The sequence below is a fragment of the Paucilactobacillus oligofermentans DSM 15707 = LMG 22743 genome, from assembly GCF_001434315.1.
Lineage (GTDB): Bacteria > Bacillota > Bacilli > Lactobacillales > Lactobacillaceae > Paucilactobacillus > Paucilactobacillus oligofermentans.
On record NZ_AZFE01000030.1, the window covers coordinates 1 to 115,343 of the forward strand.

127 protein-coding genes, 2 tRNA genes, 1 pseudogene and 1 other annotated feature (1 of these 131 running past the window's edge) are annotated in these 115,343 nt (G+C 34.3%); of the genes and pseudogenes, 25 read left to right on the forward strand and 105 right to left on the reverse strand.

Features of this window, described 5'->3' with window-relative positions; all coding sequences use genetic code 11:
• Window positions 1–42: 42 nt before the first annotated feature.
• The 6 genes from FC70_RS09515 to FC70_RS02695 all read right to left on the reverse strand — a co-directional run bounded on the left by FC70_RS09515 (window position 43) and on the right by FC70_RS02695 (window position 3,005).
• A complete protein-coding gene (locus FC70_RS09515; RefSeq protein ID WP_268871760.1) occupies window positions 43–168 on the reverse strand; it encodes a hypothetical protein in 126 nt (41 codons plus the stop codon).
• Between the two features lie 22 nt (window positions 169–190).
• Window positions 191–925, reverse strand: a complete 735-nt coding sequence (locus FC70_RS02675; protein ID WP_057889476.1) for a BRO family protein — start codon at window positions 923–925, stop codon at window positions 191–193.
• Window positions 926–1,747: a rolling circle replication-associated protein gene (locus tag FC70_RS02680; RefSeq protein WP_057889641.1), complete on the reverse strand. Its 822-nt coding sequence runs from the start codon at window positions 1,745–1,747 to the stop codon at window positions 926–928.
• Window positions 1,748–1,930: 183 nt separating this feature from the next.
• Window positions 1,931–2,341 (reverse strand): hypothetical protein, encoded by a 411-nt coding sequence (locus FC70_RS02685; protein ID WP_057889477.1) that lies wholly within the window; start codon window positions 2,339–2,341, stop codon window positions 1,931–1,933.
• Window positions 2,331–2,567: a hypothetical protein gene (locus FC70_RS02690; protein WP_145980468.1), complete on the reverse strand. Its 237-nt coding sequence runs from the start codon at window positions 2,565–2,567 to the stop codon at window positions 2,331–2,333. Before FC70_RS02690 ends, FC70_RS02685 begins: the two co-directional genes overlap by 11 nt.
• A gap of 144 nt (window positions 2,568–2,711) precedes the next feature.
• Window positions 2,712–3,005, reverse strand: a complete 294-nt coding sequence (locus FC70_RS02695) for a hypothetical protein (RefSeq protein WP_057889479.1) — start codon at window positions 3,003–3,005, stop codon at window positions 2,712–2,714.
• Window positions 3,006–3,069: 64 nt separating this feature from the next.
• On the opposite strand from FC70_RS02695, the gene FC70_RS02700 reads away from it, so the two are divergent.
• Both FC70_RS02700 and FC70_RS09465 read left to right on the forward strand, forming a co-directional pair.
• Window positions 3,070–3,762, forward strand: coding sequence for a DUF4145 domain-containing protein (locus FC70_RS02700; protein ID WP_057889480.1), 693 nt, complete (start codon window positions 3,070–3,072; stop codon window positions 3,760–3,762).
• A 352-nt stretch (window positions 3,763–4,114) separates the two neighbouring features.
• Window positions 4,115–4,363 (forward strand): DUF2513 domain-containing protein, encoded by a 249-nt coding sequence (locus FC70_RS09465; RefSeq protein WP_235804068.1) that lies wholly within the window; start codon window positions 4,115–4,117, stop codon window positions 4,361–4,363.
• Here FC70_RS09465 and FC70_RS02710 read toward each other — a convergent pair.
• Window positions 4,360–4,593, reverse strand: a complete 234-nt coding sequence (locus tag FC70_RS02710) for a hypothetical protein (protein WP_057889481.1) — start codon at window positions 4,591–4,593, stop codon at window positions 4,360–4,362. The two genes, FC70_RS09465 and FC70_RS02710, sit on opposite strands and share 4 nt — an antisense overlap.
• A gap of 59 nt (window positions 4,594–4,652) precedes the next feature.
• Window positions 4,653–4,892, reverse strand: a complete 240-nt coding sequence (locus FC70_RS02715) for a helix-turn-helix transcriptional regulator (protein ID WP_057889482.1) — start codon at window positions 4,890–4,892, stop codon at window positions 4,653–4,655.
• Between the two features lie 154 nt (window positions 4,893–5,046).
• On the opposite strand from FC70_RS02715, the pseudogene FC70_RS09470 reads away from it, so the two are divergent.
• The 7 genes and pseudogenes from FC70_RS09470 to FC70_RS02755 all read left to right on the forward strand — a co-directional run.
• A pseudogene (locus tag FC70_RS09470) lies at window positions 5,047–5,244 on the forward strand (helix-turn-helix domain-containing protein); the annotation flags it as partial.
• A gap of 172 nt (window positions 5,245–5,416) precedes the next feature.
• Entirely contained in the window at window positions 5,417–5,824 is a 408-nt protein-coding gene (locus FC70_RS02725) for a hypothetical protein (protein ID WP_057889484.1), read from the forward strand.
• A gap of 66 nt (window positions 5,825–5,890) precedes the next feature.
• Window positions 5,891–7,291: an exonuclease domain-containing protein gene (locus FC70_RS02730; RefSeq protein WP_057889485.1), complete on the forward strand. Its 1,401-nt coding sequence runs from the start codon at window positions 5,891–5,893 to the stop codon at window positions 7,289–7,291.
• 23 nt (window positions 7,292–7,314) lie between these two features.
• Complete coding sequence (locus FC70_RS02735; protein WP_057889486.1) at window positions 7,315–7,683, forward strand: hypothetical protein; 369 nt, start codon at window positions 7,315–7,317, stop codon at window positions 7,681–7,683.
• A gap of 20 nt (window positions 7,684–7,703) precedes the next feature.
• Window positions 7,704–8,477 carry a hypothetical protein gene (locus FC70_RS02740; protein WP_057889487.1) on the forward strand — a complete coding sequence of 258 codons (774 nt, stop codon included), beginning with the start codon at window positions 7,704–7,706 and terminating at the stop codon, window positions 8,475–8,477.
• 62 nt (window positions 8,478–8,539) lie between these two features.
• Window positions 8,540–9,637, forward strand: coding sequence for a hypothetical protein (locus FC70_RS02745; protein ID WP_057889488.1), 1,098 nt, complete (start codon window positions 8,540–8,542; stop codon window positions 9,635–9,637).
• Between the two features lie 447 nt (window positions 9,638–10,084).
• The gene (locus tag FC70_RS02755; RefSeq protein WP_057889490.1) at window positions 10,085–11,218 is read left to right on the forward strand and encodes a tyrosine-type recombinase/integrase; all 1,134 of its coding nucleotides are present in this window, start codon (window positions 10,085–10,087) and stop codon (window positions 11,216–11,218) included.
• Between the two features lie 202 nt (window positions 11,219–11,420).
• Here the strand turns inward: FC70_RS02755 and FC70_RS02760 are convergent.
• A tRNA-Arg gene (locus FC70_RS02760) sits at window positions 11,421–11,494 on the reverse strand.
• Between the two features lie 185 nt (window positions 11,495–11,679).
• Between FC70_RS02760 and FC70_RS02765 the strand changes: the two genes are divergently transcribed.
• Both FC70_RS02765 and FC70_RS09215 read left to right on the forward strand, forming a co-directional pair.
• The gene (locus tag FC70_RS02765; RefSeq protein WP_057889491.1) at window positions 11,680–12,306 is read left to right on the forward strand and encodes a TetR/AcrR family transcriptional regulator; all 627 of its coding nucleotides are present in this window, start codon (window positions 11,680–11,682) and stop codon (window positions 12,304–12,306) included.
• Window positions 12,307–12,530: 224 nt separating this feature from the next.
• Window positions 12,531–12,686, forward strand: a complete 156-nt coding sequence (locus tag FC70_RS09215) for a hypothetical protein (RefSeq protein ID WP_157045247.1) — start codon at window positions 12,531–12,533, stop codon at window positions 12,684–12,686.
• A gap of 87 nt (window positions 12,687–12,773) precedes the next feature.
• On the opposite strand, the gene FC70_RS02770 is transcribed toward FC70_RS09215, so the two are convergent.
• The 6 genes from FC70_RS02770 to miaA form a co-directional block, all read right to left on the reverse strand.
• Window positions 12,774–13,319 carry a dUTPase gene (locus tag FC70_RS02770; RefSeq protein ID WP_057889492.1) on the reverse strand — a complete coding sequence of 182 codons (546 nt, stop codon included), beginning with the start codon at window positions 13,317–13,319 and terminating at the stop codon, window positions 12,774–12,776.
• Window positions 13,320–13,331: 12 nt separating this feature from the next.
• Window positions 13,332–14,243 carry a hypothetical protein gene (locus FC70_RS02775; RefSeq protein ID WP_057889493.1) on the reverse strand — a complete coding sequence of 304 codons (912 nt, stop codon included), beginning with the start codon at window positions 14,241–14,243 and terminating at the stop codon, window positions 13,332–13,334.
• Window positions 14,236–15,108, reverse strand: a complete 873-nt coding sequence (locus FC70_RS02780; RefSeq protein ID WP_057889494.1) for a hypothetical protein — start codon at window positions 15,106–15,108, stop codon at window positions 14,236–14,238. Before FC70_RS02780 ends, FC70_RS02775 begins: the two co-directional genes overlap by 8 nt.
• A gap of 143 nt (window positions 15,109–15,251) precedes the next feature.
• Window positions 15,252–16,592: a type I glutamate--ammonia ligase gene (glnA, locus tag FC70_RS02785; RefSeq protein ID WP_057889495.1), complete on the reverse strand. Its 1,341-nt coding sequence runs from the start codon at window positions 16,590–16,592 to the stop codon at window positions 15,252–15,254.
• 31 nt (window positions 16,593–16,623) lie between these two features.
• The gene (locus FC70_RS02790; protein WP_057889496.1) at window positions 16,624–17,022 is read right to left on the reverse strand and encodes a MerR family transcriptional regulator; all 399 of its coding nucleotides are present in this window, start codon (window positions 17,020–17,022) and stop codon (window positions 16,624–16,626) included.
• A 99-nt stretch (window positions 17,023–17,121) separates the two neighbouring features.
• Window positions 17,122–18,039 carry a tRNA (adenosine(37)-N6)-dimethylallyltransferase MiaA gene (gene miaA / locus FC70_RS02795; RefSeq protein ID WP_057889497.1) on the reverse strand — a complete coding sequence of 306 codons (918 nt, stop codon included), beginning with the start codon at window positions 18,037–18,039 and terminating at the stop codon, window positions 17,122–17,124.
• An 84-nt stretch (window positions 18,040–18,123) separates the two neighbouring features.
• Between miaA and FC70_RS09125 the strand changes: the two genes are divergently transcribed.
• Window positions 18,124–18,300, forward strand: coding sequence for a DUF3042 family protein (locus FC70_RS09125; RefSeq protein WP_083478610.1), 177 nt, complete (start codon window positions 18,124–18,126; stop codon window positions 18,298–18,300).
• A 133-nt stretch (window positions 18,301–18,433) separates the two neighbouring features.
• Here FC70_RS09125 and FC70_RS02800 read toward each other — a convergent pair whose 3' ends face one another.
• From FC70_RS02800 to FC70_RS02830, 7 genes are all read right to left on the reverse strand, one after another.
• Window positions 18,434–18,844, reverse strand: coding sequence for a rhodanese-like domain-containing protein (locus FC70_RS02800; RefSeq protein WP_112278668.1), 411 nt, complete (start codon window positions 18,842–18,844; stop codon window positions 18,434–18,436).
• Window positions 18,845–18,862: 18 nt separating this feature from the next.
• Complete coding sequence (locus FC70_RS02805; RefSeq protein WP_057889498.1) at window positions 18,863–19,825, reverse strand: ROK family glucokinase; 963 nt, start codon at window positions 19,823–19,825, stop codon at window positions 18,863–18,865.
• Between the two features lie 22 nt (window positions 19,826–19,847).
• Complete coding sequence (locus FC70_RS02810; RefSeq protein ID WP_057889643.1) at window positions 19,848–20,057, reverse strand: YqgQ family protein; 210 nt, start codon at window positions 20,055–20,057, stop codon at window positions 19,848–19,850.
• A 14-nt stretch (window positions 20,058–20,071) separates the two neighbouring features.
• Entirely contained in the window at window positions 20,072–20,740 is a 669-nt protein-coding gene (locus FC70_RS02815; RefSeq protein ID WP_057889499.1) for a rhomboid family intramembrane serine protease, read from the reverse strand.
• On the reverse strand, window positions 20,733–21,296 hold the full coding sequence (locus FC70_RS02820; protein ID WP_057889500.1) for a 5-formyltetrahydrofolate cyclo-ligase: 564 nt from the start codon (window positions 21,294–21,296) through the stop codon (window positions 20,733–20,735). Before FC70_RS02820 ends, FC70_RS02815 begins: the two co-directional genes overlap by 8 nt.
• Before the next feature lie 83 nt (window positions 21,297–21,379).
• Window positions 21,380–21,529 carry a 50S ribosomal protein L33 gene (gene rpmG / locus FC70_RS02825; RefSeq protein WP_057889501.1) on the reverse strand — a complete coding sequence of 50 codons (150 nt, stop codon included), beginning with the start codon at window positions 21,527–21,529 and terminating at the stop codon, window positions 21,380–21,382.
• Window positions 21,530–21,627: 98 nt separating this feature from the next.
• The gene (locus tag FC70_RS02830; RefSeq protein ID WP_057889502.1) at window positions 21,628–23,709 is read right to left on the reverse strand and encodes a peptidoglycan D,D-transpeptidase FtsI family protein; all 2,082 of its coding nucleotides are present in this window, start codon (window positions 23,707–23,709) and stop codon (window positions 21,628–21,630) included.
• Between the two features lie 176 nt (window positions 23,710–23,885).
• On the opposite strand from FC70_RS02830, the gene FC70_RS02835 reads away from it, so the two are divergent.
• Window positions 23,886–26,522: a YfhO family protein gene (locus FC70_RS02835; protein ID WP_235804069.1), complete on the forward strand. Its 2,637-nt coding sequence runs from the start codon at window positions 23,886–23,888 to the stop codon at window positions 26,520–26,522.
• 53 nt (window positions 26,523–26,575) lie between these two features.
• Here the strand turns inward: FC70_RS02835 and FC70_RS02840 are convergent, their stop codons facing one another.
• The 9 genes from FC70_RS02840 to FC70_RS02880 all read right to left on the reverse strand — a co-directional run bounded on the left by FC70_RS02840 (window position 26,576) and on the right by FC70_RS02880 (window position 34,868).
• Window positions 26,576–26,884, reverse strand: a complete 309-nt coding sequence (locus FC70_RS02840; protein WP_057889503.1) for a HesB/YadR/YfhF family protein — start codon at window positions 26,882–26,884, stop codon at window positions 26,576–26,578.
• 105 nt (window positions 26,885–26,989) lie between these two features.
• Complete coding sequence (gene greA / locus FC70_RS02845) at window positions 26,990–27,466, reverse strand: transcription elongation factor GreA (protein ID WP_057889504.1); 477 nt, start codon at window positions 27,464–27,466, stop codon at window positions 26,990–26,992.
• Window positions 27,467–27,554: 88 nt separating this feature from the next.
• The gene (gene udk / locus FC70_RS02850) at window positions 27,555–28,196 is read right to left on the reverse strand and encodes a uridine kinase (RefSeq protein ID WP_057889645.1); all 642 of its coding nucleotides are present in this window, start codon (window positions 28,194–28,196) and stop codon (window positions 27,555–27,557) included.
• Between the two features lie 12 nt (window positions 28,197–28,208).
• Window positions 28,209–29,300, reverse strand: a complete 1,092-nt coding sequence (mltG, locus tag FC70_RS02855) for an endolytic transglycosylase MltG (protein ID WP_057889505.1) — start codon at window positions 29,298–29,300, stop codon at window positions 28,209–28,211.
• 108 nt (window positions 29,301–29,408) lie between these two features.
• Window positions 29,409–31,826, reverse strand: a complete 2,418-nt coding sequence (gene pheT / locus FC70_RS02860; protein WP_057889506.1) for a phenylalanine--tRNA ligase subunit beta — start codon at window positions 31,824–31,826, stop codon at window positions 29,409–29,411.
• Between the two features lie 9 nt (window positions 31,827–31,835).
• On the reverse strand, window positions 31,836–32,882 hold the full coding sequence (gene pheS, locus FC70_RS02865) for a phenylalanine--tRNA ligase subunit alpha (RefSeq protein ID WP_057889507.1): 1,047 nt from the start codon (window positions 32,880–32,882) through the stop codon (window positions 31,836–31,838).
• A gap of 273 nt (window positions 32,883–33,155) precedes the next feature.
• A complete protein-coding gene (locus tag FC70_RS02870) occupies window positions 33,156–33,494 on the reverse strand; it encodes a winged helix-turn-helix transcriptional regulator (RefSeq protein ID WP_057889508.1) in 339 nt (112 codons plus the stop codon).
• A 39-nt stretch (window positions 33,495–33,533) separates the two neighbouring features.
• On the reverse strand, window positions 33,534–34,028 hold the full coding sequence (locus FC70_RS02875) for an HD domain-containing protein (RefSeq protein WP_057889509.1): 495 nt from the start codon (window positions 34,026–34,028) through the stop codon (window positions 33,534–33,536).
• Window positions 34,029–34,100: 72 nt separating this feature from the next.
• Window positions 34,101–34,868, reverse strand: a complete 768-nt coding sequence (locus tag FC70_RS02880) for a TrmH family RNA methyltransferase (RefSeq protein ID WP_057889510.1) — start codon at window positions 34,866–34,868, stop codon at window positions 34,101–34,103.
• 224 nt (window positions 34,869–35,092) lie between these two features.
• On the opposite strand from FC70_RS02880, the gene yidC reads away from it, so the two are divergent.
• On the forward strand, window positions 35,093–36,001 hold the full coding sequence (gene yidC, locus FC70_RS02885) for a membrane protein insertase YidC (RefSeq protein ID WP_057889511.1): 909 nt from the start codon (window positions 35,093–35,095) through the stop codon (window positions 35,999–36,001).
• An 84-nt stretch (window positions 36,002–36,085) separates the two neighbouring features.
• On the opposite strand, the gene FC70_RS02890 is transcribed toward yidC, so the two are convergent.
• Both FC70_RS02890 and FC70_RS02895 read right to left on the reverse strand, forming a co-directional pair.
• Window positions 36,086–37,549, reverse strand: coding sequence for a HAMP domain-containing sensor histidine kinase (locus FC70_RS02890; protein WP_057889646.1), 1,464 nt, complete (start codon window positions 37,547–37,549; stop codon window positions 36,086–36,088).
• 33 nt (window positions 37,550–37,582) lie between these two features.
• Window positions 37,583–38,275 carry a response regulator transcription factor gene (locus FC70_RS02895; RefSeq protein WP_057889512.1) on the reverse strand — a complete coding sequence of 231 codons (693 nt, stop codon included), beginning with the start codon at window positions 38,273–38,275 and terminating at the stop codon, window positions 37,583–37,585.
• Window positions 38,276–38,586: 311 nt separating this feature from the next.
• Between FC70_RS02895 and adhP the strand changes: the two genes are divergently transcribed.
• Window positions 38,587–39,603: an alcohol dehydrogenase AdhP gene (gene adhP, locus FC70_RS02900; protein ID WP_057889513.1), complete on the forward strand. Its 1,017-nt coding sequence runs from the start codon at window positions 38,587–38,589 to the stop codon at window positions 39,601–39,603.
• 63 nt (window positions 39,604–39,666) lie between these two features.
• On the opposite strand, the gene FC70_RS02905 is transcribed toward adhP, so the two are convergent.
• The 25 genes from FC70_RS02905 to FC70_RS03025 all read right to left on the reverse strand — a co-directional run bounded on the left by FC70_RS02905 (window position 39,667) and on the right by FC70_RS03025 (window position 58,914).
• A complete protein-coding gene (locus FC70_RS02905) occupies window positions 39,667–40,230 on the reverse strand; it encodes a GNAT family N-acetyltransferase (RefSeq protein ID WP_057889514.1) in 564 nt (187 codons plus the stop codon).
• A 137-nt stretch (window positions 40,231–40,367) separates the two neighbouring features.
• Window positions 40,368–40,544: a 50S ribosomal protein L32 gene (gene rpmF, locus FC70_RS02910; protein ID WP_057889515.1), complete on the reverse strand. Its 177-nt coding sequence runs from the start codon at window positions 40,542–40,544 to the stop codon at window positions 40,368–40,370.
• 50 nt (window positions 40,545–40,594) lie between these two features.
• Window positions 40,595–41,155 (reverse strand): YceD family protein, encoded by a 561-nt coding sequence (locus FC70_RS02915; RefSeq protein WP_057889516.1) that lies wholly within the window; start codon window positions 41,153–41,155, stop codon window positions 40,595–40,597.
• An 80-nt stretch (window positions 41,156–41,235) separates the two neighbouring features.
• A complete protein-coding gene (locus FC70_RS02920; protein ID WP_057889517.1) occupies window positions 41,236–42,369 on the reverse strand; it encodes a nucleotidyltransferase in 1,134 nt (377 codons plus the stop codon).
• A 9-nt stretch (window positions 42,370–42,378) separates the two neighbouring features.
• Entirely contained in the window at window positions 42,379–43,116 is a 738-nt protein-coding gene (locus tag FC70_RS02925) for a class I SAM-dependent DNA methyltransferase (protein WP_057889518.1), read from the reverse strand.
• 2 nt (window positions 43,117–43,118) lie between these two features.
• The gene (rsfS, locus tag FC70_RS02930) at window positions 43,119–43,475 is read right to left on the reverse strand and encodes a ribosome silencing factor (RefSeq protein WP_057889519.1); all 357 of its coding nucleotides are present in this window, start codon (window positions 43,473–43,475) and stop codon (window positions 43,119–43,121) included.
• A 12-nt stretch (window positions 43,476–43,487) separates the two neighbouring features.
• Window positions 43,488–44,084 (reverse strand): bis(5'-nucleosyl)-tetraphosphatase (symmetrical) YqeK, encoded by a 597-nt coding sequence (gene yqeK / locus FC70_RS02935; RefSeq protein WP_057889520.1) that lies wholly within the window; start codon window positions 44,082–44,084, stop codon window positions 43,488–43,490.
• Complete coding sequence (locus FC70_RS02940; RefSeq protein WP_420835985.1) at window positions 44,077–44,718, reverse strand: nicotinate-nucleotide adenylyltransferase; 642 nt, start codon at window positions 44,716–44,718, stop codon at window positions 44,077–44,079. The genes yqeK and FC70_RS02940 overlap by 8 nt, the downstream gene beginning before the upstream one ends.
• Window positions 44,719–44,721: 3 nt before the next feature.
• Complete coding sequence (gene yhbY / locus FC70_RS02945) at window positions 44,722–45,033, reverse strand: ribosome assembly RNA-binding protein YhbY (RefSeq protein WP_057889521.1); 312 nt, start codon at window positions 45,031–45,033, stop codon at window positions 44,722–44,724.
• Between the two features lie 16 nt (window positions 45,034–45,049).
• Entirely contained in the window at window positions 45,050–46,183 is a 1,134-nt protein-coding gene (yqeH, locus tag FC70_RS02950) for a ribosome biogenesis GTPase YqeH (RefSeq protein WP_057889522.1), read from the reverse strand.
• On the reverse strand, window positions 46,176–46,706 hold the full coding sequence (locus tag FC70_RS02955; RefSeq protein ID WP_057889523.1) for a YqeG family HAD IIIA-type phosphatase: 531 nt from the start codon (window positions 46,704–46,706) through the stop codon (window positions 46,176–46,178). The genes yqeH and FC70_RS02955 overlap by 8 nt, the downstream gene beginning before the upstream one ends.
• 144 nt (window positions 46,707–46,850) lie before the next feature.
• The gene (gene rplT, locus FC70_RS02960) at window positions 46,851–47,204 is read right to left on the reverse strand and encodes a 50S ribosomal protein L20 (protein ID WP_057889524.1); all 354 of its coding nucleotides are present in this window, start codon (window positions 47,202–47,204) and stop codon (window positions 46,851–46,853) included.
• 29 nt (window positions 47,205–47,233) lie between these two features.
• Entirely contained in the window at window positions 47,234–47,428 is a 195-nt protein-coding gene (gene rpmI / locus FC70_RS02965; RefSeq protein WP_057889525.1) for a 50S ribosomal protein L35, read from the reverse strand.
• Between the two features lie 17 nt (window positions 47,429–47,445).
• On the reverse strand, window positions 47,446–47,949 hold the full coding sequence (gene infC, locus FC70_RS02970) for a translation initiation factor IF-3 (RefSeq protein ID WP_057889648.1): 504 nt from the start codon (window positions 47,947–47,949) through the stop codon (window positions 47,446–47,448).
• 45 nt (window positions 47,950–47,994) lie between these two features.
• Window positions 47,995–48,122, reverse strand: a sequence feature (ribosomal protein L20 leader region).
• A gap of 78 nt (window positions 48,123–48,200) precedes the next feature.
• Complete coding sequence (gene dnaI, locus FC70_RS02975) at window positions 48,201–49,130, reverse strand: primosomal protein DnaI (RefSeq protein WP_057889526.1); 930 nt, start codon at window positions 49,128–49,130, stop codon at window positions 48,201–48,203.
• A 2-nt stretch (window positions 49,131–49,132) separates the two neighbouring features.
• Complete coding sequence (locus FC70_RS02980; protein WP_057889527.1) at window positions 49,133–50,485, reverse strand: DnaD domain protein; 1,353 nt, start codon at window positions 50,483–50,485, stop codon at window positions 49,133–49,135.
• Window positions 50,486–50,505: 20 nt separating this feature from the next.
• Window positions 50,506–50,955, reverse strand: coding sequence for a transcriptional regulator NrdR (gene nrdR / locus FC70_RS02985; RefSeq protein WP_057889528.1), 450 nt, complete (start codon window positions 50,953–50,955; stop codon window positions 50,506–50,508).
• 5 nt (window positions 50,956–50,960) lie between these two features.
• On the reverse strand, window positions 50,961–51,572 hold the full coding sequence (gene coaE, locus FC70_RS02990; protein ID WP_057889529.1) for a dephospho-CoA kinase: 612 nt from the start codon (window positions 51,570–51,572) through the stop codon (window positions 50,961–50,963).
• Between the two features lies 1 nt (window position 51,573).
• Entirely contained in the window at window positions 51,574–52,407 is an 834-nt protein-coding gene (mutM, locus tag FC70_RS02995) for a DNA-formamidopyrimidine glycosylase (protein WP_057889530.1), read from the reverse strand.
• Between the two features lie 26 nt (window positions 52,408–52,433).
• Window positions 52,434–55,094, reverse strand: coding sequence for a DNA polymerase I (gene polA / locus FC70_RS03000; RefSeq protein ID WP_057889531.1), 2,661 nt, complete (start codon window positions 55,092–55,094; stop codon window positions 52,434–52,436).
• 95 nt (window positions 55,095–55,189) lie between these two features.
• Window positions 55,190–55,909 carry a Bax inhibitor-1/YccA family protein gene (locus FC70_RS03005; protein WP_057889532.1) on the reverse strand — a complete coding sequence of 240 codons (720 nt, stop codon included), beginning with the start codon at window positions 55,907–55,909 and terminating at the stop codon, window positions 55,190–55,192.
• 216 nt (window positions 55,910–56,125) lie between these two features.
• Window positions 56,126–57,457, reverse strand: coding sequence for a UDP-N-acetylmuramate--L-alanine ligase (gene murC / locus FC70_RS03010; protein ID WP_057889533.1), 1,332 nt, complete (start codon window positions 57,455–57,457; stop codon window positions 56,126–56,128).
• Between the two features lie 25 nt (window positions 57,458–57,482).
• Window positions 57,483–57,860, reverse strand: a complete 378-nt coding sequence (locus tag FC70_RS03015; RefSeq protein ID WP_057889534.1) for a hypothetical protein — start codon at window positions 57,858–57,860, stop codon at window positions 57,483–57,485.
• A gap of 33 nt (window positions 57,861–57,893) precedes the next feature.
• Complete coding sequence (gene ytpR, locus FC70_RS03020) at window positions 57,894–58,532, reverse strand: YtpR family tRNA-binding protein (protein ID WP_057889535.1); 639 nt, start codon at window positions 58,530–58,532, stop codon at window positions 57,894–57,896.
• 64 nt (window positions 58,533–58,596) lie between these two features.
• A complete protein-coding gene (locus FC70_RS03025; protein ID WP_057889536.1) occupies window positions 58,597–58,914 on the reverse strand; it encodes a thioredoxin family protein in 318 nt (105 codons plus the stop codon).
• A gap of 145 nt (window positions 58,915–59,059) precedes the next feature.
• On the opposite strand from FC70_RS03025, the gene FC70_RS03030 reads away from it, so the two are divergent.
• On the forward strand, window positions 59,060–59,389 hold the full coding sequence (locus FC70_RS03030; RefSeq protein WP_057889537.1) for a PepSY domain-containing protein: 330 nt from the start codon (window positions 59,060–59,062) through the stop codon (window positions 59,387–59,389).
• Window positions 59,390–59,456: 67 nt separating this feature from the next.
• On the opposite strand, the gene trmB is transcribed toward FC70_RS03030, so the two are convergent.
• Genes trmB through FC70_RS03045 form a run of 3 tightly spaced genes read right to left on the reverse strand, consistent with a single transcriptional unit; the run spans window position 59,457 to window position 62,061 of the window.
• Window positions 59,457–60,107, reverse strand: coding sequence for a tRNA (guanosine(46)-N7)-methyltransferase TrmB (gene trmB, locus FC70_RS03035; protein WP_057889538.1), 651 nt, complete (start codon window positions 60,105–60,107; stop codon window positions 59,457–59,459).
• Window positions 60,108–60,119: 12 nt separating this feature from the next.
• The gene (locus FC70_RS03040) at window positions 60,120–61,331 is read right to left on the reverse strand and encodes an ABC transporter permease (RefSeq protein WP_057889539.1); all 1,212 of its coding nucleotides are present in this window, start codon (window positions 61,329–61,331) and stop codon (window positions 60,120–60,122) included.
• On the reverse strand, window positions 61,324–62,061 hold the full coding sequence (locus FC70_RS03045) for an ABC transporter ATP-binding protein (protein ID WP_057889540.1): 738 nt from the start codon (window positions 62,059–62,061) through the stop codon (window positions 61,324–61,326). Before FC70_RS03045 ends, FC70_RS03040 begins: the two co-directional genes overlap by 8 nt.
• Window positions 62,062–62,197: 136 nt before the next feature.
• Here FC70_RS03045 and FC70_RS03050 point away from each other — a divergent pair, with 136 nt between their 5' ends.
• The 3 genes from FC70_RS03050 (at window position 62,198) to FC70_RS03060 (ending at window position 63,980) form a co-directional block, all read left to right on the forward strand.
• Window positions 62,198–62,626 (forward strand): HIT family protein, encoded by a 429-nt coding sequence (locus tag FC70_RS03050; RefSeq protein WP_057889541.1) that lies wholly within the window; start codon window positions 62,198–62,200, stop codon window positions 62,624–62,626.
• 5 nt (window positions 62,627–62,631) lie between these two features.
• Complete coding sequence (locus FC70_RS03055; protein ID WP_057889542.1) at window positions 62,632–62,877, forward strand: hypothetical protein; 246 nt, start codon at window positions 62,632–62,634, stop codon at window positions 62,875–62,877.
• A gap of 149 nt (window positions 62,878–63,026) precedes the next feature.
• Window positions 63,027–63,980, forward strand: coding sequence for a peptidylprolyl isomerase (locus tag FC70_RS03060; RefSeq protein ID WP_057889543.1), 954 nt, complete (start codon window positions 63,027–63,029; stop codon window positions 63,978–63,980).
• A 52-nt stretch (window positions 63,981–64,032) separates the two neighbouring features.
• On the opposite strand, the gene lpdD is transcribed toward FC70_RS03060, so the two are convergent.
• The 4 genes from lpdD to FC70_RS03080 all read right to left on the reverse strand — a co-directional run bounded on the left by lpdD (window position 64,033) and on the right by FC70_RS03080 (window position 67,584).
• Complete coding sequence (lpdD, locus tag FC70_RS03065; RefSeq protein WP_057889544.1) at window positions 64,033–64,428, reverse strand: prenylated flavin chaperone LpdD; 396 nt, start codon at window positions 64,426–64,428, stop codon at window positions 64,033–64,035.
• A gap of 7 nt (window positions 64,429–64,435) precedes the next feature.
• Complete coding sequence (locus FC70_RS03070; RefSeq protein ID WP_057889545.1) at window positions 64,436–65,041, reverse strand: UbiX family flavin prenyltransferase; 606 nt, start codon at window positions 65,039–65,041, stop codon at window positions 64,436–64,438.
• Window positions 65,042–65,118: 77 nt separating this feature from the next.
• Window positions 65,119–66,594 (reverse strand): UbiD family decarboxylase, encoded by a 1,476-nt coding sequence (locus FC70_RS03075; RefSeq protein WP_057889546.1) that lies wholly within the window; start codon window positions 66,592–66,594, stop codon window positions 65,119–65,121.
• 108 nt (window positions 66,595–66,702) lie between these two features.
• Window positions 66,703–67,584 (reverse strand): LysR family transcriptional regulator, encoded by an 882-nt coding sequence (locus FC70_RS03080; RefSeq protein WP_057889547.1) that lies wholly within the window; start codon window positions 67,582–67,584, stop codon window positions 66,703–66,705.
• A gap of 172 nt (window positions 67,585–67,756) precedes the next feature.
• On the opposite strand from FC70_RS03080, the gene FC70_RS03085 reads away from it, so the two are divergent.
• Entirely contained in the window at window positions 67,757–68,491 is a 735-nt protein-coding gene (locus FC70_RS03085; protein ID WP_057889548.1) for a DUF554 domain-containing protein, read from the forward strand.
• Window positions 68,492–68,532: 41 nt separating this feature from the next.
• Here FC70_RS03085 and FC70_RS09130 read toward each other — a convergent pair.
• The 5 genes from FC70_RS09130 to galE form a co-directional block, all read right to left on the reverse strand.
• Window positions 68,533–69,920 (reverse strand): IS3 family transposase gene (locus FC70_RS09130; protein WP_157045248.1). Its coding sequence is split into 2 segments (ribosomal slippage): window positions 68,533–69,467 and window positions 69,467–69,920, totalling 1,389 coding nucleotides; the frame shifts between segments, so codons are not numbered across the junction.
• Window positions 69,921–70,013: 93 nt separating this feature from the next.
• Window positions 70,014–70,940 (reverse strand): hypothetical protein, encoded by a 927-nt coding sequence (locus tag FC70_RS03100; protein WP_057889551.1) that lies wholly within the window; start codon window positions 70,938–70,940, stop codon window positions 70,014–70,016.
• A gap of 139 nt (window positions 70,941–71,079) precedes the next feature.
• Window positions 71,080–74,649: a SpaA isopeptide-forming pilin-related protein gene (locus FC70_RS03105; RefSeq protein ID WP_057889552.1), complete on the reverse strand. Its 3,570-nt coding sequence runs from the start codon at window positions 74,647–74,649 to the stop codon at window positions 71,080–71,082.
• A gap of 101 nt (window positions 74,650–74,750) precedes the next feature.
• On the reverse strand, window positions 74,751–75,428 hold the full coding sequence (locus FC70_RS03110; RefSeq protein WP_145980466.1) for a hypothetical protein: 678 nt from the start codon (window positions 75,426–75,428) through the stop codon (window positions 74,751–74,753).
• Window positions 75,421–76,407 carry a UDP-glucose 4-epimerase GalE gene (gene galE / locus FC70_RS03115; protein ID WP_057889554.1) on the reverse strand — a complete coding sequence of 329 codons (987 nt, stop codon included), beginning with the start codon at window positions 76,405–76,407 and terminating at the stop codon, window positions 75,421–75,423. The genes FC70_RS03110 and galE overlap by 8 nt, the downstream gene beginning before the upstream one ends.
• Before the next feature lie 162 nt (window positions 76,408–76,569).
• On the opposite strand from galE, the gene FC70_RS03120 reads away from it, so the two are divergent.
• On the forward strand, window positions 76,570–77,517 hold the full coding sequence (locus FC70_RS03120) for a helix-turn-helix domain-containing protein (protein WP_057889555.1): 948 nt from the start codon (window positions 76,570–76,572) through the stop codon (window positions 77,515–77,517).
• 129 nt (window positions 77,518–77,646) lie between these two features.
• Here the strand turns inward: FC70_RS03120 and FC70_RS03125 are convergent, their stop codons facing one another.
• The 25 genes from FC70_RS03125 to FC70_RS03235 all read right to left on the reverse strand — a co-directional run bounded on the left by FC70_RS03125 (window position 77,647) and on the right by FC70_RS03235 (window position 102,484).
• On the reverse strand, window positions 77,647–78,111 hold the full coding sequence (locus tag FC70_RS03125; RefSeq protein ID WP_057889556.1) for a hypothetical protein: 465 nt from the start codon (window positions 78,109–78,111) through the stop codon (window positions 77,647–77,649).
• A gap of 153 nt (window positions 78,112–78,264) precedes the next feature.
• Window positions 78,265–79,188, reverse strand: coding sequence for a 3'-5' exoribonuclease YhaM family protein (locus tag FC70_RS03130; RefSeq protein WP_235804070.1), 924 nt, complete (start codon window positions 79,186–79,188; stop codon window positions 78,265–78,267).
• Window positions 79,189–79,214: 26 nt separating this feature from the next.
• Complete coding sequence (locus tag FC70_RS03135; RefSeq protein ID WP_057889558.1) at window positions 79,215–81,776, reverse strand: ATP-binding protein; 2,562 nt, start codon at window positions 81,774–81,776, stop codon at window positions 79,215–79,217.
• Entirely contained in the window at window positions 81,776–82,978 is a 1,203-nt protein-coding gene (locus FC70_RS03140; protein WP_057889559.1) for a metallophosphoesterase family protein, read from the reverse strand. The genes FC70_RS03135 and FC70_RS03140 overlap by 1 nt, the downstream gene beginning before the upstream one ends.
• Before the next feature lie 84 nt (window positions 82,979–83,062).
• Entirely contained in the window at window positions 83,063–83,407 is a 345-nt protein-coding gene (locus tag FC70_RS03145) for a YlbF family regulator (RefSeq protein ID WP_057889560.1), read from the reverse strand.
• Between the two features lie 66 nt (window positions 83,408–83,473).
• Complete coding sequence (locus tag FC70_RS03150; protein ID WP_083478614.1) at window positions 83,474–85,612, reverse strand: PBP1A family penicillin-binding protein; 2,139 nt, start codon at window positions 85,610–85,612, stop codon at window positions 83,474–83,476.
• 180 nt (window positions 85,613–85,792) lie between these two features.
• Window positions 85,793–86,263 (reverse strand): arginine repressor, encoded by a 471-nt coding sequence (locus tag FC70_RS03155; protein WP_057889561.1) that lies wholly within the window; start codon window positions 86,261–86,263, stop codon window positions 85,793–85,795.
• Between the two features lie 98 nt (window positions 86,264–86,361).
• Window positions 86,362–88,050 (reverse strand): arginine--tRNA ligase, encoded by a 1,689-nt coding sequence (argS, locus tag FC70_RS03160; RefSeq protein ID WP_057889562.1) that lies wholly within the window; start codon window positions 88,048–88,050, stop codon window positions 86,362–86,364.
• Between the two features lie 266 nt (window positions 88,051–88,316).
• Window positions 88,317–89,072, reverse strand: a complete 756-nt coding sequence (locus FC70_RS03165) for an alpha/beta hydrolase (RefSeq protein WP_057889563.1) — start codon at window positions 89,070–89,072, stop codon at window positions 88,317–88,319.
• 80 nt (window positions 89,073–89,152) lie between these two features.
• Window positions 89,153–89,467 carry a DMT family transporter gene (locus FC70_RS03170; RefSeq protein WP_057889564.1) on the reverse strand — a complete coding sequence of 105 codons (315 nt, stop codon included), beginning with the start codon at window positions 89,465–89,467 and terminating at the stop codon, window positions 89,153–89,155.
• A gap of 181 nt (window positions 89,468–89,648) precedes the next feature.
• A complete protein-coding gene (locus FC70_RS03175) occupies window positions 89,649–90,473 on the reverse strand; it encodes an alpha/beta hydrolase (RefSeq protein ID WP_057889565.1) in 825 nt (274 codons plus the stop codon).
• Entirely contained in the window at window positions 90,463–91,698 is a 1,236-nt protein-coding gene (locus FC70_RS03180) for a PTS sugar transporter subunit IIC (protein WP_057889566.1), read from the reverse strand. The genes FC70_RS03175 and FC70_RS03180 overlap by 11 nt, the downstream gene beginning before the upstream one ends.
• A gap of 14 nt (window positions 91,699–91,712) precedes the next feature.
• A complete protein-coding gene (locus tag FC70_RS03185) occupies window positions 91,713–92,768 on the reverse strand; it encodes a serine hydrolase domain-containing protein (protein ID WP_057889567.1) in 1,056 nt (351 codons plus the stop codon).
• A 12-nt stretch (window positions 92,769–92,780) separates the two neighbouring features.
• Window positions 92,781–94,031, reverse strand: coding sequence for a D-alanyl-lipoteichoic acid biosynthesis protein DltD (gene dltD, locus FC70_RS03190; protein ID WP_057889568.1), 1,251 nt, complete (start codon window positions 94,029–94,031; stop codon window positions 92,781–92,783).
• The gene (gene dltC, locus FC70_RS03195; RefSeq protein WP_057889569.1) at window positions 94,028–94,261 is read right to left on the reverse strand and encodes a D-alanine--poly(phosphoribitol) ligase subunit DltC; all 234 of its coding nucleotides are present in this window, start codon (window positions 94,259–94,261) and stop codon (window positions 94,028–94,030) included. The genes dltD and dltC overlap by 4 nt, the downstream gene beginning before the upstream one ends.
• A 14-nt stretch (window positions 94,262–94,275) precedes the next feature.
• Window positions 94,276–95,481: a D-alanyl-lipoteichoic acid biosynthesis protein DltB gene (gene dltB / locus FC70_RS03200; protein ID WP_057889570.1), complete on the reverse strand. Its 1,206-nt coding sequence runs from the start codon at window positions 95,479–95,481 to the stop codon at window positions 94,276–94,278.
• Window position 95,482: 1 nt separating this feature from the next.
• Window positions 95,483–97,009: a D-alanine--poly(phosphoribitol) ligase subunit DltA gene (gene dltA, locus FC70_RS03205; protein WP_057889571.1), complete on the reverse strand. Its 1,527-nt coding sequence runs from the start codon at window positions 97,007–97,009 to the stop codon at window positions 95,483–95,485.
• A gap of 18 nt (window positions 97,010–97,027) precedes the next feature.
• Window positions 97,028–97,174, reverse strand: coding sequence for a teichoic acid D-Ala incorporation-associated protein DltX (locus FC70_RS09135; RefSeq protein WP_083478616.1), 147 nt, complete (start codon window positions 97,172–97,174; stop codon window positions 97,028–97,030).
• A gap of 103 nt (window positions 97,175–97,277) precedes the next feature.
• Window positions 97,278–98,675 carry a sensor histidine kinase gene (locus FC70_RS03210; RefSeq protein ID WP_162253438.1) on the reverse strand — a complete coding sequence of 466 codons (1,398 nt, stop codon included), beginning with the start codon at window positions 98,673–98,675 and terminating at the stop codon, window positions 97,278–97,280.
• Entirely contained in the window at window positions 98,665–99,363 is a 699-nt protein-coding gene (locus FC70_RS03215; RefSeq protein WP_057889573.1) for a response regulator transcription factor, read from the reverse strand. The genes FC70_RS03210 and FC70_RS03215 overlap by 11 nt, the downstream gene beginning before the upstream one ends.
• 138 nt (window positions 99,364–99,501) lie before the next feature.
• Window positions 99,502–99,732: a dihydrofolate reductase family protein gene (locus tag FC70_RS09560; RefSeq protein WP_197713248.1), complete on the reverse strand. Its 231-nt coding sequence runs from the start codon at window positions 99,730–99,732 to the stop codon at window positions 99,502–99,504.
• A complete protein-coding gene (locus FC70_RS09435) occupies window positions 99,693–100,043 on the reverse strand; it encodes a dihydrofolate reductase family protein (protein WP_197713247.1) in 351 nt (116 codons plus the stop codon). Before FC70_RS09435 ends, FC70_RS09560 begins: the two co-directional genes overlap by 40 nt.
• Window positions 100,044–100,215: 172 nt before the next feature.
• Window positions 100,216–100,860: an NAD(P)H-binding protein gene (locus FC70_RS03225; RefSeq protein WP_057889574.1), complete on the reverse strand. Its 645-nt coding sequence runs from the start codon at window positions 100,858–100,860 to the stop codon at window positions 100,216–100,218.
• A 14-nt stretch (window positions 100,861–100,874) separates the two neighbouring features.
• A complete protein-coding gene (locus tag FC70_RS03230; RefSeq protein WP_057889575.1) occupies window positions 100,875–101,327 on the reverse strand; it encodes a flavodoxin in 453 nt (150 codons plus the stop codon).
• 134 nt (window positions 101,328–101,461) lie between these two features.
• Window positions 101,462–102,484: a YeiH family protein gene (locus FC70_RS03235; protein WP_057889576.1), complete on the reverse strand. Its 1,023-nt coding sequence runs from the start codon at window positions 102,482–102,484 to the stop codon at window positions 101,462–101,464.
• Between the two features lie 104 nt (window positions 102,485–102,588).
• Here FC70_RS03235 and FC70_RS03240 point away from each other — a divergent pair, with 104 nt between their 5' ends.
• Window positions 102,589–103,413, forward strand: a complete 825-nt coding sequence (locus FC70_RS03240; RefSeq protein WP_057889577.1) for a LysR family transcriptional regulator — start codon at window positions 102,589–102,591, stop codon at window positions 103,411–103,413.
• A gap of 33 nt (window positions 103,414–103,446) precedes the next feature.
• Here FC70_RS03240 and FC70_RS03245 read toward each other — a convergent pair whose 3' ends face one another.
• Window positions 103,447–106,614 carry an AAA family ATPase gene (locus FC70_RS03245; RefSeq protein WP_057889578.1) on the reverse strand — a complete coding sequence of 1,056 codons (3,168 nt, stop codon included), beginning with the start codon at window positions 106,612–106,614 and terminating at the stop codon, window positions 103,447–103,449.
• On the reverse strand, window positions 106,615–107,781 hold the full coding sequence (locus FC70_RS03250) for an exonuclease SbcCD subunit D (protein ID WP_057889579.1): 1,167 nt from the start codon (window positions 107,779–107,781) through the stop codon (window positions 106,615–106,617).
• Between the two features lie 457 nt (window positions 107,782–108,238).
• Between FC70_RS03250 and FC70_RS03255 the strand changes: the two genes are divergently transcribed.
• Both FC70_RS03255 and FC70_RS03260 read left to right on the forward strand, forming a co-directional pair.
• Window positions 108,239–108,880, forward strand: coding sequence for a sunset domain-containing protein (locus tag FC70_RS03255; protein WP_057889580.1), 642 nt, complete (start codon window positions 108,239–108,241; stop codon window positions 108,878–108,880).
• A 33-nt stretch (window positions 108,881–108,913) separates the two neighbouring features.
• The gene (locus FC70_RS03260; protein ID WP_057889581.1) at window positions 108,914–109,240 is read left to right on the forward strand and encodes a DUF898 family protein; all 327 of its coding nucleotides are present in this window, start codon (window positions 108,914–108,916) and stop codon (window positions 109,238–109,240) included.
• 83 nt (window positions 109,241–109,323) lie between these two features.
• Here the strand turns inward: FC70_RS03260 and FC70_RS03265 are convergent.
• The 3 genes from FC70_RS03265 to FC70_RS03275 all read right to left on the reverse strand — a co-directional run bounded on the left by FC70_RS03265 (window position 109,324) and on the right by FC70_RS03275 (window position 111,112).
• Window positions 109,324–109,394: transfer RNA gene (locus FC70_RS03265), tRNA-Gly, on the reverse strand.
• Between the two features lie 55 nt (window positions 109,395–109,449).
• Window positions 109,450–109,689, reverse strand: a complete 240-nt coding sequence (locus tag FC70_RS03270) for a hypothetical protein (protein ID WP_057889582.1) — start codon at window positions 109,687–109,689, stop codon at window positions 109,450–109,452.
• Window positions 109,690–109,753: 64 nt separating this feature from the next.
• Window positions 109,754–111,112 (reverse strand): MATE family efflux transporter, encoded by a 1,359-nt coding sequence (locus FC70_RS03275; RefSeq protein ID WP_057889583.1) that lies wholly within the window; start codon window positions 111,110–111,112, stop codon window positions 109,754–109,756.
• Window positions 111,113–111,277: 165 nt separating this feature from the next.
• On the opposite strand from FC70_RS03275, the gene FC70_RS03280 reads away from it, so the two are divergent.
• Window positions 111,278–111,613: a DUF1516 family protein gene (locus FC70_RS03280; protein WP_057889584.1), complete on the forward strand. Its 336-nt coding sequence runs from the start codon at window positions 111,278–111,280 to the stop codon at window positions 111,611–111,613.
• A gap of 35 nt (window positions 111,614–111,648) precedes the next feature.
• On the opposite strand, the gene folP is transcribed toward FC70_RS03280, so the two are convergent.
• The 5 genes in view from folP to folK are tightly spaced (at most 1 nt apart) and all read right to left on the reverse strand, a layout consistent with a single transcriptional unit that may run on beyond the window.
• The gene (gene folP / locus FC70_RS03285) at window positions 111,649–112,770 is read right to left on the reverse strand and encodes a dihydropteroate synthase (RefSeq protein ID WP_057889585.1); all 1,122 of its coding nucleotides are present in this window, start codon (window positions 112,768–112,770) and stop codon (window positions 111,649–111,651) included.
• Window positions 112,770–113,363 carry a non-canonical purine NTP pyrophosphatase gene (locus FC70_RS03290; RefSeq protein WP_057889586.1) on the reverse strand — a complete coding sequence of 198 codons (594 nt, stop codon included), beginning with the start codon at window positions 113,361–113,363 and terminating at the stop codon, window positions 112,770–112,772. Before FC70_RS03290 ends, folP begins: the two co-directional genes overlap by 1 nt.
• Window positions 113,363–114,649: a bifunctional folylpolyglutamate synthase/dihydrofolate synthase gene (locus FC70_RS03295; protein WP_057889587.1), complete on the reverse strand. Its 1,287-nt coding sequence runs from the start codon at window positions 114,647–114,649 to the stop codon at window positions 113,363–113,365. The genes FC70_RS03290 and FC70_RS03295 overlap by 1 nt, the downstream gene beginning before the upstream one ends.
• 1 nt (window position 114,650) lies before the next feature.
• Window positions 114,651–115,214 carry a GTP cyclohydrolase I FolE gene (gene folE, locus FC70_RS09220; protein ID WP_057889588.1) on the reverse strand — a complete coding sequence of 188 codons (564 nt, stop codon included), beginning with the start codon at window positions 115,212–115,214 and terminating at the stop codon, window positions 114,651–114,653.
• Window positions 115,215–115,343: the end of a 2-amino-4-hydroxy-6-hydroxymethyldihydropteridine diphosphokinase gene (gene folK / locus FC70_RS09225; protein WP_057889589.1), read on the reverse strand. It continues 360 nt past the right edge of the window; 129 of the gene's 489 nt are visible here — the last part of the coding sequence; its start codon lies off the right edge, out of view; its stop codon occupies window positions 115,215–115,217.

Genomic DNA, 115,343 nt, shown 5'->3' on the forward strand with positions numbered 1-115,343 from the left:
TAATTATACTAAATCAGAGTCTCTATTTAACTTGTACACTTTTTATTCTAGGCCCAGTTTCAATTCAACGATTTGTTTGTCGCTCAACTCGTTCACTGAAATGCTTAGTTTCACTTCCTTGTCACCATCTGAATACGATTTAATATTTGCATAGATATTTAGGCTCATTATGCATCCCTCTTTTGATTGACTATAAATCAAGATTAGTTTGACGAATTGCCATCATTGTTGCTGTTGATGGGTTCCAACTATCAATGAATTCAGTGACTAAATCAAAATGACGTTTTCGAAGTTGTGCTCTAGTTTTGATATTAGTAACTTCATTAATCCCACGGTTGATATCTTTATATAAAAGTTTCCGTTGATCAGACGTGATATCAAGTCCACGGTCCTTAACAAAATTGTTCACAGATTGACCTACACGTTTTGAGATGTAGTTATATTCTCCTGGGCTCAAAGTTTGGTTCTCCTCCAGGTCAGTAACACGATCATCAATATCAATTAATGCATCGTTTTGAAGTCTGATTTGTTCAATTGGACTTAATGGTTTAACTTGATAATTTCCATTTTTACGAATACTTGGCAGCACTTCGCCAGTGACCCAATCTTGAAATTGTTCTGCGGTTTCGTTATTCGCTTTAATAGCTAATTTATAAAATTGTGGTTCAGTGATGAAATCACCTTTGCTAATCTTTCTGCCAGTTGTGGCAGAATTTAAATATTCATCGTTGCTAATCTTTCTGCCAGTTGTGGCAGAATTTAAATATTCATTGATACGTGACCAACGAACATTTGTATATCCTTTTGCTGACGATACGATTCCTAATCCGATTGCAGCTTGTTCTGCATCAAATTCAATCGAACCATCTTCTAATTTTTTGATTGGTAAATTTACCACTCCATTGCTGAACTTTTGCAGTTCCATTTAAATCACCCTTTCCGTACTTTTCTTCCACATCTTCAAATACACATGCCAACCAGTCATCTCGTTATATTCCCACTTGATGTTGTCGACGATTTCATAATTTGGATATTTCTTTTTAAATAATGACATCCCCATATCTGGAGACTTGTGAGCTTTTTTGATTGTTGACGTGTAATATTTAGAATCGTTCTTTCTCATAATCGGACGTTTCAAATTACGTGAACTGGACCAACGCTTTTTCCCTTTGGGGTCCTTGCTCAAATAATTCATCAATCTTTCGATACCATTACCAACTAATGACTCATCTGGTTGCAATCTTCGTGCATTAGCATAACCAAGCACTTTACGTTTCTTTTGACCAGGCACCTTAATACTCCACATTGATTCCAACTCATCACGACTGATACCACCATTAATAATTAAATGATGATGGATCTTCTTGGTAAATTCTCCATCCTCGTTCTGAACATATTCAGTAACCAAAATGTATTTCAATGAATCTAGTTTGTTTCGTTTACGTTTAGCTTTTAGCCTTCGAAGAAAATTAGTAACATTCTTCTCGGCTTCCTGAATTGTTTTCGGCCTTGACAAATCTTCATAAGTTAATGTGAGATAGATATCATTTTCATCAAAGTTTCCGTTTCCCAACTCGACTAAATATCTTCTTGCATTTTTATCATTAAGATTTGATTGAGCAGGAGCAGTTACTTTTTCTTTTCGTTTCCTACTTCTGCCTGATCTAGTTCTCTCATCTTCAAGATTACGAGGAATAATATCGACTTCCATATATGAATCGCCAACTGTTATTCTCTTTTCTCTCATGATATTTTTCTCATGCCTATACATCCCGAAAACACCCTTCGTGATTTAGTAACGTCGTTAAGTTAATACCTAATACAAGCCTGCCAAGGCGGCTGTTTTTGACTTAAATCACTAGTAGGCGGTATAATGCCTATTGAAGGAAGTAATCTAAGTCGTAGCCGTCATTGGTTAGGACTTTTTTTGTTACACAAAATTTGTTTCAAAATCTTTGTTCAACACATATCCATGTCTGGAACTTAAATACTCGACCTCTGCTTGAGTAATCTCACAGCTCATGTTTCTTTCATTAATCACATCAACTACATAACCAGCATCAAAATTATGCTTATAGGCTTCCCTAATTACCAAATCGATATAGTCGAGTTCTCCATCGTTGAACCAAAAATGAACATGTTGACGCTGAGCTTTACGAATTACAATCGATTTTTCAACATCTCGTCTTAATTCAAAATCATCATTAATTTCAATCATGGTTTGATCAAGGCTCCAATGATGCGTATTGACTAATTGAAGATATCTATCAACGAAGCGCGCTTCATGCAGTGTTAGTATCTGAATGTCCTCATTTTCAAAAGTTCTTGTGCTAGTTGTCATTACCAGGCATCCCCAATCTTGTTAGATATGCGATAACCTCTTTTGTTATCAGATACTCGTCATGACTTATTCTTGAGTTACGTTTGTGTTTACTTAAAAACTCTCTTGCAGCTCGATTATTGTTATCAAATTCGACCAGGACAAAATCACAAAGTTTCTTAATAATCCTTTCGTGTTTCAGTCCAGCTTTTTTTATTTCAGTTTCAACAAAATTCAATGCGTTCATTCCTTTAAAATTATTTTAAGTTAATACATTAATGCCCAGACAACGACCGGTAAACAAATAGACATAGCAATTGCCATTGGTGTGACCAAACTTCCATACTCATATTTAAATTGTGCCCAAGAATATTTCATTGGTATGCATCCCCTATTCATTCCAGAAGTCATCATGTAAATACTGCATGAATTCTGGATTTTTAAATCTCCATTGACCTGCAACTTTTTTTACAAGCCCACGATTATATGCTTCAGTAGTCTTTTTGTTCTTGCCAATTGCAAAATGATTAATGACCCACTGACTATCTTTAACTCCGATATATTCTTTAACTACCTCAGTACTTATCCAAGGCCTTAGTACTTCAAATCGTTTCGCTACAACTGCTACCTTGCTCGAAACTTGTTTTTCTATTTCTTGACTTAATAGCTCTTCAATTCCTGGCATATTAACTACCTGCTTACTTTTTTAACACTTCATTTGTTATAATCTCTTATTGGAGGCGATATTAATGGAACCAATGTATGAATCTTATGAGGACGGTATAGTGGAGGTTGATGGAGCTAAAGTTGATAACCCCAACATTTGTATGCACTGTCACAATACCGGTGAACAAAAAATATTATTTAGTTTCAAAACTGGTGGCATCCACGATGATTATTACGGTGTTATGCTTTCTTATTGTTATTATTGTCAAAGCACTTCATTCCACTACTTGGCCAGATCAGATGAAGATTATTCTTTTTACTTTATTGAAAAATCAATACCTGAACTAGAAGACAACACTGAATTGAGCGACTACATCAGAAAAACGTTCCCATCATTTTCAAAAATATACTCACAATCTCAAGTTGCTGAAGAAGAAGGACTGGATTTAATTTCAGGTATGGGATACCGAAAAGCTGTTGAGTTCTTAGTGTCAGATTATTTAATCAATTTTCAAAAAGATGACCCTTCAATAACCGAAACTTGGATTTCAAGTCCATTAACTTCATTGAATAATAAAATACAAAAGTTAAATGACGAAAATTTAAAAGCTCTATCGACTGCTATCACCTGGATTGGTAATGATGAAACTCATTACTCCAAAAGAAATCCAGATTATGATATTTCTGAAATGAAAAAATTCATTAACGCACTGCTGGCGATGATTGAATACAACCGCAGTATTGAAGATGCCAAGAATTTTATCAATAGATCTTGATTGCTTATTAATTGCTAGCGTTAATCTTTTTCATTAATTGATTAATTACTTGGGTTGAGTTTTGTAATGCTTGTGTCAGATTGCTAATAATAACTAAATAATTTTCTTTATCGTGCATTGTACTTTCCTCCTAAACATTGGAATTTACTTTCTAATTAAACTTGTTCTAGACCTTGTTTCGTAATGGATATTGAAAGGTGGTGATATACATGCGGTTAAACCATGATTGTGTTCGCGATGTTATGTTGTTCATTGAATCTGATATAACATTCGGTAATTTTTTACATCTTGAAGATTTCCTTCCAATGAAAAATTAAAATCTAGTTACGATTCAGATACCATAAAATACACATTGGCTAAACTTGCAGAAACAAATTATTTGAAGTCAACTCCCCGGTGGATGAACAATGATTTGATTATGTTTTCCACTGGAATGATTACATGGGATGGTCATGAATTTCTTGATACAATTCGTGATCCTGAAGTTTGGTCAAATACTAAAAAGATTTTGTCTCATCTTGAGTCAGTTTCAATTAGCACTGTTTCTAATATCGGTACTGGTGTTTTAAATCACATAATCGACAAACAAATGGGGTACTAAATCTTTGTTTTTGATTTCACTTTTTTAATCATCATTCTGTACCACAGAAAAAACATGAGGATCCAAAACATCCATAGCAATGTGCCTACCACTAATAGGAACATTGTTATTTTTGTGTTCCAAATTAGATATGCAGCAATAAATCCAATCTCAACAAGCGTTGTAATGATTAAAAAAATAAATGAATTCTTTCCCGTTTCAACAATTCTGTTCTTTTCTTCTTCGCTCACGACTTCATCCCCTTTCGTCATCCCCTCGGATTAATTAATTAATATCACATAGTGAGATATTAATCTTTAAAAAAAATATCCTGTACTTGTTTATGAAATGCATTGGCAATAATTAACATTTCATAATCATTAAATGGATATTCGCCACGTTCTTTTAACTCATACTGTCTACGGTCTTTCAATCCAATCATTGTAGCCATATAAGCGGTGGTCCAATGTTGTTCTTTTCTAAAACGTTCCAACTTAACTTTAGGTTTTAGAAATTCATTTCTCAGTTCTTCTTTCGTTGCCCCTTGCATGTCAACACCTCGCTTTCAAAAATAACTATATCTCAACACGAGATATATATCAAGATAAAAATATCTCATTTTTAAATATCTTACTATTTACACAATCTCATAATGTGATATTATTATCACATAAATATAAGAAATAAGGTGTAAATACATGGCTATGAATATATTGGGACCGGTCATCAAAAGTCTTCGCAAATCAAAGCATTTAACTCAAGGTGATTTAAGCAAGTTAACCGGAATTGCACAAAATACAATTTCAAATCATGAAAATCAAAATAGATCACTCGATGAACATGACATTCAACTTTATGCATCAGCATTAAATGTTACCCCTCAGGATTTATATAAATTAGCTTCAAATGAATCTTTAGATAAAGAGGCTTCAAATATCGTTGAATTAAATACGAATAAACCTACCACTTTTGATTTAGCCGATGACAACACGATTGCTATGTATCAAGGTAAGCCTATATCTGATGAAGATATGAAATTAATTAAACGTCTGCTTCGCGGGAAAGAGTAATTTTATGGAACAAACTTTGAACTACCTTTACAATTATGCATTTGACCGTGGTATTGCCATCACGATTACTGACTTAATGGAACTCGATGCACCTTCTGTATCCATTGGTCGTTCAAAAGCAATCGTGATCAATACAAATGTGTCCAACAAAAAAGAACTACCTTTTATGGTGGCTCACGAAATATCTCATCAAATTAATAATGATGTCGGTGTGCTTTACTATACAACCGGAAGTTCACGGTCAAAAATTGAAGTTTCGGCCAACAACAAAGCAATCGACATTTTAATTGATTGCTCAGTAAAAAACGGGTTTGAACAAATTAACGCTGTAAAATTTATGGAAGAATTTGGCATTCCCGCTAAGTTTGAAAACAATGTTATGAATCGATTGGGGAATCGATTTAGCATTTAGGCAATTGTCCAAACCCTAGTGACTTAAAAAATTGGTAATTGGGATAAAATCTTTGGAGGATTTCTCATGGAGAACAATGAACTTTTAGAACAACTCACAACACAAGAACGTTTATTGGTAAGTTCAGAAGTTAGCAACAAGCGAAAAAGTCCAGCAGTAGTTTGGATATTATGGTTACTTCTTGGAATGATTGGTGCTCATCGTTATTATTTCAAAAAAATTGGTACTGGCGTACTAATGACCGCAATTTTTATTTTGTCATTCGGCATGTTATTTTTCGTTAATTTAATTTGGATGATTGTTGACGCTTTTAAACTTAATAGTTGGATTAATGCGGATCAAGCAAAAATTGAAAAAGAAGTTGCCGAGCACATTATCAATACTCGTAATGAATTTAAAAGCTCTCCAGAAGTTGCTAAAGAACCCATTAAAAGTGTTGATACAACACAGGAAGAAATTGGTATAAATGCCTCTGAATCGCCTGTTGCTGATAATGTAATTACAGAAGAAAATGAACCAACTAGTTCTTCATCTACATTAAAGCAAGATATAGTGACATCATTCAGTTTTTCAAACACTACTGCTAGTGTTGAAACTCCAAATTTCACAGTAACACCAGAAGAATCTGAAACAGTCGTTAACAAAATTTTTGACGATTTAAAAGATTTTGTTGTTTTGGATATTGAAACAACTGGACGTAGCGCAGACCAAGACGGTATTACACAAGTTTCTGGTATCAAATATGTTAATGACGAACCAATCGAAACGTTCAATGAATTTGTTAATCCAGAACATGACATCCCCCGCGACATTCAATTTATGACACACATAACACCTGAAATGGTTGCAGACAAACCAACATTTACAGAACTGTTACCAAAACTTTCTGACTTCATTGGCGATAATACAATTATTGGTCACAATGTGAGTTTCGACATCAAATTCCTTCGATTACACGGATATCATCCAGCTGTAATTACGACTGAAGATACCTTAAGTATTTCACGTAGAAAAATTAAAAATATCGAAAATCATAAACTTGAAACTTTAAAAAATTATTATGGCCTAAAAAATCAATCTCACAATTCTTTGAATGACTGCGAAACTACTGCTTTCATATATCGTGAAATACGCGATGGACACTTAGATCAAGTTGTTATTGCTTCTACGGAAGAAACCCCAGGTACTTTATTTGCTGATCTAAGATTCTGTATTACCGGTAAATTCATGGAAATGGATCGTGACGAGATTAAAGAATTAATCACTAAGAATGGCGGTCGTGTCACTGGTGCAGTTTCAAGTCGGACTGATTATCTAATTGTTGGCGAACAAGTTGCTAATAATTTAACCGATGGAATTCATAGTGCATCTGAATTGAAAGCAATGGAATTTTCTGAAAAAGGTGGAAAAATTAAAGTTCTGCACAGCATTGAAGAATTACAATCATTAATTTCTGAAGTTGCCTAATATTCTCGAAAGTTGGTATCGTTATGGATCTAATTTATGTAAGAACAAAAAATAATAATTCATTTGTAATTGAAACCGTCCAAGATGATTTACGTGAACGACTTCATATGCTTTTTGGTTATTCAATCCGCTTATATTGCGAACACATTATTACTGACATGAATCAAAAAGGAACTGACTATTATACTGATTATATCAACTCATCCCCTGTTCAAATTTGCTCACAAGAAGATGTTATTGAACAACGAGCTGCTACTGATATTGAATCATCTATCTACAACATTGTTAAGTCAGAAAAAAAACTTTCTAAAAGCGATCATGAATTTTTGAAGAACTATTTTTACTTTGATTCTGATAACAGAACTGAAAAACAAATTTCGTTGTTTCAATAAGGAAAGGTGAGGTTTCAAAATTGTTAAATCCTATCGAAATGCAAACTGCTTTCAAAGTACTAAATATGATACAGACTGAATCTCATTTTAATAATCTATCATTTACAAATGATGAATCTAACGTTTTGATAAAGTGCATAACTTTGAAATACGTTTCAGGTATTGATCACGAAATGGATTATTCAAGGCATCATTTATTTTCAGGTACTGATGTTGTTATCACAAGTGAAGGCGATAAAATATTGCATCCACTTCCACGAACAACAGATGTTAAAAGGATGATGAAATCTTTTATTACACTTGTAGAAGATAATCGAATTTATGTATTCAATAATGTTCAATTATCAAACGATTCCACTGCACTTGCAGCACTACAAAACATCAAAAATCAAGGTTTTATTATTGGTTTGGGATTAACCTTAACAAAAATGTGTACCATCGTGTCAGTTCGAGGTGCGATGGTAACTGAAAATGGAGAGAATTTTATGAATCCTAAAAATAGTCAATCTAGTAATGTAAGTATAAATATTGGTACAAACAACGGAAACGTTGCAGCCACTAATACCGGAGAAATGAATAATACTATTTCCCTATCATCTCAATTGCAAGATGAACTTGTACGATTAGTTAATGAAGAAGGTTTATCAGAAGTTTTTAAGGATGAATTAATTGAAGCTTCAAATTCTGGAGAAATTTCTAAATTGAGTAAATTCGAAAAATTCCTTCAAAGTCATCCTTCCGTCTTTACACTTGTCACTCAAGTTATAAGCGCAACCATCGCATCTCAAAGTTAAAAGGTACATCCCCCACCGTCGAAAGTAAGGATGCACCAACACATATTTGGAGATGATATAAAATGGAAAATGAAATATTGAAAATAAATGATGTGGCCGATGTCTTTTCTGCTCTGCCTAAAATAAATGCTACTGCTACTTTTTGGATGGTACGAGCCAATAAAGGCGACTATTATTTGGATTTTGTCATGCGTCAGTATGTAGGAATTGGATTTGATGAAATTTCCTTATCAGAGGCACAAGAAAAAACAAATGAACAACTCACTACACTGTTTAAGCAGCGAAAACCAAAAGATGAATTTGGCAAAGAAATCCCAGCAGGTACTTACACAACATGGGTTGGCCAATTAAAACGGTTTGCGAATGAACTGAAACCTGGTGATTATGTTCTTGTTCCATCTGATTCATCAGAACGATTTTCTTTTGGAGTAATAACTGATTTACCTAGAGAGTTGACCGACTCTGAAGTTAATGAATTTTCAGAAGTTGAGGGGCGAAAAAATTCACCTTACAAAAAAAGGCTTTCCGTTCAATTTTTGAAAAGCTTTAACAGACAAGATGCAGACCCTGCTCTTTATAAAATGATTTATACACAAACTACCCTAAGTAAAATTGATAAATATTCTGCTTACATCTTAAGAGCTGCTTACGATGCTTACATTTCTGAAAATAATATTTTCCTTTCGTTCCCCGTTAAACAAAAAGAAAATATCAAGGGCCGTCCATTCACAAAATTCACTTACAACTTAACAGAAGGATTTTACGAATTAAGTAAAGAGGACCTTGTAATAAAAAGCAACGTGCAATCAGAAGGTGTTGTTCAATTAGTACTTGGATTATCAGCAATGTCAGGATTATTTCTATTACTAATTGTGGTTCTGAAGAGTAAAAAAGGATTTACGGTAGAGGCCAACTTAAGAAGCGGTAAGTTCAAATTCACAAAAGAAAACGATGGCATAGTGGCTGAAAGAATTTTAGATTCGCAACAAAGTAGAAAAATAACCGACCAAGAAGCTGATGATGCTCATTTAGCAAGAACAATTGCAATGATGAATACTGCCGGCTTTTCAATGGAAGAAATACAAGCAAAAATATCTAACGAATTACGTGAAGCTACAAAAAAAGCAGATAGTCCCGATGAAGAATCTGATCAAGATTAGCTGCATTTATTTATAGTAAATTTTTATCAATTTCAATACTAAAAAAATATCAATACCTATGGATATTACCAACGTCCACCAATCAATAATTACAATTCCTATAGTGTCCATGACAATTCGAATTATATAATAAATCGGAGTTAGCACTAGCAACATTATACCAGCATACGCCATCAACACATCTGATTGTTTACCCATAACCAGCTCCCCTTTCATATTTAAAAAACACACTCTCATCTCCGACCAAAGTTTTAAGAGTGTGTTAACAGACTAACCAAACTTCGCCAGAAGCTAATTCAGCAAACGGTCGAACCGTTTTTTCATACACTTATAATACTTCAAGGAGGTGTTGCCGTCAATAGCTCGTAACAAAGTGCCTGCTACCATTTTGTTACAATTCAATTCCTGTCATATCCACTACTCCAAAAATTTAAGGAGTGATGAATCATGACAACACCACGAAAGTTAAAAAACGGACGTTGGTCCATCCGTCCCGCATATAAGGATCCCTTAACAGGAAAATGGACTCAAACACAGAAAACGTTTAACAGTAAAACCGAAGCACTCGAATTTGACCGCAAAATACTGTACGAAGCTGACAATGGTTACACGTCAAAAAATACGTCAATCGGCGCTTATTTTGACCACTGGATGGAGACTTATAAAAAGCCTTATTTAAAGCATCGGTCAATTCGTCGGATCACTTACGACTTTGACCATATATTTGACTATTTTGGTCGTCAAAAAAAATTGGCGGATATTACCAAACCAATTTGGCAAACATTTATGAATGATTTATCAAAGAAATATGCCAAAGAAACTAATCGCCTCACGAATGGCGATTTTAGAGCGATGTGCGAGGTTGCAATTGATGAAGGTGTAATCACTCGGAATCCGACTAGAAGCGCCAAATACAGCGGTAAAAAGCTCGATTTGAAGCACGAACGACAATTAGTGTTATCTCTCAATGATTTCAAGAAAGTTGTTCACGCGATTGAGTCATCTGAAGATAGCGTTTCTAAATATGTTTGTTTGGTTCATGCGTTTACTGGTATGCGATTTGGTGAAGTAATCGGACTCACTTGGGACAAAGTTAATATCTTTGCTAAGACAATCCGAGTATCGGAACAATACGATTACGATGATGCGCATAAATTGACTGGTTTAAAGGGCGATTCACCCGAAAGGACTATCAATGTACCAGATGCATTAATCAATCACCTACGCAACTACAAGACGTGGTACAAGGACCAAATTCGTAGAGGTAACATTATTGAGAATGTAGATCGTTTAATTTTTAATTCTGTGACTGGTCATCCAGTTTCAAATTCCGGGATTAACGATTATATTCATGGAATTTGTACCCAAGTTGGCATCGTCCGAATTACTACTCATGGATTCCGACGCACTCAAGCAACTTTAATGACTTTGGCCAATAATGATTTGCGTTCGGTTGCGACCTATCTTGGTCATCAAGATTCGAAGACAACGCTCAAATATTACATCAAGAGCATCCCCGAATTAGAGGAACAAGCACACAAGAAAATGATGACCTTTTACGAAGATGAAAAAATAATTTAAAATTTTTTCGAAATTCGACTATTTTCCTCAATTTATCCGACTCAGTCTAGTTCAAAATGCCAAATTGTTGTGCTAGAAAAGTGCTAGAACTTGCTAGAAAAGTGCTAGAAACTTTGATTTTCAATCATAAACAAAAAGACTTGTAATGCCTATGTATCAACGTTCTTGACGTTAAAACATATTCATAACAAGTCTTGTAAAGTGAAGCGAGTGAGGTTCGAACTCACGACCGTTCGCTTAGAAGGCGAATGCTCTATCCAGCTGAGCTACCGCTCCAGACTTGAATAATTATATGGACTTTAACTTGTAATGTCAATCTAATCTATCCTTAAAGTTATGAATAGTTTTTTTGATTTTGTCTTATTATCGGATTGACTAAGCGCTTACATCGTTATATAATCAATTAAACTCTTATTACTGAACATTAAAGAAATAAATAAATTCTATTAAGGAGGAGTATTTTGGAAAACACTCGAACAGATCCACGAGTAGTAAAAACTCGTAATAACCTGAAGCATGCCCTAGTTCATCTAATGAAAGAATATAAGATTGAAAATATCAGTGTTCAAAAGATTACTGAAACAGCTTCAATTACACGCGGAACCTTTTATCTACATTATAAAGATAAACAAGACTTTATCGATCGTGCGATGAATGGAATTTTAGATGACTTCTTTGAAAACGTCATGACTGAAGTTTATACTTTAGCAGGTAAAAGTTATCCTAACGGGATTAACGTTTTTTCAATGCAACATGCTTTTAAATATATTGAGGACGAAGCCGATGCATTCGATGTTCTTCTTAACAATCCCGAAAATCTGATCTTTTTTGATCGATTGACTAAACGGGTTAACACTGAAATAAATGATTTTCACGAGAAATTAAAAGATGATTTTGTAGAAATTGACGTCCCTACTGATATTCAAATGGCCATGATTGTTTCAGCTGAACTTGGTTTAATTAAATATTGGCTTCAAAAAGGAATGATTTACACCCCTCGTTACATGTCATCTAGCGTAACTAAGCTGATGACCCAGTTACAACATGACAAAATTTTCTTTACGGATTTCTTTTATACCGAAGCATAATACAGTGGTAGTTAACTAGGAATAAATTCCTCTAACTACCTTTTTTATTACCAATAAATACTGTAAGCATGTCTATTATTACAATAATTATTAAAGAAAGCTTAAGTTGTCTATCAAATGGTTAAGATTCCCCCCAATCCTTCCCATTTTATTGATTTATATTAAAAAAGAAACAATAATGTAATATAAGCACTAGAAGACTTGTGCTATAGGGAGGAATCGCCATGGGTCCATTTATTATTATTATTTCGATTTTGTTATTTTCAATGCTCTGGCAAACTTTTTTTGGGAGCCCTACTAAAAAGCAATCTTCAGGTAAACATTTTAATAGTCAAGAAGATCAAGTTATATCTGATGATCAACATGGTAAAGCAGCCTAATTAATTACCGAAATATATAAAAAATATCCGTAAGAATTTCAATTGAGATTCTTACGGATATTTTTTATTTATATTTAATAAGTAGTTTTAATAATCACTAGCTTGTCGTTTTTGATTAACGATATTTTTAGCTTCAAACGCATTCATAATTTCATCTTCAGAATAGCCAAATTCAACTAAACCTAGTTTGAGGAATAATCTCCACGCATGTTTAAAATCATCCTGTCGGTGCTCAAAATACGCTGAATTTAGCATATGTTTAATTGCCAAGTATTCTTTATTTAAATTTTGCAATGCCACTGGCATACCTTTGATTTTTTCAATCCCATCACGATCAAGAACAATTAAATGTGTCCATTGGTGTTTTGCACTAGCCAATAAAAAGAAATCCATTGCGTCCACATACTCATTTAGTAAAGTTTCACGATGCGTTTTTCCTTCATCAGCTTTACCTTTATGCGTCTTCCACACCTTAAACCACTCTGCGGTATTAGCAATTTCAGCTAACTCAACATCTAATGCAACGTACACGTTTTCCAAACTTTTATCTGGTTTCATTGCAATTTGTCGATCATATGCAATTTCATGATCTAACTCAATCGAGCTATGCAGCAATTTAGTAATGTCTAACATTAATTGTTCCTCTTATCCCTTAAATATCATTGGATCTGATTTAATTTCTAATTCTTTTCGATTATCAATAAACCATTTTTTAATTAATTTAAAACGAATTAAAATATCAAAGAATGATACTGCTTCTTTTCCATCATCAACTGAAAATGCCCAAGTATCACCCGCAGCAGCTAAAATTAACTTAGAAGAAACATCCATCTGTAAGCTCATTCCAGTTCGACCCTGTAAGTTCATTAACATATAATCTGTTCCTTCAGTAGAAACAAATAATTTATCAATGACGTCAACATTCATTTTTTTATTCAATAGATAGTAATTAGCTTCATTAGATGTATCCAGAATACCTAAATCAACACTAAAGCCTAAATCGGTTTGGAGATAACGAGCTAATGTAATCAATGGGTTGATTGCCTGTTGAATTTGAATGATAGTCGTCACTTCACTTAACTTTTCAACAAACAAGTTGATTAACGCAGAATTATTAAACCGCATCATTCGTTTTTGTAAATTAAGATAAAATAATGATTCACCTGTCTTAGTTTCAGTAAAGAACGCGCCACCATTTTTTGCTTTATCAATTACAAATTTAAATTTAGCCGATTCACCAAGTTGACTAAGCTTTCCACTAACATCAACAGACTCTTCATTGATTATAACTTCAAGTGAATCGTTATTATGAAAATTCAACAATCTTGAAATGAAAACCAAATAATAATCTTGAACTTGATATTGAAAAGGAAACTTAACATACTTATTTTCAAGTACATATTCTGACAATTGGCTAGATGAATCTAATAATTCTTCAGCATCCTCTGTTTGAATCAGACGGTTAATTAATTTGATATAAGTCTCTCCAGCCGTCAATCCATCTTTAAAGACATTCGTAAAATTACTCATTTGCTCAGTGATTTGATCATTACTCATGATTATTCACCTGCTTTTCATTTGAAATAAATCCCAAATAATCTGCATACAAACTACGATTAGCAGCTTCAAAAGTTTCAAAACTACTAAATGTATCGATAATACTTTTTTGTTCATAACTCAAAATAGTATTTTCCTTTGATAACGTTAAGACTTTAGCTTCATTATCCTTAATTTGCTTTTTCGCTCCACGAGCCTTATCATCTTGATCTTCTAAATCACTTAATTGATCAATCAACTCTTGACGAGCTTCTTTTTGTTTGCCAGATTCCCATGGCATTCCATTTTTATTATTGACTTCTTTTAATTCATTTTGAATTTCAGCCTTTTTGGTTTCTCGTGTACTTTGACTATCAATTAAATCTTGTAGCCAATCATTTTCTTTCGAAATTTCGGCAATTTTCTTAGTATTATATCGTTTACCTTCTTTTGAAAGTCCAAATGACGTAGAAAGTTTTTCATATTCTGCTTCGTGAAAAATAAAGCGAACGTTTAAGACATCAAGCTCACCAAATTCTCGTCTATCCCACCAATTACCGAAATACACACGGAAATGTCCTTGTGCAAATTCTTCATAATAAAAGAATGGATAATGCTGTCCTAGATATTGAATAAGATTAGAACTCAAATAATGGCTCAATTCGTCTGATAGGTTATCTACTAAATTTGCAACCGTCACATCATTTTCAACGTTTTCAGTGTGTAAAATTTCAGATGCGTATCGACGAGAGTCTAATAATGAATATACTAGTTTGTCATCGTGATGATTGACCGCCGCCTGCAAATTTTGTAAATATTGCATTTTAATTGTGATTTGGTCAGAAATTACATCAATCACGTTTTCTGGACTATTTTCTTCTGTCATTTCGAACTCTCCTTAACACATATTTATATACTAATAATACCTAATTATACCAACTTATTAAAGCGGTTTAATTTAATTAAGTAAAAATTAAAAAAGCAATCTCGCTATCAAAGCAAGACTACCCATTAAATTATTTTTAATAATTAATATTTTTCCATATATTGTTCACGTTCCCAATCAGATACTTCTTGACGATATGCGTCATATTCAAGATTCTTAGCTTCCACAAAACCATTGTAGAGATGTGGACCCATTGCCGTCTTAATTACTTCATCGGTTGAAAGATACTTCAACGCATTGTGCAAAGTACTTGGTAAGCTATCAATATTATTATCTTCACGTTCTTCTTCGCCCATTCGATAAATATTACGATCAACACTATCTTCAGGTGTGATATTATTTTTAATTCCATCAAGTCCAGCTTCTAAGACTGCTGCAATTGCAAGGTATGGATTGGCTGCAGGATCGACTGAACGTAATTCAAGACGTGTAGATACACCACGTGAATTTGGTACTCGAATTAGTGGTGATCGATTAGATCCTGACCATGCCACATAAACTGGCGCTTCAAAGCCAGGAACCAAACGCTTGTATGAGTTAACAATTGGATTGGTAATCGCTGTAAAACTACGTGCATGTTTTAATAAACCACCAAGGAAATTATAAGCAGTATCTGAAAGTTCAAGTTCTCCACTTTCATCAAAGAAGGCATTACCTTTTTCATTAAATAGTGACATGTTAATATGCATTCCTGAACCATTAATTGATGGTAATGGTTTTGGCATAAAGGTTGCAAACAAACCATATTTACGAGCAACTGTTTTGACAACCAATTTAAAAGTTTGAATATTATCAGCTGCTTCAAGTGCACTAGCATATTTGAAATCAACTTCATGTTGTCCCGGTGCAACCTCATGATGTGCAGCTTCAATTTCAAAGCCCATATTTTCAAGTTCAAGTACAATATCGCGACGACAATTTTCACCTAAATCCATTGGTGCCATATCAAAATAACTACCCTGATCATTTAGCTTAGTTGTGGGTTTACCATCTTCATCCATTTTGAATAAGAAGAATTCAGGTTCTGGTCCAATATTAAAGTCGGTAAAGCCAGCTTTTTTCATATTTTCAAGAACGCGAATCAAATTGTTACGAGGATCGCCATCAAATGGCTTGAGATCAGCAGTATAAACTTCACAAATTACACGTGCAACTTTACCGTGCTCTGCTCCCCATGGAAAGACCATCCATGTCGACATATCAGGATATAAGTACATGTCACTTTCTTCAATTCGAACAAATCCATCAATTGATGAACCATCAAACATGATTTTATTATCTAATAACTTATCAAGTTGACTTGTTGAAACCTCAACGTTTTTAATTGTTCCAAATAGATCAGTAAACATTAAACGTAAAAAGCGAACATTTTCATCCTTAACTAATTGATGAACCTCATCGTTTGTAAACATGTGCTTTGCCATAAATTTTCTCCTGTCCTTTCTCATAACAACATTAAAATGGTTTCTGTAAGGGTGTCTGTGAGTTCGTAAGTAATTTTACCTGTCTGAACCCACTTTGTCGAAGGAGTTCATCGTGAAGGATTTTTCGAACATCATCGTCAGTTAATGATTTATTCAAGCGCTCTTTGAATTGCTCTTGTTCAAGTTGCTTTTGCGTAAATACTTTTCGAATTCCAGCCATATTCAGACCATCATCAATATAATCTTTGATTTCAAGCAATCGATCAATATCATTCAATGAATATAATCGTCGATTACCATCACTTCGCTCAGGCTTAATTAAGTCTTGCGATTCATAATATCTAATTTGACGAGCCGTTAAGTTCGTCAATTTCATGACCGTTCCAATTGGAAGAACTGCTAACGAACGTCGAAGTTCTTTTTCCTTCAAAATGTCTCCTCCTTCCTTAATGTGTTTTAGAATAACAGGAGAGAAATAAAAAGTCAATCAATGATGTCATAAAACATAACATCATTGATTAACTTTTTATTAAATCCAGTCAGCAACCCGTGAATTTACTTGTTCGATCGTATTTTCATTGTTAACTAAATCAAACCATTCAACCGTCATTTTATTTCGAAACCAGGTTAATTGGCGCTTTGCATAATGCCTTGAATCCTTTTTAATATTTTCAATTGCTAAGTCCAAAGATATCTTGTCTTCAAAATAATCAAACAGTTCATGATAACCAATTCCCTTAGCTGCTGGTGAATCAACTCCGCCGGTTTGATATAACCACTTTGCCTCTTCTAATAAACCAGTTTTAATCATCAGATCAACCCGACTATTAATGCGATCATATAATACTTTGCGATCAGTATTTAACCCAATTAATTTAAAATCGAATTCTGCACTATTAGTTACTTGCTTTGAAAAACGATGACCTGTTTTTTCGATAACTTCTAAAGCCCGAATCACACGCCGTGAATTATTTGGTTCAATCTCTTTAGCCGCCTCTGGGTCCTTTTCATTAAGTTGATTCCAAAGATCTTTTGGACCATTTTTTTCCAAATATTGATTCAAAGTTTGTCTAACAGTTTCTGAATTACCATCAAATTCATCATCACCCAGCGTTAGATTTTCAGTTAAAGCTTGTAAATAAAATCCGGTACCGCCAACAATAATTGGTAATTTACCACGTTGATGGATATCTTTGATTAAGTCAGTTGCCAATGATTTGAATTCAGCCACAGAGAATCGCTGATCATATTCCTTAATATTAATTAGATGATGTACGATCCCATCCATTTCTAGTGGCGTAACCTTCGCCGTCCCAATATCTAAATGATTATAAACTTGCATCGAATCACCCGAAATAATTTCGCCATTCAATTCTTTTGCCATTTGGATTGACAGTTTAGTTTTTCCAACTGCAGTTGGACCAACAATTGCAACTACTTTTAGCATCTTTTTCTCCTAATTTATAGTCTTTACTGGTAATCTTGTGAATTTTTTTGCATAATATAGATAATCAAACGAGGAGGCGTGATCATGAAATCATTTACAAAAGGTGTTGTAATCGGAACTGCTGCTACAATCGGTGCCGTAGTTGGTGGCTTATTTTCTTATCATCGTAAGGTCGTTAAACCAATTGAGGATCAAGAAATTAAATTCGATGAAAACCGTCGAACAGCAAACCGAAAAAATCGTTCTGCACACAATCTATAATATACTACAATTAAGAACAGAACGTGGTAACAAACTTTACTGTGGTATTTTGTAATAGCTTAGCCACTATTTTATAAATTTGTATATTTTAAAAGGGTTGAACAAAACTAACATTTTGTTCAACCCTTTTTTATTAATACTTTTTAGTTTTTGTTTTTCCGGTCCAACGAGCGTAACCACTTTTTAAAATTGAAATATCAGTATAACCTTTTTTACTAAGCAATTTTGATGCTCGCGTACTTAACATCATTCCTTGATCATAAAGATAAACTGGTAAATCACTACGAATTTCAACAGAGCGTTGCTTAAGCATTGTTAAAGGAATATTACGTGAGCCCATAATATGACCACGATCAAAATCATTCTTTTCCCGTAAATCAATTACTTGTGCCTTCCGCATTCCTTGCGTAAATTCTTCTTCAGTGATGATGTTTGCATAGCGTTTACGTTGAATATATTGATATACACGGTAAATAATCCACGCAACAATTAAAACAATTACTATAATATAAAGCATATTCATTCCAGAAACTCCAAGTACCAATTTTTCTTCCTCCAAAAATTACATAAATTTCTTTGCGAGTGATGCGGCACCAATAATACCGGCATCATTACCTAATTCGGCCAACTTCAATGAAGTTGATTCACGAACAGTTGGGAATGCAAATTTTTCAAAACTAGTTTTAACAAAATCTAGTAGAAATTCCCCAGCAGCTGACACTCCACCACCAATGACGATAAATTCTGGATTTAGAATATTACCAACGTTAGCTGCAGCCATTCCTAAGTAGTAGCCAACTTTTTCAGCAACTTTTACAGCTAAATAATCATCTTCCTTAGCTAAATCAAATACTATTTTTGAAGTAATTTCTTCACCATCATTAATCATTGCACTTAACTTACTATCACCAACGTATTGTTCTGCGAAGTCTTGTGCCAATTGAACAATCCCGGTAGCTGATGCATATCGTTCCAAACAGCCACGATTTCCACATGTACATAGATATCCATCTGGTTGAACATTCATATGGCCTAATTCACCACCTGCACCAACCACACCATGAATTAAATGATTATTAGCAATAACTCCACCACCAACACCAGTTCCTAAGGTAATAAAGACTACATCGGTACTATTATTTCCAGCACCCTTCCAGCGTTCACCTAAAGCAGCTACGTTAGCATCGTTGTCGATAACAAACTTTAAGCCAGTACCGGCTTCAATTAATTCTTGAACCGGTTGACTTTCACGCCAATTTAAATTGAAGGCCCCTTTAACAGTCCCATTAGCAAAATTAACCGTTCCTGGAGTTCCCATTCCGATTCCGATAAATTGATCTTTAGTCATTTCATACATATCAATATGATGATTAATTGATTCAACAATATCTGGAACAATATGACTACCATCATCTAAAATATTGGTTCTTAATGACCATTTTTGTTGAACTTCGCCAGTGTCTGTCAAGATTGCAAACTTAATTGTTGTACCACCTAAATCAACACCGATTAACTTTTTATTCATATCTAAATCTCCCTAATGCCGTTTATTTATATCTCTCGTTTTCTTCTTCAAATCGATGTTCATGTCGAAGCACAATTTTAGCTCTTAAATACAAATCCTTTTCAACAACCCCAGATTTATAAAGATTGTCTAATTCAAGGGCAATTAATTCAATATCCCACATTCTTTTACCAACGTAGACATAAACCCCAAATTGTTTAAGTAATTGCTGTACATCGTACAACGTGTTCATTTCACGATCCAAAACTAAAATCCTCGCATTCCGATTTGAAGAAATAACGCAATAGCTATACATAATATAATGCCACTAAGAAAGCGCTTTATCAAGTCATTTTTTCCAAGTTTCGGTGCTCCAACTACATAAGCAATTAAGAAACCACCAATTAATCCACCAATATGTCCATAAATATCAACACCTGATAAAAATATGTCAAAAACTAAATTTATCACAATAAAGGTTAAAAATTGACGTGCCATCAATCGAATATAAAGATTATCTTTAAATGACTCACCTAACATCATAAAGGCCCCAAATAGACCAAAAATTGATGTACTTGCCCCAGCTGAAATATTGGCTGGTAATAATACAAAACTCGCAATATTTCCGACTACGCCAGAAACTAAATACACAATTGTAAATCGCCAATGACCAAACAGCGATTCTACTATTTTTCCAAGATAAAATACCGTAACCATATTTACGACTAAATGCATCAAGCCAATATGAATAAACATTGGTGTAACTAATCGCCACCAATCTCCTTGTTGAATGAACGGTGTATATTTTGCCCCAAATGCCAATAAAACTTGAGTATTACTTGATCCACCCGCAATTGTCATCATCAAAAATACAATAATATTGATAGCAACAATTATATAAGTCACAAATGGTTGATTCTTTAAATCCTTAATCATTTCTTCCTCCTTGAGACATTAAAACTTGTTTGATTTTAATATCAAACGGATCAATATACTGATTAATTATCTCCGTTGGTATCCGTTGTTCATCTAAACATAATGAGATTGTATCATTTTCAAAGTCCGCAAGATAGCGATCATAATATCCACCACCAAATCCAATTCGATATCCATTTTCTGAAAACGCAACTCCAGGAACAAGCATCAAATTAATATTATGTTTTACAATCACCGTTCCATTAACGGGTTCGTCAATATGGAATTTAACTTCAAATTCTGTCTTGTCGGTTAATTCAACAAATTCCATTTGGCGTTTCGGTAACGTTCGCGGAATTACGACTTTTTTCCCATCTGATTGAGCACGTTTGATAATCACATCGGTATCTAACTCCATTGGCGAACTGATGGTAACACCAATTATGTCAGCATTATTCCATTGTTCACTCAAGAATAACTGCTCGATCAAGTTTTGTTGATTAACTTTTTTTTGATCTGGATTGGCATTCATCATTTGTCCGATAAATTGCTCACGGATACTTTTTTTTGAAGTCATTTAATCACTCCTCTTAAAAATTAATAAAAAAAAGAGCCGCAGCATTAGCCAACGACTCTAAATCTTATCCCGAATAAATAATATTATTTTGTTTCGCGATGTAATGTAACTTTACGTTCCCGTGGGCAATATTTTTTAAATTCAACACGGTCGGGATTGTTACGACGATTCTTACTTGATAAGTAATTACGTTCGTGGCAATCAGTACATTCTAGTGTAATATGAACACGCATGTCGGAAACCTCCAAACTTTTTCTTTAATTAATTGGGTAAACCCTAACTATGATACTATACCATTTTTATGTGTCCTTGACTAGTGGTTGATGACAATTTACTTATAATCACTGTCTGATTGGACATATTTCCAATAAGCAGCATAGATTTCTTTAGCCATAGTTGAGTTAATTCCTGCCCCTGAGGTCCCGGTTCCTGGAATCGCTAATGCTACAACTACTTGTGGATCATCATATGGTGCATATGAAATTAAACTCAATGTTTCAGTTGACGTAGTTCCATAATAAGTTTCAGCGGTACCTGTTTTGGCAGCAACTGCTGGTGTAATACTTGAAAGTGCACTACCAGTCTTATAGGTATTACTTCCGTGGACAACTTGGTACATCCCCTGTTTAACAACTTTCCATTGTGCTGCAGTGGCATTAATTGAACCTAAAATAGTTGGTTGGGTTGTTGATTCAACTTTACCCAAGCTACCATTTGCTTTAGTTCCTCTAATTTGTTGAACCACGTATGGCTTCATTCGATAACCACCATTAGCAATGGTTGAAGCATATTGAGCAATTTGCATAACGGTATATGAATCATAATTTCCGTAAGATAAATCCAATGCCTTACCAATTTCAGCCTGGCTGGCGACCCCAGTATATCCAGTTGATTCACCTGGCAAATCAATTCCAGTCTTCACACCCAAACCAAATTGATTAAAGTAACCACGAAGTTTACTGAAAATACTGGTTGGCATATCTAGCCCAGCTCCAGAAGAGTAAGTAAATCCTCCTTCTTTCATCGCCAATTGCATCATGTACGAGTTAGAAGATACTTCCAGTGCATCGGAAGCTGTTAGTGACATATTGGCTGCACCAGTCTTATTAAACCAAGAAGCTTTCGTAGCTGTTCCTTCAAGATCAATTGGCATATCAGTTAAGGTATTATTTGATGGTGTAATGACACCATCCATCAGTGCTCCAAGCACAGTAGCACCCTTAACGACTGATCCCATTGTAATTGGGTGATTAATCGATCCAATTTGATCATCTGTAATTTTACCAGTTTCAACGTCACGATCAACACCTGCCATTGCATAAATTGCGCCGGTATTTGGATTCATGACAACTGCATATGCACCAGTCGATTTACTAATACTACCAGTTTGGTAGACTGATTTAACAATACTTTGAACCTCATTTTGGAATTTAGCATTGATAGTTAAAACAATGTTATCACCTTTTTTACCGGAATATTTTTCAACTGCTTTTGTAATTGAATCTGTTCCAGAGCCACTACTTGAAACTTCAGTTTGTGATTTTGATCCTGCTAATGTTGCTTGATATTCTGATTCAAGATAACTCTGACCAACACTGTCATTACGTGAATAGCCCTCAGACAATAAAGTATTTAATTTGTCACTTGGTAATCCCGATTTTTGAGTTGAAACAGTCCCGGTTAGTGACTGAATTGCATCCCCTTGTGGATAGCTGCGAGTCCAACTAGTCCCAATGGCAACTCCAGACATTTCACTTAAATGTTCCCCAACTTCGGCAATTTCGGTACTAGTAACGCCAGTTTCCTTGATATAAGTTGTTGATAATGAATATGCACCAGACATATCCGCATAAATCATCGCACCATTTTTTTGCTTATTTGTCAGTGTAAAATCATCAGGATGGGAATATAAATACTTTAAAGCTTTAGTATATAATGCATCCTCATCCATACTAGATGATCCCGAAATCTTAGCGGTTATTTCTTTATATTTTTTGGTATCAGCAAGTAAATAATCGGCTTGATTACGCTTAGTTAGCTTCGTTTTGCTAACTGAAACATATTTACTAAGTGTTTTCGCAGTTTTATAAATATCAGTAGATGTATCCGACTCACCCTTAGTATAGGTAATTGCTTGATGAGCTTCATTACCGACCAGAACTTTACCAGTTGAATCATAAATTGCTCCTCGCTGAACATTACCAGTTTGAGTCGATACTTCGGAGCGATTAACTTCAGCTGTATACGTATCTCCATTTAGGACCTGCATATAAAATAGTCGTGCTGCTAAGATACACAACAAAACTCCAACTGTCCACATTAAGAAATTTAAACGGAACGGAATTTCAGATTGTGATGATCGTCTTTTCTTTGATGTGCCAAACATATTTTTAATTCTTTTTGAAAATTTCAACTTGTTTAATACTCCTTCAGACAAACATATTAACTTTATTTTAACAAATTATGCCGTTTACGTGTCATTTTATTGAGTAACGTATGATATTCTATTCTATATTAACTTGTGTATATAAAACAGAGTTATTATGTAAATTTAAGAATTCAAGACATATTTAGATCGAGGAAATTATATTGAGATTAAGTATTCGAGTTCCAAAACCAACCAAAAAATTACTATTAACCTTTAGTTTTTTATTTCCATTTGTATTAATGATGGGTTATTTCATGTATCGTGGGATGGCACCTTTTGGATCTAGCACCATTTTGACAGTTGATTTAGGTCAACAATATGTTGACTTCTTTTCATACTATCGTTCCACTATTTTAAGCCATCCGACCTCATTTTTCTACTCATTTGCTAAGGATTTAGGTGGCGATACATTAGGTATCTTTGCCTACTATCTAATGAGCCCATTAAATGTGATCATTTTACTATTCCCAGGTAAACTACTTTCCAGCGGTATCTTAATCTTAACCCTGCTAAAATATGGCTTATCCGGACTAAGTTTCGCCTGGATGCTAATGAAACTTAAACTACAAACTAACTGGCGTGTAATTGCTTTTGCTACATCATACGCCCTAATGGGTTGGATGATTGCTAACCAACTAAATGTTATCTGGTTAGATGTATTAATATTATTACCACTAGTAATATATGGCTTAATCAAACTATTAGATACTAAAAAGCCTTGGACATTCATTTGTTGGTTCACTATCTTGTTAATTGATAATTATTATATGGCTTGGATGGTCGGAATTTTCACGTTCTTATTTACCATCTTCCATTTATTTGAAACTAATCAACGATTTAAAACTAATTTACGTAGTTTTTTTAGATATGTTGGCAGCGGAATTATCTCAGTTTTAATTGCTGCGTGCTTCTTATTTCCGGTTGGTTATTCATTAGCTCAAAGCAAAGGAACTTATACTGAAACCGCCATTAAATGGACCACTGAATACTTTCCATTTAATATGGTTGCTAAATTAATTCCTGGATCATTTAATTTTGACCAAATGCCTGATGGTCAACCCAATATTTTTATTGGCATGCTGCTAACCATTGCCTTCTTACTATTTATGTTAGATTCCCGTTGGTCAATTAAAAGTCGGCTGGTTGCCGGTTTAATATCTATTTTCTTTATCTGTTCATTTTTCTTACAACCACTTGATCTATTATGGCATGCTGGTCAATTTCCAGTTTGGTATCCATATCGTTTTTCATTTCTCTTTTCTTTTTGGATGTTATATTTGGCTGCCAAAGAACTTACTGGTAACTTTAAACCGTCCACTCATTCGCTAATAATCATAACTACCTTTTTAATTATTATTTATGTTTTTCTATTTCACTATCTCGATAAGTTAACTTATATCACTAATGTTGAAGTATCCTTTAGTGCAGCTATCAGTGCCGTTGCATTAATTTGGATGATCGTTCCAAGTAATGGTTCACCGTTACTGTACGAATTATTATTCATGATGCTAGTGATTGGTGAATCAGCTACTAACGCCTTTACATCGTTAAATAATATTAGTTACGTTAGTCAGTCAGAATTTGGTAATTACACCACTCAATTAACTAAGACGGCCTCCAAACTAAAAGAAATTGATTCCGGATTTTATCGTGTAGGTCAAACATTCTTGCGAACTAAAGATGATCCCATGCAAGGTGATTATAATAGTGCTTCTCATTTTGGATCAACCTTAGAGCCTTCTATTCCGTCTTTTATGGGCTCAATCGGACAACCTGACGGGGATGGTTTTGTCACCTATACAAATGGAACCCAAGTCACTGATTCTTTATTATCAATGAAGTACTTCATGACCTCTAAATCTGTTGTAAACTTATCTGGCAAAACTAAAACTGTGACCTCACTACCAGAGGTTTCGAATAAAACAGATTTGAATCGTCAATCTGAAGTTTCAAGTGATGCCTTGACTAAAACCTATAAAAACAATTCTGCTCTCTCAATTGCATTTGGTGCATCCAAGGCAATTCAAAGTCTAACCCTCAAAACCAAAGATCCTTTAATGTATCAGTCTGAACTTTACAAAGTCCTTGCTGGTGATAAATCCGCCAGTTCGCTATTCAATGTTCAAAATTTTGATAACGTTACTTTTGTTAACTTGCCCAGTGCCACTCAAATTACCGGAACTATTTTTAAACGAAAAGAAATTCTCAAACCAGCAGAAATCAAATTAAAATTCACCCCTAAAACTAACGGATCATACTACTTAACTTTAGGTTCTGCTTTAAATTCTGATACTGCAACCTTTTCCCTAAATGGTAAAGAACTTAAACAATATCCAACTTATCGTAATACAATTGTCGTCAATGTTGCCTCTAAACAAAAAGGCAAACCAATTACATTCACAATTAAATTAACTAAGCAAAGTGTTTGGCTTCAAAATGTGAGCTTATATAGTTTAAATCAATCCTATTTTAATAAACTAAATCAGACACTTAAATCTGAAAATTTGAAAGTAACTAGTCATTCCAATACCAAAATAACTGGGACAGTTAATATCAAAAAGAAGAACCACGTCCTTATGACAACCATTCCTTATTCAAAAGGATGGCATGTCAAAGTTGATGGCCAAGAAGTTAAAACTACCAAAGTAATTAAAACTTTCATGGCCGTCCCTATCACTAAAGGACACCATAATGTTGTCTTTTATTACCGCTCACCATATTTAATTGCTGGCTTATTAGTAAGTTCCGTCACCATTATTGGAATTACCGGAATTATTATTTACAAAAAAAGAAAATAGCAAAAGGTCTGAGTAAAATTATTTTTACTCAGACCTTTTTGGTTAAATAAATTCTATTTTAATTCACCATTATTTATATACTCATATTTAGGACCATCAGTTTTTTCATCATAATCAACCGTTAGATCATAACCCTTAAAAAACCAATCATCTAGCCCATCGACAAAATAACGTACTCCATCATATTCAGTAGTTGAGCTTGCGTGCAATGCACGATCATCTCTAGCCATTCCTATTGAAAATCCATCATGAACTGGCGTTTTTCCATATACTTTGCCGAAAAAACGGACACCATTACCAGATTTTAGTCCCATTTCATTATGAAACCAATTGCTTGCCTGTTTTGTTACTGTAATTTTCATATTCCATAGCTCCTTCTGAAACCGTTTTCATGTTCATGTATTATTCTAGCACATAATCAAAAAAAAGAAGCATAATCAGTTTTGATTACGCTTCCTAGTCACTTATTATTCAACTTTAGTAATTTTAACGTTCATATCACCTGAAGGAATTTTAATGGTTACTTCCTCATTAATTTTATGGCCAAGTAGTGCAGCCGCAATTGGTGATTCATTCGAAATTTTACCTAACATTGGATTAGCTTCAGTTGCACCAACGATTGTATAAGACTCTTCTTCTTCATCAGGAAGTTCTTTAAACGTTACAATTCGTCCAACTGAAACGATATCTTTGTCGATTGCTTCATTATCAATAATTTCCAAATTAAGTAACATATTTTCAACATTACTAATTCTTCCTTCGATAAATGCTTGTTCATCCTTTGCTGATTCATATTCAGAATTTTCTGATAAATCACCAAAGCTACGAGCAATCTTAATTCTTTCGATAACTTCTGGTCGAGTGACCATCTTTAAAGTTTCTAATTCTTCTTCTAAATTCTTCTTTCCTTCCAACGTCATTGGGAAGGTTTTATCTTCTGCCATTTCGCACCTCTATACATCATAATTAATTAACAAGCCATACAATACCACGTGAACATATAGTTGTAAACAACGAGATGCATTTTTTTAATTATTTTCCATGTTTAGTTAAAATATCTTTAACCTTTGTACTTAATAAATCAATTGCAACCTTATTTTCCCCACCTTCGGGAACAATAATATCCGCATATCGTTTAGTAGGTTCTACAAACTGATGATACATCGGTTTAACCGTCTTTAAATATTGGCTAATAATTGAATCTAGTGAACGACCGCGTTCTTCCATATCACGCTTAATCCGTCGAATAATTCGAATATCATCATCTGTATCGACAAATACCTTAATGTCCATTAAATCACGTAAGCGTGCATCATCTAGAATCATAATGCCTTCTAAAATAATTACATCTTTAGCTTCTGTTTTAATTGTTTCTTCTGAACGATTAAACTCCGCATAATTATAGACTGGCATATCGATATTTTCAAAATTACGTAATTTAGTTAAATCACTAATTAACAAGTCAGTATCGAATGCCAACGGATGATCATAATTAACTTGTTTACGTTCGTCCATCGACATATCAGTTTGATCATTATAGTAAGTATCTTGTTGTAACATCATGATTGACTTACCGGCCATTTGTTTATAAATAGCCTGACTAACTGAAGTCTTTCCACTACCAGAACCACCGGTTACACCAATTATGATTGGCTTTTTTATTTCAGTCAAAATAAACACTCCATTTTATTTATTGTCATCCGATAACTTTTCAGTTAACTTTTGATGTTGTGCATAGGTTGTTGCATAGTAAACCTTACCAGTTTTCATATTAGCAATGAAATATAAATATTTTTTGTTACGACTGGCTGGATCTAGTACTGCTTTAATTGATTGCAAACTTGGACTATTAAATGGTCCTGGACCATATCCTTTTTCAACATACAGGTTATATGGTGAATCTACTTCTAGGTCTTTGTAAGTTAAATTCTTTTTGTGCGTATTTAAAGCATACATTACTGAAATATCTGATTGTAATGGCATATCTTTTTTAATTCGATTTAAAAAGACACCCGCAATTTTACGACGATCTGAATTGGTAACACCTTCACGTTCAACTAATGAAGCTAGAGTTAACACCTGTTGAACAGTATAACCTTGGCTCTTAATTGACGTAAAGTACGGTTGTAACTGTGTATTACTAGTAGCAACCATTTGTGTTACCAATGATTTTAAACTAGTAACATTTTTAGTATCATACGTAGCTGGAAATAAATATCCTTCTAACTTATAGCGAACATCTGTAGCAGACATTGCTGAACTTAATAAGTCCGGATACTCCTTAGCTAATTCATCAAGAAAATCTTGATCTTGAATTAAGGCTAAAAAATCTTTGGATGAATATTTGGTTGCTTTTTGAACTGCGGCTGCAATTTGTTCAACGGTTGCACCTTCTTGTACAACTAACTTATTTTCACCAGTTACTGGTGTTGCACTACCACCCTTTTCCAACTTTTGAGCAATCGTTTTAACGTCCATTGATTTATTTAAAGAATAGTAACCAGCCTTGAAGCCGGTACTAACCTTACTTTTAGCATAATATTTAAAAACTAATGAGCTTTTAATTAAGTGCTTTTTTTGTAAAGTTTTGATAATTTGATCATTTGATGATCCTGATTTGATATAAACTTCAACGGCCTTATCATTATTAGCGTTAACTGCCTTCATCGATGAACTAACATACATTTTGAAGCCACCAACTAAAACTACAATTAAAATAATAATTGTGATAATCCAACCGAGCTTTTTACTTTTTTTATTTTTAAGCGATCGACTCATTAAAACTCACCCCACCAATTCGTTTAATTAACATACTTATTTTTGCCTGCAGAATTCATTATAAATTAAAAAAGACTGATTCACAATTTGTAAATCAATCTTTAATAATTATCTCACTGTAATCTCAAATTCTTCGACTAATTTAGCGATAACCTTATCAAATGCTTGATTAACTTTATCTTCAACTAATGTATCATTCTTATCTTGATAAGTTAATGAATACGCAAGTGATTTTTGACCGTCTGGAACATGTGATCCTTGATAGAAATCAAAGAGGGTTACGTCAGTCAAGTAGGCGCCACCTTTATTTTCAATTAAATCAACAATTTGTTGGTTAGAAATATTTTCATCAACTAACATTGCAATATCACGAGAAATTGATGGATATTTACTGATTTCTTGGTAATGACGTTCATTTTTGTCAGCCGCAATAATTGGGGTAAGATTCAATTCAAAAACATAGGTTTCTGGTATTTTATAAGTTTTTGCTGTTTTAGGATGTACTTGTCCTACAAAACCAATAACAACATGGTTCAATTTGATATCTGCTGTTCGTCCAGGATGCATTTCTTTGCGTTCTGAATTAGCAACAAACTCAATTGTTCCTTTAATTGCCATATTTTGGATAAGTTGTTCCACGATACCTTTAACTTGATAAAAATCAACCGCAGCTGTTTTATCATGCCAAGTTTCAGAAACTAATTTTCCGGTTACTGTCCCGGCAATATGTTCTTCTTCAGTTGGTCGATCATTATCAATAACTGGAACAAACGTGCGTCCTTGTTCATACAAAGCCACATTATCTTGTGTTCTGGCAACGTTATAAGCAACGTCATTCAATAAACCACTAATCAAATTCATCCGGGTAGCAACATGATCTTGACTCATTGGATAACTTAGCGTCATTGGTGAGCCACCATCAATAATTTGGAATTGTTGTGCCTTTTCTGGCGTAGTCAATGAATAACTAATCGCTTGATTTAAGCCCAATCCTTCCAACACATGACGTGATGAACGAATTAATTTTTGTTCAGCATTCAGACGACCAACATTACTAGTTTGTGATGGTAACGTTGAAGGAATATTATCATATCCAAAAATACGAGCAATTTCTTCTAATAGATCAGCTTCAATGTTAACGTCCCAACGACGAGAAGGTACTTTAACTGTAAACTTATCATCAGTTACTTTAGTTTCAAATGCTAAACGTTTAAAGATATCTAAGACATCTTTAACTGTTAATGATGTTCCCAAAACGTGATTAATTCTCGTTAACGTAATATCTACTTTAACTTCTTTAATTTCTGTTTCAGAACCAGTAACAATTCCAGTAGTAACTTCACCATTAGCTAATTCAGCTATCATTTGTGCTGCTTCATCTAAGGCCATTTCAACTGCAGCTGGATCAATTCCACGTTCAAAACGCGTTGATGATTCACTGTGAAGATCTAAGCGACGAGCTTGTTTTCTTACTAAGATTGAATCAAAAATAGCTGCTTCTAAAGTGACATTAGTTGTTTGATCTGAAATAGCAGTTTCTAATCCACCCATAGTTCCAGCTAAAGCGACTGGTTTGTCACCAGCAGTTACAACGATATCATTACTAATCAATTCACGGGTTTCATCATCTAAAGTGATAAATTGTTCCCCATCATTGGCATGACGAACACTAATTTCATGACTAGGTAATTTATCATAATCAAAACTGTGTAACGGTTGGCCATATTTAACTAAAATGTAGTTGGTTACATCCACGACATTGTTGATTGGACGGATTCCCGCATTCCATAATTTAATTTGTAGCCATAAAGGACTTTCAGCAATTTTAATATCCTTAATTACACGTAATTTATAGGTTGGCGCAATCGCTGTATTATCAACTGCAGCTGAAATTAAATCAGCGGTCTTTTCTGAACTATTTTCAATTACTTGCTTAACTTCAAAATGAGATTTCAAATTATAGAAAGCCGCAATATCATTAACGTTACCACGAATACTAAACATATCGCCACGATTAGGTGTGATATCAGTATCAATAATCACATCATCCATACCTAGATATGGAAAAATTGATTCTCCTGGCTTGGCATCTTCAGGTAAGACCCAAATACCATCTTCATAATCTTTAGGTGACACTTTTTCTGAAAAGCCGATTTCTTGAAGTGCACAAATCATTCCTTCAGATAATTCACCACGCATTTTACTACGTTTAATTTTAATATTATTACCAATTCGTGAACCTGGTAAAGCAACAATCACATTTTGATTGGCTGCAATATTAGGTGCCCCACAGACAATTTGAACATCTTCAGTTTCGCCAATGTTAACTTGGCAAATTGTTAAATGATCTGAATCAGGATGTGGTTTCGTACTAGTAACAAATCCAACGACTAACTTAGTTAAGCCATCACTAGGTGAATAAACATCATTAATATCAACTGACGTTCGGGCTAATTTCTCTGCTAAATCGGTTGGTTTAACATCAATATCTAAATATTCTTGAAGCCATTTATAAGAAACTTTCATTTGTTTAAATTATCCTTTCTGGTCGAATTGCGTTAGGAAACGCACATCATTTTGGTAGAAATCACGAATATCAGTAACGCCGTATTTAAGCATTGCAAAACGATCTGGTCCTAATCCAAAGGCAAACCCACCGTATTCTTCAGGATCTACGCCAGCCATCTTTAAGACGTTAGGATGAGTCATCCCGGCACCAAGTACTTCAATCCAACCAGTTGATTTACAAATTGAACATCCTTTACCATGACAATTAAAGCAAGTGATATCAGCTTCAACTGATGGTTCCGTAAATGGAAAATAGCTAGGACGAAGACGAACTTCTAATTCATCACCAAATAATTCTTGAGCAACGATTTCTAAAGTCCCTTTCAAATCAGCCATTGTAATATGTTTACCAATCACAAGGCCTTCAACTTGATGGAATTGATGACTATGGGTCGTATCATCAGTATCACGACGATAAACTTTACCAGGAGAAACCATTTTGAGTGGTCCCTTACTGAAATCATGCGTTTCAAGTGTTCGTGCTTGCATTGGTGACGTTTGCGTTCTCATTAAAATTTCTGGCGTCACATAAAATGTATCTTGCATGTCACGAGCTGGATGATCCTTTGGAAGATTCAACATTTCAAAATTATAGCGATCTTCTTCAACTTCGCCACCTTCAGCCACAACATAGCCCATTCCTACAAATAAATCGACAAGTTGATCAATTATTTGTTGAATCACATGTGGTTGGCCTTGAGCTACACTGTTACCAGGTAAGGTCACATCGATTGCTTCTTTTTTTAATTGTTCATTTAATTTAGCACTTTCAATTTTTAAACGTTGTTCATCAATGGCTGCGGTTAATTGATCACGAACTTCATTAGCAAATTGACCAACTTTAGGACGTTCTTCTGAACTTAAGTCGCGCATCCCACGTAACACTTCCGTAATTGGTCCTTTTTTACCTAACATTTTGACACGAACATCATTAATTGAATCAAGATTAACACTTTCTTCAACTTGTTTTAATCCTTGTTGTAATAAATCATTTAGCTTATCTTGTAATCCCATTTTAATTCTCCTTTTTCAGAAATAAAAAAACTCCGCCCCCAGAAAAGGGACGAAGCATCGCGGTACCACCCTAGTTTGTAGTATTAATAACCTACACACTTAGAAATCGATAACGGTGATTGACCGGAGTACGATTAAGTATCAACTTCAGAAGTGAAATTCAAAATATTACTTAGATCCTTACTTACAGTCTTGATAAGGACTTCCTAGCAAAGTGATATTTTTACTAACTTCTATCAACATTTTTTAATTAATATTACTTGATGAATTAAATTAATTAATCCAATCATTTGCCCAATTATGAACTTCATCCATAACCGGCTTTAATGCAAGGCCTTTTTCCGTTAACGAATAATCAACCTTATTGACTGAACCGAGGTGTGCGTTTCTTGTGATAATGCCTTCGCTTTCTAATTCACGCAAACGTTCAACTAATACACGATCGCTGCATTTACCAATTCCAGCAACAAAGTCCTTAAATCTTAAAGAATCCTCTTTTAAAAGTAATTCTACAATTAATCCGTTCCACTTCTTACCTAGAATGGCAAAAGTTTCCTCAAACTTAGGACAAAGTGACAATTTTTCAGTTGTCTGCTTTATTACTTGATCCACGCTACCCCCTCCAATCTTAAAACTTATACTAACATTATATTATAAAGTTGTTCTAACTTTCAACCACAATTCGACTCGCGTACGAATTGGTGCAAAAAATTCACGTTCAGCTTCGTAATTGTCTACAAGTGATACTAATAAACTTTCACGATATTTTGGTAATGCCAAGGTTGCACCAAACATATGCTTAAGGATAATATCCTTTTCCATATCACTCAATGGGGTTAGCTTTTCAGCATTCCGTAATGCTACTCGTGGATGAATGAAAGCATGCGAACCTAAATCAAATTTAGTTGTTCGCCAATCATAATAGAATAAATCATGAAGTAGACCAGCACGAGCAACACTACGATAATCTAAATGTAATTTTTTCGCAATTTGATAACTATCAAAAGAAACTGATAGCGAGTGTTGTAATCGATCTGAATGATGATGATGGGTAAAAGTAGCTAACTTTTGAACTTCATCAGTCACAATTAAATCACTAATTAGCTCTACATATTCACTATCTTGTTGCCATGCGTCTTTCTTCATTAAATTCTCCTTTTTATTAATTCAAAGGTATGATACCTGCTTACAATCACAAAGTAAACTATTTAGCTCAGCCTACTTTTTTAATGCAAACATTAAAATTCCAGCCGAGACAGCCACGTTTAATGATTCTGCTTTACCAGCAATTGGGATATATAGGTTTTGTGATGTTCGTTCCAAAACTGCTGGTTGAACACCATTACCTTCATTACCCATAATTAATGCGAAACTGTTACTTTTTTCAACATCTAGATAATTAACGGCTTCCTTGTTGAGTTGAGTTCCATAAACTGGAATTCCTTCAGCATGGAGCATATCAATCCAATCAAGCGTTGATCCTTGCTTTACTTGAATATGAAATTGACTACCTTGCATTGCTCGAACTACTTTGGGTGAGAAAATGTCTGCTGTTTTATTTCCAGCAACCACTCCAGTAAATCCGGCTGCATCGGCAGTCCGAATCATCGTTCCCATATTACCAGGATCTTGAACTTCATCCATTAATAACCAAGTACCAGCTAATTCATTGGGTACTTCTGTATACACAGCCGGAATACCAACTTCTGCAGCAATTCCTTGCGGCGTAACTGTATCGGTAATACTTTGCATTACTTCAAATGTAACGATAAAGATTTCGCTAACTTTTTGAAGTTCCTCACTGTGCATGTCAAATTGTTCTTGTGTAACCATAATTGCTTTAATTGGTGCATCATAATTAAGTGCTTCTTGTACTAAGTGCCAGCCATCTAATAAGTAGCTACCTTCCTTAGTCCGTTGCTTCTTTGTTGCTAGTTTTTTCCAGTTCTTAACTTTTTGATTTTGTACCGATGATATATTTTCCAAATTTATTCACTCCAATCATTTAATTATACCATGATTAGACCTATAACGGTGTTATCAAATAGAATCTATTAAATAAATTACGTTAATCTGCACCCCACTAAATCATTTATAGAGTTTAAAATTAAATAATGCCCGAAAAGTTAGTGGCATCATTAGCTTGTTCCGTGGTATATTATGCTATGTTTGTGAAACTAATATGAAGAAAAGGGAATTGATTTATTAAAATGAAAAATAAAAAAATATCGCTAATTGCGATAGTAACTACGTTAGCCATTACTTTAAGTGGATGTGTCCGCCAAGATAAAAATGGAGATCCTTATGGTATGACTTATCAATACCTTGCTAAGCCTACTCAACACTTAATGGAATGGATTGCTAACTTTATTGGTGGTAACTATTCATACGGTTGGGCAATCATCATTATCACCTTTATTGTTCGAATGGTTTTATTACCCGTTATGATTAGTCAAATGCGTAAATCAACCATTCAACAAGAAAAGATGGGGATGGTTGGTCCTCAAATGCGCGATATTCAAGAACGTCAAAAAAATGCGAAAACTCCTGAAGAAAAAGCGGCTATTAGTCAAGAAATGATGGCCCTTTATAAGGATAATGGCATTAGTATGACCGGTGGAATTGGTTGTTTACCAATGTTGATTCAATTACCAGTCTTCGCCGCTCTCTATGCTGCAATTCGTTACTCACATTTATCAAACGCGATGTTCTTTGGAATTAAGCTAGGTTCTCCCAGTATCATTTTAGCTGTCCTATCATTTGCAATATATCTATTTCAAGGATATCTTTCATTAATTGGAATTCCAGAAGCACAAAAGAAACAAATGCGAATGATGATGTTTGTCAGTCCAGTAATGCTTGGATATATGGCAATGATTTCATCAGCCGGACTTGGATTATACTTCTTCATTGGTGGGATTTTTGCAGTTATTCAAACCATCCTTATCAATCTTTATCGTCCTAAAATCAAACGTGATATTGAAGCAGAATTGAAAAAGAATCCACCTCGTAAAATAATTAAACCAATCATTGAAGCTCCTGTTACACCAATCGAAACAAAACCAACTACTCCAAAGCCTAAGGGAAATCGGAACGCTGGTAAGCAAAATCATAAATAAGTAAACATAACTAAAAAAGTAGTGGATCAAAACAAAATGTTTTGATCCACTACTTTTTATACAATTAAATATTTTAAAGGCTAATTAATAGTCATCTAGTGTTTTAATATCTTCGTCAATAATTGGCAAAGTTACTTTAAATAATGAACCATATCCAGGAGAACTTTCAAGCGTCATCTCCCCACCATATCCTTCAACTAATCGTTTAGCGATTGAAAGGCCAAGCCCATTACCCCCTTTTTTACGACTACGCGCCTTATCAACTCGGTAAAAGCGATCAAATACTTTACCCATATCATTTTTAGAAATTCCTTCACCAAAATCTTGTACGCCAATTTCAACTCGATTAAGTGTTCGAGACAATGACATATGAATCTCCTTATGATTGGTTGAATACTTAACCGCATTATCAGATAAAATAATCAATATTTGTTCTAAGTGATCACGATAAATCGGTGATACAACCCGTTCACGTAAATCATCATCCATAATAAACAAAAAATCTGGATGGATTATTTTAAAATTATTAAATACCTGATGGACTACTTCGCTTACTTCTGTTTTTTCATCGTTGAAATTAGTTTCAATCTGTTCAGCTCGACTTAAATCAAGCATTTCTTGAACTAAGTCCTGCATCCGTTTAGTTTCTTTCAACGAAGCATCGATGGACTCAGCTAGAACAGCTGGATCGTCCTTTCCCCAGCGATTCAATAATTCCATATGTCCTTGAATAATCGCCACCGGTGTACGAAGCTCGTGAGAAACATCGCCAACAAATTGTGACTGTTGATCCATATAGCGTTGCATCCGATCCATCATTTCATTAAACATGACGGCCATATCGGCTAATTCATCATGTCGATGTAATTTGGGTACCCGATTATCTGCGGTTGGATCATCACGAATTGCTACTAAAGTATCGTGGATATCATCAATTGGGCCTAACAAAAAATACGATAGAAAATATCCTAACAAGCCACTCGCAATTACCATTAAAACAATTGTTAAGATGGAAATTAAAATCATTTTGTTGAATATTTTATAAAAGGCCGTTAAAGAATTTTCAATATAGACATAACCAATTACTTGATTCGTTTTTTCCGAAATAATTGGTTCACCACCAACTAGTCGTCGACTAAAGTGTTTTCCCGTTAAGCCAATCGTTTGTTTCTTAATTGGTTTAAATTTTTTATCAATTTTACCCGTTGCGTAGATCCGTTCCCCTTCTATATTAAAAACGGTAATACTAGTATTCGAGGTACTTAAATCTTGTGTTATATTGCGATTAATTTTTACTGACTGACTATTGCCTAATTGTTTGTTAATACTTGCTGAATTTAAATTAGTATCATTTTTTTCAAGTTGCTGTTTTACATGAACCAAAGAATTATTCATTGCTAACTTTTCTTGATCTAATAAATTATCAGTAAATGCACTAAACAAAACAAAAGTTAAACTAGCAAAGATAACTAACGCTCCTAACGCAGTTCCCAATGCCCATTTAACTTTTAATGATAGACGATATTCACTTTTTTTTGATTTTTCAATATTTTTCAAAAGTTAATCAACCTCAAGTAATTGCTACTTTGAACGCATCACATAACCCGTTCCGCGAACTGTTTGAATATAGCTATTTTCAGTACCTTCTTTGTCAATCTTGTTTCGGATATAACGAACATAAACATCCACAACATTGGTTTCAACTTTTGACTCAGCACCCCAGACAGTCTCAAGTAATAAACTACGTGACATGACTTTATCAATATTTTCCATTAACAATAATAATAAATCATATTCACGTTTAGTTAAATTAATAACCTCATCACTACGACGAACAATCCGATTTTCTTTTTCAATTGCTAAATCTCGATAGCGGACAACTGTTTGTGGTGTCTTACCATTTTCATCTTCAATATTAATTCGGCGAAGTAGTGCCCGAACACGTGCCAATAGTTCTTCAATTGCAAATGGCTTTACAATATAATCATCTGCTCCATGATCTAATCCAGATACACGATCAATCACAGAATCACGAGCCGTCATCATAATAATTGGTGTATTTTTCACCTCACGAATTCGGCGAGCAACCTCTAACCCATTTAATTCAGGTAGCATCAAGTCTAATAAAATCACATCATAGTCGGTAGTAACCGCTGATTCAAGACCAGAGCGACCGTCTAGCTTAATATCAACTGAGTATCCTTCGTGTTTCAATTCCAATTCAACGAAGCGAGCAAGATTGTCTTCATCTTCAATAATTAAAATTTTCTTCATTACAAATACACTCCAATTTCACTTAAATTTTAATTTTTTAATCCATTTCTTACATACATTTTTAATATTATCATATTTAATCAATCAAATATAGTCTATGTTACTTGGGATAACCATCTATTTAAAATTAAATAGATAAGTATGTGAAAAAAATATTTCATTTAAAATCAATGAATAAAGCATTTTAACTCAAATTTAACCTTTTTTGTTAATAATTTCACTTGATGGTAAACGCTCTAAGTGATATCATTTCCTTGTTAAGTATTTAACTTTTCCTACTACTATATTTTATATTGAAAGAGGTATTGTTTATGAAAGCAGCAGTTGTACGTGATGCAGTTGATGGTTATGTTGACATCATTGAAAAAGAACTTCGTCCATTAGAATTTGGTGAAGCTTTAGTTGATGTTGAATATTGTGGTCTTTGTCACACAGATTTACATGTTACTAGTGGTGATTATGGTAAATTTCCTGGCCGTGTAATTGGCCATGAAGGTGTTGGTATCGTCAGCAAATTAGGTGATGGAGTTACCAGCCTTAAGATTGGTGATCGTGTCTCAATTGCTTGGTTCTTTGGCGGCTGTGGACATTGTGAATATTGCTTAACTGGCCGTGAAACATTCTGCCGTAACGTCCGTAACTCTGGTTTTACAGTTGATGGTGCTATGGCTCAACAAGTTATCGTTGATGCTAACTACGCTGTTAAAGTTCCAGAAGGCCTTGATCCAGTTGAAGCTACTTCACTTACATGTGCTGGAGTTACAATGTATAAAGCCTTGAAAACTGGTAATGTAAAACCTGGTCAATGGGTATCGGTTGTTGGTGCTGGTGGCCTTGGTAACTTAGCTGTTCAATATGCCAAACATGTCTTTGGTGCACATGTAGTCGTCGTTGATGGTAACGAAGATAAGCTTGCTGCTGCAAAAGAATGTGGCGCTGACATCTTGCTTAACCGTCATGACGGTAATATTGCTCAAAAGATCCAAGAATTGACTGGTGGTGTTCATACTGCCCAAGTCACAGCTGTAAATGCACAAGCCTTTACTGATGCAGTTGATTCTCTTCGTCCAGATGGACGTTTAGTTGCTGTTGCCCTTCCTACTGGTAACATGGAATTAAACATCGGTAAAACAGTTCTAGACGGTATCCAAGTGGCTGGTTCGCTAGTTGGTACTCGTCAAGACTTAGCTGAAACCTTCCAATTTGGTGCTGAAGGAAAAGTTAAACCAATTGTTCATACTCGTAAATTAAGTGAAGTAAACGATATTATCGATGAAATGAAAGCCGGCAAGATTGTTGGTCGTGAAGTTGTTGATATGTCTCTATAATTACTAAATAAAAGGAAGATATCTTAACCTGATATCTTCCTTTTTAGTTACAATTAATTATTTTTAAATTTCAAGTTGTAAATGACTATATGGATGGGTTCCTAATGTAAGTGAACCTACTTTTTGGTAACCAATTTTTCGATATAATTTCTCGGCACGTCCATTTTGTTCATCAACATTTAATCCAATTTTATTTATTTCCATCGTTTTAACGAAAGTTGGCAACATCTCAAGTAATTGAGTTCCAACTCCAAGCCCCTGAAAATCTGGATTAACTGATAATGTATCCAAATACCATTCGTTTGGATATGCTTCTTTATCGTTAAATAACTGTACATCTTGGGGTAACCCTAATTCGATTAAAAACTCATCAAAAGCCTCATCAATACCAGCTTCCATTTCCTCCGGATAACCAAACGCCACTCCGGCTACAGTACCTTCATATTCATTCACGAACGCATTTTGATAGCTATAACGATGATCATCAACTTTAAATGCTTTTTCCAAAACCTTTATCCAATCTTTTTTGTCCACCTTAAGAATTAAATCAAGTTCCATATCTTCCAGAACAGTATAAATTAACGGCGCGACCATTTTAGCATCTGCTGGCTGAGCTTTTCTAATCATTGAATATCCTCCCTTTAAATAACATATAATTTTAGTCTATCAGGTTTAATATTAGAGTCAATTTATGCTAACAAAAAAAGAAACATCCAGGTCCGGCACCTTGAATGTTTCTTTTTGTAAAAATATTAAAAATTGAATTACTTAACGTTGATAACTTGCTTACCGTCGTAAAAACCACAACTTGGGCAAACAACGTGTGACTTACGTAATTCTCCACAGTTTGAACATGGTGCCAAACCAGGAACTGAAAGTTTAATGTGTCCGCGACGCATTGCCTTCTTAGTCTTTGATGTCTTTCTTGCTGGAACTGCCATTTCTTGCCACCTCCTTAATAAAATTTTATCCACATTAATGTGTTTGTCTGCTAATTATTTTCGTTATCCTGATCAGGAAGTAATGCTTTCAATTTAGCGAGACGTGGATCAACAGTGTTAGGCTTTGGCTCATTACCGATGTAATCTTCTTCAGAAACAACTTCCCAACCGCTTCCAGTTGGCATGTCATCACCGTCTTCAGATTCATCATCAGCCAAAACGCGTAATGGAATTGCAAGTAGGAGATTTTCTCCAACTGCTTCGTCAAGATCAATCTTTTGATCTTCATCCAAAACTAATGCCGCTTCATCAACTTCATATCGATCCATATGACTAGCATCACTGAGATAAAATTCAGTAATATCAAATTGAGTCGGAAGTTGGACCGGCTTTAATGAGCGACTTGATGGTACCGTTAAAGTTGTATTAACCTTTAACGTTAACATCACATCCCCATCTTTAAACGAAACATATCCATCAACCAAGACTGGCTCTACAGCCATTACTTGATCCGGGAATCGCTCAGTTAGCATCTCATTCAGGTCTAACTGTTCTTTAACATGGAGTGGCTCATTTTTGTAACGTTGTAATTCTTTTAATGACCATTTCATCAGTAGACCCTCCTAACGCAACAAATTACATTATACTAGCGCAAAATTCGATTGTCAATGTAATTTGCTTGACAGCACACCTATTTAACAATAATTGGACTTTTTTGCATATCTTGTTTCAGATTTGTTAACTGTTCAATGAATTTACCTGCACGATAATCCAAATTAACCATCCCATTTTTTAAGTCACGATCAACTTTAGTTACCAACGGAATTTCAAGGTCTTTTTTGATTGTATGCAGATACTCTTGCCCCATCTTATTAAATCCTAAAACTCGTAAGTATGGCTGCTGTGTGGCTGCTAACATCTCATCATTTGTAATTTGTAATAACGTATATAGACATAATCTCGATAACCGTGAATATGTATAGCGTTTTGACTTAATTCCACTCATGAATTGATCAAATGTGGTTGCAGTTTCCGCAACGTCTTTAAACTTATATTCAAGTCCTTCTGACATTTGATAAATTTCCTGAAGAGACTTAATAGTCACTTGGTTAATAAAGTAGCGTAAATACGGATAACAAGTATTCCAATCGATAGACGTTTTTGCTTCAAGGATATCAGTAGCCGTCTTTGAAGGTACACTTAAACTATAATCCAATTGATTAATTACCGCATGTCTAATTGCACTCGCACTCGCAATTTCTGAACTAATTTTATTATCATGATATTGATTTGAAATTCGTTGAATTGCCGTTAATTTAATTGGTGCCTGTAACTGTGAAACTGCCTTATGATAAGCAAACGCTAAAATATCATTGGGATCAGTTAATTCAATTCCCGTCTGCTGTTTCATTTGTTGATTAAATCGGCTCGCATAAGTTCCATTATAATGACTAAACTCATCACTATTAAACAGACTTTCAGCGGTAACTAACTTTTTAAAATCAGCTTTAGGATGTTCCGCACCAAATACTAGTTCTGACACTTGTAATTGATTCAGTAAACTTATGGCTCCTTGTGCAAACAAATGAGCTGGTTGAACAGCATAAAAAATTGGTAACTCAATTACCAGATCAACACCATTATCTAACGCCTCACTGGCTCTTGTCCATTTATCTAGCATAGTAACTTCGCCACGTTGGGTAAAGTTACCACTCATAACAGCGACCGCCACATCAGCGCCACTAATTTTTTTAGCGGTTGCAGCATGATAAGCGTGTCCATTATGAAATGGATTATATTCAGTTACCAATCCAACTGCTTTCATCTAATCCGCTCACTTCTCACAAATAAAGAACCATCTAGTCGTTGTATCACTTATTTCTTGCTTACCAAATTCAGCACTAACTGAAATATTTTTAAATCCAGCTTGACCTAATGCATCTAAATATTGATCCATTTCGTAAGTACGTTCATGATGCATTTCACTAACTCGTTCATAAGTTCCATCATCTTTTTCATTAAAAAATGACAAATCATGAATCACAGCATGAGGTTTATCTTCGTCTTCAAAACTAGCCCACATAAAGAATCGTGAAGAATTTTCATTTTCAAAATTATACATGTAACCAGGATAAACTTCATCAGTTTGATATGGTGAAATAACATCAAAAATAAATTTACCGCCGTCATTAAGATGATTCGAAGCTTGCGTAAATACCTGTTCAACTTGCTTGATATCACTCAAATAACAAAGTGAATCAGCAAAACAAGTAATTACATCATAGTTATCAAAGCCATCCATTTCCAACATATTGGCCTGAATCAACGGTACTTCTACCTGTTCATCATTGATATGTTGGTCAGCTAGACTTAACATTTCTTCAGATAAATCTGCCACTGTGACATCATACTTATCTTTAGCTAATAAAACTGCAAGTCTGCCAGCTCCACCAGCTAAATCTAATATTTTTGCATCTTGGTTCACATTCTTTTTAACAAATTTAGCCCAATCAACATACATTTGTTCATCAAACAATTCATCATAATATTTAGCAAACGTTGAATAAATCACAATTAATCCTCTAACCATTCATTAACATTAACGATTGGTGCATCTGACCATAATTTTTCTAAATTATAATACTCACGTTGTTCCTTTTGGAAAATATGAGCTACGACATCACCTAAATCGACTAATACCCAGTTTCCAGTTTGTTTACCTTCAACACGCTTAACTTCGATTCCAGCTTTACGAGCATCTTCAACAATTGCATCTGCAATTGCTTGAACCTGACGCTTAGAATTAGCAGCGGCAATCAAGAAATAATCAGCCATAAAGCTAACTCCTTGAACATCTAAAGCTACGATATCTTCTGCACGTTTACCATCTGCAGCCTTAACTGCAATTTCTAAAATTTCTTTTGTATTCATTTAAAATCCCTCTCATTTGGCAACCCAGGCATTATATGTATCAATTGCACTGGGATAAATATTCTTACTGCGTTCAATTAAATATTGGATCGTTTGTTTGATTTGAAATCTAACGCCATCTTGCAAATTATTAAAGGTTAACTGGCGTGCTTCATCCACACCGTTAAAATTACGTCCTTCTTCAATGTAATCCGCCATAAAAATTATCTGTTCCAGCATCGACATCTCCGGGCTACCAGTTGTATGGTGACGAACTGCGTTTAAAATGTCTTCATCCCAAACTTCTAATTCATCTTTGATAAGTTCAGCCCCGACTACTCCATGCCAAATTGCATTATTGGCATTTAATAATTTTGGATCTAATTTTTTTGACATAATTTCATCAATAAAATCTTGATCAATACGTTCCTTGGCATAATCATGAACTAGTGCAGCAATACTAGCTTTTTCCAAGTTAACTTGATAACTTTTAGCTAATCGTAATGCCATAGCTTCAACTCTTAAAATATGTTCAAATCTTGATGTTGAAACAGCTTTTTTAACCAATTCAATTAATTCTTTACGACTATATTTAATAATCTTTTGTTCATAAATCAATGAATTATTCATATAAGTGATGCTCCTTTATATATTTTTCAACTCGATCAGGAACTAGATAACGGATTGATAATCCACTTCTCACCCGATTTCTGATATCAGTTGAACTAATAGCTAATAAAGGTGCATCTACCCACAAAACTGAATAACTGCTATTAGCGATGAAGCCTGGGCGTTGTACACCCACAAAAGTAATCAGCTTAGATAGTTCATCAATTCGATGCCAGGTTGGTAAATCTACGACCATATCAGCTCCGATGATAAAATAAAAATCATATTCCGGATACTTTTCTTTTAAGAAGACAATCGTATCATACGTATAGCTAACGCCACCACGATCAATTTCTGACAACTCAACTCTAAAATGTGGATTATCAGAGATCGCTTCTTCAATCATCGCTACCCGATCATGGGCAGCAATTGTAGTTTTACTATTTACATGTGGTGGAATTTCATCTGGGATAAACCAAACTTCATCCAATCCTAATGCTGTGTAAACTTGATCAGCAACTATCAAATGACTGGTATGAATTGGATTAAAAGTTCCACCATATAAGCCAATTCGCTTTGCGCGTGGATTCAATTGTTGATTCAACTCTACCTGAGTCGTCGTTTGATACGCCAAATTACTTTTCAAGCTTAACACTCCTTAGATTGCAGCAACTTCTTTTGAAATTTCACGTGAATCTTCATCTGAAGAAACCTTGAATAATACCATAACCCGTCCAATTGTTTGTACAACTTGGATATCCGTATTAGATTCAATAAATTCTTTTGCTTCGTCTACTGTGGCATCTGAATTTTGTAAAATACTAACTTTAATTAGTTCGCGTTTATCTAATGCACCACTCAATTGATCAAGCCATGTTTTTGTTAAACCATTTTTACCAACACTAAACATTGGTCGTAAATCATGTGCCGTTGCACGTAAAAATCGCTTTTGTTTTCCTCTTAATTTCATCTTTATACCTTCATCCTTAAATCATTGCTTTACGAACAAGAACCGATACACCAGTTGGAGCCCAACCAGCAACATTAGTCCCAGCTGGAACCGTTACCCAACCTAATCCTTCAATTACTAAATCACTCTTTTGATCAATATGGAATTCATGTCGTTCTAAGGTTGGAAAATCATCTTTATCGTCTTCTGTTGGAGGTGTTAATAGTCCGCCAACATGTTTTTCATAAAACGCATCAGCATTTTCTAACTTAGTCCGATGGAGATTCAAGTTATTGTCAAAATATGCAACAACTCCAGTTTTAGGACCCTTTACATAATCAAATCGAGCAACACCACCCAAGAAAATAGTTTGTTGATCATTTAATTGGAATGTTCGTGGCTTAATTTCTTTTTGTGGTGCAACTAATTTTAATGCTTGAGCTGAAAGTACATGTGCCATTTGTTCCGCATGAATAATTCCTGGGGTATCAACTAACTCATGACCATCATCCAATGGAATTTGAATTTTATCAAGCGTTGTTCCTGGAAAACGTGACGTCGTAATTAATTCTTTCACCCCAGTTGTACTTTTAATAATTTGATTAATCAATGTTGATTTACCAACATTAGTTACTCCAACTACATAAACATCTCGATTTCCACGATATTTATTAATTTTCTCTAATAAGTCAGCGACTTGATGATTGTTTTTAGCAGATACCATTGCAACATCAATTGGACGTAATCCACTTAAATTGGCTTGCTGACGCATCCAATCCATTAGTTTAGTCCGTTTTAATGAACGTGGTAAGATATCTTCTTTGTTTCCAACTAATAAAATTGGATTATCACCAACAAATCGATGTAATCCTGGAATTAAACTTCCGTTGAAATCAAAAATATCAATCACATATACTATTAACGCATCTGTTTCACGAATTTGATTCAATAAACGTAAAAAATCATCATCGGTTAATGAGACTGGTGCAATTTCATTGTAGTGACGTAAACGGAAACAACGTTGGCAATAAAGCTCATCTGTTTCAAGTCCCTTTTTAATTGCTGATGTTGGCGTATAACCAATTCCATCTGGATCATCAGATTGGATTAACACACCACAACCAATACATCTTAATTCTTCATTTTGTTCTTCTGTTAAAACTTCAGTCATTCAAACTCTCCTGCCAACTTAACGTCGGATTTTCTTTTAGCATCTGCTTCATGACATACTTTTCAAAGAAACGATTAATTTGCGTGTTCCATTGATCAGAATCAATCAGTGGTTTAACTAAAATACTGTATACCCCTGCTTGATTTGAAGCTGCAATATCGGTTAATAATTGATCTCCAACCATTACCACTTCATGTTTTTCCAAATCAAGCTTTTTAAGGGCTCGATTAATTCCGGTTGATAAAGGCTTTAAGGCACGAGAAATGAACGGCAATTCAAGTTTTGCTACTGCACGTTCAATACGATCGTGGCTATTATTGGATACAACAATCAATGGAATATTAGCTTCTTTGAGGCTTTGCATCCACGCCTTTAGTTCAGGCGTTCCATCTGGATTATTCCAAGCAATCAACGTGTTATCGAGATCTGTAAAAACAGCCCGAATTCCATGATTTTTCAATTGTGATGGTGAGATTGAATAGATTGTATTAATCATCCAAGTTGGTTTAAATGCATTCATCATATCAGTATACTCCATTTATTTAGTCCAATTTATTATACGATTATCCGCCACTGCTTGCAATTACAACGTTTGCGTTTATTACATCATTTTAAACAAAATAAAAGACTGAACAAAATCAAATTTTGAGTCAGTCTTTTGAAATAATTATTTGCTTGCAGCTTTTGCAGCTTCAACGATTGCTGTAAATCCAGCAGCATCATTAACAGCTAATTCAGCTAACATCTTACGGTTCATGTTAATATCAGCTAATTTCAAGCCATGCATTAATTTGCTGTAGCTAATACCATTCATACGTGCACCAGCATTAATACGTGCAATCCAAAGTTGACGATAATTGCGTTTGTTTTGCTTACGATCACGGAATGAATAAAGATATGACTTCATTACTTGATCTTTAGCTGTCTTAAAGAGACGATGTTTTGAGCCACGATATCCCTTGGCTAATTTAATAATACGTTTGCGACGTGCGCGTGTAACTGTTCCACCTTTAACTCGCATTGTGGTGTCCTCCTACTATCTTATTTATTTTATAGATTAAGCATTTTTTTGTATCGTTTTACGTTTGTTTTATCCATCATGCTAAGTCCACGTAATTGGCGACGTTGTTTCTTTGTTTTACCATGGAAACGGTGACTTGTATAAGCGTTAGCACTCTTAAGTCCACCATTTGCAGTTTTCTTGAATCGCTTTGCAGCAGCGCGATTAGTCTTCATTTTTGGCATTACAAAATTCCTACTTTCTATTTTTTATCGGCAGCCGGAGCTAATGTTAAGAACATGCTACGACCTTCCATCTTTGGATGTTGCTCAATAGTCGCAATATCCTTAGTTGCTTCAGCCATCTTATTTAAAACGTCACGACCAATCTCTTTATGAGTAATGGCACGACCTTTAAATCGAATTGAAACTCGAACTTTATCACCTTTATCCAAAAATTTTCTGGCATTAGTGAGTTTAGTATTGAAGTCATTCGTATCGATTGTTGGGCTTAAACGGACTTCTTTAACTGAGACAACTTTTTGTTTCTTACGAGCCTCACGTTGCTTCTTTTGCAATTCAAAACGGTATTTACCGTAATCCATGATTCGAGCAACGGGTGGCTTTGCCTTAGGTGAAACTAAGACAAGATCCAAATCAGCATCTTCAGCCATTTTTAGCGCTTCTGACTTAGACTTAACACCTAATTGATTACCTTCGTCATCAACGAGCCGTACTTCACGAGAACGGATTCCGTCATTGAGCATCATATCTTGAGCTATGGCAACACACCTCCAATTTTTTAGCGAAAGATGAAACAAAAAAGCGGCGTGCACATGCACCCCGCGACACAACTAATTTCCATTAGCTGCTTATTAAAACTCGTAAGCCCGGTAATTCTAATTACCAAGGCGAGAAGCGGGTGCTTCTGCTTTATCTTTCAACTTTTATATCATACCAAAGCTAACTAGCCACTGTCAACCATAAAAATCAATTACTAGGTTAAAGTTTATCTAGCTTATGCTCTGGTTCGACGATTTTCACCAGTCAACGTTACTTCTTTTGCTAAAAATCTAATTCGTTCCATAATTCGCTTAGCTTTTAACTGTTCAATGTCACCCTTTTGATTAACGGCTAAATGTTCTTCTTCTAGTTTTTTCATTGAAAAGTTAGAACTAAAGAACGTTGGTAATTCGGCTTGCATCCGATATTCTAGAATAACTCCCAGGATATCATCACGAATCCAAGATGACATCGCATCTGCTCCAATATCATCAATCATTAGGATTGGTGACTTTTTAATCGCATCAACCATTTTGCCAGTATCAACATTTTTATCATTAATTGAATTTTTCAATTCAACTGCCAAACTTGGAAAATGGACCATTGTGCTAGCAACTCCGTGTGTAGCTAATTCGTTCGCAATTGCTCCCAAGAGATAGGTTTTTCCAACGCCAAAGTTACCATATAAATAAAATCCTGGTTGATATTGATCTGAATCAGAAGTATATCCTTCAATAAAATTCAAAGCTTCACTAATTGATTCAGCGCGCTGAACATCTTGCATATCAAAGCTTGCAAATGATGCTGCTTGAACAAATTTAGGCATACTAATTGAATGAACTAGTTTTCCACGTTGCATTGAATTTCTTTGGGCTGATAATTTTTGAGATGGTTGATATGTAACGTCAATCCATTTACCGTTCATTACCAATGCAGGCACATATCCAGGGGCGAACGAGTCATCTGGATTTTTCTTTTGCGTAAAAAACTCATATAACTTAGCTTCGCCACGTACTAACGCTTCTTTTGAAAGGCTTTTTTCATTAACTTGAATAAATTTCTTAACATCAGCATCGTTGTATACTTCTGCCATTAGTTCACGGTACTTAGGATCAAAATCATCAGCACTCATAACTTCTTTGATTGCATCACTTAGACTTTGCATTGTTAATCCTCCTTACTTTTATTTAAACGTTCCATCTGAGCTTGAATTTCAGCCAATTGTTTAGCCGAAGTTTCTTGTTTCTTAGGTTGGTAATCTTCCTTCGCCCAATCAGGTAAAGTTTCTTTAACTGTTCCCTTACGACTTGCTTGACGTTTAGTTTGGCGCTTCTTTTGATAATTTTTTATTTGGTCAAAGGCTTGGATTGGTGTTCTAACTTTTGCCTGTGCCCAGCCATTAGCAACTGTATCCATTAGTGCTTGTGTTAATGTGGTTTGATCCATTTCAACTAATAAGTAATAAATTAGTAGATTAACAACCGTTGATGGGAATAAATTACGATTTATCAATGCCGTTAAGTTGGCACGCTGATTATTAGAAATGTAACCACCCTTTTGACTTAACAACTCAGTTAAAAATTCATTCGGCGTATATGATTCAACGACCTTTAATAATTGCTGATCATTTGGTGTTAAACTATTAATCTCTTGTTTCGTTACTGGAACTTCTTGTTCAACCTCACTTGAGTCCATTGAACTTTTAATCATAGTAAATGATTGTACTATATTACGTTTAAATTTAGTTTCGTCTAATTCATTAGTATTTAAATTAATCGATTGTCCAATTACTCGAGCCATTGAAATCTCATCAACACCATACATCACATGTTCTGTCGTAATCAATTGCTTATGCTTTTCAACTCCATCAATTCTAATAGGTTGCTGATCAACTAAACTTAACAATAGTTGAAAATCAAATTTAATTTCCACCATTGAGTGCTCATGGCCTTCACTAACAACAAAATGCTCACGACTTTCTTGAATTACACTTGGTAACTCTTTAACGTTATCCGGATCAACGTGATAGGTTGTAAAGAAATCTTTCGTTACACTATTTAACTCAGTCGTATCAAATTGATATTGTGCTGCTTCAGACATCAGTTCACTATACTCTGTATCCCCAATGGCTTCTAGTAACAGAATACTTAACAAATCGTCATTATTAAACTGGTGAGCCGTTAAAGTTGGTTGTAATTCATACACAACTACCTCACCTACATTATCAGTTTGTTCAAACGAATTCAGCATACCAGCAGACTCAAGTCTTGTTCTAGCTTCAGTTAATTGATCGATATCAAAATTAAGTCGTTGTAATAACTGTGCATGTGAAACTCGTTTAGATAGCATTGGATGAGATTGTAAATTTGACTGTAACGCAAAAAAAAGTGCAAATGCATTTGCACCAATAATTGGTTGATATAACTTAGTAAAGTTTGCCTCAGAAAAATCACTAAAATCTGATGATAGCGAGACAATGAAGCCAGTATGTGGCTTTATTCTTTGTACTTGATTAACCACGGTGGCTTCTCCAATCTAAATTAGTCTTTCATTACTTTTTTTAACTCTGCCATAAAGTCATCCATATCCCTGAATTGTCGATACACACTAGCAAATCGAATATATGCAATTTCATCTAAGCTCTTCATTTCATTCATCACAAACTCACCGATTGCTGTACTAGAAACTTCATTTTCACCTAGTCCACGAACGCTGTTCTCAACCCGTTCGACCAATGAAGTCATACTTTCCATTGTAACTGGTCTTTTTTCGGCAGAACGAATCACGCCCGCTAAAACTTTTTTACTATTAAATTCTTCTCGATTACCATTCTTTTTAACAACTAATAATGGTGTTACTTCAATTCGTTCAAATGTTGTGAAGCGATAATTACAGCTCTCACATTCACGACGACGCCTAATACTACCGTCTTCAGTTGGCCGACTATCAACAACACGTGAATTATTATTGCCACAATTAGGACAATGCATTGATTTCATTCCTCATTTCTAAACGATTGGTCTTCAAGCCATTTTACCACTTGCTTCTTTGTTTCAGCAACATACCCTGAATTATCAATCACCACATCAGCTAACTGAACTTTTTGATCAATTGTAATTTGAGCAGCAATTCTTTGTTTGGCAGCTTTGATAGTTAACGAATTTCGCTTCATTAATCGTTGCAATTGCAGTTCTTCTGTCGTATAAACGACCATTACTTGATCAACGATATTTTCATAGTGTTGTTCATATAATAATGGCATATCCAACACAACTAATTTAGCTGATTGCGTTTTATACTTTTCTAATTGTTCAATTATTCCAGCACGAATTAACGGTGCTGTAATTTTATTTAGAGTCGCTAATTTGGCTGGATCACTAAAAACTTGTTTAGCAATATAATTACGATTCATGGTCCCGTCATCGTTAATTGCATCATCACCAAAATGATTTTTAATTTGTAATAAGGCCACTGAATTTGGTGCAGTCACTTGTCTTGCAACTACATCAGCATCAATTACTGGAATATTCATTTTCCGAAAAAACGAACTGACCGTTGATTTACCGGTAGCAATACTACCAGTCAATCCAAGTATCATTGTGTTCATCTTATTCCTCACTAAGTTGTTGACAATGTGGACAGAAGGTTGTTCCCCGTTGTGCCACCTTAATCTTCACTAAGTTATTACCACAACGTTCACATGGTTCTCCTACACGACCATAGGCATGTAACTCATTTTGAAAATCACCTGCATGACCAAAGGCATTCGTATATGAATGCACGGTTGTCCCATGATGTTTGGTTGCAACTTCAATTTCATTAATAATACTTTTGCGTAAAAGTATTATTTGCTGATCATTAAGCTTATTAGCACGTTCTTCAGGATGAATTTTACTCATCCAAAGAACTTCATCAACATAAATATTACCAAGACCGGCTACGCCTTTTTGGTCAAGTAAAAATGGCTTAATCTCACGCCGACCCTTATGCAAAATTTCTCTAAAGTAATCTAAAGTAAAATCTTCATCCGTCGGTTCTGGTCCAATAGTTTTTAAACCGGCATATTCTAACTCTTTACCGGTATCAACTAACGTCATTCGACCAAATTTTCTTGTATCGTTATAACAAAGTTGAGTCTGATTATCTAAATGGAAGATCACGTGCGTATGTTTACGAGGCACTTCACCTTCAGGTAACTCAAAATATTTACCTTCCATTCGTAAATGAGAAATCATCGTCAGATCATTACTAAATCTAAATAATAAATATTTACCACGGCGGTTAAAATCTTCAATGGTTTGACCAATCAAGGCCTGTTTAAAAGACTCAATATCATTAGTAATTGTTTGTGGATAATTCACATCAATTCCAATAATTTTGCGTCCCTTAGCAATTTTAATTAATCCCCGGCGAACCGTTTCAACTTCTGGTAATTCAGGCATTAGCTCATCTCCCAATATCTAACATTTTATTTTGCTTCGTACCATGTTTTACCATGCGCACTTTCAACTTTTAATGGTACATCTAATGATACGGCTGAATCCATAATTCTTGGTACAAGTTTTTCTAGCGTAGGAATTTCTTCTGCGGGAGCTTCGAATACTAATTCATCATGAATTTGTAACAACATTTTGGCTTGCAGTCCCGCATCTTTTAAAGCATCTTCCATTTTAATCATCGCAATTTTGATGATATCGGCAGCACTACCTTGAATTGGTGTGTTCATTGCAGTTCTTTCGGCAAATGAACGTAAATTAAAGTTCTTTGCATGAATATCAGGTAAATAACGGCGACGATTAGTTAAGGTTTCAACGTACCCTTGTTGATGCGCCAAACCTACAATATCATCAATATACTGTTTAACTCCTGGGAACTCTTCAAAATAGGTTTCAATAAACATTTTGGCTTGTTTACGAGTAATTCCAATATTCTGTGCTAAACCAAAGTCACTAATTCCATAGACAATTCCAAAATTAACGGCTTTGGCTTGTCGACGTTGGTCACGATTAATTTCATCATTAGGTCCTAATTTAAAAATTCGGCGCGCTGTACTAGCATGGATATCCTCATCTTCTATAAAAGCTTCTTGCAGATTCTTATCGCCCGTAATATGTGCTAAAACGCGTAATTCAATTTGTGAATAATCAGATGAGAATATTTCCCAACCTTCATGACTGGGTTCAAATGCTTGTCGAATCTTACGCCCTTCTTCTAATCTAATTGGAATATTTTGTAGATTAGGATCAACTGATGATAGTCGACCAGTCTGGGTTAAGGTTTGAAGATAACGTGTATGCACCTTTTGATCAGTCGAATGAATAACTTTCAGTAAGCCCTCAATATAAGTCGACTGTAATTTAGAAATTTGACGGTATTGGAGGACATTATCAACGATTGGTGCATCAGCACGTAATTTTTCTAGCACATCGACAGCAGTTGAATAACCCGTCTTGGTTTTTTTAATTACTGGTAAGCCCATTTTTTCAAATAGAATCTCACCTAGTTGTTTGGGTGAATTGATATTAAATTCTTCACCAGCTTCTTGATAAATCAATTGTTTCATTTCGCTCATACGCTCAATTAACTTGCTACCCATTGACTCAAGCGTATCGGCATTCACATGAATTCCACGAATTTCCATTTTCGACAATACATTCGATAATGGCAACTCAATCGTACGATACAAAGCAGTTTGCTCATTTGTTTCTAATTCCTTAACGAGCTTTTCATGTAAGACATCAATTGCATTAGCTTTGTGTGCAAGATGTTCAAATAACTCTTGATCTGCAGGAATCGCAAATTTAGCACCTTTACCATAAACTGATTCATCAGACATTACATCCATAAAGCCATGTTCATGAGCAACTTGGCCTAAATCATCACTGTTATCATTGGTATCTAATAGATATGAAGCTAGTAATAAATCAAAATCTAAGTTATTTAACTTAATCCCTAATCGATTCAATGCCACTGTCATCGCTTTTGCATTAAAAACATTCTTTTTAATATCATTACTCTCAAGGACTGACTTAATTTCATCGGATTGGAGTAAGTCAATATCACGACTAACTAACCAGTGGCTATTGTTACCCATAACAAAGCCAGTAAATTCGGACGTATGGTAGTTACTGTCTGGCATCTCAACATATAACGTAATTTCATCATTAAACTGATTCACTTCATTTAAATTATCTTGATTCAAAACAGTAAATTCAATTTCACTAAGGGCAGCATCTAAATCTAAACTAATTTGTTCACCATCTAATTTAGCTAAATATGATTTAAAATCTAATTGCCGATACAACTCAATTAATTCTTCAGTTTGAATTCCTTTAAATTCAATATCAGATAACTTAATTTCTATTGGTGCATCTTGATTGATGGTTGCTAGTTTCTTAGCCTGAAATGCTAGTTCTTGATCTTCAATCAAATGTTCTTTCATTTTACTTTGCTTAAACTCATCGATATGTTCATAAATACCTTCGATAGTGCCGTATTGCTTTAATAACTTAATCGCCGTCTTTTCGCCGACTTTAGTTACTCCAGGATAATTATCTGAAGCATCACCCATTAGCCCTTTCATATCAATAATTTGAGCTGGCGTAATTTCATATTTTTCCATAACGTGTACGGGATCATAATTTTCTACTTCCGTAACCCCTTTTTTAGTCACTGAAACGGTCACATTGTCAGTCGATAACTGGGTTAAATCACGATCACCAGTTACAACGGTAGTCATATAACCACTATTATCAGCTTCTTTAGCTAGCGTACCAATGATGTCATCCGCTTCATAATTGGGTAATTCATAGGTTTTAATTCCATGAGCTTGAACTAACTTTTTAATAAATGGCATTTGTTCCGATAATTCTGATGGGGTTTTTGAACGGCCACCCTTATAATCTGGAAACATTTCAGTCCTAAAAGTGGTTTTCCCAGCGTCAAAAGCCACAATTGCATAATCTGGTTTAACTTCATCTAAAATGATATCTAGCATTTTATTGAAGCCAAAAATAGCCCCAGTATGAAGACCATCCTGATTCACAAATTTATCTACTTGTTGAAATAACGCAAAAAACGCTCTAAATGCAACACTGTTTCCATCAATTAATAATACTTTTTTTGCCATTATTTTCTCCCGACTTTTACTTAATCTATCTTTAATTGTAACAAAAAAGCAGCTACCTGGCTGCTTTTTTGATTGAAATATTATATTAACTTAGATTAGTCGCGACTTCCGCCCATTCCAAATATTTGGAGCAAGCTGATAAAGATGTTAATGAAATCAAGATAAAGTTGAAGTGCTCCCATAACTGCAAGCCCACCAACTGATACTTGTGATCCATACTGTAAATACATCCGTTTCATATTTTGCGTATCATAAGCCGTTAAAACGGTAAAAATAATTACTGCAATATATGAAAAAATATAAGTAATGGCCGGACTTTGCAAGAAGATGTTAATTACGCTCGCAATGATCAATGCAATCAATGCTGCTCGTGCATGGGAACCAAACTTAGTTAAATCACGTTTAGTAAACGCACCATAAACGGTCATTGTGATAAAAACTGCTGAAGCAGATAAGAAAGCTGCTGCAATGTTAGCACTCGTATATGCAAGACTAATAATCGAGAAAATAAAGCCATAGATTACAGCCATTGCCATCAGCATCGTAAAACTTGCTGCATAGTTTCGTGTTGCCTTAAAGCTAATCCCCATTGAAAGTCCCACTGGAACAAGGAATAACAACCACATCATTGCACTATGTTGTGACAAATACATTGTAATACTACTTGTATAAAATGAGCAGACAAATGCTGTTAAAGCAGAAACTAAAACTGATAAAGTCATATGTCCATACATTTTTGTCATAAAACGGTTCAAACCAGCATCGGTATTAACGACCCGCCTTGAGCTTGAGTAATCACCATTAGGATTGTTCATTTATCTCACTTCTCCTTTTAAATATCATTCTGATTTTTCTATCTGTAAGGAACATCTTAGCTAACGACAATCGTTAAATCAAGTAATTTATTCTATCCATATTAACTATTTTGATGTTAATTACTGACATTAAATACTAATACATCAACTTTGGTCAAATAAAAAGATGAAACCTGCACTAGTAGTGTAAATTTCATCTTAATGTTTTCTTAAAACTTAATTATTTTTAGGCGTAATGTTACTTAATAATTCTTCGTAAGCACGTTCATATTTTTGAACATCCCCTGCACCCATAAAGACAACTACATCATTATGAAAATCAAGCAATGGTGACATATTATCTAGCTTCAATACTTCGCCACCCTTGGTAATTTTTGCACCTAAATCGGCACTTGAAACTTTACCTGCTTCTTCACGCACGGAGCCAAAAATATCAGTTAGGTAAACTTTATCAGCTAAATTTAAACTAGCTGCAAAATCGTCCATTAAAGCAAGTGTCCGCGTAAAGGTATGGGGTTGGAATACAGCCACAATTTCCTTATCAGGATACTTTTGTCGAGCTGCGTCTAAAGTTGCTTTTATTTCTGATGGATGATGTGCATAGTCATCAATAATCACCATATCAGCGACATCACGTTCACTAAAGCGACGTTTAACCCCTTCAAAAGTTAATAATTCTTTTTTGATTTCATCTAAATCGATTTTTTCAAAATGAGCAACGCCAATTACTGCCAAACTATTTAAAATATTATGTTGGCCAAACAATGGAATTTCAAAGTTTCCTAAAAATTCATCTCGATAATAAACATCAAACGCAGATCCATTAGTAGAACGTTTGATGTTAGTTGCTCGAATGTCGTCATTGTCTTCAACCCCATAATAATAAACTGGGACGTCAACATTTAATTTACGAAGATGCTCGTCTTCACCCCAAGCAAAAATACCTTTTTTAACATGAGATGCAAAGCCTTTAAACGCATCAAAGACATCTTCAATGCCACTATAATAATCAGGATGATCAAAGTCGACATTAGTAATAATTGCATAATCTGGACGATATTCAGCAAAGTGGCGGCGATATTCATCAGCTTCAAACGCAAAAAAGCGTGCATCGGGACGACCTTTACCACTACCATCACCAACTAAATAGCTAGTAGGTGCAACGCCGCTTAGTACATGCGCTAAGAGCCCGGTTGTACTGGTCTTACCATGAGCACCTGCAACCCCAATACTAGTATATCCTTCGATTAATTTTGCTAAGAATTCATGATACCGATAAGTTTTTAAGCCTAAACTTTTAGCTTGTAAAATTTCTGGGTGGGTCGCAGGAAAGGCATTTCCTGCAATAACGGTTTGTCCTTCATGTAGATTTTTAGGATCAAATGGATAAATCTTGATGCCAGCTTGTTCTAAGCCACGTTGTGTAAATGTGTATTGATCGATGTCAGAGCCTTCAACTTGATAACCCTTATCATGTAATACCAACGCAAGGGCACTCATTCCTGAACCCTTAATCCCTACAAAGTAATATACCGTATTCTTATCCATGTCGAATTTCCTCTTTCAAAATAATTTAATTATTATTGAATATTTTTAATTGTTTTTGTGCTTGATTCTCAGTCTCTAGGATATCGCTTAATGAATGACCTAGGGCCTGTTTATTATCACGTTTAACTATTTCTTTAACTTTAATCGTTTCTAATTCCGAATCTACCGTATTCTCAGGTAATGGCTCATCATCAGGTACTACCAGATAGTATTCATCAGGACGTTTAGATAACAACTTCTCAATCAACCGAAAATTAGTTTTCTTTTTAAATGCATCTTTTTTCATCACTGGCGGAACGTATGTATTCAGAAAATCACCTAATTTAGTTTCATAACCAGCTTTTGTGTCATTTTTTTCATGACCTACTCTTGAAAAAGATGGCCCATCATAGTCACTTGTCATCTTGTTTTCACCTCGTTGCAATTGAAAAAGGCTCTACTTAAACAGTAGATTACCCAATTTAAAGTCAAACGGTTGTCCGACTTCTTGAAAATCGTTTGGTAAAATTAATGCACCTGGCTTTTGTGGTGCGTTGTTAATACCTAGTTCGCGACCTGAACAAATCATACCATTGCTACTAACACCGCGCAATTCACCTGGAAAAATAATCAATCCACTCGGCATCATTGCACCAACTTTAGCAACCACTACCCGAATATCACTAACCATGTTAGGTGAACCAGACACAATTTGAACGATTTCATCATTATCAACTCGTGTCTTCGTAATTTGAAGATGATCAGAGTTCGGATGTTCTTCAAGTGAGTCAACATGACCAACTACAAACTTAGGTGTATCATCAAAAGCTAAACTTTCTTCAATATTATTATCTTTAAGAAATTGATTTAAGATTATAACTTGTTCTGCTGTTAGGAAAACTTGTCCATTAGCATCTAGCTCGCCTAATATTTTACTAACATTTAAAAAGTTAAGCCCAAGTAATCGTTGATTGGCTGCATCTTTAATAATCGCAACGTCACCTTTAATTTCGGTAACTTGATCCTCGCCATCCTGGTCAACAACTACGACTAAAATATCGCCCAATACTTTTGGATTATAACTTGCAATTAACATTACTATTCCCTTTCTCACAAAAAAATGGCGCTTAACGCCATTTCTAATTTAACCAACTATTTTTTTATAGGTTATTAATGAATTCTTCAACTTGATCTTTAGTTTTACGGTCTTTATTAACGAATCGACCGAGTTCTTTACCATTTTCAAAAGCAATAAAGCTTGGAATTCCAAAGACATCTAATTCAACTGCTAGGTCAATGTTTTCATCACGATCAACAGCTAAAAAAGTATATTCAGGATATTCAGCTTCGATTTCTGGCATTCTTGGTTTGATAAAATTACAATCTGAACACCAATCTGCACTAAAGAACAGCATGTACTTACCTTCTCCAATTTGGCTTAAGAGTGTTGCTTGATTAATTTTAGGTAATTTTTCCATGATAATTCCCCTCTCTACTTGCTATCTAAGATACTATTATACAAGATTATTTTTTAAATTCACTACTTTTGCATTTTTTTCTTTCATCGCTCATAATGAGTGAAAAGTTTATACCATCAATAATTAGATAAAGCGAGATATTATTATGTCAAAACCTAGTTCATCAATTGGAAAGATCAGTCTAAGCATTGGGATTACATCCCTAATTGTTTCAAGTTTCTTTGCGGGTAAAAAAATCGCCGATAAAAACATGTCAGCAACCGATATCTTAAAGAAAGTAAAAAAGCAATTTAAAAAAGAAGGACCCATTGAAGGTTCATGGATTGAAAGTAGTCTAATTAATTATCGGAACTTTGCTTTTGAAACCGCTGCATACAAAGGTGGTATTTCTCGTTACGAAGATAATGAACTAGTTACTTACGAATTTTTAGCTGATGCCAAAACCGGAACTGTCTTAAAAATAAGTCGCGTTTAATCTTGAAATTTATTAAAAAAAACACAGGTTATCCAAAATTTGGATAACCTGTGTTTTGTATTTTAAACTATTTAGCAAAATGAGCGGCTAATTTATAAATTGGTTGACCTTTGGCACTGAACTTTTGTTCATATTCAGTTTCAACGTTGCCTTCATTTTCATCACTATCATGTAAATCTAACCAAACATTTTCAAAAATCATACCGTAATTATTTAAACTAGTTAATGAAAACTCGAATAATCCACGATTATCAGTTTTAAATTCAATTCGACCTTCTGAACGTAAAATTTGCTTATACGTATCCAAAAATGATTTATATGTTAATCGACGCTTTTCATGACGCGTCTTTGGCCATGGATCAGAAAAATTAAGATACAATTGATCAATTTCACCATCATTAAAATATTCCGTCAAATCTTCACCATCACCGGCAATCAAGAATAAATTAGTTAAGGTTTGTTCTTCATCTAAAGCTGCACGTAAGGCAACCGCTGCAACAGATACTTGTACATCAATTCCGATGAAATTAATATCTGGATGGGCTTTAGCCATGCCAATAATGAATTGACCTTTTCCCATTCCAACTTCGATATGAATTGGTTGCTTTTTAGCAAACTTTTCATCCCACTTGCCACCGAAATTAGTTGCATCAGCGGTAATTAATTGTGGGTTTTTATCAATCATAGGTAATGCCCATGGTTTGTTTCTTACTCTCATTGTTTCCCTCACTTAAGCTTTTGACTGTATTCGACTTTTCAAGTATACCGTACTAATTAACCCAATCTCAACTAAACCAAGAATTAATTTAATCCCCATCATTATCCAGTCAGGATTTTCCGTTAAACTACTAATCAATAAACATAATGTAACGATTGATAAGACCTTAGTAACAATTTTTTTAAACTGAATTTGTTTTTCAATATTAGTAACCGGATAAATGTAGACAAACACTGAATTATCAAATTGGCTGTATAAAGAAACCAGTTGGACGCTTACGAGGTAGATAAATAATGCAAAGATAACTACGTTTAACCAACCTTGGGGAATGAAAAAGACAATTAGCATCCCCACAACCGTCAATCTAACGATTAAACCACTAATATCTGCACCCCGAATTAAGCCACGAGAAAACAAATATCCATACGTCGATTTTTGATCACCTAGTAATTTGATTAACCAATCAAGGTAACGACGACGATGAACAGTTCCTTGTACTAGCGGAACATCGGTAAATAAATTAAAGAATCGATAATTTTTTTGCATCCGATTAGCCTCATCGACTACTGCCGTGCGCCAATCCAATACTTGAATACCTTGTGCCTTCACCACTAAACAAATTGAACAACCTAATCCGATGATACTTAAAACTAGAGCTAACACTGAACTTACATATAGTGACACTACATACAATAAAACTGGAGCAAGCCATTTACTGATAACTACTGATGAACTTAGTTGCCATTTACGATCGTACAACGATAATAACTTCCAATTCATCCACATAGCCTTCGTTAATACCGCAGTCATTGCCACTAATATAATTGTCGTAGTTTTCATTCCACCACCAACGGCCATAAAAGGTGACAATACCCCAACTCCAGCTAGCGTTATTAACACTGCCATTAACAAGCTATAATTTTTAGCATGTTGTAAATAGCGATTAATTTGCTTGGTTTGTGGCAATAAAAATACTGGATCTGGTTTTTCAATCATTGTGGCCAATCTTCCCAGTTGGATAACTAGTAACAATATCACTAAAATTACGGGTTTTCCCCACCAAACCGGTGCTTTAATTTGATTCAATGCCTGCGAATAGCCATACGCTAGTGCTCCGAACATAAAGAACAACGCAATAATAAAATGATCATTGAAGACCAGTTTCCAATATTTCATTAACATTAGTAAATGCTTTTTTAAGCGAGTTTGAAATAGTTTATCCATTGTCAGTATCCTTTGCTAATGATAAATAAATATCATCTAAGGTTTGATCCTTACCATCATTTAAAGCTCGTAATTCATCTAAAGTTCCATTTGCCTTAACTTGGCCATTAGCCAACAGCACAAACTTATCACAATATTTTTCTGCAGTATCAAGAACATGCGTTGACATTAAGACCGCTGCTCCGTTATTTTTAACATTTTCAATTTCCATTAATAAATCATGAACTGCAATTGGATCTAGTCCATAAAAAGGCTCATCGATAATAAATAATTTAGCTTCAGTCATAAAGGCACAAGTTATCATGACCTTTTGCTTCATTCCTTTTGAAAAGTTAGCTGGGAACCATTCTAATTTATTATCTAATCGGAAAATTTCTAATAAATGGTTGGCTTTTTCCCACGCCTTTTCTTTATCTAACCCATATGCCGTGATTGTTAGTTCAAGATGTTCTTTTAAAGTTAATTCATCATATAAAATTGGGGTTTCTGGAATATAAGCAATCTGTGATTTATACTTCTCGCTATCATCAGTAATGCTCACACCATTGATAGCAATCCGCCCTTTAAATGGCGACAATAAACCAATAATATGATTAATAGTGGTCGACTTACCTGCACCATTTAAGCCGATTAAGCCGACTAATTCACCATCATTTACACTGAAACTAACGTCTTTTAAAACTGGAACCTGAGAGTATCCTCCCACAATGTTTTCTACTTTTAAGGTCATACTAATTCCTCTATTTACCAAATTTCTAGATTTTCGTTCATTATAGCATATCCATAAAATGATGAAAAAGGTGCAGTTTCTCCAAATATTTTGTATACTAGGCTCAAACAAATAAGTATTGAAAGAAGGACTCAAAATGGATGAAAATTGCATTTTTTGTAAAATTATTGCTGGCGAAATTCCAAGTTATACCGTTTATGAAGATGACGTCGTGAAAGCATTCCTCGATATTTCTCAAGGTACACCAGGTCATACGCTTGTTATTCCAAAGAAACATGTTCCTGACATCTTTGCCTATGATGAAGAACTAGCTAGTGAGGTTTTTGCAAGAATTCCCAAAATTGCACGAGCAGTCAAAGCCTCTAATCCTGATATCAAAGCCATGAACGTCGTGAATAATAATGGTGAACTGGCTTACCAATCAGTATTCCACTCTCACTTCCATTTAGTCCCTCGCTATAGTAATGAAGATGGCTTTAAAATGATCTTCCAAGACAACTCAAGTAAATACAACAACGATATCTATACAAAGATTCAACAATCAATTATTAATGAAATGGAGTAATGCTGATGAAAAATCTATTTAAACCATTTACAAACTTTATTACTGCAATTAAAGAACTTGTAACTGCATCAAAAAATGTCTCAAAATCATTAACTAATCTCAATCAAGAATTAATAAATATGGAACCTGCCTTAAATGAAATTAATCATTCAGTTGAAGAATTTAATCATAAAAATGAAGTTCCTTTAAAACGAATCAATGATGCTCAAGCAAGAATTACCAAAGAAACCGAAAAATTTGATAATTTTTAATTGATTCTAATTTTTCTAAAATTATGAATAACCTATGAATTTTCTTTAAACATTTGTGCCGATACCACACAGAATTTAATGAGTGTGGTATATTGTCTAGGTGAGATTTTTTAGTATCACAATATAAAAGAAATGGATGTGTTTTCGAAATGAAAAAATGGCTTGCAATTTTAGCGGGACTTGTAATTATGATTCCGCTTGCTGCCTGTGGGAACAAAGCTGTTGCCACAACTAGCGGGGGAAAAGTTACCGAAAGTGCGTATTATAGTAGCATGAAGAGTACTTCTAGTGGGAAACAAGTACTTCAACAAATGATTTTAAACAAAGTTCTTGAAAAAGAATATGGCGACAAAGTTAAAAAATCAGCTGTTACTAAAGAATATAACGTTTATAAAGCTCAATATGGTTCATCATTCAGTAGCGTTCTTTCACAAAGTGGAATGACTGCTTCAAGTTTGAAAGAACAAATCCGTTCTAACCTACTTCTTAAAGAAGCCGTTAAGGATTATAGCAAGATTACACAAGCTCAAATCGACAAGCAATGGAAGAAATATGAACCTTCAGTTACGACTGCTCATATCTTAGTTGCTAGCGAAGACGATGCTAACGCTGTAATTGACAAGTTAAATGCAGCTTCTGCTGATAAGAAGTGGTCAACATTTAAGAAACTTGCTAAGAGCAAATCAACTGATACAACAACTGCAAGTACTGGTGGTAAATTATCAGCCTTTGATAATACTGACACCACTCTTCAAAGTAAGTATCGTAAAGCCGCCTTCCAGTTGAAGACTGGTGAATATACTACTTCAGCTGTTAAAACTAGTGATGGTTATGAAATCATCTATATGATCAAACATCCTGCTAAGGGAACTAAGAAGTCAAACCTTAACAACTTGAAAGACCAAATTGTTACAGCTAACATGAGTAACAGTACTAAGTTACACAACGTTGTTTCTAAGGTCTTAAAGAAGGGTAATGTTTCTATCAAAGATAGCGATTTGAAGAGCATCCTTGATGATTACCTAACATCATCTTCTTCATCATCTAGTACAACAAGTACTACTACAAGTACTAGTGCATCAAGCAGTTCTGATAGTGAATAATATGTAAATTAAAAAGAGTAGTTACGATAAATTAATATCGTGGCTACTCTTTTTAGTTAGCAAAATGTTCTACTTGTTGTTTTCCTGGATTATCAATAATCCACTCTTTAACTTTTTGTGCTAACTTTTCGACCATTTCAAAGGCCGCCTGCATCTGAATTTTAGAAATATTATTAACATGCACCCCACTAACAATAAATACATTACCTTGAATTACCGGTTGAATTATTTTAATCATTTCATGAGTTAATACCGTTTCTTGATGTACATGACCTTTTCGGCTTGGCATTTGAATATCATAAAGTAAATTATTTTCATTAACTCCAGTTACCACACCAAAATGTGGAACATCTCCACCAACTAATTGAATTAATATATCTTGTCCCTCACGTTCGAGTTTAGCCGTTATCTGATAATCTGACTGCTTTTCACTAAAGATAATTTGCATAATATCATCACCTTTGTTGTGTTTGTCGTATTAATTTTTTTGCATTTACCATTCCATCCCAACGTAAGCTTTGATCATTTTTTATATGCAAATGGTCTAATAACTTCATCGTATTATGATTAACAATATCATTAATAGTTTGGGGATTATTATAAAAAGCAGGAATTGGTGGAATTACTTCTACACCCATTTTAGATAACTTTAACATGTTCTCCAAATGAATTTGATTAAAGGGAGATTCACGTGGAACCACAATCAATAGGCGGTTCTCTTTTAAGGTCACGTCAGCTGCACGACCAATTAGTGTATCTCCTAATCCAATAGCAATTGCAGCTAGCGATTTCATACTGGCTGGAACCACAACCATTCCATCATGTTGAAATGATCCGCTAGCAATCTTGGCCCCCATATCCTGCTCATCATAAACATAATCAGCCAAATCCTTCACTTCTTTTAAAGAATATCCGGTTGATTCAATTGCTAAATTTTCTTTTGCCCATTTACTCATAACTAAATGAGTTTCTACATCTGAATTACTATGTAGCGCTTGTAAAAGTGATATTCCATAAATTATTCCAGATGCGCCTGTAATGCCGATCACAATTTTTTTCATAGCCAATATCCCTTCTTTTAAAAAACTAACCTCATAAAAGATAAGAGGTTAGTTTTATATTTTTATAAAAACAGATTCTATTTTAAATAATCTTTCCAATTTGAAACTTCTTTAAATGGGGCACGTACAAATTTATCTTTCATATCATATGGAAATGTTCCATCAAGCACTAACTTAGAACTCATCCCACGCGTACGAATTCTAGCTGGATCATATTCAGGTAATTCTGATGGATCTAATGGATGATTACGTAATCCCTCTAGCACCATAATATCTTTATCCGCTTGAAAACGGGTATTAATCGTCCACATGACATCATTCATGTCAAAAATATCAACATCTTCATCAACTAAAATTACAGTTTTTAATTCTTTAAATGCTGAAAATGCTAACAATGCGGCTTGTCGTTGAATTCCTTCATCATTAATATCGTCCTTATGAATCTGCATAATAGTCATTAACTTACCACCGCCAGCAGGTGCATTATAGACATTTTTAACCTTACCTGGAATTGCTTTGTCAACTAAGTTTAAAATTGAAGCTTCAGTTGGAATTCCCGCCATCGAAACGTGCTCTTCAGAAGGTCCAATCGTCGTCATAACAATGGGATTATCCTTTCGATGTGTCACCGCTTTTATTTTAACAACATTCACAGCTGGATTAGCTTTACCATTATATCCTGGAAATTCTGGCATTGCATAACCAGAATTAGTATTAATATCTTCTTGCATTTTTGTATTTGGCAAGATTTCAGCTTCAATAATCCATTCAGAGCGAGCTAAGCCTGTTTCTTTTACAACGATACCATCAACTAATTCTATTGGTTCCTCACGTAATGCCCCCGCAATGGATAACTCATCATAGCCCAGTGGTGTCGTAGGTGGCTCAAATGTTGCCGCTAATGGAATAGCTGGATCCATTCCGATATTAATGGTAATGGGCATCGGCCGATTAATTGCTTCATACTGCTCTAAGAAATGGCCAATATGTCGTCCTCCTGGCATTATATACATTCCAATTGTATCTTTATCCTCTAAAACCATCCGATGAATAGTTACATCGTGCATTGATTGATCTGGTGAAGAGCCCCGCACTAATCCCATCGTAATATATGGACCAGCATCATATGCAGTATTAGTTGGCGCAGCTAATAACTTACGAATATCAAAATCGGCATCAGTCGCCAAATGAACAACTTCTTGTGCTGGCGCAGCATTTTTATCCACTTTAATTGGTACAACTGGATTCATAACCGCTTCATTGAGCATATTACCTAATGTCTTATAATCATGATGAAGTATCATGCCTACACGCTTACGACTTGCTAACATACCAATTAAAACGCGCGACTTTCCAAATCCTTTCACATTATTAAACATCATTGCTGGTCCTTCTTGTGTTGGACGTTTAACTGTCCCACCAGCACCAATATATCTGTAAACACCTGACAACTCAGCTTCTGGATCAATCGCTTTATCCGTTTCATGATACTGACCAGGAATTTGTTTTAATTCTTCAATAACTTTTCGTAAATCATATTTTTGTTTAGACATAATCGAATTCCTCCATCTCAATTTTCATTGATTAGTATCATACGAAATTACATCTCAAACAATTCAACATATTACCGTTAATATTCCATTTTGGAATTTGTCAGCTTATCAAGCTTCATAAGTTTGTAAAAAATTCCAAAACTTATCTGTGGCAGTCCCCGTATTATCACCTTTTCGTCGGACAAAAGCTAATTTACTTGCTACTTTGGGAACTAATGGTACTTTAACTAACTCCGGATAATCTCTTAAATCAACAGTTTTATTCATCATAATCGAGATTCCCATCCCTTGATTAATAAATTTTAAAACTAAATCAATTCGTTTTCCTTCATAGATAACTTTGGGGGTAAATCCAACCGATTGAATTAATTTCATAATTGGTGCATATAAGTTTGTTTCCTTACTTAACATTAAAAAACTTTCATCTTTTAAATTTGAGATATTAATGTCTTTGAACTGTGCCAAATAATGGTTTTTTGGTACTACAACTACAAATTCATCGGTCTCACTGATGACCATTTCAAATTCGATTTTGTTAATATTAAAAGTTCGCATAAAAATAACGTCAGCTTCGACTCTCTTCAATGCTGGAATCAATTCATAACTTTCGGCTTCTGAAATATGTAAATTAACTTCTGGATACACTTGATGAAAGGCACTAATAAGTTCTAATGCCTTGTAATTAGATATCGATGGAATTGTCTTAATCGTTAAATCTAGTGATTGATCATGTTGCTTTTTTATAATAGCTTCACGCATTTTAGTTTCTAAGTCAGTAATTTGACTTGCATATTTTAATAATAAATTTCCATTTTCTGTAATTTTAATGGATCGATGTTGACGATCAAATAATACTACACCTAGTTCCTTTTCCAATGCGATAATTTGCTTTGAAATAGTCGCTTGGGTTGTAAAAAGTCGTTCGGCAGTTTCGGTATAACTAAGGGTTCCAGCTAAATCAACAAATGCTTTTAACTTTTGAATATCCATTTTAAACTTACTGCCTCCAATAATTGTTTGGCTTTAGCTAACTTTTATATCATATATTATTCCAAATTAGAATATATATCGACATAAAGTGAATTGTTTTAAACTTACTACTTTTGATAAACTAAATCTCGTTATTAAAAATATATTTCGATAAACTTTAAGGAGGCTAATTATGCCAACTGGTGTAATTATTAATTCACTTTCAATTTTATTTGGTGGTATTTTCGGTGCCCTTGGTGGAAAAATAATCTCTGCTAACTTTAAAACCCAAATCAATCTGATTTTTGGAATTTGTTCAATGGGAATGGGGATTTATGCGATTGCACCTATGAAAAATATGGCGGCGGTAATTTTTGCAATAATTTTAGGTACTGCATTAGGGCTAACCATTCATCTTGGTAAACAAATTAACAAAGGTGCTCAATTAATGCAAGCTGGTATTTCTAGAGTTATTAAAAATAATAATTCTGAACTGTCAGAGACCGAGTTCACCTCAACATTGGTTACTGTTATCGTATTATTTTGTGCGAGTGGAACTGGAATTTATGGCTCGCTTACTAATGGAATGACTGGGGATGCAACAATTTTAATTTCTAAATCAATTCTTGATTTCTTTACGGCTGCTATCTTTGCTGCCAACTTAGGCTTTGTTGTCTCAAGTATTGCAATTCCCCAATTCATTTTATTTTTCATTCTATTCATACTGGCCCAATTTATTTATCCACTTACCACACCAGATATGATCCTTGATTTCAAAGCGGCTGGCGGATTTTTAATGCTGGCTACAGGATTTAGAATGGCTAAAATTAAAATGTTTCCAATTGCGGATATGATTCCGGCAATGATTGTTGTTATGCCAATTAGTTGGGCTTGGACTAATTGGATAGCGCCATTGTTAATGAAATAAAAAGCATCGTTTGAAGTGAACCCCAAATATTGGACGAAACTTTAAGCGACTTTCTGGGTTGTAAAAATTCGATATTCAACCGGACTTTTATAACCCAGTTTTGTTTTAATTCTAGAAAAATTGTAATCATTTATCCAAACCGATATTTGTGAAACTAACGTTTCATAGGTATCGGTTTCTTTTTGATAAAAAGCCTCAGCTTTCATAATATGAAAAAAGCTTTCCATTGTTGCATTATCTAAACAAGTTGCTTTGCGAGACATACTTTGAAAAATACGATGTTCTTTTAAAATATTAACCCAATCTTGATGTTGATATTGATATTGAAATCCTTGATCTGAGTGGACCGTAGTCCGGTATTTTAAATCCTTAGGGATTTTCTTAACTGCTTGTTTTAAAACGGTTGTTGTAAATTGAACAGTTGGATGTTTACTAATTTGATGTCCTAGAATTTCACCTGAAAATAAATCATAAATACATGTAAAATAGGCACGCTCATCAATCGTTTTGCCTCCCCAACGGATCTCAGTAACGTCTGTCACTAATTTTTGATAAGGTCGATTTGTAAAGAATCGGCGGTTAATCAAATTCTTAGCAACGGTACCAACAGTACCCTTATATGAATTATACTTACGGGTACGTTTGTTAAATGCGGAAGAAAGTAACTGCATTTCACGCATTAAGATTAGCACTTTTTTGTGATTTACTAAGAAATTCATTCGGCGTAATTCACCAGTTACACGACGATAACCATATGCCGGATGTTTCTTTTTAATCATTTGAATTGATTGTTTAATAACTTGTTTATCATTGTTGGATGAACCGTCTGGTTCATGACTAATAATGTATTCATAGGTACTCTTAGCCATACCGACGACTTGCAAAATTTTAACTAATTTATGTTTAAGCCTTAGTTCCTTGATGATTTGTGCTTTTTGGCTTCTTCTTCCTGGACTAAGGCTCTTAATTTTTTTAAGTATTCATTCTCAATCTGTAGTAATTCATTTTCTTCTCTAAGCCGTTCTAATTCAGTTTGTTGCTTTTTCTTCGATTGTTTATCAGCTGACATAATTGTTTGCCGTACTTTGGAACGATATAAGGCATCAGCACCTTCAATCTCCCACGTATGTTGCCATTGCCAAATAGTTCCGACATTTGAGATATTAAAATGAAGTGCAGTTTTCGGATAAGAAGCCTTATTCGTTTTCATCCATTTTAAAACATTCAGCTTGAATGAACCATCAAAAGATTTCTTTGGAGATAGAATATCAAGGCCATTTAGGCCAAAGGCCTTATAACGTTGCACCCAAGAAGAAACCAAAGATTCACTTTTAATTCCATATTTCTTTGATAATAATTTGTAACCTGACGATGATGAAAGATATTCCTGAACAACTTTCACCTTTAATGTTTTAGAATACTTGGTCAATATAAAACCCCCGATATTGGATTTTGGTCCAATACCGGGGGTTCACTTCAGTTAGATAAAAATCTAACGATGCTTTTTCATTATGTATTGGTTTTAACTTGTAGCCTGACCATTATCAACAGTTATTTTACTTACAAATATTAACGGTACTTCACTAGTTGTTCCATCAGTATCATCATATTTTTGAGTACCACTGCTATATCCACAAATAGTTAATTCATCACCTTCAAGAATTTTACCATTAGTAGGCATATATGAAGTTGGAATGCTTACCATAACTGGAGAATTGTCATTATCATCTTGTGATAATAAAACAACAGCTCCCTTTGTTGAATTTTCAAGTCGAGTAACCTTTCCAGAAACTGTTACTGGCTTATATTTAAAGTTATCTGGCGTACGAGCTAATTGATCGTAAGTAACTGCCTGATATTCAACACCAGTCGTAATTGCTCCTAAAGCAGCCTCCAAATCCTCAGTATCTTCATAATCTTCATCCGAATCATATGTATCATCTAAATCGTCATCTAATGAATCGAAGTAATCAGCTTGCTTTTTAGTAATTTTCAAATTATAAGTTTCAAAGTTTTCTTTAACAGTTTTTAAAATTGATTTCGGAATCCTGGTCATTTTACTAAACGACGTTTTTAAACCTGTCACCGCAAAGATTCTAACCTTAACCTTGTCACCAGCATCTTCTTTATCGAGATCAGGTAAATATATCCCATCTGCAATAACCTTGAATTTCCCATCTTTTGCTTTAGCCCATGAATAGTTAGCATTATATCCTCCATTTCTCTTGTAATCAAATGCCGCTTTTTTGGTTGGTGTAATCATAATTTTGGCGCCATCTGGTGCTTCCGTTGTTCCTTTAATAATCCAATCACCTTGTTCATAATTAGATACTTTTGTAATTTTTGTATCATAGACTCTATATTTACCTGCTTTTTGTCCTGCGGAACACGCAGTAAGCGTTACAGATAAAGCGAGTACTCCAAATAACATTAATAACTTTTTATACACAATAAATCCTCCAAAGTAATATTTACCACCTTTTAAAGTCTTAAGGATCTGGACTTAATTATTATTAACATGCACGTTGTTATTGTACTTAGATTACGTACACACGTCCTATTACCTTTGTAATACCTTTTGGATAATTTTAATGCTTTTCAATTCGATATTGATACAGCATCCATGCACCAGCAATACTTGTTAATATCATAAAGATTAGTAACGTATAATCAGAAATAATCTGTTCACCAGTTTGCGGCAATTTTCCTTTATCATTTTTTTGAACTACAACAGTTGACTTCGTTGGTATATCTTTCCCTGGAACTATTGGGTTTGCGGGAATGACTGGTTTATCTGTTAACTTATTGCTAATCATTAAAGTTGTTGTTTGATCATTTGTTACCGTAACTCGATTATTAGTCGAATTTAACGTATATCCAATTGGAGCTTGAGTTTCAGTGACTTCATAATTCCCAGTAGTTAAATTGTCTAAATTAATTTCGCCATCACTATTAGTAATTGCTTGTTGTGTTTTACCATTTTCATCAACGATATTAAAATGGGCACCTGCTAACTTTTTAGTCTTATCTTGTTCAGCTACCTTTATTATTTTCAAACTACCGGTTTTGGGGATAACTACTTCACGTCGATCTAAAAACATTACGTTAGAAGTTTTATTAGTAGTTATTTCAACCACTTGTTCAGTGGAATCTAACTGATAGCCTGTTGGTGCTTGTGTTTCAATCACTTTATAAGTTCCAGCCGTTAAATCAGTGACATCTAATACTCCTGACTTATTAGTAGTACCCGTTTTAACCGTGCCATCATAACTAGTTATTTTAAATGATGCTCCTGCCAAATGTTTATTAGCATCCGCTGCATCAGTTTTATTAATTTGCATTGATCCGGTTCCAACTACTTGATCAACGCCAACTGTACGAATAACAGCTTTATTAGATTCCACTAATACAGATTTTAAATCGATTGTTTTACCAGAAACTGCATAGGTATTATTAGTTACTAAATCAGTTTTATAATCAATATTTTTTGGGGTAATAACATTAATTTTAACCGACACCGATTTATCATGAGCAAGCGTTGTTCCTGAATCTGCTTGTAAACGAACCATGGTAACTTTACTCCAATCGATTACTGAATTGGACCAATTAGCAGATTGATTATCTGCATATTCATTCTTAGGGGTATCAGTTGAATATGTAATATGATAACCTTTTGGCACATCCTGCACGGCTTGTTTCAATCCAACCGAGAATTCAGATCCACGATTCTTAGTACTATCTGTGATGTACTTATCACCAACCATAGGTAACACATCAATAACATCAACGTTATTGAAATCTTGATTCATACTATAATTACTAGTTTTTAATAAATAAGTAAAATCATTGCCCGGTTTACTAGCAATTTTACCGGTATCTTCAACCCAATTATCAGAGTTTGTCCCCTGTTCAACTAGACTAGTCGCAGTTAAAGCAGCGCTTGGGGTAAAAGAAAATGTTTCATGTTCGCCCAAAAATGCCTCATGATTTTCAGTACTATCATATAAGTTATGATTATCAATATCCCAATTAGTATTTGATTGATAATTATCTAAATTCGCAGTTTCAAAATTTCCACTCTTCTTTATTTCGTTAAGATTGTATGAATCTAGTCCATTATTATCAAATACCAGGTATGCTTCAAAGTCATGATTACCTTTATCCAACGCGTTAGTATTTGTTAGTGGAATTGTATAATTTAATTCAGTTGTATTTTCACTACTGCTACTTAAATCTCCATTAGTAATATCACCATAAATTGCGGTTTTACCAGTGTTTTTATAATTATAATCAACTTGGACATTGGTTAAACCATCAATTTTACTAGGATCACCTAACTTAACTCCAGTATCAACAAGGAAGAACATTTTCCCGTTTTTTAGAACTTTATCTTTGTCCTGCAAAGATTCAATATTTTTAACTTCATATGAGGCTGAAGCATTAACTGTTCCACCTGGTAACATATCACCGGTATCAACTGAGGCCCAATCTCGATTGGTATTAGTAACACTAGGAACTTTCTTTTTTACTGGAGTATTAGCTTGATAAGTAGATAATCTTTGACTTCCATTAGGATTGTCATAATAAACCGTTACATTATTTTTTACCGATATTTTTAAATAATCAGAATTAACAATTTTTTTAGCGGTCGACTCCGTCATACTTCCTGACAAATCAACCGATAGATTATAACCATCTGTATCAGTTACATGAACCGGATTATCAAATTTTAATGTCACTCTTTTTACTATTTTTGAATCCAGATTAAAATTATAAACATCGCTTGAAGCGTTAAGATTTCTGATTACCTCAGTTGTTCCATCTGTATATTCGACGGTCACAGTATTTTTTTCAACATCTGCCTTAGTATCTGCACTAACTTTCCCTTTTAGCGAAATTTGATTATAGATCGAATAATCACCATTATTTATGGTTGATTTAGCTTTATCATCGTTATACAAATTTGAAACGTCAATATCTGATTGCGGTTCATCAACAATTTTATCAACATACTCACTCATTTTTGAAGTAGCTGTCCCACCGTTGAGAAAATTACCAGTTGCATATAAGCTTCCAGATAATTTCAATTTTTTTGTATCAGATGTTATCGTATTATTTGTTGAATTATCGCCTTCATATGCAACAAAACCTTTACCAGCTTCACCTGGAACATAAACCACTTTCTTTTTTTCTAGTTTGATTGTACTTGAACTGTTTGAAATTACGTCAGTATCATTACCAACTACTGTAATCTTCCCTTCGATTTTTTCTTTTTCATTTACCTTAGCTCCAACCTTTGCCGTTACTGGTAAACTAACCCAATTCCATGTATGTGTTCCATCACTATTGGGTGCATTGGTATAACTAGCGGTATTATTTTTAGCATCATATTTCCAAACGTTACTGTCTGAATCGTTACTATAATCAAAAGTATCATCAAACTTATAATCATCTGGTAACTTAATGCTAACTTTAAAAGTTCTATTATCAACCGTACTTGTACCAGCTGAACTTCCTCCAAAAGTATTAATTAATATTCCTGGCACCTCTTTAGTCAGCGTATTGTCAGTTTCAGAAACTATTTTTTCTGAGACTACTTTGTTCGTCTCCCTAATAAACAATACTGGATTTGCAAGTACGTACTTAAGAGTTAAGTCCGACCCATTACTAAGAATATTTCCTTGATTATCGTAGGTTTTATCACTAATAGGGAAACTAGAATCGTTCGACATTTTTAATGTATGAACTACAAATGGTACTTTAACATCAATACCTGCTGCCGGGATTTCTTTATAATACAATTTAATCAAATAATTATTCGGATCACTTGTGACATCTACGTCAGATCGCAAAATATAATTATCATTATTAGTAGTATCACTAACTACTGGGGCTTTAAATCGATTTTTTGCCAACTTAATAACTGAATAAGCACCACTAATTGTTGGACTATCAGCTTTCGTTTCCAAATGCTCATAAATAGTTTTATCGCCACCATATGTAACGTTGTTATTCTCATCATCCTTTATCATTACTTCTGATGATAAATATGTATCTGGAGCTACCGCTGAGATAGCATCAGCTACAATAACCCCACTACTCGCAGTAACTCCAGCCAAAATTAAAATCGTCATAAACCACGATCTTACCTTATTCATCTTCTGCTCCTCCAAAATATATTTCTTTTAAACTCTGATAAAAATTAACAAATATAATCTTTATCATCACCCCCTAACTGAATACTTTTAAAATCAATGGATCAATTAGCATCAGATTTAATATTAATATTAAATATCAAACGAACACCGGTTAATTCATCATTTTCAATTTCCCCACACACTAAAGTATTTCCAACCAACCAAGGTCCTAATTTCGATTTACAAAGTCCCTCTTCAAAATTTTCTATATCAACACTTTTGTTTATATCTTTATTCCAAATTAAATCAAGATCACCAACGGCATCAACTTTTAATTTAAAAGCCATATATAGTACTTGATTACTTTTTTTCACCTGTATCCATATATTTTCATTTGGATAGTAATCCATAGTTAATGAAATTTTAATGCCTCTTTTTCGATATTTTGAAAGATTTAAATGAATCGGCTTTTTCAAATTATTGAGATTAACTTCAATTGGATTTCCGTTATAATACATAATGCCTTGATTTAATTTTGTAAAAAAAACATATTTAATTTTAGTAAATTCAGTACTTAAATTTTTAGATTGATCTATAAATTCAAAGAATTCATTTTCATTTAGAAGTAATTGTTTTTCCATAAACTCAAGTTCATATATTTGTGGACACTCAGGATCATTTAATAATTCAATAGTCCCCATTTTAATTTCTTTTAAAATATCTCTTAAATCATCTGGATTACCAAAATCTTCCGACTTTGATAACCAATCTTTATTAAAGTTATCCATTCTCTCATCCATTTTTATTCTTTTTCTGCCAATTAAAATCCGAACTAATAATGTCATCCATTGAATATTTTGTTTCCCAATTTAAAATACTTTTTGCTTTTTCAGAATCTGCAACTATACTGACTGGATCACCGTTACGACGATTAACATAGCGATATAAAATACTTTTACCAGTTAACTCATCAGCCCGATCAACAATATTTTTAACTGAAAAGCCTTTATCACTACCCAAATTGAATAAATTAGATTCATTTGTTTCAAATAAATATTTTATTCCTAGTGTATTAGCTTTTACTAAATCTAAAATATGAATATAATCTCTAATACATGTTCCATCCTCAGTCGGATAATTATCACCAAAAATTTCAAGCTCTTTTTCTTGCTCTAATTCTACTTTATTGATATTTGAAATTATATTAGTTGTATTTTTAGTTCTTAATCCATTACTACCGTCCATTTCAGCACCAGCAACATTGAAATAACGAAGAATAACATAATTCCAACCATTTTTTTTACTCATCCAATATAATAACCGCTCTGCCGCATATTTGGTTTCAGCGTATGAACTAATTGGTGTAACTAACGTGTTTTCTGTCGCTTTTGTAGTGGAACTATTATTTCCATAAACTGAAGCAGTTGATGCAAACATAATTTTATTTATACCAAAGTTAGCAATTGTTGTTAAAACTTTGGTCATCTCATAAACGTTTCCCTCATAATATTTTGCAGGATTATCATCACTATTACTTTCCAGAATTGCACATGCAAAATGCATAATTGCATCAACATTTTCTTTAGCTAATATTTTAGAAAAATTTTTATCATTTGTAATATCGACTTCATAAAATGTTGCCCGAGGGTCAACTGCCTCTATTGAACCACTAACTAAGTTATCAACAATAATTACTATGTATCCCTGATTCAACAACTCTTTTGCTGTATGCGATCCAATATATCCAGCACCGCCAGTAATTAAAACCTTTCTAGTCATTATTTAACTCCTCCCATTTATTAACTTGCTATCTGATTAGAAAATGTTATTATCTTTTTTAGTAACAACTTATATGTATAGTTAAAAATTATATGTATATAATAATAATGCTACTAAAACAAAACGTCATATTACTTTTGTAATAACGAGAGGAGATCTTTTATGCAAGTCGGAAAAATCATTCAATATTATCGAAAGCAACGTTCAATGACCCAACTGGAACTTGCGGCAGGTATCTGCACACAAGGTGAAATTAGTATGATTGAAAAGGATCAACGTATTCCGTCATTTGACTTGATTGGTAAGCTAAGTACGCGTCTAGAAATTCCTATCTACTATTTTCAAAATCAATTTTTCACCCATTCACGTGAAGTATTTCTTAGTGATATTTTTAATCAATTAGAAAAGGCCATCCACAACCGTGATTACGCTAACATGACGGTTCATCTAAAGAATAAAGATGTCTGGAAAAACTGTTTAGATCCAAATGATAAGCAGAAATTTATGTGTTATAAAGGAATTTACATAAATTTCTATTTGCATAAACCTGCAGAAGCCTTGAAAATTTATAAAAAAGCACTTCAAGAAACTATGTCATTTTCAACAAATGATTTATCTATCTTGGCTAAAAGAAAAACTGTTTTTTCAAAAACTGAAACATTTTTATTTTCTGCAGCTGCTTCATCATATTTTCTACTCAAAAAATATAGTAAGGCTGAAGAGCTCTTCGATATTGCTTGTAAGAATGTTGATTTAATTCAAGAAAAATCATCGATTGAAACCCTTGGAACTATCTTTTATAACGCCAGTAAAAATTTAAAATTCATGGGAAAGTATGAGCAGGCAATTGAAATAGCAAAAAAAGGACTCATCTTTGAACAAGAACGTCATTCAATCTATCGTTCTTCTGAACTCTTATTTGAAATTGCAGAATCATATTATCAACTTAAAAATTACGAATTAGCGCAAACTAATTATATAAAATCACTTTCTTTAGCCTATTCTGCCAATGATTATCATTTCTTCTTTTTGCTGATTAAAGCGTTAGAAAAGAAAGATGATCTTATTTTATTGCAACAAAATATACATATATTTAAAAACATGAAATAATATTATACATACCGTTTATTTTAACTACATAAAAAATGGTATCACTAATTATTAGCCTTTAAGTTTAATAGTTAGTGATACTATTTTTAATTACGAACTTATATATGTATAAATTAGCTTTTATATCATCTAAAAAAATTTTGAACCATAATATTGTTTTTCTGTAGTCCTTCTAGCTTCGACTGCTTCTTGAAAAGTGGCAAAACTTTTTAAAAGCACATAACTACCATTTACCATCATTCTTGCTTGCCAACTATCAGACCTACATAGGTATGTAACCCCGGTAACTCCAGTTTGGTTTCGCTTGCTTAATGACACACTAGCAATTGGTACACCATTAGCAGTTTTTAAATTTTTTTTATTACCAATATTAATAGCTGTCTTTTTATTGGATTTAATTATATAACTCGCAGTCTCACTTCGTAGACACCCACAGCTTTTTGTCACACCGTGGCGTAATCCATATGAATCAGCAACGGATGTATTACCACAACTGCATTTGCAAAGCCAAAGTGCATTTCCATTTTTAGCTCGGCCGTGTCTTTCAATTACAATCAGCCGACCAAATGTTTCTCCTGTTATATCAATTAGCATACATACACCACCTAGTTAAATAAAAATTAGTATCATTTCAAAAATAGTACATGCAAATTATAATCAGATTAAAATCAAACGTCGCATTATTTTTGTAATAAAAAACGACTAAATCAAAAGTGATTTAGTCGTTTTATTTAATTATCATTGTGATTACTCTTTATAAAATTTACGATTATCTAAGCCAAAAATTCGTTCTGAAAATTGGCCATTTGGTGTATTTTTCAACGTGCCTTGAATCATCATAATTGATGCATCTAATTCATCAAGTCGATGTAAAATTTCTGCCTCTAACATATGCGGCTCGACTGGCGAACCGTATTCAAACAAGCCGTGATGCGATAAAACCATATGACGAAGTAGGACTACTGCATCACCTTGTGAATCTAATTTTAATTCATCACAGGCACTAACAATTTCACCATCAATCAACGAAATATGACCAATTAAATTACCCGTGGTTGTATATTGCGTTGAAACAGGACCAGATAATTCGGTTGTTTTCCCAATATCATGCAGAATTGCGCCTGCATATAATAACGGTGCATTAATCCCAGGATATTCACCGACAACTGATTTTGCCAATCGTAAAATTGACAACGTATGAAATGATAGTCCACCCGCATATGCATGATGATTAGTTTTAGCAGCGGGATAAGTATAAAATGACTCCGCATGTCGTTGTAATAAATTACGGACAATTCGATTCCAAGTTGGTTCCGTGATATCAAACAAGAATGCTTCAATCTCTTCTTTAATATCTTTTCTTTTTTCTGGTGCATGTGGGACAAAGTAGCTTGGATCATTTGGTTCATTATCCGTTGCTAAACGAATACTTTGAATTTTAATTTGTGCCTTTCCTTGATAAAGTTCACGTTTTCCGGTTAACTTAACCACTTTACCAGCAACAAATGAAGCAACGTCCGCATCACTTGCATCCCAATACATTCCACTGATTTCACCAGATTCATCTTCAAAAGTAATTGATAAGAATCGTTTACCATTTTTAGCCACTCTAGCATCAGCATTTTTCAATAAAACAAATAAATCCATTGCTTCATCAACTTTATAATCCATTAACTTTTTAGCATCCATCAAATCACCTATTTTTCATCTAGATTAATTACCTGTTCACTATTATACATACGCAAAATCCGATCATCTGCTGTTAAGTAAATCACTTGACTACGATCAGATAGTTCTTTTAATAATTCAATTGTACGATTTTTTCGCGAATTATCAAAATTTACGAATCCATCATCAATAATCAGCGGAAAATTAATTTTTTCATTCATTACTGTAATAAAGCCAAACCGAAGCGCAACATACAATTGTTCAGCAGTGCCTTGTGAAAGTTCACCAACTTCAAACTCGACATGCTCTTCATCCATTACTTTTATCCCATCAGCTAATACAATATCAATGTAACGATCATCTGTTAATAACTTAAAGTATCGTTTAGCTTGAGTAATGATTTGTGGTAATCGATCACTGGATGCTGCTTGTAGCGTCTGATTAATCCATAAGCTGGCAAATTGATTATGTAACCACTCTACGACTAACTCATTAATTTCAGTTTCTAAATCCGCTAATTGCTGCCGTAACTCAGATAATAAGCCATTTTTAGCAATTGATTCAATTGTAAGATTACGACGATTAACGTTCGTTTCAAGCTCATCCCGTTGCACTTTTATCTCACTAGTTTTCTTACGTAACTGTTCTAATTGCTTTTTAAGTTGCTTAACGTCATCATACGTAGCTAATTTAGTTAATTGCTCACCATTAATCTGTCCAGCTAAAGCTTTCTTATCTGCATTCATATCAATCTTTGTCAGTTGATCTCGATATTTAACATTGAACTCTTCAATTGAATTAACCCCGACCTGTTCCAAGAGTTCTTGTTTATCTTCGGCAATTTTTATTAGTCGTTGTTGCTGTTCGTCAATCTGCGCAGTTAATAACTTACGTTTTTCATTATTTTTTTGAGCTAAGCTAACCGCATGCTGCTGCTCATCATGGTATTCTTCAATTTTATCCAAACTATTGGCTAAATGATCACCATCAATCCAGGTACCTAATTCAGTATTTTGTGCCATAAAAGTATCGATAATCAATTCGATATCAGCTAACTTTTGGTTGAGGATTTGAACCTGACGTGATTGTTCATCAAATTGGGATGATTCAAACTGAATTGTTGACCACTGATTAACCGAGTAATCTTGCAGACCGTTTGTTTTTCCAAATTGAGTAATTTCATTATTAACCTGCGCTAATAACCCATCCCCATCATTTATTGAAGTATCATTGCTTAAATTAGTTTTACGAGAATCTAAATACCAACCAATTGCACCACCAATTAATAACACCACACCCAAAATTCGCATAATTAGAGTAGTAAATAAAATTGCAAGCACAATTCCAACTACGGCAACACCAATAAATAAAATTGCTTTAGATTTGGTATCTGCTGCTTGATTTTTTTGCGTTGATCTCGTCGTCAAAATGGAATCCTGTTGATCTAATAGTTTGGCTTTGCGCGACAACAAATCATCGAGTACTTGTTTTTGCTCATTAGCCAGTGACTTCGGTAATCCAAACTCCTGATACTTTGCTTTAATCTTCGCAAGCTCTTGATTAACTAATTGCAGCTCATTGATCATTTCTTGTTGGGAGACAATTGCTTGTTTAATTTTAGGAACTTCGCGATTCACATGTTCAAACTCGGCTAAATGTTCAAAGTAAAATTTTTGCTTTTCACTCGTATATTGTTGACCATCAATAACTTTTAAATCTGATTCTGATTGTTTAATTGATCGCTGCAATTCATTTTCTTTAGTCACAATCTGATTAATTTTAATCTCATCATCACTATTAAAATCTGTGGTATCAACTTGTCCCATCCCCTGTAACTTTTTATAAATTGGCATCAATCGATTCAATTGTTCTAGCTCATTATCTTTAGTCTGCAGGTTTGATAAATCCTTTGTCAGCTCTTTTTTTTGAATGGAATCCAGGTTATTTGCTTCGACTAAATCATGATACCGGTTATAATCTAATTTTGCTTCGTCAATTCGATCCTGTAATTCTTGATGTTCTTGTAACTTAACGTTAATTGGTAATACGCGACCGCTATCTTTATAGATTGCATTGGCTGATTTCTCATAGTTTTTAACTAATTTCATCCATTGTGCACTACCAACTGTTCCCATTTGTTGTAATGTTGCATCAATTTCATCTGTGGTTAAATCAAAAATTGAATTCAAGTCATTCTGTGAAAAACTTAAAATCGCACGATATAATTCTTCATTCAATGGTGAAATAATTTGTGCTAGCTGTTCTTCTGTTAAGGATTCACCAGTTTCAGTTGAAAACTCTACTTGACCAGATACTTTTTTACCTTTGGTCCGTTTAAGTCGATATTCCTGTCCCTCATGCTCAAATAAAATTACGCCACCATAAGAAGCCGTATCTTTTGGAATATATTGTAAGTATTTATTCTTACCAGAATGGTTTGCAAAGCCAAATAAAACACTTAAAATAAACTGCGTTAGCGTTGATTTTCCAGCTTCATTGGCCCCGTAAATTACTTGTAAATTAGGAGAAAGGTTAAAATTAGTTGATTGCCATTTACCAAAACCATCAATTTGGATTTGTGTAATCTTCATTACTTTTCTCCTCTCGCATTAAATTCAAGTAAAACCTGTTGCTTTAAATCATCAAGTGCATCGTAATTATTAAATTCATCATCAATAAATTGCGTTTTAAATAACTTTTCAGCTACTTGATCTAAAGTAGTTTTAGTAAATACCTGTTGCGCGGCTGCTTGCCAATATTCTTGATCTAAGCTCATTAATGTTGGTAATTGATTGGTAGTTTCAATTTTAATTTTAACTGGCCATACCGTGGTTAGTTTGGTACTAACAATACTTCGTTGTAATTGACCTAATAGTAATCCTGATTCTACGTTATCATCAAGATTAGAAGCGATTGTGTCACCTTTTAAGATAATCTGAACTAACTGAGTACGCGTACTTAACTGTGCCTCTAATTTTTTAAGTAGTAACAACTGTAACTCTGCTGCCGTATTTGTTGAATCTAATTCAATACTCAATGATGTCCAAACAATTGGAGCAATTGCAACAAATTCCGGCACCAAATGACCATTTTTTAATTCAACTTGATAATATCCTTTTTCACCGGGTTCATTTTTGTGCCGTCCCTGCGTGTTACCACTATAAATAATCCATGGGTTTTCACTAAGAACTTCTCGTTTGTGAATATGTCCAAGTGCCCAATAGTCATAACCTTTAGCTGTTAATTCTGCCAATTTAAATGGTGCGTAATTAGCATGATTTTCTTTAGATCCCGATACCATGCCATGTAGCATTCCAATTTGAAGATCAACTTGTGCTTTACTTGGATATTCATTTGTTCGGTCATCTGTAATCCATCTAGAATCATAACTAAAACCAGAAATTGCAACACTGGTCCCATCACTAGTTGTTAATTGTTTAGTCTCAACTTGATTACCAAATACATAAACATTATCGGGTAGTAATGAGTTAGCATCGTTAACTTGCTGATAATCATGGTTTCCATAACTCAAATAAACCTTAATATCATGTACTTTTAATTTTTCACATTGCTGGATAAAAAAGTTTTCGGCCTGAATACTATGTTCATCACGATCATAGATATCACCCGCAATCACAATAAAGTCAACTTGTGATTCGATCGCATTAGTTACTAATCGTTCAAACGCAACAAAGGTTGATTGCATAATCTGAGTTTGTAAATCTGTTGGGGTATTTCGTAATCCTAAAAAAGGACTATCTAAATGTAAATCTGCAGTATGAATAAATTTCATTTCATTACTCCTATCAAAAAAGGACATAACAAACCGTAGTCCGTTGCTGTCCTTTTAGTGATTATATTACCTAATTAATTAGGTTTATCCTTGATATAATTCTTGGATTGGTTTTGTGATTACTTGGTTAATTTGGCTAAGCATTTGATCAACTGCTTGTTCTTTTTCCATCAAGTTCTTAACAACTTCGATTTCGCCAACCTTACCAGCTAAATCTTGTGCTGCTTTGATTTCATCTTCAGTAGGTTGTTGACCTTGCATTTGTTTTTGTTGAAGTGTCATCTGCATATTTTGAAAATCTTGGAACATACTAAATGCATTAGCATCGGCCTTCATTGCTGCATGAGCTTCTTTCAATGCAGCAAATTCCTGTGTATTGCTTAAATCGCGTTCCATTTGGTTAGCTGTGTCATAGATGTTGACTACCATAATAGTCCTCCTAAATTTTCGATATGTTCATTATACATGAACGTTCAAACGACTTCAATTTGAAATCTACTGACCGACAATTGATTTGGCTTTACTCCAAAGATTACTTGCCGTTCCAGAAATTGAATCTGCACCTTGACTGATTTTATCACCAACCGATGACGTACTATTTTGAATTTCATCCCAAATGTTTGAAGATGAACTATTATCATTATTAGCTAGCGTCGATGCACTCTTAGTACTGAATTCAGTCTCTTTGGTATTTGGTAAAATTTGTTCCATTTCCGTCTTAAATAAAGTGTTGGTATTAACGTAACTTGAATCTGGTAAAACATGCGATTCATCGGTGGTGTCATAGCCTTCCCATGTAGCAACCACAACATCCGGCGTATAACCAACAATCCACTTATCACGTTCAGAATCCTCACCATTAACAACATCGGCACTGGTACTCCCAGTCTTACCGGCGACCGTATAACCAGCCGGTTTAGCTGTTTTTCCAGTTCCATCACTAAAGACACCAATTAACATACTAGTCATTTCTTTAGCCACTTTTTTAGAAATAATTTGTTTCTTTTTAGCATTTTCATTAGTCACAATCGTTTTACCAGAGGCATCAACAATCTTGGTAATATAATGCGCTGACGCCAGCTTACCATCATTGGCAAAAGCAGTATATGCTGTGGCTAATTGCTGTGGTGATACCCCAGTCGATAATCCACCCAGCGCTAAAGCCAAGTTCTTATCTTTACTAGTTACTGGTAACCCAAACTTTTTAACCGATTCATATCCACGATTAATGCCAATTTTATTAAGTAACCAAACAGCCGGTGCATTTAAAGATTGTGCCACTGCTTTATACATTGCCACCGAACCACTGTACGTATCATCATAATTTTTAGGTGTGTAATTATCCGTTCCGTAAGATTTCTTCTTATCAGTTAGCATTGAATCATAATAATAACCATGTTCCAAAGCTGGTGCGTAAACAGCAATCGGTTTAATTGCTGATCCTGGTTGTCGTTTCATTTGCGTTGCCCGGTTAAATCCCCGGAAAACATGGTCTCCTCGACCACCAACAACGGCTAAAACACCACCTGTATTAGGATTAATTGCGATAGATGATGCTTGAACTATCGTTCCATCAGCAGAATCTGCTGGGAAATTATCGTCATCATCAAACGTATTTTGCATATCCTTTTGTTGATTTTGATCAAGCGTTGTATATATTTTATAGCCCTTATTCATAATATCTTCTTCAGAGATATTATAAGTATTGACCGCTTCATCAATTACCGCATCAAAATAGTAAGGATACTTATAGCTATCTGAAGATTGGTAGCCATTAATAATCGTGAGCGCGGTTTTTTTAGCACTATTAGCTTCTGATTGAGTTAATTTATTATTTTCGACCATCAATTGTAAGACAACATTTCGTCGTTTCTTCGATGCCTCCGGATGGGCAACTGGATCATATCCACTAGGTGACGTTAACATTCCTGCCAACACGGCTGCTTCTGAATTAGTTAATTCACTGGCATCCTTGCTAAAATAACGTTTTGATGCATCTTGAACACCCCAAATACCATTTCCAAAGTAAGCATTATTTAAGTACATCGTTAAAATATCACTCTTTGAATACACATTTTCAACTTCAATTGATAAGAAAATCTCTTTCGCTTTCCGCGTAAATGTTTGTTCCTGAGTTAAGTAAGCATTTTTAACTAATTGTTGGGTTAACGTACTCCCACCACCAGAAATATAGTTATTTCCAAGTACCTTATTTTTAGCATACAGTAACGCCGCACGCGCAATTCCCTTAATTGAAAATCCATGTTCATGATAGAAATTTCGATCTTCAGTTGATAGCACTGCATTTTGAATGGTTGGCGATATTTTACTTAAGGATACATACGTTCCTTTTTGCGAATATAAACTTCCTGCTGAATCGCCATCCTTGTCATATACCATTGTATTTTGTGACAAGGTTGCTTTTAAATTACTAACATTTGCAGTTTTAGCAACAAACGTTAAATAAACACTAATGACTAAAAACAAAGTAAGTAAAATTGCAATAATCCAACGGGTAATTTGATATTTTTTCCAAAAGGCTTTTTGTTTTAATCTAAATTTACGCCAATACGGCAAAAACCATTCTTTAAAATCTTCAAACCAGCGTTTAAATTTTGATTGCTGATCGTTCATTTAGTATCTCCAGTTCCAATTATTATCGAGTTTAATTTTATCACATTTTCCATTAATGCAAGATTTTTATATAAATCTTACGTGAAATTAAAAAAAGATTTCAAATTTAATAAACTTATCAGGCTAATAACGCCCCAATCATTTATCAATTTTAAAAATCTTTATTCTAAGCAACGGTATTTAATCGACGTAAATATTCTCGTTAATATGTTCTTTAATTTTTTGATTAAACTTTTTAGCAACCACTTGGTTAGGACTAATGATGAAAATTGTGTCGTGACCGGCTAACGTTCCAGCTACTTCAGGCAAACTCAAATCATCAATGATGGCTGCCAACATATTACCATCACTTGGTAGTGTCCGCACGATGTTCATAAATTCAACCTGAGTCACATTAGTTACAACATCATTAATCGTTGTATACAACCGATTTTGTTCGGTCCGATTACCAACTTTAAAAATTGTATAACGTAATTCACCAGTTCCATCGGCACTTTTAACAATTTGCATTTCACGGATATCGCGTGAAATCGTTGCTTGCGTAGCTGAAATTCCAGCATCAGTAAGCTTATTTAGCAAATCATCTTGCGTTGAAATCGAGTATTGGCTAATTATTTGTTCAATTTTAGCTTGTCGTAACGACTTTTTCATTATGCTTGTTCCTCCTGATTAAAACGGATATTATCTTTCATTATAACAAAAAGCACGAAAACATAAATCATTTTCGTGGCTTCCTGAATATTTATTAATTACATTTCATCTGGTGCTTGAACACCCAATAATGTAAGACCTGATTCTAAAACATCACTAACGGCTTTAACCAATGCAAGTCGAGCTAGTTTCTCATCATCTTCAACCAATATTTTTGAATGTGCATAATACTGATTAAAGTCTTTAGCTAGTTGCAATGTGTATTTGGCAATTACTGATGGTTCATATTCTTTCGCAGCCTTTTGGATAATATCGCCATAATTACCAAGCGCTTTAATTACTTCCCAAGCATTTGGATCAGTGATTTTCTTAGTGGCATCACTTAGATCAGGATTTCCTGCCTTACGTAGGATACTCAATGAACGAGCACGAGCATATTGAACATATGGTCCAGTTTCACCTTCAAAGCGAACGACTTCTTCTAAATCAAAATCAAAGCTGTTTAAGCGTTCATTTTTCAAATCATGAAATACCACCGCCCCAACACCGACTTGTTCAGCTACTTTATCGGCATTAGCTAATGTGGGATTCTTTGCAGCAATTTGTTTCTTAGCTAAATCAATTGCATCATTTAAAACTACTTCTAATAAAATAATGTGACCTTTACGTGTTGATAACTTACGACCACCTTGAGTAATTAAGCCAAACGGAATGTGGTGAATACTATCTGACCAATCATAATCCATCTCTTTTAGAACTGCTTTTAATTGCTTAAAGTGGTTTTGTTGTTCATTACCAACCACATATAGTGATTGAACAAAATCATACGTGCGCTTACGGTAAATTGCAGCAGCTAAATCACGCGTGATGTACAAGGTTGCACCATCACTTTTCTTAATTAAGGCAGGATTAAGGTTGTACTTTTCAAGGTCAACAATTTCGGCCCCTTTACTTTCTTGTAAGAGATGCTTAGATTCAAGTAATTCAACAACTTCATCCATCTTGTCATTATAGAAAGCTTCACCATTAAATGAATCAAAGTGAACATCTAATAAATCATAAATTTTCATGAATAGTTGAAGTGATTCTTCACGGAACCATTCCCATAAATGCAATGCTTCGGGATCGCCATCTTCAAGCTTTTTGAACCAAGCACGCGCATCTTCATCTAATTCAGGATTAGTTTCGGCTTCTTGATGGAAACGAACATAATATTTTTGAAGCGTGTTGATTGGATCTGCGGTCACTTCTTCTTCGCTACCCCACATCTTATAAGCCGTCATTAACTTACCAAATTGAGTACCCCAGTCACCAAGATGGTTAATCTTAATTGGATTATAATTTACTTTTTTCAAGATGTTAGCTAATGCATTACCAATCACCGTTGAACGTAAATGTCCCATTGACATTGGTTTCGCAATGTTAGGTGATGACATATCAATTGATACATTACCACCGTCACCAAGATTTGATGAACCATAGTTAGCCGGATCAGAAAGAATTTCATCTAAAATACCAGCCCCAACGGTTACTTTATCTAAGAAAAAGTTTAAGTATGGTCCGACAACTTCGATTTTTTCAAAGCCCTTTTGATCAATTTTAGGTAATAAATCTTGTGCAATTTGTTGTGGTGCTTGATGTAATTGTTTGGCCAAGAAAAATACTGGAAAGGCATAATCCCCTTTGGTTGTATCTTTTGGTCGTTCAATTTTGGCTTCGATATCAATTACTTCAATATCTGGTAAAACTTTAGCTAAGGCTTCAACTACTTGTGTTTTTGTATCCATCTTTTTTCCTTTCCTGCAAATAAAAAACGCCCCTAATAAGACTATTAGCCTTATCAGAGACGAGATTACCCGCGGTACCACTCTATTTGAAATTAATCCACTTTAGATATTTGACTGTTCTCTAGAAAACACGCCTTCATTAAGGTTCATACTTACCTTGCACTATCGTAAGCTCGCTTGATTGAATTACTTAATTACTACTTCTTCATAATTGAGATTTAACATCCATTATTATAACAAATCTGATTAAAAATACCAATACTTATCTAAAACCATTTACTCAAGAATAAGACTGATTCATCAAAGACTTCATCCACATATCCCTTAGCATGTTGTGTTCCCTCTACAAATCTCACAGTATGCACAATTTGATTTTCAGCCAACTTCGCTGACATTTTTAGCACTCCTGAATTAGGGATAAATTCATCTAATGAATTAGCTAAAAACATTGGTCCGGTTTTTTCATTAATCCGGTGTGTTGGCGTTGCTTCAACTAACTGATCAGTTTGACCATTAAAGTAGTTCATAATAAAACCTTTATAAAAACTGTCATCTTGGCCGGAATCTTCCCTAATTGTCCGTTCTAGTTTTCCAACTACTTGTTCGTGTTGCTCAATCCACTGATCAATATCGAATACTCCTGACCATGAAATTGCTGGAATTCCATATTTAATCGCCATTTCAGCGGCCATATTTCCACCAACCGAAGAACCACAAACAGCAATATGGGTCCGGTCAAATTGATAATTTGAGTTTTTAATCCATGCATACAATGTATCCATATCTTCCAAGGGAGCTGGATAATAGGCAACCGGGGCTAATCGATAATTTGGGATAAAAGTTAGATACCCATTAGATGCCCACTTCTTACCTAGATCAACGTCTTTACTTTTATCACCACGGAGCCATCCCCCACCGTGAATCATAATAACAACTCCACGAGTTGCGTTGGTAGTTGGATAATAAATATCTGTTGTTAACCGATTATCAGCATCATAAATTACATCATTATCAATTTGCATACATAAATACTCCCCATCAACTTAAGATTTTAACTTAATTATATGCTGGTTAACCACAAATTGATAACATTTTGGTCTAATTAAGACGTTATTTTAATACCCACAATGCCAATTAATAAGACCCCCACAAAGACCCAAGTCATTGGATTAATTTTATCACCAAACAAAACGACCCCAATAATTACCGTTCCAACTGCTCCAATTCCGGTCCAAATTGGATATGCCAAACTCAATGGTAAAGAAACTGTGGCCTTCGCTAAACAATAGAAACTAATAATCATACCGACAATCGTTAAAATTGTATAATTTAGGTGCGTAAATCCATTACTTAATTTTAAAAAAGTGGCCCAAATTGTTTCAAATAAACCTGCAATTAATAAATAAATCCAACTCATGATTTTTCCTCCTGTAGTTTTACAATCAATAAATTATCTAGAAATAAAAATACACCACTTCTCACTCCTTCAATGACCTAATGGAGTGAAACGTGGTGTACCTTGCCCGGTGGCAATTTATCTTTTTTTCTATCAATTAACCATAACACATCAATCCTTAATTTAAAACTTTAACACTCTCTTAGTGATGACTGTTACGCGTCGGCTTCAACATAAATCGACTAATTAATTTAACAATCTGCTTATTCTCTGGTAAATCAGAGTGTGATGATTCAACGCCTGTAACAATCATTTCCGTATAACTTCGTGCTTGATTTTGAAAAATATATTTCCCACTATCAACACTTTTAAACGGCACCGTACCATCACCAGCATATGATTTGGTCCCAGCAATGGAATACATGATTAAATTGGTCGGAATTTGTTTGCGGCCAGCGATTAAATCTTTGAGCATCGTCGTTTTTTCTTTGGTTGTGTTCTCTAAATTATACGGCGTACCAATCGTCATCAACTTATCAATTGAACTAGTATCCGGTAAATACTTTTCCAAAAAAATAGTTAGTATTAAACCACCATTTGAGTGACCAATTCCTGAAAATTGATTAAAATGATACCGTTTTGACAAGACTTGGTAAGCAATACTAAACCATTTTGCCTGTTTTTTGATATTGGCATACCCATCATCATTATCTTGAAAACTAATCACAATATATGGTCGTTTATCACCTTGCCGAATTGTACCCGAATAATGTAATTGATTATCTTGATCGACTTTAACTTTAAGTAAACTATGATTTTCTGTTTGTTCATCTAATTCTTGAATTAACGCATCAAAACGATTTTGATCAGCGGAGCTTCCCGGTACCAGAATTATTGGCACCATTGCGGACGGTACCATTTCCCGCATCAGTTTCACACGTGCGCGTTGTTGGCTTAAACCAAAAATAACCATACCGACAAATGCGATTATAACTAACAAACTAACAATTACTTTTTTAATGTTCATGCTTATTCACCTGCAGTTCTTGATTAGATAACTTAATAAATGGTACATAGATTAACACTGAAATTACTAAGTTAATGATGCCGACTGCTAAAGCAACCCAATTTCCATTAGTACTTAAAAATCCTTCTAAGGGACCAGGAGTAGAAGTTGCCGTTGGATAAACTGAGCTGGGTAACCATTGCAGTAATATCAAGATTCCTGGAATTAAACAAGCCACAACTGAAGAAATTATCATCGGGATTAATAAAATTAGATTGAATAGAATTGGATATGTAGTTACTAGCGGTGCATTAATATTGAATACCGTCGGAACTACGGACAATTTCAAATCATGAATATCTGTGTGTTGTCGATTCACAATCCACATCGCAATTACTAATGGCAATAACATTCCAATTCCACCACTAGTTGCATAGACATCAAATAATGCGTGAATATTAATTGGCATTGGAATTGAATATACACTATGACCTTCTAGAACATAGTTTAAATTTTTAATGGCTGCATCACTAAAATCACTATTAGATACTGGTAGCAATGAGTCAATTCCAAAAATGAATAATAAACAATTCAAAACAGCAATCAGTGGAATCAGCAAAATACCCCAACCCTGTATCCCGTCAATCCAATCATACAAGGTGCGAATAACGGCCTGAGTCCAATCATCTCTGGTTAAAACAAATAACCCCAGTAAAACTAATAAAGTCATTAGTGCAGAAAACCACGTCCTCGCATTAATTAGTTGTGTTAACTTAAGATAAATTAATTTAATTAGATAACCAATAACTGCAGCAATCAGCAAATTTCTTAAATTAATTGCACTAAAACTTAGCCATATCAAATCTTCATTAATTTTACCAGTCAGCAAATTCCCTGGGAACATAAAGATAATCGTTACTATGACACTAATGTAACCGGACAAAGAATACGTGTCCAACTTTTTTGAACCCATCAAATACGCTATTGAGGCAATTAGCATCACCCCAGTAATAATCGTTAAGCTATTAACAATCATTTGAATTTGTGTGAAATATGGTAGCCATTGATCAATTCCAAAAATTTCTTTTAAAAAGCCTGAATCATCTAGCACCACTAAATTGATAACTGACAAAACGGCTGTGACTAAGATTTGTTGATTAAGAATTCTAAAAGCTTGTTGCAATTCTTGTACAAAGTTAAGTGACATTATTTTGCGACTTAAGTTTACGTATTTTCCTCCTAGCATCCAAATGCCTCCAATTATTTGAGTAATTTTCGATCTAAAGAATCACCTAGTTTGCTGATTCCCATCTTTGTCACCTCGTAATTACTCAAGATAACCACCGCTTGCTTCCCATTCTTACTAATTCTAATGGTTCCTTCAAATCCATAACCGGCACCATTAGTTTTATAACGATCAACACGATTATATAAGCCACCACCATAGCCACTAATTGATCCTTTAGCATACAATTTAGTTACATCTGCTTGCTTAATAATTTTGCCTTGTGTAATTGCGCTAACCACGCGATATAAATCACCTACACTCATATATAACTGACCGGTCCCTAATTCATTACGTTCTAAGACCAATCGCTGCTTAAATGGCTGGGTATATGAAATTCCAAGGATGTGATTAGGAACCGAGTAACCAATTGCTGAATCACGATTAGTTGGTAATGCATACGCAAATGCAGTTCGTTTTAATTTCAGTTTATCAATAATTTGATGAGTAAATAATTGTCGATAACTCTGATGTGAAACTTTTTCCAAAATTCCAGCCAACAATACATAATTAACTGGTTGATAATCCCAGATACCATTTTTCAAAATTGTATATTTTGTCTGCGTAATTTCATGACGAATGATTCCAAAATCATCCGTTAAAAAACCCGGTGCTTTGGAACCATCCATTGATAATCCGGAAGTCATATTTAACATCTGCCGAATAGTAATATTAGCCGAACCCGGTACACTGGGGAAATAGTTGTCTAAATGATCAGTTAACTTCAGATGATGCTTTTCTACCTGCTGCATAATTAATACGCCGGTCATCATTTTTTGAATTGAATCAATTTCAAACATTGTATTTAGATTATTCGACTTTTTACTCAAGACATTAGCGTAGCCTTGACTATAATGATTAATTAGTTTGCCATTTTGATAAATCGCTATCGTTCCAACAAATGACCTTGTTTTAACATCTTTTTTGATTACTATTTGATTCTTATCTTTTGCCAGTACGTTAATGGGGATATTAACGACACTGACTGTGATTATTATAATAATTAACCACCACTGCATATTTTTGTTCATTGTTATCATCAGCTATTCTGCTTGTTGCCATTCTTTTGAGAGGAATTTATCTTGGATTTGATATGTTGGTTGATTTTGTTTTGTTTGTAGAAATGGTGATACCTTTTGATCCATTGCTAACCAGCCATTCCAGCCAAGGTGAATTGTATCTTCCATGAAATACTTTTTACCACCATCTTTACTGAGGTCAACAACATGATTAAACCCTTGACTATTTAATTGATATTTAATCTTTTGATCGGCTTTTTGATACATGTCATTTGATAAACCAGTATATTTCATCCACTTTTGGTTAACTGGTGTAATCACAAAGATTGGATCCACATTCCATTTAGCAAACTGAGCCAAAACTAATTCAAAATCCGCATATTCTGGTGACTGAAGATAATTAAAGTGAGACTGTGATCCTTGTAATTTAGCTAATTTATTTCCTTTAGCTAACCGATGGTTGAAAAAATTGTTACTAATACCAAATGGATTATCATCAGTTGCTTTAGCTGCCATCTGATTAGCCGACTTTGTTAGCATCTTAAAGTTATCTTGCTTCGGTAACTTATTTTGATTGCCATCAATTTTAGCTTCTCTTTTACCAGAAACAAACGATGAAAATAATTTATCTTCTGAATTTAACATCGTTGCCTCAACATTCAATTGCATCAACTGAGTCTTAGTCACTTTCTTACCACTAGCTAAATTAATTAATGCTCGATGGGCAGCACCTGAATTACTATTTTCATTCATTGCTAAAATTCGTTTGGCTGTATAACGCGTCATTTGGCTATCATGAGCATGGAGAAGCCATTGTGTGGTTCCAATTGGTGAATTATATAAACTGTATGCCTGTGGCGACTGGCCTTGTTTTGTGAACCATTGTGGGGAAATAATAAACACCACTTTTTTATTTTTCAATTGTTGTTTCATTCCTTGCATTTGAATTAAATGCGATAACGATTGAGTTCCCGGGTTACCTAATAAAAATGGTTGATAGTTACGATGATATTTTTTGGCTAAGGCAGATGGATGAAATGGATCCATCCGTGATAATTCTGACGAACCAAAGAATGGTACATAGCCATCCTTAAGCGCTTGACTTTTAACAATACTTCCCTTGTAGACATTGGTTGATAATGAAACCGCTGCTCGCTTTTCAGTTGCCTTGTTAACCGTTGTAAATTGGTTAGCGACAAAAAAAGCAATGAAAACCAGCAGCCCAGCAAGTAGTACCGGTCCAAAGATATTCCAAAGCTTTTTTTTCATTTTCATTGTAATGATTCCACCTTTTGAATAATTTTATTAGCCGACTTCCAATCTTCTCGATTAAATTCTGAAATTGGCACATCAATGCCAAACTTATCTTGTAATTCTAGTAGTAATTCCACGGTTGCCATTGAGTCTACAAGACCTGACATAAAAATATCTGCATCCATGTCTTTGCTAAAGTCGGTACCGGTAATTCCATTTAAGATATCTAATACAATTTCATTTACATTCATTTTAAGTTCTCCTTTTATTTAAACCATAGAGTATTCAAGAAACCTGAGAAAATTAAGAAACTAAAGCAAACGACATTAAAAGTGATGAAGATTGCTAAACCTTTAGTCCAGCGATTACTTGGAACTTGATGTTTTTTCTTAAACCGGAGCCAAATATCATTAATAATAATCGCAACGGCATGAAAAGCACCGTACAAAATGTAATACCACGTTACGCCGTGCCAGAATCCCATAATCAAAAAGTTAGCTAAATACGCAACTTGTGAGACGTGAATTCGATTTTTAAAAATTTTGTGTTTCATTAAGAAAAAGGTTAAACGCATAAATACATAATCTCGGAACCAAAATGATAATGACATATGCCAACGATTCCAAAAATCCTTCACATTATGCGATTTAAATGGTTGATTAAAGTTCAACGGACTTTCAATTCCCATCAAGTAACTAATCGCGATCGCGAATAAGCTATAACCCGCAAAGTCAAAGAACAAATACATACTGTAGGTATACATGTATTCAATTAACGGCCATGATAAACCGGTATGAAAGAAGGCCGCTCTTTGTGCTAATGATTCATGCGCTAAGACTGGCAGTAGTACTTTGCCAAAAAAGTAACCTAAAATAAACTTATATAAAAAGCCTAAAAAGAGATACTTAACTGCCTTACCAATCATCGTTACATATTTATCACGCTCTGGCGCGTTGACATAGTCCGTTTTAAAACGCCGAAACCGATCAATTGGTCCTGATGAGATGGTTGGAAAGAATAGTAAGAAGCGAACAAACAGGATTGGCTCAAACTCTTTAATTGCCCCATCTCTCATTTCCATTACCATCTGCACGCTTTTAAAAGTTAAGTAACTAATTCCTAAAAAACCGATTAACGATGACTTAATTGTAAATAGTGGCGTCATCTTAACCACGATCAATGGTGCAATCGCTAGTAGTACCGCGATGATAAAGACCGAAGTTCGATTGCGTTTTAAACGATATTTGGAATATGCAAAGATCACGATTAATTCAAATAATACATATCCAATTAGTGCCAGGCCTTGATGCCAGTCTTTCCCACCAAACGTTAAAACTAAAAAGGTCAAAGAAAAGATGGTTTCGTAAATCACCAATCGTTTGCCATAAAAAAGTCCAATAATAATTGGTAATAACAAACCGATGATGAGGCCAAAATAGCCTGGACTTTCATATGGTTGTAAATTAATCAAACTACTTTGCCTCCCTCATCAATGCCTTAATATCAATTTTGCCATTCATCGTAATTGGTAATGTATCTAGATAAACGAACTTTTGTGGAATCATATATGACATCATTTTTTTGGCTAATTCAAATTTCAATTCGTCCGTCAGTTTCAAATTAAGGCCATCGACTTCAAAATCATGATAAAGATAACTCGTTAAATCTAATTGAACGTAGGCTAACAGTGAAACCACTTTGCCATTTTTATCCGTCACTGGAACCGCCACGGCGCGACTAATATTTTCATTTAGATTTAGATAATGATTAACTTCCTCTAATTCAATCCGATAACCATGCATCTTAATTTGAAAATCTTTGCGTCCGGCATATAATATCAGGCCATCATTTTTACGCTGTCCTAAATCACCAGTATGGTAAGTTGCAGTTTGGTCATGCTTAAATACTTGTTCTGTTTTAGCCGGGTTATTGATGTATCCTTTTGAAATCGATGGTCCACTGAGCACAATTTCACCAGTATTATCATTATCTGATGCAAGTTCAATCCATCCCAATGTGTCATTCTTGAAATAACCAATTGGTAATCGATCATACATAGCTAAAATGCTTGGTGTAATTTCAATTGAAGTAACAGCCACTGTGGCTTCTGTTGGTCCATAAGTGTTAAAAATGTGGGCATCTGGAAAGCGTTCATGTAATTTACTAGCAACATCGTGTGTAAGTTCTTCACCACAAAACATAAAAGTTGTTAATTCAGGATGCACTTGCTGATTAAAATTACGGTCTAAGAGTGCCATTTCAATAAATGACGGCGTCGATACCCAGACTTCAACCGTTAGTTCAGATAAACACTGGAATAAGCTCTTAAAATCTTCGGTTTGTTCACGTGGTAGAACTTGTAATTCACCACCTAAAAGTAAGGTTGGATATAAATCCATCACTGATAAATCAAATGAATAAGGTGTTTGTGCTAAAACTTTAGGTTGTGCTTGCAAGCCAAAGTCACTCAACATCCAATCCGTAAAACTCTTAAGGTTATCATGGCTAATTTGAACCCCCTTAGGATTACCGGTGGTCCCTGAGGTAAAAATAATATAAAAGGTTTGATCACCAGTAACCATTTGGTTATCGTCGAATTCAAATGATGATGTCTCGTGTTTAATAGCTTGAAATTCATCACTATGAATCACTTTTAAGTTTTCAATTGCTGGCGTATTTCCATCAACTTCGATCATTAATTCTGGCTGAGCAATTTCAGTTATTAGCTTAATTCGTTCATTAGGTGAATGTTTGTCAACAGGAATATAAGCATGCCCCGTTTTGACACTCGCCATAAAAGCAACTAACATCTCAAAAGTTTGACCACCATAGACAATGATTGGTGATTCGGGTTGTAAATCTAACTGTTGAATTCTTGCTGCTAACGCATTCGAATATTGTTGTAATTCACCATAGGTATTTGTTTCACCAAGGTAGTTATAAACAATCGCCGCCGGATTTTCCGTTGCGAATTGATCAATTTGCTTAATTAAATTCATTGAAATATCCCTCCATGATTAAAATTCGTTATAGATAAAACCTGAATTATTAACGCCACTGTATTCATACATATAAATCAGGATCATTATAATTAAAAAATAAAAACCTGCTTTTAATAAAAACCAGATAATTGGCTTTTGTTTCAGTCGTTCTAAAATTTGCATCTCATCACCTCATAAAAAAAGACACCTTACAATTCTTAATGTCTGTAGTTGTACTATAAACATTGAGTCTGTAAGGTGCCATATATGTTTGCTGAGGAAAAGATTAGAATTTCTCAGAAATGTGTTTTGGAAGCAATAACATAAATTTAGTTCCTTGTGGAGTATTATCAGTAACTTCTAGGTTTGCATAAATTAATTTCGCCATGCGTGAGGTAATTGCTAACCCTAACCCAGTCCCTTCAATCTTAGTATCACGTGCTTCTTTCCCACGATAAAAGCGATCAAAAATATGAGCTTTATCCTCGTCACTGATACCAAGACCTTGATCAGCAATTGTAATTATAATTGCATTGGCAGTTTCAACTTGTTGCACCGTAATTGTAGAATTTTTTGGTGAATATTTTTGTGCATTATCAATTAACGTCACTAATATTTGCTGGAGATTATTGACATTAGTTACGACATTACTAGTAGTAATTCCTTCAACCTTAATTGGTTGCGTTACTTGTTGCCGCATCAAATCAACCGTTTCATTAATGATTGCTAAAATGGGAACTTCCTTAAATTCAAGTTCAACTTTATCAACTTTTGATAACGCTAAGAGACTTTCAATCAAGCGCTGCATTTTATCAGATTCAGTTTCAATATACTTTAACGATTCTGGAATGACTTCTGGATGCTCCGCAGCACGGCGTTGAATTAACTTAACGTTCCCCTTAATTCCAGCAATCGGCGTTCTCAATTCATGAGAAGCATCAGAAATAAATTGACGATCTCGCTTGATATTTTCATTGAGTTCATTTAACAGTTTATTAAATTCAATCGTTAAATCATGGACTTCTTTGGGGTTATCCGCTACTGTCAGATTAGATTGATACTTAGCCGTTGGTTCATTAATAATTTGTTTAGTTTCACTAACTAATGATTTAAGCGGGCGCGTTAATTTATTAGCTAGCTTGGAAATAACTAATAGTCCCAATAAAAAGCTCAACAAATTAATTGCGACAATCACAATAAATAAACGTTTAAATAAGTTAATTACTCGATTTAAACTAATCCAAATTTGATACTTAATTTGGCGTGGTTGATTTTTACTATTCATAACAATCACCGTTCGATTGGCATGATAATAAATCCCCTGATTTTCACGCACCTGCACATTTTTTAAAATTGGCCAACTCCAAAAAGAGTCATATAAAAAATCTTCAGCATGGTCAGAATATTGTTTACTAATTACTTTACCCTTTGCTTTAGTGGTAATCGTAATGAAAGTTCGTCTAGTATCAACATCATTATTCGACTTCCAATATTTCCAATCAAATTTACCCTCTACCACAGAGTTATTTAACGAAGTGATTAATTGTTCGCTATTACTTCTAGTATTAACAACAAACATTGACCCAACGATAATCATTACCGATAAACTGGTAATCACCGTAATCATAATCAACATAATTCCGTAGGCAAACGTCATTTGTGATGCGCTACTTTTACTCTTCATTTTTATTTTCATCAGATTTTAAAATGTAGCCAATTCCTCTCACAGTTTGAATTAATGAATCATCATACTTAATTTTTTGACGTAGATAACGAATATAAACATCAACAATATTGGGGTCACCTTCAAAATTAATACCCCAAACTAAATCTAACAACTCATCCCTCGTCATAACTTGATTTTCATTTTTAAGTAATACTACTAACAAATCATATTCACGAGGCGTTAATTTAATTATTTCTGCACCAAAATATAAGGCCTTTGCCTTAATATCTAGTACCAATTTACCAACTTGATACTGTTCCGGTGTCGCTTTTTCTGTATTAGCTTCACGCCTTATAATCACTCGAATCCGCGCAAGCAATTCTTCGATTTCAAATGGTTTTGTAATATAATCTTCTGCACCATTATCTAATCCGGCAACCTTATCACCAATATAATCTCGAGCCGTCATCATCATTATCGGTACTTGTTTTAGTTTCAATACTCGACGCATAACTCCCAAACCATCAATTTTAGGTAACATCCAATCTAATAAAATTAAATCAATTTCATTTCGATGGTCGGTGAATTGTTGCACCGCCTCTTCACCATCGGAAGCGGTAATAATTGTATAATTTTCAAATTGTAATTCATTTTTTAAATAACTTCTTAGGCTATCTTCATCTTCAACTAATAAAATAGTGACCATCCTAAAAGATCCTCCTAATTTTAATCCGTCCATCTCGAATTGTACCAAGTTGCTTAGTTATCGTAAAGAAAAGTAATTTACTATTACTAAAAATTAAAAAGTGATGAAGCAAATAAAATTTGCTCCACCACTTAATTATCATTTATAGGTAAGGTATACCATATCCCCAACTGTATGAGTATCGGTCAACTTCAAGGCTCTAACCTCATTTATATCAAGGTTTTCAAATAGTCTAATCCCTTTTCCCAAAATAACAGGAATCAACGTAATTTGATATTCATCAATTAGATTATTTTTAATTAACGGTGTAATGATTGATGCACCTCCGATTAACCAAATATCTTTTCCACTTTTAGCTGACGAGCACAATCCACAACAGATTCATTAGTGAAAACAACATTTTCACGTGCCTCTGCTGGACGATTGGTAAAGACATAATTGCTCATGTTCTCATAATAATAGGCATCATTATTTTCTACCATAAATTCATTAATAACTTGATCATAAGTCGTTCGTCCCATTATTACAGTGTCAACTCTAGTTAATAAAGTTTGATAACTGTTATCTTCAGATACAACATCTTGATCTCCATAAGCAGTAAGCCAATCAATATTGCCATTTTTATCTGCGATGTATCCATCAAGACTGGTTGCAATATATAAAATAACTTTTCTTGTCATATTTTTTCTCCCATTTTTAGCACGCCGCAACTAATAAAATAGTGACCACTCTAGTTTTAATCTATCTACCTCGAATTGTACCAAGGCAATTAATTTTCGTAAAGAAAACACCTTTAATACTACAAAAAAGCAAAATGATTGAGCAAAAATATTGCTCAATCATTTTTGTTTATTAATAGAACGAAGGTTTTTCCCATGCCGTATCAGGTTCACCTAAGCCTAAATTAGCACGATGATAATCTGCTTTACCGGTAACAATATCGGTTACAAATTGGGCTACTGCTTGACGAGCAACTTGTGATTCAACTAATGGTTCACCTTTTTTAGAAACATGCAGTTTCGTGTTACCCGGTTGATTATATAACCAAGTAATTCGTAAAATAATATAATCTATTTGACTAGCTTCAATTACATCTGCAGCCTGACGACGCGGTCCTTCCCAAATCTTATCACCAGTCATTTGACGATACCACTTGGTAAATGGACCAGAAACTTCTTGATATAAATCCGGAATATTGGCTGAGATGAAACGAGCTTGGCTGTTAGCTTCAATTAATTTAACTAACTCCGTCATAAATTTAACATCACGTGGCACCGTATTTAGATATACAAAATCAACATCTGTTAATGCCAACTTTAACTTATCTAGTTCTGAATAATCACCATCAATTAAACTCACTCGCTCACTTTTTAATGATACTAAACGAGTAGAAACATTCCGACCATATAAAACTAATTCGGCATCAGTTTGATCTAATAAATTGGCCTCGACCATCCTAGCAATTTGGCCTGCCGCTCCTAAAATTAATACTTTCATTATTTCACCCTATCCTATCTTGCTAACCATTGACTAATTTGAACGTCACTAACAACACCACTATCTAAAAATAATCCTGCTTTAATTTTATCGGCTTGCGCTATTTGGTTAAACTGTGATTCTGCCTCACCAACAGATCCCATTGAGGTACAGAATCCCGCTACCGATTGAGTAGTAAACACTTGCTGATTCAAGTAACTCACGATTGGGGTTGCTAACTGACCATTCCAAATTGGTGAACCAATTAACACTCGGTCATATTCTGCAATCTTGGGAATTACAACTAATTCAGGAAATTCATTGGTTTGATATTGCTTCTTTGATAAATCAGATGTGGCAGACATATCAGTTGGGAATTTTACTTTGGTTGCTAATTCAAAGATATCTGCATCAATTTGACTAGCAATCTGCTTCGCTACTTTGTCCGTAGTACCTGTTCTTGAATAATAAACGACTAAAGTTTTCATAATAATCACCCTTCTTCATTTCAATATCTTAATATTAAGACTGTCATTATTTAAATACAAATACTTATCATTATCGAAAGTATGCCTTAAAAGCATATAAAAAGTCTTAAGCATTATCTGCCTAAGACTTTGAATTAAATGTGTAATAACGTAATAAAAATTAAGGCGGCTACAGTTTGTACAACTCCCACTGATAAACCATAAATTAAAAATTTAGGTCCCTCTTTAATAAATCTTCTGAAATCAAGTCGTAACCCAATTGCAGCTAAGGCAGTGGTTTCAAACCAAGTACTAATGCCATGCGCCGCTGTATCTAAAAACGATGGTAAATCAACAAAGCTATTCAAAATACAAAATACTAAAAAGGCTAACACGTACCATGGCACAAAGAACTTCTTTTGCTTATCATTAGCAACCGTTTTTGGTGATTGTTTTTGAATTCGACGACCAAAAAAATAAACCACAAACACTAAGAAAATAATTCGTGTAATCTTAAAGAGCATTGCGTATTGAACAGTTTCGGCATTGATTAAGCTGGCCCCAGCAACTACTTGTCCCACTGATTGTAAGGTACCACCAAGTAAGGCACTTTTACTTAACAAGTCACTACCAAATAATGCAATTCCAAGGAATGGCAAAGTTAACATCATCACCGTTCCTTGTAAGTTAACTAACGTAATAATTTGGCCTTTTTCATCTTCTTTAGCATGAATGACCGGTGCAATTGCGCCAATCGCAGACGAACCACAAACGGCATTACCACCAGCCATCATGAGCGCCATTTGTTCACTGAATCCAAGCTTTTTCCCGACAAAGTAGGCGGTAAAAATAACCGTACACATCATTAAAATAATATAGAAAATTCCATTAATGCCCACTTTACCTAAAGTTTGGAAGGTTACTGTAAAACCAAGCAAAACTACTGAGTATTCCAATAAACGACTTTCGGAAAATTTAGTTCCTTTCGCCAAAAATCCTTGTTTGAAATATACATTACCTAAAACTATTCCTAATAAGATTGCAATCGTGGCCCCACCTAATTCAGGTAAATATGTTCCCATAATCTTGGCTACGATGGCTACCAATACCGACAAAATTAATCCCGGTAAAACTTCTCTAATTTTGTTCCAAGTATCATAACTAAATAATTTATTCATGCTTCCCATCCTCTCTCACAAAAACTATTATACGATACATTTTCAATAGTTTTAATAAATTGATATAATAGTTACGATAGAAAATATTAATGAAAGAATAGACTATGAATAAATTAATTGAAACTTTTAGAATCGTTTATGAAACCCGCAATTTTTCCAAAGCTGCTGAATTACTATTTATTTCGCAACCTACTGTGTCTGCACAAATTAAACAACTTGAACGTGACTTAAAAACTGAATTATTTATTCGCCAAGGACGTAAAGAAATCATTTCAACGCCACAGGCTGATATTTTATATGAAAAGTCGATTGATTTATTAGATGGCTGGAAACATTTATATCAAGAAATCCAAAATGCAGAACATAAAATGTTTACGATTAAGATTGGTGCTTCTCACACCTTTGCGCTTTATTTATTGCCTGGCTTGCTAATTGCCTTAAATCAAAAGTTCCCTAAATATAACTTTAAAATCCAAATGCTAAATTCATTTGAAGTCGTTAACGCGCTCGAACAACATACGATAGATATTGGCATTATTGAAAAACCATTATCAAATAAAAATATTGAACGTTATCCACTATTAGATGATCAATTAGTTTTAGCTGGTAATCCGGATATTGGCCCTTGGTTAGTTCGTGAAGGAACTTCGGGAGTTTACTACTATATGAATCGTTACTTAGAAGAAAATAATATTCATGAACCAATGATGGAAATCCAAAATAATGCCATCATTGCGAAACTAATCAACTCCGGTTTTGGCTGTTCAATTCTTTCCAAACGTGCTGTGATTGATGTTCCTTATCAAGATCTTGGCTCCGATTATCTTCGAAAATTTTATATGATTGAGCGGTCACATAATGTTTATCCAGAAATTAATAATTGCCGGCATTTTATCCAGCAATGGACTAAAACATATCAGGAAAAATAAAAATCTTAGTCATTTTTTGACTAAGATTTTTCGTTATAATTCTCGATATTTCACTACGCTACGACCATCACCTTGTTTATTAATCAAAATTTGCTGTGAAATTTCACGTTTCATTGATTCCACGTGAGAAATAATCCCAACTAAGCGACCTGTTGATTCCAATGAACTTAATGCTTCCATTGCTTGATTTAACGTTTGAGTATCTAAGGTTCCGAATCCTTCATCAATAAATAACGCTTCAATTCTGACCCCACCAGCGTGTTCTTGAACAATTTCCGCTAATGATAGCGCAATTGATAAGGCCGCAATAAATGATTCCCCACCCGACAATGTACTTGATGAACGGAATGTACTCGTTTCACCATCGAACACATCAATATTCAAGCCATTTTGATTAGAACGTCCTGATGATTCATCACTTAATTTAAATTGATAACGGCCGGCTGATAATTGACCAATATAGTGTTCATTAGCAAACTGTAAGACTTCATTCAGAAAATTACGCAATACAAAACGTTCCAGTCCTAATTTAACCTGATTATTACCTTTAACCGCACTAACCAGATCATTGATTGCTTTACCATCTGCTTGTGCTTGCTCAATCTGATTGGCTAACTTCTGGGCACGACTGGCTAAACTTTCAAGTGATTCTAGTTTCACTTTCAGAGTCGTAAACTGCTCATTAACCTGTTTAAACGTTTCATCCTTGGCTTGGACATCAAGCTTAATTTCATCCAAATCGGGCTGTACTACGTCTTTTAGTTCATCCCCCAAGGACACTAATTGCTGCTGATTCTCAGTAACTTTGGTGTCGTACTCTGTAATTTCAGTCATTAAATTAGTTAACTGATTATCACTAATTGCCATTACTTCTGTTTGAAGTTCTTCAAAACTAGCTAGTTCACCTTGTTGAAGAATAGCTTTAATCGCTATGTCACTTGCAAGTCGTTGTTGTTCGTAACTAGTTAATTGCTTTTGGATTGTTGTTTCATTGGTTTTCCAACTAGCTTGGCGAACTTTAAAGTCACTTTCATCTTGTTGTAACTTAGTAGCTTGACGTTCAAAATCAGTCGTAAATGCCTGTAATTCTGCCAACTCACTATTTAACTCGTTAACACTACCTAATTTTGAATATTGTTGAGTAATTGTATCAATTGAAGATTGACTGGTACTGATTGAATTTTCTTGAACCGTAATTTGCGTTTTATTTTCAGCAATATCCTGTAATATTTTTTCATTTTGATCATTTAGTATTTTAATTTCAATACTAATTAATCCACGTTGCTGGTCATTAGTATCAATTAGCTGACTTTGTTCATCAAACACCATCGTAATTTTTGATTGGTCATATTCATTTGGTAATTCAGTATTATATTGAGATTTCCAAACTTTTTTAAACTCAAGATATGACTTAGTTAACTGCTCATTTAACGAATTAACTTTGGTCTTTATTTGTTTTAGTTCGTTATTCGTTTGATCTAACTGATTGACTAAAACCGCTAAATTTTTAGTATCAACATTCTTTTGTTGTTCAAGCTCTTCAACTGCATTAATTTGGTCCCGAATATCAGCTTGATCAACGTGTTGATGTGCTTGATTATTGCCATCATAAATAGCATTACAAACAACACATGGTTCACCTTCAACCAATTCGCTTTGTAGTAGTGAAATCATTAATTCCTGACGTTTAGCTTTACCTTGTTCAAACGCTGAACTACTTTGTTTAAGCTGGGCTGTTAATTCATCATGCTTAGCAGTCTGTTCACTTTGTTGTTTTTCTAGTTTAGTTTGATGTGTCAAACTAGCTTCGAGGTTATCTGCAACTAACTTAACTTCCTTAGCAACTTCTTGGCTTTGACTAAGTTGTAACCGAGCAGCATTCGTTTCTGGAATTGATGCTAACTTACCTTGCAACTCTTCTTGTTGTTTTTGAGCTTGTTCTAAGGATAACTGTTTTCTGTGTCCACTTTTGGTTAATTCATCAAGTAGCTTGGCTGCCGTTGATTTCGTACTCTGATATTCAACTAATTGTTTAACAGCTGGTAATAACTCCGCTGTGATTAATTGTTCTTGGGTAGTGGCTTGTTGATATTTATCTTCGGACGATTTGATTGTAACTTTTTGCTTAGCTACTTGTACTTCAAGTTCAGTTAATTTAGTGTTTTCATCGACTTGCTTCGTCTGACTTATCTCAAGCTCTGCTTTTTCTTTATCTAATCGTTGAACTTCATCAACAGGTTTTACTTGTTGATTTAACCATTGAACACGCTGTAAATCTTTTCTTAACTGCTTTATTTTTGAAGCTTGACCCATTAGTTCAGTTAACTTTAATTTTTCTTGTTGTAATTGTTTAAACTTATTAGTTAATTGTTCAGCTTGTCGTTGATTCTCAAGTGACGTATTACGTTCACGTTCAACGACAACTAATTTTTGATGTACGTCCTGATTAATTTTAGTATCATGCTCAATCTTAGTCTGTAATAACTTAAATTGATCACTGACTGGTGCTTCATTGTCGTAGGTTTCATCATCCCAATCAATCCCTTTAAAAATCGTTTTTAATTCAACTTGGTCACTTTCAATTGAACTACCTTGTAATTTTTGTTGTGCGGCTAATCGGTCACTAAAAGATTGATAAATTTCCGTGCCAAATAAAGTTCGTAAAATATCTTCCTTGTCATCACTGGCTGATCCTAAGAATTTACGAAACTGATTTTGCGGTAAGATAATAATTTGTCGAAATTGCTTTGCATTCAAATGAAGCATCTCAATAATGGCATCATTCACTTCATTTAATTTAGCTCCTAAAGCTGATATTTCTAGTTGTAAGTCATGGTCAACTTCTGCAAATTGAGCCGTTGAACCTTTTTTTGTTGTATCATTTTCATCTTTAGGATTCTTCTTCAAGATGTCTTGTTCAGGCGTACGACTAACTTTATAGTACTTACCATTATGTTCAAACCAGAATTTAACTTCAGTCAGGCTGTGTCCATCAGCGAATTCGCTCCGCATCTCTTTTGCATTTCGGTCAATTTCTTTATCACCAAACAGTGCATAAGTCATGGCATCAAAAATTGTTGTTTTACCAGCACCCGTATCGCCAGAAATTAAAAATAAATTAGCTTCTTTAAAATGGTCAAAATCAATCTCAGCGGTTTCAAATGGACCAAAGTTATTTAACGCAATTTTTAATGGTCGCATCTAGTTTTCCTCCGCTTTTCTTAATTCAGTTAAGGTTTGCTCAACAATTTTAACTTGTTTGGTTGATAGCTCATCATCAGTCACTTCACGATAAAATTCGCCGACGACATCTTCTTCGGCTTGTCCTTTGGCTTGAATCGCAAACTTAGTCTTGGTGTTATCGGTTAATTTGGGTAAGTTGTAATTAATTTCAACGACATCCCCATAAATATTACTCAATGTTGCTCTGGCTTCACGAGCACCAATCCCATCGATTGTGATACTGAACCAGTTCTTACCATTTCGTTCATATTGCTCATAAAATTCAGGTTGAATTAATTCGTCATAGCTTCCTTTCAGAACAATTAAATCTTTCCCCGTGACGATTGGTTTCCAATCCGTTGTCACACCATCTTCGTTGATATTAACAATGAAACACCCTTTTTCAGACTGCGCTTCTTTGGTATTAAATTTAACTGGTGAACCCGCATACTGCATTTTGGGATTAGGACTAGCTTGCTTTAAATGAATATGTCCCAAGGCAACATAGTCAAAATCATTAAATAAAGCTGCTGGAACCCCTTTTAATCCACCAACGCGTGAATTGGTCTCAGATGTAAATTGATAGTCATCATTGCCTGATCCTGTAACGTTAAAATGAGTCACTAAAAGATGCTGCTTATTATCTATAAATTGAGCAACTAAATCAGGAACTATTTTAGCCATAACTTGTTCAATAGTTGAATAATTAGCAGCTTGTTCTTCTGGAATTTGATAATACGTTCTGGCTTCCAACGGATCTAAAAATGGTAATAAAAAAATTTGTGCTTCATCAGTTTCGATTGGTGTGAAAGCACCAGCTAAACTGGTATTTAAAAATAATTTAGTCTGCTCTCGCCATTCATGTCCGGCACCTAATCTTGTAGCACCGTCATGATTACCAGAAACTGCATAAATTGGAAAGTTTTTATCTAAATTTAGTTCTCGTAACATTGATTCCAATGCATTCACTGCGGAAGTTGGTGCAATTGCCCGGTCATATAAGTCACCAGCAATAATAATACCGTCGACTTTTTCATCAACAGCAATCTTTACAATTTGATGAAAGGCATGCCACTGTTCTTCTAGTAGTGAATATTCACCTAGTTCTTTCCCAATATGCCAATCTGCGGTATGCAGTAATTTCATCGAATCGTTCCTCCATATTTAATGCTTAATATACGTTCAAATTATATATGTTAGGTTAAGTTTACCAATATTGTAGGAAGACATAAACAAGAAAAGAGTTACATATTAATTCACCACGTATTGGATGAATTAACAAAAACTTTAAGATTATTTATTACACTGAACAATATATATACTTACTTTTTCATTTTTAACCTAACTTCATAAGGATATCAATATGTTTCTACCAAAATTATACATATAATGTATAATTAAATTTGAAGAATATACATAAACTAAATTTAATTTATATTTTAAATTACACAAATCAAAAATAAATAAGTATAAAAATGATAGTCGCATAGCATTGAAGCCGATTAATGTTTTTATGATAATTTATAAATAGACCACCTATATATTTTTTATGTCCAAAATCTAACGACTAAAAACTTTGATAATATCTTTGGAGGATAACTTTATGTACACATTTCTATCTTTAATATTTTTTATTTCATTTATAACATTTATTGTTTATTTAGTTGCTTTAATTACAAGTAAAGTAACTCATAAAACTAATTTTTCAACTAAGAAAATAACTCTAATAATTCTTGGAGTATCATTTATCTCATTAATATTTACTATTGCAATACAACCAAAAACTACTAGTACAGTTGAATCATCTTCGAGTTCAATAAGTAGTAAAAAAGCAGCATCTAGCAGTCAACTTGCTAAAAAAGAATCAAAAAAAGCCGCTGCTAAATTAGCTTCTAGTAAAAAAGAATCCTCTACAAAGGAATCTATTAGTAAAGCTTCTAGTAAAAAAGAATCTGCTAGCTTTGAATCATCATATGAAGCAGCCTCTGCAAGCACAAAAGCTGCGTCAATAAGTCAAGCTGAAGCTGCATCAATAAATGCCAAACAAGCTGTTTCAAATACTCAACAATCAAATAATACGGATAAAGTTGAAGCTGGTGCATCTCAACAAATAATTGGAAATGTCCAAAGCCACATTTATCATGTTCCTGGTCAAGCAGGTTATTCAATGAATGCATCAAATGCCATTTATTTTAATAGTGAGGCTGATGCACAAGCTGCAGGATACAGAAGATCATTACGTTAAAAAATTTAAATATAACTTTGGGGGAATTATTTTATGGAAACTAGATACGGAAGAACTTCATTTTTTGATGGAGGATTATTGCAATATATCGGATGGTCAATTATTGGTACGGCTATTACTATATTTACTTTAGGAATTTGCTATCCTTGGGCACTAACAATGCTTTACGGATGGAAAATAAATCATACTGTAATCGAAGGTCGTCGAATGGCATTCCATGGATCAGCGGTGGGACTATTTGGTAATTGGATCAAATGGTTACTTTTAACAATTATTACAATTGGCATTTACGGCTTTTGGGTATTCATTAAATTAGAAAACTGGAAAGCTCAAAATACCACCTTCTTGAATCAAAACTAAAAAATAATATTTAACAAAAAATAGCGTACTAATATGCTGATTTAACAACATTTTAGCACGCTATTTAATTTAACCTAAATTAAAGCGAATGACGAGAATCGAACTCGCGACACAAGCTTGGGAAGCTTGAATTTTACCACTAAACTACATTCGCATTTACTCAATAACAAATAATAGTATAGCATACCCAAGCCTGTTATTAAACGGAATTATTCAATAATTTCCGTTTCACTCTTACGTACAATTGCACGTTTGTTTAATTCACTCACAGCCATATCATCGGCAGGATCATTTTCTTTAATTGCGACTAAAATTGAGTTTTCATAAACCTTCTCAACTTCTCCAACAAAATCATTTTCAATTGTGCCAAATTTAACACATTTAACTCGCATGCCTAATTTAAACTTCTCTTCAACCTCAATTGCCTCGGTATTCTCTGCTTCAGCCATTACAATTACCCCCATGAATTTAATCAAGTTATAGTAACAAATATAACGGACTTAAGCAACCCATTTATTCACGTTCTTGTTGATCCTTCATACTTTGCAAGTTATGAAGGGATTTAATTGCTCGCAAATATGAACTAGTTAATACCACCATTGAACCAAACCAAGCTAACGGATTGGCAAAACAAGCTCCTGCATATCCCATTGCCCCAGTTAGCACTAAACCAGCAAAGGCCCGCATTACTAATTCCGCTATTCCCGCAATTGTTGGTACGACACTTTTACCCAAACCTTGTAGGGTATACCGAATGATAAATAGAATTGCTAGTAACCAATACGATATGCCGACAATATTGAAGTAAATTTGGCTCAACTTCAATACCTCAGTTTCTCCACTACCAACAAACAGCATTACAACGTATTTACCACCGATAATAATTAAAAATCCAACCACAACACTAAATGAAATCGAAGCAATTAATGACTGCTTAACCCCTTTTATAATACGATCGTATTCTTTCGCTCCAAAATTTTGAGCGGCAAACGTTGCCATTGTAATCCCAAATGACATCATTGGTAACGTAGCTAACTGGTCAACCTTCGAAGCAGCAGTTGTGGCTGCAACTGAGGTCGTTCCTAAGCTATTTAATGCGGCTGCCATAATCATTGATCCCATTGAAATTATTGACGACTGAAAGGCCATTGGCAAGCCAAATTTAAGTTGTGTCTTCATTTCAGCAATGCAACCAACAAAATCAACTTTGTGTAGCTGCAACATTGGAAAACTACGATAAATATAAATTACACATAAAACCCCAGAAATAACTTGTGAAATTACCGTTGCCCAAGCAGCGCCTTTAACACCCCAATGGAAAACTAAAATAAATAGTAACTCAAGAATGACATTGACCACCGTTCCAATCATCAAAAACCATAATGGCGTTTTTGAATCACCTAGTGCCCGAATTTCATTACTTAAAAAGTTAAACGCCATCGTTGCAAAAATCCCAATAAAAATGACTGAGATAAATTGCTTGGCTTGTGTGTAAATTTCAGGTGGTGTTTCCATCACGTGTAAAATTGGATCAATAAATGTCAACGTTAATACGGTCATAATTATTGTAAATATTAAACTAACGACTAATCCTGCCGCAAAGCTCCGTCTAACAGCCCGATAATCTCGTGCTCCAAATCGAGTCGCCGTTACAATCGAAAGTCCGGTTGTAAGTCCAGTTGATAAGCCAATAATTAAATAATTTAGACTCCCTGTTGCCCCAACAGCAGCTAATGCATCAACACCCAATGTTTGTCCAACAATTAAAATATCTGAAAAGTTATATAATTGTTGAAAGAGATTCCCAATAAATAGTGGAAAAGTAAAAAGTAATATTAATTTTAATGGGTTTCCTTTAGTTAAGTCTTTCATTTTTCTCCTCATAATATACTACGAATACAACTTCACACATTCTACTCGTAAGCTAATTTATCTTCAAGAAAAGATTATATTATTTTTTCAATAATTATATAGATTTTAGTTTATCTAACGAGTTAAGTAGTGCTAGACTGGGATTAATTTAAACGAGGTGCTGTTATGATTCTTATTATTCTAAATTGTCTGCTGTTAACGCTCCTATTTATTGCAGCGATCATTGGCTTAAAAGCTAAGAACCTTAAAAAAACTAAAAACTGGCTCGTTATTAGTCGGATTATTTATCTCTCATTACTAGTTGGTCGTGTCTTAATTAGTTACCATTTAACAAACTTGGCGCCCTTACCAGTTTCCATTAAACTACTCTTAGTGATTTTATTGATTATTCTTATTGAATTATTTTTCGCCAAAAAGCAATCACAAGCCATTAACTGGCAAACATTTGTGATTTTAAGTGGTGCTTTCATCACTACATTATTAATTAATATTTTCGTTTAAAAAAGATGTAAGCAATTTGCTTACATCTTTATTTTTTATCGATGCCAAAAGGCAGTATTAATCGTATCTAACATTTTAACTAATTGGACAGTTTCCTTAACATCGTGGACCCGTAAGATTCGTCCACCATGCAAATACATAAAGCTTTCAGCAATCAAAGTAACTGATAACCGATCTTCCTTAGCTAAATTAAATAGCTTAGCTCCAAACCCTTTTCTTGAAATGGCTACCATAATTGGTCGATTCAAGTAGTTTAGCTGATCTAAATTACGCATCATTGCATAATCTTGATAACCATCAGCAACTTTGGCATATCCGATACCTTGATCCAACGCAATTCGTGCAATTGCAATTCCCGCATTCGTTAAATCACTTAAGTTTTGTTCAAAAAACTTCGTCATTTCTTCGGTTAAATCATGATATTCAACATCACGACTACTATGCATTGTTAATAATCCAACGTTACTGTTCTTCATTAATTCAAGTTTACGGTTATCGTCAGTAAAGGCATTCACATCATTAATGATATCAACTCCTAACTCGACTACCGCCTTCATAACCTCATATTTGTAAGTATCGACGGCAATTACGATTTGAGGAAATGATTTTTGAATCAGCTTAATCGAAGGTGCAATTCGCTTAATTTCTTCTTCTGGTTCAACTTCGACAAACCCACCTGGTCTAGTTGTTTGTCCACCAACTTCAATCACATTAGCCCCATCAGCGACCATTTTTTCCACTTGCTTAAATGCAGCTTCTTGATCAAAATAAGCGCCCCCATCATAAAATGAATCTGGCGTTACGTTTAATATCCCATAAATTAATGGTGTTTCAGAAACGTTCAAATTGAAACGACCAGCTTGCCAAATAACCGCATGATTTTGAACAATTTTTTGTAATTGTTCTTGAATATCTAAATCATTAATTCGCTCTTTAAATGTTGAAATGGCACTTAATTGTATTATACATGTAAGTGAAAAGCCATCGAAATTATATATTGCATCAAATTGTTTCAAAATAACTATTAATGATTCAACGTTCTCTGAAGACAGCTCTGTAAACTCAAGAATAATTTGTTGTTGTCGATTTGTTAAATCACTAAAAACAGTATTCACAAATTCATTTTCAGTTACTACTTGCTTTTCACTTAGTTTCATTAAGCTACCCCAATCTTTTCAATTAAATTTTGAATTGCTTTCGTACGATGTAGTAATCGTAATTTTTGACTATCTGGTAATTCAGCTAGTGTTTTTCCACTATTTAAATCTTTTAAAATTAAATCAAAACTACTACCATTATTCCCTGCTTCATTAAATGCTATTTCACCATTAAATTGACCGACACCGATATATTCTTCAGCTAATCCTACCATTGCCAAATAACTCAGCATTTTAACGCCTCGTGATTTACCATCGACAAGTTTAATAATATGCCGATTTAATTGATCTAAATCACGATATTCGCTTAGTTCACGTGCCGTAGTAACTCCGAATTGATCTGGATATGCTTCTAATATCATTCCAGAATCATCCGCCACAACTAATTCATTAGGCAATAATTTAGCAATAAAACGCGCTTTAACTAATGCATTGCTTCCATAATCATCTGTTCCTTCATTTGGAAATTCAACTTTAGCTATTAAATCTAAATATGAAATTGCTTGATACCCACAGAAGTTAAAACATTGAATTAGTTCTACCGTTTTAAAATGATTATTAGAAGCAATCACGAATGGTTGTTTTAATTCCATTATTCAATCTCCACTTCTTTAATTGTATAAAAGGAACCAGTCACAATAATTACGTCGTCTAGATTACTTCGTGTTAGTAATTGACTAAGTCCTATCTGCGCATTATCAACCACTTTACTGTTTGTAATTACCTCATGTAGTTCAACAGCCGGAATAGCTCGCTGAAGATTATCAGGCGTAACCACTACGATTTCATCCGCAACTGCTTCATATAAATGAGCCATTTCTAAATAATTTTTATCTTGCAAAAATCCTAACACGAATTTTAGTTTTTGATTTGGATAAATTCGTTTCAAACTTTCAATTAATCGTTTGGTGCTATCCGGATTATGAGCGGCATCTAAAATCACGGTTGGTTGTTGTTGAATAATCTGCATTCGACCAGCTATTTTTGTTTGAGATAGAGTTAATTTTAATATATCACCTATTAAATTATTATTTGATACATAGCCATCTTGTATTAGCCAATCATATAATGAGATTACCGTTTTGAGATTATCTAACTGAAATTCTCCCAACATACCTAAGTGAACTTTAGTTTGCCTCAATTCATGACTACTGATTTCTAGATCAAACCCATTTGTAGTTTCGCTATCGATTTTAATATCTACATACTCTGTATCAATTAATGATTGCGCATGACGTTCAACGATTCTTTGCTCAACAACATTTTTGGTATCTTGACTCTGTCTTGGAGCTAAAAATACGGTCGTATTTGGCTTAATAACATCAGATTTGTTATATGCAATCTTTTTAATTGTATTACCCAATATCATGGTATGATCCAGGTCTACATGTGTGACAATTGTAATTATGGGTGCACTAATTGCATTGGTTGCATCATATTTTCCACCAAGCCCAGCTTCAATAATCGCCCATGAAACTCCTTGATCAGCAAAATATTGCAACATAATTATTACAAACCATTCAAAAATTGACAGCTGATTCATTTTAAAATCAGCCGTCAATTTACCAATTATTTTTTCATAGGTACTAACAAAATCCGTTTCAGAAATCATTTTATTTTGTAATTGAATCTGTTCACGATCATTATGAATGGCTGGACTAGCAAAATGACCGACTTTTTCTCCGGTATTAATTAATAGATTACCAATTAATGTCCCTGTTGAACCCTTACCGTTGGTCCCCACAATATGCATAATCTGATATTGCTTTTCAGGATGGTCTAATTGGTCAAGCACATCACAAAGTAGACCCACCCGATCTGGTTCGGCCGCTAACATTGACTGATTCATTTGTTGAATTAATTCCTGATATGTTAGCATTCTAGTGCCCCGTTTGTCTCAAAAATTCAGTCTTTAAATCTAAGTTATTCGCAAACTCACCAGAAAATTTTGACGTGTATGTTGATAATTCTGACTTGTTAATCCCACGCATTTCCATACACATGTGTCGTGCTGACAATGAAACGGCTACTCCTTTGGGATGTAAAATACGTTCCATTTCTGACAAAATATCATTAGTAATTCGTTCCTGCATGCCTGGCTTCTTAGCAACATAATCAACTAAGCGTGGAATCTTACTAATTCCAATTACTTCACCGTTATTAGGAATATACGCTACATTAGCTACCCCAAAGAATGGTAGGAAGTGATGTTCGCACATTGAATAAAATGGAATTTGTTGGACCAAAACCATTTCTGGACTTTCGTCTTCATGAAATACTTTAAAATTGTCAAAATCACTAGGTTCATCAGATAGTGATGAAAAAATTTCTGTATACATTTTAGCTACACGGGCTGGCGTTTCAACTAATCCTTCACGTGTTGGATCTTCCCCGATTGCACTTATTATTTCACTAACTGCATTTTCAATTCTCTTCTCATCCATTTATTTAATCCCACCAAACTCATTTGTTTTTATGACTTTATTTTGATCACTCGTTTTTTCTAACATTTGTTTTACTTTTATTTTTAATTCATCATCGGCAATTTCCAATAATGGAATTAATACAAATTG

Coding starts and splice junctions, on each gene's coding strand:
- FC70_RS09515 (WP_268871760.1), bottom strand. CDS start 168: ATGAGCCTAAATATCTATGCAAATATTAAATCGTATTCAGATGGTGAC.
- FC70_RS02675 (WP_057889476.1), bottom strand. CDS start 925: ATGGAACTGCAAAAGTTCAGCAATGGAGTGGTAAATTTACCAATCAAA.
- FC70_RS02680 (WP_057889641.1), bottom strand. CDS start 1,747: ATGAGAGAAAAGAGAATAACAGTTGGCGATTCATATATGGAAGTCGAT.
- FC70_RS02685 (WP_057889477.1), bottom strand. CDS start 2,341: ATGACAACTAGCACAAGAACTTTTGAAAATGAGGACATTCAGATACTA.
- FC70_RS02690 (WP_145980468.1), bottom strand. CDS start 2,567: ATGAACGCATTGAATTTTGTTGAAACTGAAATAAAAAAAGCTGGACTG.
- FC70_RS02695 (WP_057889479.1), bottom strand. CDS start 3,005: ATGCCAGGAATTGAAGAGCTATTAAGTCAAGAAATAGAAAAACAAGTT.
- FC70_RS02700 (WP_057889480.1), top strand. CDS start 3,070: ATGGAACCAATGTATGAATCTTATGAGGACGGTATAGTGGAGGTTGAT.
- FC70_RS02715 (WP_057889482.1), bottom strand. CDS start 4,892: ATGCAAGGGGCAACGAAAGAAGAACTGAGAAATGAATTTCTAAAACCT.
- FC70_RS02725 (WP_057889484.1), top strand. CDS start 5,417: ATGGAACAAACTTTGAACTACCTTTACAATTATGCATTTGACCGTGGT.
- FC70_RS02730 (WP_057889485.1), top strand. CDS start 5,891: ATGGAGAACAATGAACTTTTAGAACAACTCACAACACAAGAACGTTTA.
- FC70_RS02735 (WP_057889486.1), top strand. CDS start 7,315: ATGGATCTAATTTATGTAAGAACAAAAAATAATAATTCATTTGTAATT.
- FC70_RS02745 (WP_057889488.1), top strand. CDS start 8,540: ATGGAAAATGAAATATTGAAAATAAATGATGTGGCCGATGTCTTTTCT.
- FC70_RS02755 (WP_057889490.1), top strand. CDS start 10,085: ATGACAACACCACGAAAGTTAAAAAACGGACGTTGGTCCATCCGTCCC.
- FC70_RS09215 (WP_157045247.1), top strand. CDS start 12,531: ATGGGTCCATTTATTATTATTATTTCGATTTTGTTATTTTCAATGCTC.
- FC70_RS02770 (WP_057889492.1), bottom strand. CDS start 13,319: ATGTTAGACATTACTAAATTGCTGCATAGCTCGATTGAGTTAGATCAT.
- FC70_RS02775 (WP_057889493.1), bottom strand. CDS start 14,243: ATGAGTAATGATCAAATCACTGAGCAAATGAGTAATTTTACGAATGTC.
- FC70_RS02780 (WP_057889494.1), bottom strand. CDS start 15,108: ATGACAGAAGAAAATAGTCCAGAAAACGTGATTGATGTAATTTCTGAC.
- glnA (WP_057889495.1), bottom strand. CDS start 16,592: ATGGCAAAGCACATGTTTACAAACGATGAGGTTCATCAATTAGTTAAG.
- miaA (WP_057889497.1), bottom strand. CDS start 18,039: ATGCTAAAAGTAGTTGCAATTGTTGGTCCAACTGCAGTTGGAAAAACT.
- FC70_RS09125 (WP_083478610.1), top strand. CDS start 18,124: ATGAAATCATTTACAAAAGGTGTTGTAATCGGAACTGCTGCTACAATC.
- FC70_RS02805 (WP_057889498.1), bottom strand. CDS start 19,825: ATGAATAAAAAGTTAATCGGTGTTGATTTAGGTGGTACAACAATTAAG.
- FC70_RS02810 (WP_057889643.1), bottom strand. CDS start 20,057: ATGAACACGTTGTACGATGTACAGCAATTACTTAAACAATTTGGGGTT.
- FC70_RS02815 (WP_057889499.1), bottom strand. CDS start 20,740: ATGATTAAGGATTTAAAGAATCAACCATTTGTGACTTATATAATTGTT.
- FC70_RS02820 (WP_057889500.1), bottom strand. CDS start 21,296: ATGACTTCAAAAAAAAGTATCCGTGAGCAATTTATCGGACAAATGATG.
- rpmG (WP_057889501.1), bottom strand. CDS start 21,529: ATGCGTGTTCATATTACACTAGAATGTACTGATTGCCACGAACGTAAT.
- FC70_RS02840 (WP_057889503.1), bottom strand. CDS start 26,884: ATGAAAATTACAGTAACAAAACAGGCAAGCAATTGGTTTCATAATGAA.
- greA (WP_057889504.1), bottom strand. CDS start 27,466: ATGGCAGAAGATAAAACCTTCCCAATGACGTTGGAAGGAAAGAAGAAT.
- mltG (WP_057889505.1), bottom strand. CDS start 29,300: ATGAGTCGATCGCTTAAAAATAAAAAAAGTAAAAAGCTCGGTTGGATT.
- pheT (WP_057889506.1), bottom strand. CDS start 31,826: ATGAAAGTTTCTTATAAATGGCTTCAAGAATATTTAGATATTGATGTT.
- pheS (WP_057889507.1), bottom strand. CDS start 32,882: ATGGGATTACAAGATAAGCTAAATGATTTATTACAACAAGGATTAAAA.
- FC70_RS02875 (WP_057889509.1), bottom strand. CDS start 34,028: ATGAAGAAAGACGCATGGCAACAAGATAGTGAATATGTAGAGCTAATT.
- yidC (WP_057889511.1), top strand. CDS start 35,093: ATGAAAAATAAAAAAATATCGCTAATTGCGATAGTAACTACGTTAGCC.
- FC70_RS02895 (WP_057889512.1), bottom strand. CDS start 38,275: ATGAAGAAAATTTTAATTATTGAAGATGAAGACAATCTTGCTCGCTTC.
- adhP (WP_057889513.1), top strand. CDS start 38,587: ATGAAAGCAGCAGTTGTACGTGATGCAGTTGATGGTTATGTTGACATC.
- FC70_RS02905 (WP_057889514.1), bottom strand. CDS start 40,230: ATGATTAGAAAAGCTCAGCCAGCAGATGCTAAAATGGTCGCGCCGTTA.
- rpmF (WP_057889515.1), bottom strand. CDS start 40,544: ATGGCAGTTCCAGCAAGAAAGACATCAAAGACTAAGAAGGCAATGCGT.
- FC70_RS02915 (WP_057889516.1), bottom strand. CDS start 41,155: ATGAAATGGTCATTAAAAGAATTACAACGTTACAAAAATGAGCCACTC.
- FC70_RS02920 (WP_057889517.1), bottom strand. CDS start 42,369: ATGAAAGCAGTTGGATTGGTAACTGAATATAATCCATTTCATAATGGA.
- rsfS (WP_057889519.1), bottom strand. CDS start 43,475: ATGAATACAAAAGAAATTTTAGAAATTGCAGTTAAGGCTGCAGATGGT.
- yqeK (WP_057889520.1), bottom strand. CDS start 44,084: ATGAATAATTCATTGATTTATGAACAAAAGATTATTAAATATAGTCGT.
- yhbY (WP_057889521.1), bottom strand. CDS start 45,033: ATGAAATTAAGAGGAAAACAAAAGCGATTTTTACGTGCAACGGCACAT.
- yqeH (WP_057889522.1), bottom strand. CDS start 46,183: ATGACTGAAGTTTTAACAGAAGAACAAAATGAAGAATTAAGATGTATT.
- FC70_RS02955 (WP_057889523.1), bottom strand. CDS start 46,706: ATGATGAATGCATTTAAACCAACTTGGATGATTAATACAATCTATTCA.
- rplT (WP_057889524.1), bottom strand. CDS start 47,204: ATGCGAGTTAAAGGTGGAACAGTTACACGCGCACGTCGCAAACGTATT.
- rpmI (WP_057889525.1), bottom strand. CDS start 47,428: ATGCCAAAAATGAAGACTAATCGCGCTGCTGCAAAGCGATTCAAGAAA.
- infC (WP_057889648.1), bottom strand. CDS start 47,949: ATGCTCAATGACGGAATCCGTTCTCGTGAAGTACGGCTCGTTGATGAC.
- dnaI (WP_057889526.1), bottom strand. CDS start 49,130: ATGCAAAGTCTAAGTGATGCAATCAAAGAAGTTATGAGTGCTGATGAT.
- nrdR (WP_057889528.1), bottom strand. CDS start 50,955: ATGCATTGTCCTAATTGTGGCAATAATAATTCACGTGTTGTTGATAGT.
- coaE (WP_057889529.1), bottom strand. CDS start 51,572: ATGAACACAATGATACTTGGATTGACTGGTAGTATTGCTACCGGTAAA.
- mutM (WP_057889530.1), bottom strand. CDS start 52,407: ATGCCTGAATTACCAGAAGTTGAAACGGTTCGCCGGGGATTAATTAAA.
- polA (WP_057889531.1), bottom strand. CDS start 55,094: ATGGCAAAAAAAGTATTATTAATTGATGGAAACAGTGTTGCATTTAGA.
- FC70_RS03005 (WP_057889532.1), bottom strand. CDS start 55,909: ATGAACAATCCTAATGGTGATTACTCAAGCTCAAGGCGGGTCGTTAAT.
- murC (WP_057889533.1), bottom strand. CDS start 57,457: ATGGATAAGAATACGGTATATTACTTTGTAGGGATTAAGGGTTCAGGA.
- FC70_RS03015 (WP_057889534.1), bottom strand. CDS start 57,860: ATGACAAGTGACTATGATGGGCCATCTTTTTCAAGAGTAGGTCATGAA.
- ytpR (WP_057889535.1), bottom strand. CDS start 58,532: ATGTTAATTGCAAGTTATAATCCAAAAGTATTGGGCGATATTTTAGTC.
- FC70_RS03025 (WP_057889536.1), bottom strand. CDS start 58,914: ATGGAAAAATTACCTAAAATTAATCAAGCAACACTCTTAAGCCAAATT.
- FC70_RS03030 (WP_057889537.1), top strand. CDS start 59,060: ATGTCAAAACCTAGTTCATCAATTGGAAAGATCAGTCTAAGCATTGGG.
- trmB (WP_057889538.1), bottom strand. CDS start 60,107: ATGAGAGTAAGAAACAAACCATGGGCATTACCTATGATTGATAAAAAC.
- FC70_RS03040 (WP_057889539.1), bottom strand. CDS start 61,331: ATGGATAAACTATTTCAAACTCGCTTAAAAAAGCATTTACTAATGTTA.
- FC70_RS03045 (WP_057889540.1), bottom strand. CDS start 62,061: ATGACCTTAAAAGTAGAAAACATTGTGGGAGGATACTCTCAGGTTCCA.
- FC70_RS03050 (WP_057889541.1), top strand. CDS start 62,198: ATGGATGAAAATTGCATTTTTTGTAAAATTATTGCTGGCGAAATTCCA.
- FC70_RS03055 (WP_057889542.1), top strand. CDS start 62,632: ATGAAAAATCTATTTAAACCATTTACAAACTTTATTACTGCAATTAAA.
- FC70_RS03060 (WP_057889543.1), top strand. CDS start 63,027: ATGAAAAAATGGCTTGCAATTTTAGCGGGACTTGTAATTATGATTCCG.
- lpdD (WP_057889544.1), bottom strand. CDS start 64,428: ATGCAAATTATCTTTAGTGAAAAGCAGTCAGATTATCAGATAACGGCT.
- FC70_RS03070 (WP_057889545.1), bottom strand. CDS start 65,041: ATGAAAAAAATTGTGATCGGCATTACAGGCGCATCTGGAATAATTTAT.
- FC70_RS03075 (WP_057889546.1), bottom strand. CDS start 66,594: ATGTCTAAACAAAAATATGATTTACGAAAAGTTATTGAAGAATTAAAA.
- FC70_RS03080 (WP_057889547.1), bottom strand. CDS start 67,584: ATGGATATTCAAAAGTTAAAAGCATTTGTTGATTTAGCTGGAACCCTT.
- FC70_RS03085 (WP_057889548.1), top strand. CDS start 67,757: ATGCCAACTGGTGTAATTATTAATTCACTTTCAATTTTATTTGGTGGT.
- FC70_RS03105 (WP_057889552.1), bottom strand. CDS start 74,649: ATGAATAAGGTAAGATCGTGGTTTATGACGATTTTAATTTTGGCTGGA.
- FC70_RS03110 (WP_145980466.1), bottom strand. CDS start 75,428: ATGGATGAGAGAATGGATAACTTTAATAAAGATTGGTTATCAAAGTCG.
- galE (WP_057889554.1), bottom strand. CDS start 76,407: ATGACTAGAAAGGTTTTAATTACTGGCGGTGCTGGATATATTGGATCG.
- FC70_RS03120 (WP_057889555.1), top strand. CDS start 76,570: ATGCAAGTCGGAAAAATCATTCAATATTATCGAAAGCAACGTTCAATG.
- FC70_RS03125 (WP_057889556.1), bottom strand. CDS start 78,111: ATGCTAATTGATATAACAGGAGAAACATTTGGTCGGCTGATTGTAATT.
- FC70_RS03130 (WP_235804070.1), bottom strand. CDS start 79,188: ATGGATTATAAAGTTGATGAAGCAATGGATTTATTTGTTTTATTGAAA.
- FC70_RS03135 (WP_057889558.1), bottom strand. CDS start 81,776: ATGAAGATTACACAAATCCAAATTGATGGTTTTGGTAAATGGCAATCA.
- FC70_RS03140 (WP_057889559.1), bottom strand. CDS start 82,978: ATGAAATTTATTCATACTGCAGATTTACATTTAGATAGTCCTTTTTTA.
- FC70_RS03145 (WP_057889560.1), bottom strand. CDS start 83,407: ATGGTAGTCAACATCTATGACACAGCTAACCAAATGGAACGCGATTTA.
- FC70_RS03150 (WP_083478614.1), bottom strand. CDS start 85,612: ATGAACGATCAGCAATCAAAATTTAAACGCTGGTTTGAAGATTTTAAA.
- FC70_RS03155 (WP_057889561.1), bottom strand. CDS start 86,263: ATGAAAAAGTCGTTACGACAAGCTAAAATTGAACAAATAATTAGCCAA.
- argS (WP_057889562.1), bottom strand. CDS start 88,050: ATGGATACAAAAACACAAGTAGTTGAAGCCTTAGCTAAAGTTTTACCA.
- FC70_RS03165 (WP_057889563.1), bottom strand. CDS start 89,072: ATGCAAATTGATAATGATGTAATTTATGATGCTGATAATCGGTTAACA.
- FC70_RS03170 (WP_057889564.1), bottom strand. CDS start 89,467: ATGAGTTGGATTTATTTATTAATTGCAGGTTTATTTGAAACAATTTGG.
- FC70_RS03175 (WP_057889565.1), bottom strand. CDS start 90,473: ATGAACATTAAAAAAGTAATTGTTAGTTTGTTAGTTATAATCGCATTT.
- FC70_RS03180 (WP_057889566.1), bottom strand. CDS start 91,698: ATGCTAGGAGGAAAATACGTAAACTTAAGTCGCAAAATAATGTCACTT.
- FC70_RS03185 (WP_057889567.1), bottom strand. CDS start 92,768: ATGAACAAAAATATGCAGTGGTGGTTAATTATTATAATAATCACAGTC.
- dltD (WP_057889568.1), bottom strand. CDS start 94,031: ATGAAAATGAAAAAAAAGCTTTGGAATATCTTTGGACCGGTACTACTT.
- dltC (WP_057889569.1), bottom strand. CDS start 94,261: ATGAATGTAAATGAAATTGTATTAGATATCTTAAATGGAATTACCGGT.
- dltA (WP_057889571.1), bottom strand. CDS start 97,009: ATGAATTTAATTAAGCAAATTGATCAATTCGCAACGGAAAATCCGGCG.
- FC70_RS09135 (WP_083478616.1), bottom strand. CDS start 97,174: ATGCAAATTTTAGAACGACTGAAACAAAAGCCAATTATCTGGTTTTTA.
- FC70_RS03210 (WP_162253438.1), bottom strand. CDS start 98,675: ATGAAGAGTAAAAGTAGCGCATCACAAATGACGTTTGCCTACGGAATT.
- FC70_RS03215 (WP_057889573.1), bottom strand. CDS start 99,363: ATGGTCACTATTTTATTAGTTGAAGATGAAGATAGCCTAAGAAGTTAT.
- FC70_RS09435 (WP_197713247.1), bottom strand. CDS start 100,043: ATGACAAGAAAAGTTATTTTATATATTGCAACCAGTCTTGATGGATAC.
- FC70_RS03225 (WP_057889574.1), bottom strand. CDS start 100,860: ATGAAAGTATTAATTTTAGGAGCGGCAGGCCAAATTGCTAGGATGGTC.
- FC70_RS03230 (WP_057889575.1), bottom strand. CDS start 101,327: ATGAAAACTTTAGTCGTTTATTATTCAAGAACAGGTACTACGGACAAA.
- FC70_RS03235 (WP_057889576.1), bottom strand. CDS start 102,484: ATGAATAAATTATTTAGTTATGATACTTGGAACAAAATTAGAGAAGTT.
- FC70_RS03240 (WP_057889577.1), top strand. CDS start 102,589: ATGAATAAATTAATTGAAACTTTTAGAATCGTTTATGAAACCCGCAAT.
- FC70_RS03245 (WP_057889578.1), bottom strand. CDS start 106,614: ATGCGACCATTAAAAATTGCGTTAAATAACTTTGGTCCATTTGAAACC.
- FC70_RS03250 (WP_057889579.1), bottom strand. CDS start 107,781: ATGAAATTACTGCATACCGCAGATTGGCATATTGGGAAAGAACTAGGT.
- FC70_RS03255 (WP_057889580.1), top strand. CDS start 108,239: ATGTACACATTTCTATCTTTAATATTTTTTATTTCATTTATAACATTT.
- FC70_RS03260 (WP_057889581.1), top strand. CDS start 108,914: ATGGAAACTAGATACGGAAGAACTTCATTTTTTGATGGAGGATTATTG.
- FC70_RS03270 (WP_057889582.1), bottom strand. CDS start 109,689: ATGGCTGAAGCAGAGAATACCGAGGCAATTGAGGTTGAAGAGAAGTTT.
- FC70_RS03275 (WP_057889583.1), bottom strand. CDS start 111,112: ATGAAAGACTTAACTAAAGGAAACCCATTAAAATTAATATTACTTTTT.
- FC70_RS03280 (WP_057889584.1), top strand. CDS start 111,278: ATGATTCTTATTATTCTAAATTGTCTGCTGTTAACGCTCCTATTTATT.
- folP (WP_057889585.1), bottom strand. CDS start 112,770: ATGAAACTAAGTGAAAAGCAAGTAGTAACTGAAAATGAATTTGTGAAT.
- FC70_RS03290 (WP_057889586.1), bottom strand. CDS start 113,363: ATGGAATTAAAACAACCATTCGTGATTGCTTCTAATAATCATTTTAAA.
- FC70_RS03295 (WP_057889587.1), bottom strand. CDS start 114,649: ATGCTAACATATCAGGAATTAATTCAACAAATGAATCAGTCAATGTTA.
- folE (WP_057889588.1), bottom strand. CDS start 115,214: ATGGATGAGAAGAGAATTGAAAATGCAGTTAGTGAAATAATAAGTGCA.